This is a genomic window from Lysinibacillus sp. FSL L8-0126 (assembly GCF_038630385.1).
Classification (GTDB): domain Bacteria; phylum Bacillota; class Bacilli; order Bacillales_A; family Planococcaceae; genus Lysinibacillus; species Lysinibacillus fusiformis_D.
In genome coordinates this window covers 806,113-921,455 of record NZ_CP152028.1, presented here as the reverse complement: position 1 = coordinate 921,455, position 115,343 = coordinate 806,113, and the positions used below count along the sequence as shown (strand labels likewise).

Below are 115,343 nucleotides of genomic sequence, written 5' to 3'. Positions count from 1 at the left end.
TTGATGGACAAAATATCCTTTCTTATAATGCCCGTGCTTTGGCGCAAAAGATGGCTGTACTACCACAGCTTCATGCAAATGCTTTCTCAAACAGTGTAAGGGAGGCCATTTCACTAGGGCGCTACCCCCATCAAACAGGTTTTTTCTCAAGTTGGTCTGAACAGGATGAACAGGCTGTTCAGCATGCCATGCTGCAAACAGGTGTGAAACGCTATGAGCACACCCCGTTAGAATTTTTATCGGGTGGTGAACAACAAAGAGTATTTGTTGCCCAGGCATTAGCGCAAACAGCAGAAATTCTACTGCTGGATGAGCCAACCAATCATCTAGACATTGCACATCAACGGCAAATCTTAGATATGGTCAGGAAGGAAGCTGTGGAGTGTGGTTTAACGGTCGTTATGGTACTACATGATATGAATTTAGCCTCTCTCTATTGTGATGAATTATTGCTTATGGAGGGTGGGCAAATGAGAGCACTTGGAGTACCGCATGAAGTATTAATAGCCTCCCAAATTGAAGAAGTTTATCAAGCACGAGTGGCTACATATGCCCATCCTGAAATACCAAAACCTCAAATTACAATGATGCCCGCAACAACTGATTACCAGCAGCGAGCTGTCATCAAAAAAGACCATTTCATGATAACGGAACACTATATTCAACTTCAATCAGAGATTCCGTTAAAAACAGTGTCCTCTGCTGTTCATAACCCAGGTATTGGCTGGCATAATTGCTTATTAAATCGCTCTGTACCTGGCGATTATGTGATAAGTGATGTAAAAAGAGAAGTTAGTGATTTTTTGCAAAGAGAGAATTTTTCCCCAACAAGTACTGTTGTGATGCTGACAGCAGTGCCAACAGCTCTTGTTGCCATCAATGAATTTTCAGCGCCTTTTGGCAGTATGATAGTAGCTGTAACAGCTGGTGTGGGCAATGCGGTTGATGTATCACGTGTACACGAAAGACAGGATGATCCATATATTGGTACTATCAATACATGGATCATAATCAATGGCTGTTTATCGGAGGAGGCATTTTTCCAGGCACTGATGACAGCTACAGAGGCGAAAACAAAAGCTTTGCAATCAGAAGATATTCGTGACGAGCGTAGTGGAACTATTGCTACAGGAACTGCTACAGATAGTCTGTTAATTGCAGCAACTCAAAAAGGGGAAGAAATGCTGTATGGTGGCCCGATTACGGAAGTTGGTAAAATGATTGCCAAGGGTGTTTATGAAACAACAGTTCAGGCCATCAGAAATTATAAAAATCAGTTTTAGGAGATGAGAGAAATGAAGCTTTACACGAAAACAGGCGATACGGGGAAAACAAGTCTAATTGGCGGACGCGTTGATAAAGATAGCTTACGTGTTGAAACATACGGGGCGATTGATGAATTAAACTCTTTTATCGGGAAGGCAGTAAGTGAATTAGATCAAGCACTTTTTAAGGATATTTTAACAGATCTTGAAACAATTCAGCATGAACTATTCGATGCTGGTGGTGACCTTGCCAATGTGATGAAAGAACGCCACTATAAATTAACAGAGCAACCGATTGAAGTGCTGGAAGCTCGTATAGATGCTTTATCAGATGAGGCACCACCATTACAACGTTTTATTTTACCAGGTGGCGCACCAGCAGCTGCAACTTTACACATTGCTCGTACAGTTGCACGACGAGCAGAGCGTGAAATGGTGACACTTATGAAAGAAGTGGAGGACGTGCCGAAAGTTGTACAAAAATATTTAAATCGATTATCAGATTATTTATTTGCAGCCGCACGTGTTGTAAATGCTCGATTAAACGTAGCAGATATTGAATACATTCGCAGTGGCAATGTCTTCAAAAAATAAACTTGTTATGTGAATGTCGCAGCTTTTATTAATTAAATTTTAAAAAGGAAAAGTAAAAAAATGCTACTTTGAATAAATTTCAGGGTGGCTTTTTTTCTTGTAAAGTGTAAGAATATAAAATTATCAGAAATATTTCCGTTTTATGTTGACTGAATGCTCACTCATTTATTAGAATAGGAATATATTGATATAGTGACGCACATTTCCGTATGAACTAGCAAATTTGCCGCAAAGAGAGAAAATTACGACAAACTAAAGGGGGGACCAACCATGAGTCCATTATTAATTGCTAACATAGTCTTAACAGTCGTGGTTGTGCTTTATGCAGTAGGATTGTTCTTCTATCTGTTGAAAACACGCTATAAGTATGTGCAATTGGGGAAAAAGGTTGAGTTTGATGAAAGTGTTAAAGAGCGACTACGCTATATTATGGTCAATGTATTTGGTCAAAACAAGCTATTAAAGGATCCAAAGAGTGGATTAATTCACGTGATGTTTTTCTATGGATTTTTGATGGTTCAGTTAGGGGCCATTGATTTAATTTGGAAAGGACTAGCACCAGGATCACATCTGCCATTAGGTATTTTCTATGGTGTCTTTACGTTCTTCCAAGAGCTTGTAGTTTTAATGATTTTAGTTGCGGTAGTGTGGGCATTTTACCGCCGCTATGTAGAAAAGCTAGTGCGTCTAAAAAGAGGATGGAAAAACGGTCTTGTATTAATTTTCATTGGTGGCTTAATGGTCTCAACATTAATCGCTAATGGTATGGGATTAATCTGGCATGGTGAGGGGTTAACTTATACGGAGCCTGTTGCTTCAAGCATTGCTGCTATATTTGGCTTCCTACCTGCATCAGTAGCTGCTGGAGTGTTTTATGTTATGTGGTGGGCACATCTTTTAATTCTATTAACATTCCTTGTGTATGTACCACAATCTAAGCATTTCCATTTAATTGTTAGCCCACTGAATGTTTACATGAATCGTTTAGATCGTGTGGGTACATTAACGCCTATCGATTTTGAGGCATTAGAAGAAGCAGGAGAAAATGCTGAAAGTGAAGAGGATATGCCTTCAATTGGAGTTGGACGCATACAAGACTTCACACAAAAGCAAATGCTCGATCTGTATTCTTGTGTGGAATGTGGACGTTGTACCAATATGTGTCCTGCAACTGGAACAGGAAAAATGCTGTCTCCAATGGATTTAATCGTAAAATTGCGTGATCATTTAACATTTACTGGCGCTGTTGTAACAAAGCAAAAGCCTTGGGTACCTTATCAATTCTTTGCCAATACCAAGGGTAATCAGCTTGCGATGGCTGCTGGTGCTGAAGGCGCAGTAATTGAAGATATTTACAGCCCATCTTTAATTGGCGATGTGATTACAGAAGAAGAAATTTGGGCTTGTACGACTTGTCGAAACTGTGAGGATCAATGTCCAGTAATGAATGAGCATGTTGATAAAATCATCGACCTACGTCGCTATCTAACAATGACGGAAGGAAAAGTTAATCCTGATGCACAACGTGCCATGACAAATATCGAACGACAAGGGAATCCTTGGGGCTTAAACCGTAAAGAAAAAGAGAATTGGCGTGATCTTGATCCAACAATCCATATTCCAACAGTAAAAGAGTTAAAAAAATCTGGCGAAGAAATGGAATATCTATTCTGGGTTGGTTCGATGGGGGCATTCGATAATCGCTCTCAAAAAATTGCTTTAGCTTTCTGTCGTCTATTAAACGAAGCTGGTGTGAAGTTTGCGATCTTAGGAAATAAAGAGAAAAACTCTGGGGACACACCTCGTCGTTTAGGAAATGAATTTTTATTCCAAGAATTAGCTACAGCAAATATTGATGAGTTTGAGAAAAATGATGTGAAGAAAATAGTGACAATCGACCCTCATGCTTACAATATCTTTAAAAATGAATACCAAGACTTTGGCTGGAATGGCGAAGTGTATCATCATACTGAAATACTAAATCAGTTGATTGAGGAAAATCGTCTGGCACTCAATTATGAAGTTCATGAAACAATTGTTTTCCACGATTCCTGTTACTTAGGCCGTTACAATGATGTTTATGATGCGCCGAGAGAAATTCTACGCGGTATCCCGGGTGTGAAGCTTGTGGAAATGGAACGAAATCGCGAAACTGCTATGTGCTGTGGTGCAGGTGGTGGCTTAATGTGGATGGAAGAGCATGTTGGTAATCGCATTAATGTAGCTCGTACAGAGCAAGCTCTTGCTACTAATGCATCCGTTATTTCATCTGGCTGTCCTTATTGCTTAACAATGCTGGAGGATGGTACAAAGGCAAAAGAAGTGGAAGACTCTATTGGCACATTCGATGTAGCAGAATTACTAGAGCGTTCAGTGTTCGGTGAAAAAGTGAAGGCTGTTGATCCTTCATCTGAGGAAGCTGAAGAAGAAACATTAGAGGAAGTGGTAGCATCCGTAGAAAATGTTCAACAGGACGAGAATACGGAAGCGAACGCAGAAAAATGATCGCTATTGTAGAAATATTTTAGTTATCTGAAAAATATAAATTGCACAATAAAAAATTGTTTTGTAGAATAAGATTAAATGGAAATGGGAGTTGCAACTAACAAGCTCCCATTTTTCATCGATAGAAGTCGAGCGAGCGTTCAGTCAATGAAATGCTATACTACTTCATCGAGTACGTAAAACAAAAGGGGTGTTTTACTTGAATAGAGCTGTCATTTTAGCAGGAGCAAGAACTGCATTTGGTAAATTTGGAGGTTCATTATCAACATTACATGCAAGTGATCTAGGGGCAATTGCAATAAAAGGTGCGCTAGAGAAAGCAAATATTGCATCTGACGAAGTAGATGAGGTTATTTTGGGCTCTGTTTTACAAGGGGGACAGGGGCAAATACCTTCGAGGCAAGCTGCGATAAAAGCCAATTTACCAACAGCGGTAAAAACAGAAACAATCAATAAAGTTTGTGCATCAGGGATGCGTGCAGTGACATTAGCAGATCAATTGATTCGATTAGGGGACGAAGAAGTGATTATTGCTGGTGGAATGGAGTCTATGTCCAATGCTCCGTACTATCTGTTAAATGGTCGAAATGGCTTGCGTATGGGAGATTCCACAATGGTGGATGGCATGCTTTATGACGGTTTAACATGTGCTTTCGATAAAGCGAGACCGCATATGGGGAGCTATGGTAATGCAACAGCTAAGGAATTCTCGCTCAGTCGTGAGGAACAGGACGCTTGGTCTGTTCGCAGTCATGAGCGCGCACTAGCGGCGATTGAACAAGGTTACTTTGCTGAAGAAATCGTACAAGTGGAGATTCCACAACGTAAAGGACAACCACTGATCGTCGATACAGATGAAGCACCAAGAGCAGGTACAACGTTGGAGGTACTAGCAAAACTGAAACCAGCCTTTGACAAGGATGGCACGATCACAGCAGGTAATGCACCTGGCGTTAACGATGGTGCATGTGCCCTCGTGGTTATGAGTGAGGAACGTGCCACACGTGAAGGAAGAGAGCCATTAGCAATAATTTTAGGTCATGAAGAGCTTGCCATCGAGCCAGAAAACTTCCCACAAACACCAGGTCTTGTTATTAATAAATTGCTGAAAAAAACCAATAAATCATTGGCAGATATTGATTTGATCGAAATCAATGAGGCCTTTGCAGCAGTCGCTTTGGTCAGCAAGCAGTTAGCTGATTTAGATGCTGAAAAGGTGAATGTTAATGGCGGTGCGGTTGCTTTAGGTCATCCTATTGGAGCATCTGGTGCACGTATTATTTTAACGCTTGCACAAGAATTGAAGCGTCGTGGTGGAGGCATCGGTATTGCTGCAATTTGTTCAGGTGGGGGTCAAGGTGATGCGATTATGATTGAAGTACCAAAAACAGGGGGACTGAACTAATGGGAATTCAAAAGGTAATGGTCATTGGTGCAGGGCAAATGGGCTCTGGTATTGCACAAGTTTGTGCACAAGCAGGCTATGATGTGAAATTGAATGATATCAAACAAGAGTTCTTCGAGCGTGGAATAGGAGTTATTACAAAAAATTTATCACGTGATGTAGAAAAGGGCCGTAAAACGGAGGATGACAAAGCGGCTGTTTTAGGTCGAATTAGTATGTCACTAGATTTACAGGATGCTAGTGATGTAGATATTATCATCGAGGCAGCTGTAGAGAATATGGACATTAAGCAATCCATCTTTAAGCAACTTGATGGCATTGCACCAGCACATGCCATTTTAGCTACGAATACATCTTCGTTGCCTATTACTGAAATTGCAGCGGTAACAAATCGACCAGAGCAAGTAATTGGTATGCATTTTATGAATCCAGTGCCAGTAATGAAGCTTGTTGAAATCATTAGAGGCTTAGCAACTACGGATGAAGTATACAAAGCTGTTGAAGCGATGACAGTCAAGTTAGCGAAAACACCAGTAGAAGTGAATGACTTCCCAGGATTTATTTCAAACCGTATTTTGCTACCAATGATTAATGAAGCAATTTATGCACTTTATGAAGGTGTAGCTACGAAGGAAGCAATTGACGATGTGATGAAGCTAGGTATGAACCATCCGATGGGACCATTAACATTAGCAGACTTCATTGGCTTAGATACTTGCCTTTACATCATGGAAATTTTACATGAGGGTCTAGGAGATAGTAAATATCGCCCTTGTCCACTGCTTCGTAAATACGTTGCAGCTGGCTGGCTAGGAAAGAAATCAGGAAGAGGCTTTTACGTTTACGAATAATCCTATGGGGATGGGGTTATGTAGATGTTGCGGACAACTTAGAGGGGTGACATTATAGATGCAATTGCAATTTACAGATGAGCAAATGATGATGCGCGATATGGTTCGTCAATTTGCTCAGGAAAAAATTCAACCATGGGTAGGGCGGATGGAAGCAGGAGAATTTCCACGTGAGCTTCTACAACAAATGGGTGAACTTGGCTTAATGGGGATTACGACACCAGAAGACTTAGGTGGCTCTGGTATGGATTTTACATCGTATATTATTGCGATTAATGAATTGTCAAAAGTAAGCGCTGTAATGGGGGTTATTTTATCAGTGCATACTTCGGTTGGAACAAATCCGATCATTTACTTTGGAAATGAGGAACAAAAGAAGCGTTATGTACCAAAGCTTGCAGCCGGGGAATATTTAGGCGCATTTTGTTTAACAGAGCCAGGTGCAGGCTCTGACGCAGGTTCTCTACAGTCAAAGGCAGTACGAGATGGCGATGAATATGTGATTAACGGCTCTAAAGTTTTTATTACAAATGGCGGAGAGGCTGATGTATATATCGTATTCGCCTCAACCAACCCTGCTGAAAAAACACGAGGTATTTCAGCTTTTATTGTTGAAAAAGGAACACCAGGTTTAATCATTGGTAAAGATGAACAAAAGATGGGTTTACATGGCTCACGCACTGTTCAACTGACATTCGATAATTGCCGCATCCCAACCGACAACCTTTTAGGGGAAGAGGGAGAAGGCTTCAAAATTGCGATGGCGAATTTAGATGTAGGGCGAATCGGTATTGCAGCACAGGCATTGGGGATTGCTGAAGCAGCACTAGAGGCGGCTACTACTTATGCAAAAGAGCGTGAGCAATTCGGAAAACCGATTGCTGCTCAACAAGGAGTTGGCTTTACACTCGCTGATATGGCAACAGCTGTTGAATCGGCAAAACTATTAGTGTATCGTGCAGCAGATTTACGTGCAAAAGGTTTACCGTGTGGAGCAGAAGCTTCAATGGCCAAACTTTTCGCATCACGAACAGCTGTACAAACGTCAATAGAAGCGGTTCAAGTTTTTGGCGGCTACGGCTACACAGAGGACTATCCAGTAGAGCGATATTTCCGTGATGCAAAGGTCACGGAAATCTATGAAGGTACAAGTGAAATTCAAAAACTAGTTATTAGTAAACATTTACTGAAATAAAGCCTGATGATAGGCTATTCTCTTAGGGATGACTTATTAAAGTGGAGTAAAGACCTCATCAAGAATGGAAACTCGCTCCAATGCTCCAATATGATTGACAATCGCTGAACCCAGAACAACACACAGGTAACATAGAACAGAGTCTAATTAAAAAGGGGAAATGGACAATGAACTTTCAGTTAACAGAAGAGCATGAACAATTACGTGAAATGATTCGTGATTTTGCTATAAATGAAGTGGCACCAACAGCTGCTGAACGTGACGAGAATGAAGAATTTGACCGTGCAATTTTCGATAAAATGGCGGAGCTTGGGTTAACTGGTATTCCGTGGCCAGAGGAATATGGTGGAGCTGGGTTTGACTACCTTGCATATGTCATTGCTGTTGAAGAATTATCACGTGTCTGTGCCTCCACTGGGGTAACATTATCAGCACATACTTCACTGGCAGGATGGCCACTGTACAAGTTCGGTACAGAAGAACAAAAACAAAAATACCTTCGTCCAATGGCAGAAGGAAAACATATTGGTGCGTATGGTTTAACAGAACCAGGTTCAGGATCTGATGCGGGTGGCATGAAAACATATGCTAAACGTGATGGCGATGATTATATTTTAAATGGCTCAAAAATCTTTATTACAAACGGCGGAGTGGCAGATACATATATTGTGTTTGCAGTAACAGATCCAGAAGCTAAACACGGTACATCAGCATTTATCGTGGAAGCTGGATTTAAAGGTTTCTCTGTAGGGAAGAAAGAAAAGAAATTAGGAATTCGTTCATCTCCTACAACCGAAATCATTTTCGACAACTGCCGTGTTCCAAAAGAAAACCTACTAGGAGCTGAAGGGGAAGGTTTTAAAATTGCTATGACGACACTAGATGGTGGACGTAATGGTATTGCTGCTCAAGCTGTAGGAATTGCACAAGGAGCGCTGGATGCAGCAGTTGACTATGCCAAAGAACGTGTGCAATTTGGTAAACCAATCTCTGCTAACCAAGGTGTATCTTTTAAATTAGCAGACATGGCAACTCAAATTGAAGCTTCTCGACTTCTTACATACCAAGCGGCTTGGTTAGAGTCTAATAACCTACCATATGGTAAGGCTTCTGCAATGGCGAAATTAATGGCTGGCGATACAGCAATGAGTGTAACGACAGAGGCGGTTCAAGTATTTGGTGGCTATGGTTATACAAAGGATTATCCAGTAGAGCGCTTTATGCGTGATGCGAAAATTACTCAAATTTACGAAGGTACGCAGGAGATTCAACGTCTTGTAATCTCGCGTATGCTAACGAAATAATTGATGACAGAAAAAGATAAAAGGCCCCAAGTACAGTCAACTGTAAAAGATGAAAATTTAATCGCCATTCGTCGTGAACAAATGATTCAAGGAGCTATTAAGCTATTTAAAGAAAAAGGCTTTCATCGTGCCACGACGAGAGAAATCGCAAAAGCTGCAGGCTTTAGTATTGGTACTTTATACGAGTACATCCGTACTAAAGAAGACGTTCTTTATCTTGTTTGTGATAGTATCTATCATCATGCAATGGAGCGGCTTTCAAGTTACGAGATTAAAGCTGGAACAATTGATGAGTTAAAAGAAATGATTCGAGAATATTTCGTGCAAATTGATAGCATGGTTGATGAGCTAACAATCATGTATCAAGAAACAAAATCATTGTCAAAAGAAGCACAACGCTATGTTTTTAGTAAAGAGTTTGAAATGGTTGCCACTTTTGAACGCTTGCTACAGCGCTGTGTGCAGTCTGGGGAACTAACAATGACAGACAAGCAAATCCATTTAGCAGCCAATAACTTAGTTGTCTCAGGACAAAGTTGGGCGTTCCGCAAATGGGCATTACATCGTCAACATTCAATTGATGAGTTCATCGACATGCAAATCACCTTGTTCATTTCAGGCATAAAGGGGTTCTAATATTTCGTAAGGGGTTTGTCGGCAATTGCATACATCGACATTGCAATTGTCGGCTTTTTTCAATTCATTAAGGGGAGAGAGTGGGGAATTCATATGACAAAGGTAGAAGTATATCGTCCAAAAAATCACGTACGTTTTGTGACAGCATCAAGTCTTTTTGATGGACATGATGCTTCGGTCAATATAATGCGACGCATATTACAATCGAGCGGTGTAGAAGTAATCCATTTAGGGCATAACCGTTCTGTCGAAGAAGTCGTGAATGCCGCGATTCAAGAAGATGCACAAGGTATTGCAGTTTCTTCTTATCAAGGCGGGCATATGGAATACTTTAAATATATGTATGATTTGCTGCGTGAAAAAGGGGCACCGCATATTAAAATTTATGGCGGTGGTGGTGGGGTTATTTTACCTCGTGAAATTAAAGAGCTTCATGCGTATGGCATTGCAGGCATTTTCTCACCAGAGGATGGCCGTGTTTTAGGGCTACAAGGGATGATTAATGAGCAAATTAAAGGAACGGACTTTCCAACTGCAACAGGCAACTATTTAGATAAATTAGAGGCTTTAACGACAGAAACGCCTGAAATTTTAGCCAATCTAATTACAGCAGCTGAGTCAAATGAGGATGAAGCTACGAAAGAGATGTTAATTGAGGCACGAAAGCGTTCAAAAGGTACACCTGTCATGGGGATTACAGGAACAGGTGGCGCAGGGAAATCTTCATTAACGGATGAGCTGATTCGCCGTTTCCTGAAAGAATTCCCAGATAAACGTGTAGCCATTCTTTCAGTCGATCCAACAAAGCAAAAAACAGGTGGAGCATTACTTGGCGATAGAATTCGCATGAACGCCATCTTCAATAACCGCGTTTATATGCGTAGTTTAGCAACACGAGGCTCTCGCACTGAATTATCTGCATCTATTGGTGATGTAATAGATGTAGTACGTGTAGCGGGCTATGATTTAATCATCGTCGAAACAAGTGGTATTGGTCAAGGTGATGCCGAAATCACAAGGTATACAGATCTTTCCATGTATGTTATGACAAGTGAATTTGGTGCACCTACACAGCTTGAGAAAATTGATATGATTGATTTTGCAGATGTCATTGCGATCAATAAGTTTGAGCGTAAAGGCTCGGAGGATGCGCTACGTCAAGTACAAAAACAATACCAACGATCTCGTGAGCTATGGGAAGAATCACTTGATAGTATGCCTGTTTATGGAACAATTGCTAGCCAGTTTAATGACAAAGGGACCAATGCATTATTCGCAGCTTTAGTTCATATTATTAACGAAAAAACAGGCTACAATTGGGAAACAAGCTATGAGCAATTTGCTAAGACGCAAAAGCAAGATGTCATTATTCCAAACGATCGTCGTTATTATTTACGTGAAATTACTGACACGGTTCGTGGCTATCATAAAAAATCAGAACAGCAGGTGGGATTTGCTCGCCGTCTGTTCCAATTAGAAGGTGCTATTACGGCAGTTAAGGAAAAAGCACCAGAGGATGCACTTATAGCATCGCTTTCTTCTTTAGCACAAGGTGCCAGAGATGAATTATCAGCAGAATCCAAGCGTATATTGGATAATTGGCAAACTTTAAAAGAAGCTTATGCTGGTGATGAGTTTGTGACGAAGGTTCGAGACAAAGAAATTCGCACTATTTTAAAAACAACAAGTCTTTCTGGTACAAAAATTCCTAAAGTAGCATTGCCGAAATTTGAGGACTACGGTGAAATATTACGCTGGGTGTACAAAGAGAATGTTCCTGGTGAGTTTCCTTATACAGCAGGTGTTTTCCAATTCAAACGTGAGGGAGAAGATCCGAAGCGTCAATTTGCTGGTGAAGGAACACCTGAACGTACAAATAAACGCTTCCACTATTTATCGAAGGATGACGATGCGAAACGTTTATCTACAGCCTTTGATTCTGTAACTCTCTATGGGGAAGATCCAGATTACCGTCCAGATATTTATGGTAAGGTCGGGGAATCGGGTGTATCGATCTGTACATTAGAGGATATGAAAAAGCTTTATGCAGGCTTTGATTTATGTGCACCGTCTACATCTGTATCTATGACCATTAATGGTCCAGCGCCTATTATTTTAGCGATGTTCATGAATACGGCGATCGATCAACAAGTTAAATTGCGCGAACAAGAGCTAGGACGGACTTTGACAGTAGAAGAGTTTACCGAGACACGTGAAAACACATTGCAGGTTGTACGTGGAACAGTACAAGCTGATATTTTAAAAGAAGATCAAGGACAGAACACATGTATTTTCTCGACAGAGTTTGCTTTACGTATGATGGGTGATATTCAGCAATACTTTATTGATCATAAGGTGCGTAACTACTATTCCGTTTCTATTTCGGGTTACCATATTGCAGAAGCTGGGGCAAATCCTATTTCCCAATTAGCTTTCACCTTAGCAAATGGCTTTACGTATGTAGAGTATTATTTAAGTCGTGGCATGAATATTAACGACTTTGCACCAAATCTATCGTTCTTCTTCTCGAATGGACTTGATCCAGAGTATACAGTAATTGGACGTGTTGCTCGTCGTATTTGGGCCATTGTAATGCGTGATAAATATGGTGCCAATGAACGTGCGCAAAAGCTAAAATATCATATTCAAACATCTGGTCGTAGTCTACATGCGCAAGAGATTGATTTTAATGATATTCGTACAACATTACAAGCATTGATGGCATTACAAGATAACTGTAACTCATTGCATACAAATGCCTATGATGAAGCTATTACAACACCTACAGAGGAATCTGTACGTCGTGCCATGGCTATCCAAATGATTATTACGAAAGAGCATGGCTTGGCAAAAAACGAAAATCCTCTGCAAGGTGCATTTGTTATAGAAGAATTGACAGATCTTGTAGAAGAAGCGGTCCTTGAGGAATTTGATCGTATTAATGATCGTGGTGGTGTTTTAGGTGCAATGGAAACGCAATATCAACGAGGTAAAATTCAAGAGGAGTCCATGTACTATGAAATGTTAAAGCATTCAGGGGAGCTACCAATCATTGGTGTCAATACGTACCTGAATCCAAATCCACCTTCAGACGCTGCTATCGATAATATGGAAATTGCTCGTGCATCCACAGAAGAGAAGGAAACGCAAATTCGCAATTTACAAGCATTCTGGAAGACGCATGAAGAAGAAAGTGAAGCTGCAATCGCACGTTTACAAGAAGTTGCTGTTAACAATGGTAATATTTTTGCTGAGCTTATGGAATCAGTAAAAGTAGCAAGCTTAGGACAAATTACAAAAGCTTTATATGAAGTTGGCGGACAATATCGTCGAAATATGTAATTGTAGACATTCAAAACTGCTTTTTTTCTAACATTTTTTTCTAATTTATGTAACAAGCTTCTCTAGTTTCTAGTGTCTAGTCTTAAGATTAGGCACTTCTTTTTATTTTCGTTATAATAGAAATGTAAAAAAAGGGGAGGCGCAGTAGGGATGAAATCATTTATTCACTACATAATTATATTAGCTTTAGTATTGGTAGCCATTTTCCTGTATAATAAGCAAATTGGCGCTATTCCTTTACTACTATTATCTGTTTATTTGTTTTATCTTGGAATAAAAAAAATGCGTAATATAAAAAACAGTAATTGAAGCTAGCAAAGGGGCTAAAACTTTGTATATAATGGGTATTATGCTTATGTATAGAAAGTACCTTTTGCGTGGCCTTTTTTGCTGCGCTTGGAAAATAAAGCACCATGTAATTTTAAAACGTCCATTGTGATGAGGGAAAGGAAGTGCACGAATTGAATTTTCGTGAAATGACAAAGGAACAATTAACGGAAGAATCGTTAATTAACTTAGCTTATGCAATTTTAAATGAAAAACGTGCCTCAGTGTCTTTTAATGATTTACTAAAATTAATTCAAGAGCTTGTGGGCTATAGTGATGCAGAAATGAAATCCCGTCTGTTACAATTTTATACAGATATTAATATTGATGGCCGCTTCTTATATAATCAAGAAGCAGGATGGGGCCTACGTGAATGGTTTAAAGTAGAGCAAATTGAAGAAGAAACAGCACCTTCTGTTAAGACTCAAAAGAAAAAATCTAAAGCTGCCTTTGATGATGAAGATCTTGATGAGGATGTAGATTTAGAAGAAGAAGATATCGACTTTGACGAAGACTTCGAAGAGTTTGTTGATGAAGAAGATATTGAAGAAGAGGACGAAGAAAAAGAAGAAATCGATTTTGACGATGAAGAAATCGAAGATATTGATGAAGAAATTGATGAAGACTTTATTGATGAAGAGGAAGAAGAGTTCGACGAAGAAGAGGAAGAAAACTAATACAGTACTCTTAGAATTTTCTTTCTATTAGGCATGGAGTAAAAAATCTTGACTTCTATCACGGTTCCGTTTAATCTTTTACTTGGGCTCCTTAAAAGAAGGAGAAAGACCGTGTATATAATACGCTCCCCCTGCAAACCTATGCAGGAGGAGCGTTTTTTTGTTTTTAACTATATTCAGTTCTCCCATACGTTCATCCAGAAATGAATATAAAAGTTTGGATTTATTCATGATGTATAGTAAACGGTGACTGGATAAATGTTAGAGTTTTAAGGTTTAAAGGAAAGTGGAAAAGAGATAGAACCGATTACAGCTTCGAATCGACTACATTTTTTGTAGACATTCTCGGCTTTTCTTTTTTTAGGGTATTAGAATATAAAGGATTCTGTTCCCCCCTAAGCGAGCTAGTAATTTTAGAACATCATAAGGAGGAATTTATTCATGACGAAGTATATTTTTGTAACAGGTGGGGTTGTATCATCACTTGGAAAAGGGATTGTTGCAGCATCTCTAGGTCGTTTATTAAAGAACCGTGGTTTAGAAGTTACGATTCAAAAGTTTGACCCATATATCAATATTGACCCAGGTACAATGAGCCCTTATCAACATGGTGAGGTTTTTGTAACAGATGATGGTGCTGAGGCTGATTTAGACTTAGGACATTATGAACGTTTCATTGACATTAACCTAGGGAAACATTCTACAGTAACTTCAGGTCGCGTTTACCAATCTGTATTACAGAAAGAACGTCGTGGTGATTATAATGGTGGAACAGTACAAGTAATTCCTCATATTACAAACGAAATTAAAGACCGTATCCAACGTGCTGGTCGTGAAACTAATGCAGACGTTGTTATTACAGAGGTTGGTGGGACAGTAGGGGATATTGAATCATTGCCATTCCTTGAAGCGATTCGCCAAATGAAAACAAATTTAGGTCATGACAATGTGATGTATATTCACTGTACACTTATACCTTATATTAAAGCAGCTGGTGAATTGAAAACAAAGCCTACTCAGCATTCTGTTAAAGAATTACGCTCTTTAGGTATCCAGCCAAATATTATCGTCGTACGTACAGAACAAGAAGTACCACAAGATATGAAAGAGAAATTAGCATTATTCTGTGATGTGCAACCACATGAAATTATTGAATCTCGTGATGCAGAGCATTTATATGAAGTGCCATTAAACCTGCATGCACAAGATATTGATGATATCGTTCTTGATCATTTTGGCATTGAAGCACCAGAGGCAGATATGGAAGAATGGCGCGAGCTGGTAGACAAAGTGAAGAACTTACCAAATAAAAGAAAAGTAGCATTAGTAGGGAAATATGTGGAACTACAAGATGCTTACATTTCAGTAGTTGAGGCATTAAAGCATGCGGGCTACGCATTTAACTCTGATATTGAAATTGACTGGATTAATGCAGAACATGTCAATGCAGATAACGTTGCTTCACTATTAAAAGGTGCAGATGCCATTTTAGTACCAGGCGGTTTTGGTGATCGTGGTGTTGAAGGGAAAATTTTAGCGACACAATATGCGCGTGAAAATGATGTACCGTTCCTTGGTATTTGCTTAGGTATGCAATTAGCAACAATAGAATTTGCTCGTAATGTCCTTGGTTTAAAAGGTGCACATTCTACAGAGCTTGATGCAAATACAGAGTACCCAATTATCGACTTCTTACCAGATCAAAATGATAGTGTAGATATTGGCGGTACATTACGTTTAGGATTATACCCATGTAAATTGAAAGATGGTTCAAAGGCAAGCAATGCATACGGTAAAGAGCTTGTTTATGAGCGTCACCGTCACCGCTATGAGTTTAACAATGAATATCGTGAGGCAATGGAAGCAGCAGGTCTTGTCTTCTCAGGTACAAGCCCTGATGGCAAATTGGTTGAAATTATTGAGCTACCAGGTAACAACTTCTTTGTAGCATGTCAATTCCACCCAGAGCTAGTTTCACGTCCAAATCGTCCACAACCATTGTTCCGTGATTTTATCGGAGCAACATTTAAATAATCAAAAAGAGTTGTCTCTCTATTAATGAGACAACTCTTTTTAAATGAATGTTTATAGTTCTTCTTCATCAATACCAAGCATTTCATCATAAGCAATTTTCACTGCTTCATATACAAAAAGTCCAGCAATTGCATGTGGTACAACGATTCTTTGCCCTAAATCATTAGGCAATAAACCACCTTTAACGCGTGTAGAAACATACGTATAGGCCAAATCTGCAAGAGGATTTTCCGTATTCGCTACTTCACTCGCAACAGCAGCGAAAGGAATAAACCGTTTATTTAAGTCTTGAGCTAAAGCCAGTGCCTCCTCATCGTGCGCACTGCGTGTAAAAATGCAAACACGATCAGCTTCAGTTAAGCTTGTACTCGAAGTCCAAGGAGCTAATTTGCTAAATGGTTCAACTGCTTGAGATGCATTGGATTCAATAACTTGCATTTCACCAAAGCAAGCGAAATACACATGACCTTCTCCAATGGCTGCTTGTGCAAGGAGTCTTGCTGTTTCCTCAATAGCCTCCTCTTCATTTTGTGTTATTCTTTGTAATAATCCACTTAATTGTGTTGTTAGAATTTTTGACATGTTCCCACCTCTAACCATATTATAGGGGCGGAAAAGGTAGAAAGCAAAAGCAGATAATTTATAATACTAGAAGGTATTAAGCTGAAAAAGGAGAATTATACATAATAAAGAAAGTTTTTGTGTAAGAATAAAACTAAAAAAGGGCGGAATGAAATGTGAAACGATTACTAATTGTCGATGATCAGCAGGGAATTCGTTTACTTTTAAATGAAGTGTTGAAAAAGGAAGGTTATCTTACATATTTAGCGGCTAATGGTTCAGAGGCATTAAAATATGCAGATGAGCAACAGATGGATTGTGTTTTACTGGATATGAAGATTCCAGGGATGGACGGTATTGAAATCTTGAAACGCTTAAAAGAAAAATTTCCGAAGTTACCTGTATTTATGATGACAGCATATGGCGAATTGGATGTAGTGCAAGAAGCTTTAGAATTAGGAGCTATTCGTTACTTTACAAAACCATTTGATATTTTTGAGGTGCGAGATGAAGTAAATAAGGCTTTACAGGTGTAAAAAACAGACAGTGGACACACGGTCTGTTTTTTATGTTTATTTTGAAAGAAGCGACAGGGTATTGCCTTCAATTTCAGTGTGTTGCACTATGCTGTCGTGTAGAAAATAAGAGCCTCTGCATTTCAGGTGCAAGCCTCTGTTGAGTTACACTCCACAACGGCAGACACTGTCGCTACGTTATACTGCGGCTATCGTGTAGAAAATAAGAGCCTCTGCATTTCAGGTGCAAGCCTCTGTTGAGTTACACTCCACAACGGCAGACACTGTCGCTACGTTATACTGCGGCTATCGTGTAGAAAATAAGAGCCCCTGCATTTCAGGTGCAAGCCTTCGTTGAGTTGCACTCCACAACGGCAGACACTGTCGCTACGTTACACTGCGCTATCGTGTAGAAAATAAGAGCCCCTGCATTTCAGGTTCAAGCGCCGCCGTTACGTTGCACTACACTTTGGCGACACTGCCGCTACGTTGCCCTCCGCTTTCGTGTAGAAAATAAGAGCCCCTGCATTTCAGGTGCAAGCCTTCGTTGAGTTGCACTCCACAACGGCAGACACTGTCGCTACGTTACACTGCGCTATCGTGTAGAAAATAAGAGCCCCTGCATTTCAGGTTCAAGCGCCGCCGTTACGTTGCACTACACTTTGGCGACACTGCCGCTACGTTGCCCTCCGCTTTCGTGTAGAAAATAAGAGCCCCTGCTTTTCAGGTTCAAGCGCCGCCGTTACGTTGCACTACACTTTGGCGACACTGCCGCTACGTTGCCCTCCGCTTTCGTGTAGAAAATAATAGCCCCTGCTTTTCAGGGGCTATTATTTTTGCTATGATTGAGGGGCATGTTTATGTAAAGAATAGTCCTATGAGGAGGATTTTTAGTATGGCATTAGTATCTATGAAAGAGATGTTAATTAAAGCAAAAGCAGAAGGTTATGCGGTTGGTCAATTCAACATTAATAACCTTGAATGGACTCAAGCAATTTTACAAGCAGCTGAAGAAGAAAAATCTCCAGTGATTCTTGGTGTTTCTGAAGGTGCAGGTAAATATATGGGCGGATTTATTTCCGTTGTTCATATGGTAAAAGGTTTAATGGAATCTTACGGTATTACAGTTCCTGTAGCGATTCATCTTGACCATGGTTCTAGCTTTGCAAAATGTAAAGAGGCAATTGATGCAGGCTTTACTTCAGTGATGATTGATGCATCACATCACTCATTTGAGGAAAATGTAAAAATTACTTCAGAAGTAGTAGAATACGCACATGCTAAAGGCGTTTCTGTGGAAGCAGAATTAGGAACAGTTGGTGGAGATGAAGATGGCGTAATCGGTGGTATTATTTATGCTAATCCAGAAGAATGCCGCAAAATGGTTGAACTGACAGACATCGATTGCTTAGCACCAGCACTTGGCTCTGTACATGGTCCTTACAAAGGAGAGCCAAACTTAGGCTTTAAAGAAATGGAAGAAATCTCTAAATTAGCGGATCTTCCACTTGTCTTACATGGTGGTACAGGTATCCCAACAAAGGATATTCAACGTTCCATTTCATTAGGTACAGCTAAAATCAACGTCAATACTGAAAATCAAATTGAAGCAACAAAAGTAATCCGTGAAATTCTAGACAACGACAAAGTTGTTTACGATCCACGTAAATTCCTTGGTCCAGCACGTGAAGCCATTAAGGCAACGGTTATTGGTAAAATTCGTGAATTTGGTAGTGCACAAAAAGCATAATTTTTGCATTTAATATGTTACAAAAGCATAGTTAAATACACATACTAAGAGAAGTGTTGATGCTTTCAATCGACCTTCTCTTGTTTTTGAAATAATGAAATTTTGGAAAATATTTAATAATATAAGAAAAATGATCAGGAGGAAATAAAAATGAAATTTTTCATTGATACAGCAAACTTTGAAGAGATTAAAGAGGCACATGCATGGGGTATTTTATCAGGGGTTACAACAAACCCATCATTAGTGGCTAAAGAAGAGAATGTTTCTTTCCATGATCGTCTTCGTGAAATAGCTGAGCTTGTTGATGGCTCTGTAAGCGGAGAAGTTATTGCACTTGATGCGGAAGGTATGATTAAAGAAGGTTTGGAATTAGCTGCGATTGCTCCAAACATAACAGTAAAGTTACCAATGACACCAGCTGGATTAGAGGCATGTCGTTTCTTTGCAAACAAAGGTATTAAAACAAACGTGACATTAATCTTTAGTGCGAACCAAGCATTAATGGCTGCGCGTGCAGGTGCTACATACGTATCACCATTTATCGGCCGTTTAGATGACATTGGTCAAAATGGTGTCGAGCTAATTGAAACAATAGCAGATATTTTTACCATTCATAATATCGATACGCAAATTATTGCTGCTTCTGTTCGTCATCCTCAGCATGTTACAGCAGCAGCTTTAGCTGGCGCACATATTTCAACTACACCGTTTAAAGTATTAAAGCAACTTTTCAACCATCCATTAACGGAAAAAGGAATTGAAGGATTTTTAACGGATTGGAATACGAGAAAAGGCGAATAATAAGATTATAAAGTGAGCCAATTGCAAAAAATACTACTTTCCAATCATGAGGGAGAACGCAAAATGGATGTTTATAAAATTACTGGCGAAAATCGTCTACGAGGTACAATTAAAGTTAGTGGTGCAAAAAATAGTGCAGTCGCCTTAATTCCTGCATCAATTTTGGCGAACTCTCCAGTGACTATTGGGGGGATACCCGAAATTTCAGATGCTTGGACGTTAAAGGCTTTATTAGAGGAAATTGGTGGAGAAGTTTCATTTGAGGATGGCACAATGACAATTGATCCTACAGATATGATTGCATTGCCTTTACCAAATGGAAACGTGAAAAAGTTACGCGCTTCTTATTATTTAATGGGTGCTATGCTTGGACGTTTTAAGAAAGCAGTCATAGGGTTACCTGGAGGCTGCTTTTTAGGACCACGACCAATTGACCAACATATAAAAGGCTTTGAGGCATTGGGAGCTAAAATTACCAATGAACATGGAGCCATCTATTTACGTGCAGATGAATTGATTGGGGCAAAAATTTATTTAGATGTAGCAAGTGTTGGGGCAACGATTAATATTATGTTAGCAGCAGTGCTTGCAAAGGGACGGACTGTCATTGAAAATGCCGCAAAGGAGCCTGAAATCATCGATGTAGCGACACTTCTGACGAATATGGGGGCCAATATTAAAGGTGCAGGTACAAGTGTCATCCGTATTGAAGGTGTAGAAGAGCTACATGGTACCGAGCATACGATTATACCAGATCGCATTGAAGCATCTACATTTTTGATAATGGCTGCAGCAGTTGGTGATGGTATTACCATTGATAACGTTATTCCACTGCATTTAGAAGCGATTATCGCAAAGCTTCGTGAAATGGGTGTGAAAATCGAAATTGGTGAAGAAAGTATTTATGTACCAAAAACAGATCTCTCGACATTACAGGCAGTGGATGTCAAAACGCTGGTATACCCCGGATTCCCAACGGACATTCAGCAGCCACTTGCGGTGTTAATGTCACAGGCATTCGGTTCTTCTAAAGTAACAGATACTATTTATACAGCTCGATTTAAACATATTGATGAGCTTCGTCGTATGAATGCAGATGCTCGTGTAGAAGGAAATACAGCTATTATTAAAGGGCCGAGTAAATTACATGGCTCAACGGTAACAGCTACAGATCTTCGCGCGGGTGCAGCTTTAGTTTTAGCTGGTCTCTTAGCTGAAGGCGAAACAGAGGTTCAGGATATCTATCATATTGAACGTGGCTATAGCTCACTTATTGAGAAATTACGTGATTTAGGCGCTGATATTCGACGTGAAACAATCATGGCACGTGTAGCTGAGACAAAGGAATAATGAGAGCTAAAAGTTTTCAGCCAATTATGTTACAATAGAGGTAATTTGAATGTTTTGGCATAAAAAGATGCCGATAACGGGAGGCAAAGCAACAATGGAACGTAGTTTATCGATGGAAGTAGTACGAGTAACAGAAGCAGCAGCAATCGCATCCGGGAAATGGATGGGACGCGGTTTGAAAATTGAAGCAGATGATGCAGCAACAACAGCGATGCGCAAAATGTTCGATACAATTCCAATGCATGCTACAGTAGTAATTGGTGAAGGTGAAATGGATGAAGCACCAATGCTTTATATTGGTGAAGAACTTGGTTTACGAAATGGTGGTCCAAAAGTAGATATCGCAGTGGATCCTTTAGAAGGTACAAATATTGTGGCAAAAGGTACGAACGGTGCCATGACAGTACTTGCTATTGCAGATAAAGGCAATTTGTTAAATGCGCCAGACATGTACATGGAGAAAATTGCTGTAGGGCCAGAAGCGGCTGGAAAAGTGGATATAAATGCTTCTGTCACTTATAACTTATTACAAGTAGCAAAGGCTAAAAATAAAGATATTTCTGATGTAGTTGCTACTCTTTTAGATCGACCTCGCCATCAAGCAATTGTTGATGAAATTCGTGAAGCTGGCGCACGTATTAAGTTTATCCAAGATGGCGATGTTGGCGCAGCAATCAACACCGCTTTTGATGAAACGGGTATTGATATTATGTTTGGAACAGGTGGCGCTCCAGAGGGTGTTATTTCGGCAGTGGCCTTAAAATGCCTCGGTGGGGACTTCCAAGCAAAACTAGTACCAGAGGATGAAGAGCAATTAGAACGCTGCACAAAAATGGGTGTAGATGTTGAGAAAGTGCTTTATTTAGATGACCTAGTAAAAGGCGATGATGCTATTTTTGCAGCAACTGCTGTAACAGATTGCGAGCTTTTAAAGGGTGTTCAATATAAAGGTGCTTATGCCCTAACACACTCAGTAGTTATGCGAGCTAAATCCGGTACGGTTCGCTTTGTAGAAGGCCGTCACGCTCTTGAGAAAAAACCTAGATATTAATGATATTTTCTTCTAAAATATACCTAGTACATCTATTGTGCTAGGTACCTTCTTCTTAAATTAACCATCCCATATTTTAAGGCAATGTTTAGTTGTATGGTAGAAAGTGTATCAGTAGTTATTATTAAACTCAGGCTACCATATAAGCATTAACAGAGCCTATCGAAAACTTCAATGATAACCCCAATAATTGTATTATATTTTGAAAAAGACTGGAGTTGTGCATATGTCTACATTGACAATCGCTCAATTAGAAAACATGACGTTAAAAGAGCTTTACGCCCTCGCACGCCAATATAAAATTTCATATTATAGCAAGCTAACGAAAAAAGAATTAATATTTGCTATTTTGAAAACGCGTTCAGAGCAAGAGGGCTATTTCTTTATGGAAGGCGTATTAGAAATTGTTTCGCAAGAGGGCTTTGGCTTCCTACGACCAATAAACTACTCACCAAGTAAAGAAGATATTTATATTTCTGCATCTCAAATCCGTCGCTTTGACCTACGTAATGGGGACAAGGTGTCTGGGAAGGTGCGACCACCGAAGGAAAATGAACGCTATTACGGCCTTTTACAAGTAGATGCTGTCAATGGCGAAGATCCTGAAGTAGCAAAGGAACGTGTGCATTTCCCTGCATTAACACCTTTATATCCTGATCGACAAATTAAGCTTGAAACAACACAGCGCAATTTATCAACACGTATAATGGATTTAGTGGCTCCTGTAGGTTTTGGTCAGCGTGGTTTAATCGTTGCACCACCAAAGGCAGGGAAAACATCTTTATTAAAAGAAATTGCAAACGCTATTACAACCAATCATCCAGAAGCTGAATTAATTGTCTTGCTGATTGATGAACGTCCTGAGGAAGTGACAGATATTGAACGTTCTGTAAATGCAGATGTTGTCAGCTCAACATTTGATGAAGTACCAGAGAATCACGTGAAAGTGGCAGAAATTGTATTAGAACGTGCACGCCGTTTAGTTGAACATAAGCGTGATGTTATCATTTTAATGGACTCTATCACGCGTTTAGCACGTGCTTTTAACTTAGTCATTCCGCCAAGTGGACGTACACTTTCAGGTGGTATTGATCCTGCTGCTTTCCATAGACCAAAACGTTTCTTTGGTTCAGCTCGTAATATTGAAGAAGGCGGTAGCTTAACAATTTTAGCAACAGCTTTAGTCGATACAGGCTCTCGTATGGATGAAGTCATCTATGAAGAATTTAAAGGTACAGGTAACTTAGAGCTTCATCTAGACCGTCAGTTGGCGGAGCGCCGTATTTTCCCTGCGCTTGATATTCGCCGCTCAGGTACACGTAAAGAAGAGCTTCTTCTTGAGCCAGAACAGCTTGAAAAACTATGGGCGATCCGTAAAACATTTTCAGATGCGCCTGATTTTGCAGAGCGCTTCCTGAAAAAGCTGCGCACGACAAAATCAAATGAAGAATTTTTTGAGAAATTGAACGAAGATATGAAAAAAGCCACAAAAGGTAAGGGGCTACTTTAACTTAAAATTTAGTTAGCTCTTCATATTGCTGATTATAATCTTCAGAAAAGAATCACCATTAACTAAAATTAGTTGATGGTGATTTTGTTGTTGAAAAAAGGTAATGTCAACGGCATAATAAGCAGTTTTGTAAGGCGAGGGGTTGATTTCCGTTCCGCCAGCGTCCTTTCCAGGGGGCGTCCGATGAGCCGCTTCACTCACTGCGTTCGCTCCAGGGTCTCCTCTGTGACGCTATGAGCTGCACCCAAAATATTGGACTTAAAAATCTACTATAGGGGGTGCAGTTAGTGATTTCTGATGAACAAAAATTAGCCGCAGTTCTAGCTTACTTTGAAGAAAAAGAAAGTACGTATCAGATTGCCAATCGATTACAGAGGGATCGACAGTACATTCGATTATGGATTGAATTATATCGCTATCATGGCATCGAAGGAATTATTCGTCCTCAAGGGTTCACGAATTACGAAGATTCTTTTAAAATAAAAGTAATTCAACACCTGATAGAGACGGGCGATTCGCTCCTTCAGACTGCTGCGAAGTTTAATATTCCTTCCCGTGAAACCATTCGGAGATGGAAAAAACAATCGATGTCAACGGCTGGTGAGGTGCTCTATCAAGTAGAAAAGGAGCGCCAATCAATGCCAAAAAAACAACCACCTTCGTCCGATTTAAATGGAAAAACAACGGATGAGTTAAAAGCGGAAATTGAGTATTTACGGATGGAAAATGCCTATTTAAAAAAGTTGAAAGCCTTAGTTCAAGAAAAGGATGCCTTCAAATCCAAGAAAAAGTAAGAGCTGTCTATGAGCTAAGGTTGGATTTTCCTCTTCAAGCTCTATTAAAAGTCGCGAAACTTAAGAAAAGTACGTATTATTATCATCTCCAAAAATGGGTAAAACCAGATAAATATCAGGCGATCAAAGAACGAATTCAGACGCTTTTTCATTACCATAAGGGGCGTTATGGCTATCGTCGTATTTGTTTAGCCCTCCGAAATGAAGGGTTTTTCATCAACCATAAAACGGTCCAACGATTGATGCAAGAATTGGGCTTAAAAGGGACGGTACGCCCTAAAAAATACCGTTCGTATAAAGGGACAGTCGGCTATGTCGCAGAGAATGTCATCCAACGTGATTTTGAAGCCACTGCACCCAATCAGAAATGGGTAACCGATGTAACGGAGTTTAAAATAAACGGTCAAAAAATCTATATATCCGCTGTATTAGATTTATTCAATCGAGAAATCGTTGGGTATGAGGTATCAAAATCACCTAATTTTGAGTTAGTTCAACAGTCTTTTAAGAAGGCATTTACGTATACAAAGTTATCGAAAAAGAGTGGCTTAATCGTCCATTCTGATCAAGGATGGTTATATCAAATACCACGTTTTAAAGCGTTATTGGCAACACATGAAATCAAGCAAAGTATGTCACGGAAAGGAAATTGTTTAGATAATGCCGTGATAGAAAGCTTTTTTGGCATTATGAAATCAGAATTTCTATACGCAACAACGTTTAAGAACTACGAAGCATTCAAAAAAGCGTTAGTAGGCTATATCCACTACTACAATCATGAACGGATAAAAATAAAACTCAACGGAAAAAGTCCAGTTGAGTTTCGAAGAGTTTCTTAAAAGTTCAAATTTTTGGGGTCAGTTCACTAAATCCCCTAGGAGTGACGCTGGCTCCACTCCAATCAACCATTCTGCAAAAGTGTCTTTTCCTGAACAAAATAGCCCATTATTTATAGTATAAGAGAGGATAGCCTCTTACTTTCAATTTGGAGAAGTGATGTGTGACAACACCCCACCATAAAAGAGTAGTGAATACCTTCACTTTTTTGCTAAAAAGTGAACATTTTTATTTTATGGATTGGAGTGGAAGGCTACTTGACTCCCGTGGGAATAGCGAGATAGGCGAGCCCCTGCACGGAGGAAGCGGCTCGGCGCTCGCCCACAGGAAAGCAAGTAGCCTGCAACGGAAATCCTTTTTCACCTTTCACATAAATTCTATGGATGGTTTTGTTTTTCAACACTATGATCACCATTAACTAAAATTAGTTGATGGTGATTTTTTGTAATACAAAAAGGGAAATATTGTATGATTGTATAATCATTTTCCTAATACTATTTTACTGATAAAGGGAGCTAGAAACTAAATGTATCAAAATAGAAACTATGAAATTTGAATTAAAAAACTACAATTTACCATAAATGTATTGTATAATTATGTTATTATACATAAGGAATGGTGATTTTTAATGAGATTTTGCATAAGTTGTGGTGAAAAAAATAGTGAAGAAGTATTGTATTGTACAAATTGTGGTAATAGTCTTAGCGATGTACAAGATAAAACATCTATGAAAATTGAACCAAAACTAAGTGCTCAAAAGAAGCATCGTAAAAAAATGACTAAAAAACAGAAATGGATATTTTCTATCTCAAGTGTCCTACTATTAGTTCTTGCTATTACACATTTCGTTTTAAGTAGCATTTATGAGCCAACTAAGCAGATTAGTGCGATGAATGATGCGTATAATAATCAAGATAAAGATGCTTTCTTTCAAGAGTTTGAAGTTAAAGAGGGCACTGTAGCAGATGCTCAAAATTTTTATGCGATTGTTAAAGAGTACGGTTGGACAAATTTGAGAAATCAACTTACATATGAAGTAGAACGTATTATGAATAATGAAAATCCAGATATTATATACAATGGGGGTGAATTTATTTCTGTACATAGTAAACCTATTTTATTTGGGTTGTATGACAGGGTTGAATTCATCATTATTCCGACTGAAGTGTTTATTTATGCACCTTTTAAAAATATGACTTTACAGTTTGGGGATAAGGAAATTGTCAGTAAGAGTGATGAGGAAAATGTAGGATTTGGTCACTATATTCCAGGAGAGTATGCTTGGTCTTATAGTTATGAAGGTGGTTATATACCTTTAGCAGACGAAGGAAAACTAATGCTTGAAGCACAAGCAGACAATATTGCACAAATTGATGTAGACTGGGGTTTCCAAACAGTATCTGTAGACTCCGATTTAGAGGATGCGATTTTATATGTAAATGGAAAATCGACTGAAAAAAAAGTAAGTGAATTAAGAGAGCTTTATCCTGCGAAACTAAATAGTAAAATAGAAGTTTATGCACAAAGTCAAGATAAAGATGGTAAAACGGTAAAGTCAGATGTATTGCCACTAGATAGTGATACTATTTATTTACCATTTGAACATATTCGAACGGAACAAAAATTAGCAGAACATGAAGATATCATAAGGGATATTTATAAAAATTTCCGCTCAGACTATTCCTCTGCTATTCGATACACAAATTTTGATTACATAGGTGATTATTTCAGAGAGGGAAGTAAAATAAAAAAAGATTATGCGAAATTTGTAACGGATCATGATAATATTCCTGGCTATAACTATGAATTTTTGTTAAATGAAATAATATCATTTAATACATTATCAGATAAACAATTTGAGTTACAGTCATATGAAACTTTTAATTATTCTTCAGATAAAGAAGGTTCTATTAACTATGAACGTAAAAAGAAATATATTTTCTCATTTGAAAATGGAAAATACTTTATTGATGAAATTGTGGATTTAGATACGAAAAAGACAAAATTATAGTGAGGTATGTGTAGATGAAAAATTGTTTAACATGTGGACATTCGCAGGAGGATGGAAAATTCTGTGGGAAATGCGGGACTCCACTAGAAAGCGCTGCTCTTGAACAAGCAGCAACAATAAATAATATGACGGATTATCAAAATCAGCCGCAGCCACAAGCCGGACAGGCTGCTCAGGAAACTTCGCACAGTAGTGATCAAATTGAATTATTAAAAAAACAATCTAAATTATACTTTAATCATTTTCTAGAACAATTAAAAAAACCATCTGCAGGTTTTAATGTAGAAATAGCTTGGAAAAATAATCTTACTAGTATGATTATCTATGTTTTAATTACGGCTTTATCTGTATTTTTATTAATAAAAAGTTTCACTTCACGGACGTTTGGGCTTTTCGAAAGTTATGGACCTTCTATAATTCAAGTGATTCTATATGTGTCATTATTTCTAATTTTACTAATGGCGATAAACGTATTAGCCATATTCTTAACTTCAAAATTATTTTCTGAAAACCTCAGTTTTACAAATGTGATTAGTAAAATAGGAAGTTACTACGCTCTTCCTATTGCAGTTACGATTTTAAGTATTTTATTTGGCTTGTTGAAATCTTATACATATTCCATGATTATGTTATATATTGGATTTGTGTTAGCTATCGGGATCATACCTATTTTTGTTATGGTTAAATTATTGAGTAATACATCTAAAATTATTGATAATTTCTATAGTTTTATTTTTTATCTAGTTGTAACAGCTATCTTAACTTCAATTATCTTCTCTTTTATTATTGACTCAACAATAGGGGACTATTTAAGTTTTTTAATATAAGAAATTAATAGCTTCAAAGAAAATTATTGAAGAGAAGACAGTTCACAAATACGTATCCATATGGCACTAACACATGGACAAGTTATTTTATCAAAAAGAAGCAACCTTCTAGTATTGTTGTCTTGTTCTGCAACGAAGGACCCTCATTCATATTAGACGTTAAAATTTGGCGTCTGGATGATCCTTTGAATAAAAAGAGGCTTTAAAAACAATTGTTTGTTTAATACCTGCCAAGTTCGCGCTTGGCAGGTATTTTTGTATATGTTTTATTTTATAAATGTATATTGAAATTGATAATCATTATCAATATAATGAGGCTATAAAGTATGTTTATTGAAGGAGACGAAGATGAATTATGACGCTTATATGCTTCTTTGGCAAAATGCATTTATCCAGTTGAAGCAAATCGATTACATAAATAAATCAGATGTTCATGTGTCAAAGGTTTTAACATATAGCTCGTTTCTTATTGTCACAGGAGGTGGTGCACAGGTTGTCATTGATGATCAACCCTATCACGTGCAGCGCTTCAGTATTTTTCATATAGGAAAATCTCAATGCCTTCAGATTACAGCACAACAGAGTGTTAGCTACTTTCTCATTAGCTATAAGGGGGATGTCATGTACAAAGATGCTTTTATGCAACATTTGCACATGCATTATCAACCATTTCAAACACATTTTTCATGTGTACCCGCTAATCCGATCGTCATTCACAGTATCCTTCAAGATATGTACAGTAAATGGCAATCTGGTTCCATTCAGGAGCATTTATCTGTAAGGGCCTCCTTCTATGAGCTTGTCTATCATGTCTTTCGAGAATTATCGGAAGGGCAAGGTAAACCACATGAGATGGATAAGGCAGAAGCTGCACGATTGTTTATTAAGCAACACATTCATCAACCACTATCTATACAGACATTAGCAGATATGCTTCAGATTAGTACACGGCATTTATTACGCATCTTTAAAGCGCGTTATGAAATAGGTCCACAAATTTATTTACAGCAATTGAGAATAGAGCAAGCTAAGCAGTATTTATTAACCAATCAATATGGCATTAAAGAAATTGCCATTTCTCTTGGTTTTGAAGATGAATATTATTTTAGTCGTGCTTTTAAAAAAGCAACAAATATGGCTCCAAGTAGCTTTAGGCTGAAATATACAGCTAGTATGTCCGAAATTGCCATTACAAATGAGAATCATTTTCAATACAATAATAATCAGCTCGCGCAAGCAAAACGATTTGAGAATGGAGAAAATGAAATCATGATGAGAAAGATGATTCAGCATATAAAGCTACCTTTTTTACTAAGCCTGATTGTTTTACTGGCAGCATGTAATGAAGATACGAGCCAATCTAAGGTTGACGAACAAACTTCGTCTGATACGGCAGAGACTAGAACCGTAACAGATGATAGTGGACGCGAAGTTGAAATTCCAGTGAAGGCAGAGAGAATCGTAACCGATTGGTATCTTGGGCAAATTTTAGCGTTAGATGTTGTACCAGTTGGAGGCGTAACGGCTAACCTTGATTATGCAGCTTTCTTAAAGCAACACTATAAGGATGGGGAAATTACGAATATTGGTACAGATGGTAAGGTATCATTAGAAAAAGTTTTAGAGTTAAAGCCAGACTTGATTATTACTTGGAATGTGGAAGATGTAGCAAAATATGAAAAAATTGCCCCGACAATTGTCTTCGCTGAAGATGCTCATCAATCAGCGATTGAGGAAATTAAGGCAATGGGAAATTACTTAGGAAGACAAGCAGAGGCTGAAAACTTTACAAAAGAATTTGAAGACCGTATAGCAAAAGCTAAGGAAAAAATCATGGATGTGACTCCAGAAGGATCCACATTTACTATTTATGAAATGTTTGAAAAAAATGCAACAATTGTGGGGCAATCAAGTGTATCAGGCGGTAGAGCACTCTATCAAATTTTGGGTATGAAACCTCAAGAAAAGGTGCAGGAGATTTTTGATACAAAGGAAGCAAGTAATGGACGTTATGAGATTTCCTATGAAGTAGTAGGTGATTATGTAGGTGACTATAACTTCATGATTAATTTCTTTAACAAAGATGGCCAGTTGCCAGCAACGTGGACAAATTTAGATGTCGTTAAAAATAATCAAGTATTAGAGCTTCCATCTGAATATTATTTTGCTTCTGATCCGCTCTCTGGCTTACATCAAGCTGAAGAACTAGCTGACAAAATAGTTGATTTTACGAAGGCTCAGCAACAATAACTGTGAAAACATGTGAGCTATCTGTATGTAGAATCAGATAGCTCATTTATTAGATACGAAAATGACATTACCATAGGAGGTTGCAACATGTTATTAAGGCGCTTTTTTTCATATTATAAACCCTATAAAGGTTTATTCATTTTAGATTTTAGCTGTGCGATATTAGTGGCACTAATCGAGCTGGCATTTCCACTTGTTTTAAATAAAGTAATTGATGATATTCTGCCAGATGGGGAATTAAAATGGATTCTTATGGCAAGTTTATTGCTGTTTGGTCTATATATTTTCAATTCTATTCTTCACTTTATCGTATCGTACTGGGGGCATATGCTAGGGATTAATATTGAAACAGATATGAGGAAGGAATCTTTTAGCCATGTGCAAAAACTATCTTTCCGATATTTTGATAACAATAAAACAGGGCATCTTGTTTCTCGATTAACGAACGATTTAATGGATATTGGTGAACTTGCTCACCATGGTCCAGAGGATATTTTTATTGCGGCAATGACGATTATTGGGACGTTTGGGGTTATGTACTATATTGATCCAACCTTTACAATTCTTATTTTCTTACTTGTACCGATCATTTTAATTTTAACGATTATTTTTGGGAAGTTAATGTCCAAAGCATTCCGTCAAATGTTCGGAGATATCGCAGATTTCAATGCGCGAGTTGAAAATAATGTAAGTGGTATTCGTGTGGTACAGGCTTTCACAAATGAAGATCATGAGATTAAACGCTTTAAAGTAAATAATGAACGATTCCGTATGACAAAGCTGTTCTCCTATAAAGTAATGGCTTGGAATGAGGCTATTTCAGGCATACTCACTAAAGTATTATCACTCTTTACTTTATTTGTAGGAGCGTATTTTGTTTTAAATGGACATATAACAAATGGAGATTTTATCGCATTTATTTTACTATCAGGTATTCTTTTAGGCCCAATTAACAAAATTAATATGTTTATAGAAAGCTATCCGAAAGGTATGGCAGGATTTAGACGCTATATCGAATTTTTAGAAACGGAACCTGAAATTGTGGATCGTCCAGAGGCAAAAATGGTTGATGAAATTAATGGCGAAATTACTTTCTCCGATGTATCGTTTGGCTATGCTGCCAATAACCGTGCCCTACATCATATTAATTTAAAAGTAAATCCTGGCGAAACCGTTGCCTTGGTAGGTCCATCTGGTGCAGGGAAATCAACAATCTGTAGTTTATTGCCACGTTTTTATGAAGTCAATGAAGGATCCATTAGTATTGATGGTATGGATATACGCGATTTTAAACTGCATTCCTTACGTTCGCATATTGGGATTGTCCAGCAGGATGTCTTTTTATTCGATGGTACCATTCGTGAAAATATTGCCTATGGTGATTTAAATGCCAGTGAAGAAGATATTTGGTATGCAGCACAACGAGCGCAACTGACGGATGTCATCAATGCTCTACCTGAAGGTATGGATACATTAATTGGTGAGCGTGGTGTGAAATTATCAGGTGGTCAAAAGCAAAGATTATCCATTGCCCGTATTTTCTTGAAAAACCCAAAAATCTTAATACTAGATGAAGCAACATCTGCATTGGATACAGAAACTGAACAAGCTATCCAACAGGCATTAAATGAACTTTCCATTGGACGTACTACATTAGTGATTGCTCACCGATTAGCAACAATTAAGGATGCAGACAGAATTGTCGTTGTGTCGAAAAAGGGCATCATTGAAGAAGGTACACACGAGCAATTAATGGAACGCCAAAATGCTTACTATGGCTTGTATACAGCTCAATTTGGTTTACAAATGTAAGAGTGGAACGCATTCTCAAAAATGAAAGGAAGTTAAAGATGTCAGTACTCGAAATAGATCATGTTGCGATTGGTTATTCTTCAGCGCTCATCGTCAACGATTTAAGTGTGGAGATTCCTAAAGGGCAAATCTCCACAATCATCGGCCCAAATGGTTGTGGCAAGTCTACTTTATTAAAGGCTGTTGCCCGTGTATTACGAACACAAAATGGAGCCGTCTATTTAGATGGCAAGGCGATACATCAATTAAAAACGAAAGATGTGGCCAAAAGAATGGCTATTTTACCTCAAACAGCAACAGCACCCGGAGGATTAACGGTTTTTGAATTGGTATCATATGGTCGCTTTCCTCACCAAGTTGGGTTTGGTTCCTTGCAAAAGGAAGACTACGAATATATCCACTGGGCGATTGATGTAACGGGGCTAAGAGAATTTAGTGATCGACCAATTGAAGCATTATCAGGTGGCCAGCGTCAGAGAGTATGGATTGCTATGGCATTGGCGCAAGGCACGGATATTTTAGTACTGGATGAACCAACAACTTATTTAGATTTAGCGCACCAGCTAGATATATTATTGCTACTGCAAAAACTAAATAAGGAAGAAGGACGAACAATTATCATGGTCTTGCATGATTTAAATCATGCGTCACGATTCTCCCACTTCATAATGGCTATGAGAGACGGCGATTTAATGGTGAACGGTAGTCCAAAAGAAGTGATGACAAAGGAAAATCTACAAAAAGTATTTAATATCGATGCAGAAATGGCTGTTTGTCCATATAGTAAAAATCCAATCTGCCTATCTTATCAGTTGTACGACATGAAGGAATAAAAGTTTAATTGAAAGTTATGAGGAGGAAGTAAAATGACTACGTCGACAGGAGTAGGAGAGCTCAACGATTTAGAGGAGCTACAGAAACGATCTCATCCGATCCGTGGAGTAGTGGCTTTAATCGTAGGAGTAATTGGATTAATATTTGCCATTGGCTTATCGATTTCTTTTGGAGCAGCAGATATTTCATTGGGTACTGTTTGGACAGCAGTTACCCATTTTTCACCGGAATTAACAACACATCAAATTATCCATGATATTCGCTTACCTCGAGTACTTGGAGCAGCATTAGTAGGTGCAAGCTTTGCAGTAGCGGGTGCTATTATGCAGGGGATGACACGTAACCCATTAGCAGACTCGGGGCTACTGGGTCTGAACTCTGGAGCGGCCTTTATGTTAGCATTGTGCTTTGCCTTCTTCCCTGGTCTGCCTTACATGTATTTAATTTTATGGTCCTTTGTAGGCGCAGGTCTTGGCGTAGCCATTGTTTATGGTATTGGCTCACTGTCAAAAGGTGGCTTAACACCGATGCGGCTAGTTCTAGCAGGTGCAGCTGTTAGTGCATTGCTTGGAGCGTTAGGAGAAGGGATTGCACTTTATTATCGTATTGGACAAGACCTAGCATTTTGGTATGCTGGCGGTGTTTCAGGTACAAAATGGAGTCATCTACAAATATTATCCCCATGGATCTTTATTGCGATGATAGGAGCGCTTATCCTATCACGTTCAATCACTGTACTGAGCTTAGGTGAGGAAATTGCAGTTGGACTTGGGCAACGTACAGCAGTTGTAAAAGTATGGGGAATGATCATTGTTTTAGTTTTAGCAGGTGCAGCCGTGTCTGTTGTCGGTGCGGTTGGTTTTGTAGGGTTAATTATCCCTCATTTAACGAGATACATAGTTGGACATGATTATCGCTGGATTATCTCTTGTTCTATAGTATATGGGGCATTGCTTGTTGTGTTAGCTGATTTAGTAGCACGTATTATCAATCCACCTTATGAAACACCGATTGGCGCACTAATTGCCTTTATCGGTGTACCATTCTTCCTTTATTTAGCACGTAAAGGAGGGAAAGAACTATGAGTAACAGCTATTTAACACCGAGTCAGCTTAAGGCGAAAAGAAAAAATTTCTCCATCCTTGTTACACTCATTGTGTTAATCATTATTACCTTTATTATTAGTATGAATACTGGCGTTATTAAACTGACGCCAATGGAAGTTCTGCGCACACTTTTTGGTCAAGGTGATGCACAACAGCAACTTATATTATTTGAGTTCAGACTTCCTAGAATTGTGATTGCTGTGTTAGTAGGTATGGGCTTAGCGGTTTCAGGCGCTATTTTACAGGGCATTTCCAAAAATGCTTTAGCGGATCCAGGAATCTTAGGGATTAATGCTGGGGCAGGACTTGCTGTCATGCTCTATGTATCATTTTTCCCAACTACGAAAGCAGCACCTGTTTATTTACTGCCAGTACTGGCTTTTGTAGGGGCAGGTTTGACAGCTGTTCTGATTTATTCACTTTCTTATAGACGACATGAAGGTATTACACCAATGCGTTTAATTTTAACAGGGGTAGCTGTAGCAGCAGGGATTAGCTCGGCTATGATTGTGCTAACACTACGCCTATCACCAGAAAATTATCAATTTGTAGCGACATGGCTAGCAGGTAGCATTTGGGGCTCGAATTGGCGATTTGTGCTGTCGCTGTTACCATGGTTAATTATCTTATTGCCTTTTGTTTATGCAAAATCACGGGTATTAAACGTACTAAATCTAGGCGAATTAACAGCTGTAGGGCTAGGTGCCTCTATTGAAAAAGAGCGCCGTTGGTTATTGGCTGCTGCTGTTGGTTTAGCTGGAGCTAGTGTTTCTGTAAGTGGAGGCATTGGTTTCGTGGGTCTTGTTGCACCACATTTAGCTCGACAACTTGTTGGCGCTAAACATCAGTTTTTACTGCCAACTGCAGCTCTGTTAGGAGGATTTTTAGTGTTGATGGCAGATACAATCGGTCGTTCTATATTAGAGCCTTCAGAAATTCCAGCGGGGATTGTGGTTGCTGTTTTAGGAGCACCTTATTTCTTATATTTATTGGCGCGATTGAAAGAGTAACTATAGTTTGTGGATGGTGTGTGAATAGTATGATCCTCGTCGGAAAGAATAGACAGGCAGTAGCTTAACACAACCTCAAAACTGTATGATCGAATCGAGACAGAAGGGGATGGAGAACGGAAATGTCAGAAGAACTATATGATGTAACGATTGTTGGTGGTGGTCCAGCTGGGCTTTATACTGCCTTTTATAGTGGGATGCGAGATTTAAAAACGAAAATTATTGAATACAGCTCACAGCTTGGCGGTCGTATGTTAATTTATCCTGAAAAAATGATTTGGGATGTCGGCGGAGTAACACCTATTTTAGGGGGACAGCTGATTAAACAACTTGTTGAGCAAGCTAAAACATTCGATCCTACAATTGTTTTAAATCAAAAGGTGGAAAAATTAGAAAAGCAACAGGATGGAACATTTATGTTGACATCTTCTACAGGTGAGAAGCATTTTTCGAAAACAGTTATTTTAGCAGTGGGGTATGGTGTTCTTTCTATGCAAAAGCTTGAAATAGAAGGAGCAGACCGATTTGAAGTAACAAATTTACATTATACAGTACAGGAACTAGAGATTTTCCGACACAAGCATGTGTTAATTTCAGGTGGTGGTAATTCTGCAGTTGATTGGGCAAATGAGCTAGAGCCAATTGCTGCAAGTGTTACAGTCGTTCATCGCCGAGATGATTTTGGCGGCCATGAAAAAAATGTCTTGCGCATGAAAGAATCCTCAGTTCGTGTAAAAACGCCATATGAGGTTGTTCAATTGCATGGTGACGGTGATTTAATTCAGTATGTGTCCATAGTCAATAAAGAGACAGGTGAAAGTGAACGAGTAGAGGTAGATGCTGTCATTGTCAACCATGGTTTGAAATGTGATTATGGTGCACTTGAAGAATGGGGATTAAACATCCAAGATGAAGTAGCGATTGTCAATGAGAAGCGTGAAACGAACATTGAAGGTGTCTATGGAGCGGGTGATTTTATTGATCATCCTAGTAAAGTAAGATTAATAGCAGGTGCATTTACGGATGGAATACTAGCATTAAATAGTGCCAAGCTATATTTGGAGCCAGATGCACCGAAAGTAGCCTATGTGTCATCACATAATATTCGCTTCAAAGAACGAAACGAGCAAATTGGGTTAGTAGACAATGATTATCGCGAAGTTCGTGGATAAGAAAGATGGAAGGTTCGTTTTTAATATTTTTTACTTGAAAATAATAAAATGACTATGCTATACTTCAAAAGTATGCAACGTGTACATATGTAGCTGACCCTTTCGACGCAAATTTTGTAGTCGACATATTCGGGCTATGTAAGGTACAGTTCGATAATACTCTGTTCCAGATGGTTCAGGGCGAGAGGAGAAAACGAATATGAAACAAGGAATTCATCCAGACTACAAAGAAGCAACAGTAACTTGCTCTTGTGGGAACACTTTCAAAACTGGTTCAGTAAAAGAAAACATCGTTGTCGAGTTCTGCAACGAATGTCACCCATTCTACACTGGCCGTCAAAAATTCGCGTCTGCTGATGGTCGCGTGGATCGTTTCAACAAAAAATACGGTCTTAAAAACTAATGTTAGTTTAATACCTGCCAAGCATGCGCTTGGCAGGTATTTTTTTCAGTAAATAATACACGTTGATGCAATACCTTTCAAAATCCACATTGACATAAAGAAAGGGAGAAGACAGAATGGCACAGCTATATTTTAAACATGGTGCAATGAATAGTGGAAAATCAATAGAAATTCTAAAAGTTGCCCATAATTATGAAGAACAACAAAAGCCTGTGATGATGTTTACTTCAGGTTTAGATACACGTGATGAGGTTGGCTTTGTTTCCAGTCGAGTAGGTTTACGCCAACAAGCCATCCCTGTTTATGAGGATACAAATATTTTTGAACTAGTGGAATCCAATACTGTCAAGCCATACTGTGTGCTTGTGGATGAAGTTCAATTTTTAAAAAAAGCACATGTTTTACAACTTGCTAACATTGTGGATAAATTGGACATCCCCGTGATGGGCTTTGGCTTAAAAAATGATTTTCAAAATGAGCTATTTGAAGGTAGCCAATACATGCTTACATATGCAGATAAAATTGAGGAAATGAAAACAATTTGCTGGTTCTGTCATAAAAAAGCAACAATGAATTTACGAGTAGATGAAAGTGGAAAGCCAGTCTACACAGGTGATCAAATTCAAATTGGTGGTAATGACTCGTATTATCCGGTTTGTCGAAAATGTCACGCACAGCCACCACTTTAAAGCCAATAGACAGGTGGATACGCTAAGAAAAAGTAGCATACATGCGAAATTTTTCTTATACTAAGTAGTGGAAATAAACATTGTAATTACTGAATAAAAGCTTCTTTGTCAAAAAGGAGCATACCTTAAAAAACTAAATAGAGGTGAAATCCATGTTTGATCGATTACAAGCAGTGGAGGATCGTTATGAAAGGCTAACAGAGCTTTTGAGCGATCCGGATATTGTGAATGATAGTAAGAAATTACGTGAATATTCTAAGGAACAATCAGATATCCAAGAAACAGTGGATACTTATCGTGAATATAAAAGTGTTAAAGAGCAGATAGTAGATACTCGTGAAATGTTAGATAGTGAAAAAGATCCTGATATGCATGAGATGGTAAAGGAAGAATTTAACCTATTAAAAGCACAGCAGGAAGAGCTAGAAGAACGTCTACGCATTTTATTAATTCCTAAAGATCCTAATGATAATAAAAACGTTATCATGGAAATTCGTGGAGCAGCTGGTGGTGATGAGGCCAATATTTTTGCGGGTGATTTATTCCGTATGTACTCTCGCTATGCGGAAACACAAGGCTGGAAAATTGATATTATGGAAGCTACACCAAACCCAATGGGCGGCTATAAAGAAGTAATCTTTATGATTAACGGACAAGGAGCCTATTCAAAATTCAAATTCGAAAATGGTGCACACCGCGTACAACGTGTCCCTGCTACCGAATCTCAAGGTCGTATTCATACATCGACGGCAACAGTTGCGTGTTTACCTGAAGTGGAGGAAGTAGATGTTGAAATCCATGAAAAGGATATTCGTGTAGATACATTTGCCTCTTCAGGTGCTGGTGGTCAATCTGTAAATACAACGATGTCTGCTGTTCGTATGACCCATTTACCAACAGGTGTTGTGGTTTCGATGCAGGATGAACGCTCACAAATTAAAAATCGTGAAAAAGCCATGAAAATTCTACGTGCTCGTGTTGCTGATATGTATATGCAAGAAGCACAAAAAGAAATTGATGCTACACGTAAATCTGCTGTAGGCTCAGGCGATCGCTCCGAGCGAATTCGCACATACAATTATCCACAAAACCGTGTAACAGATCACCGTATCGGTTTAACGATTCAAAAGCTAGATCAAATCGTCGAAGGAAGACTAGGCGAGATTATCGATGCCCTTATTTTAGAAGAACAAGCATCGAAGTTAGAGCGATTAAATGATGACTTATAAAAATGTGATGGAGGCCCTAGAGTGGGCTTCTTCTTTTTTAGTGGATAATGGTCGTGAGCAAACAGCAGCACGTATCGTCATGCAACATGTACTTGGTACAAGTTATTCAGAAGTTATGTTGCACTTACAGGATGAATTAACAGCAGCACAGCAAGTGAAATTTAAAGCGCTCATAGAAGAACATGTCAATGGCCGCCCTGTACAATATTGTGTTGGAAGTGAAGAATTTTATGGCCGCTCCTTCCTAGTCGATGAATCTGTCTTAATTCCTCGGCCAGAAACAGAGGAGCTAGTACTTGGTACAATCAATCGCCTGCCTAAACTTTTTTCACAACAAACCCTGAAGTTGGCTGATATCGGTACAGGCAGTGGAGCTATTGCTATTTCGATGAAACTGGAATGTTCAGCGCTAACTGTTATAGCCACTGATTTATCACAGGATGCACTAGCGACGGCGCAAAAAAATGCTCAACGATTAGAGGCTGATATTGATTTTAGGTTGGGCGATTTAACAGCGCCACTTGCAGGAGAAAAATTGGATGTTGTCTTATCAAACCCACCGTATATTGCCTTTAATGAGGCACAGGAAATGTCGAATGTTGTACTAGAGCATGAGCCACATAGTGCACTATTTGCTGAGGAAGATGGTCTGATTTTGTATAGAAAATTAGCTGAGCAACTACCAGCCTATATGAATAAACCAGCATTGATTGGGTTAGAAATCGGTTATACACAAGGTGAGCAAGTAGCCAAATTCTTTCAAGATAGTTTTCCACATGCGACAGTTTCAATAGAAAAAGATATTAACGGTAAGCCTCGAATGATTTTTTGTGAGATTCATGTATAAAGTTTCTTAATCTTGCCAACAATGTTGAGCAAGGAGGGATTTATATGTTAAATGAATACAAGATTATTAGATTACCTAAACAAAATATCTTTCTAGCTTTTGCTAGACTAGTATTAATCGCGATTGCTTTACAATTATGTATTTTATATATTCCATCATTAGTAGGCTTTGCCAAGGAAGCTACCAATGATGAGCAAGAAAACGATTTTCGTATACGTGTTATTGCGAACAGTAATACGACACAAGATCAGCTAGAGAAAGAGCAGCTTGTCCAAGAATTAAAGCCATACTTTATGCAAGTAGCCACTGCTGGCAATGTAGGGAGTGAGCAAATTCTTTCGCTAAAACAACAAATTGAAACAGAATTGAGCGAAAATTATCCACAGATGGATACACAGATTGTCATTGGGGATAACTTATTTCCACCAAAAAGACAAGGTGCTATACTCTATCCACAAAATGTGTATCACTCGATTGTTGTGAAGATTGGTGATGCACGTGGGGATAACTGGTGGTGCAGTATCTTTCCATCTATTTGTGAGCCTGAAAAAGAAGAAGTAAAAGAAGAAGTAAAAGAAGAAAAAGAGCAAGTAACATTCTTTATATGGGAATGGATTAAAGGACTTTTTGAATGAATTGTGCACAAATTCAGACAACTTATACACATTTTTTCGTAAGTTATAAACATTATGTGGATAATTCAGTAAAAACCAATAATTGAAGGTAGGTTTTAATGATGGAAACCGTTTGCAAGGTTGTGGACAGTAATGTGAATAGTCAGATTAATTATACACAAGCTGTGGATATCTTAAATGCGGGAGAGGTAGTAGCATTTCCGACAGAAACGGTTTATGGCTTAGGAGCAGTGGCCACAAATGATTTGGCAGTGAAAAAGATATTTGAAGCAAAAGGCCGACCTTCAGATAATCCTTTAATTGTCCATGTGGGGACAAAAGAGGAAGTAGCCATTTATATCGATCAAATTTCTGAAGTAGCCAAACAGTGCATGGATTTCTTTTGGCCCGGCCCCTTAACGCTTGTAATGCCAGCAAAGCCAAATGTTTTAGCACAAAGTGTCACAGCTGGGTTATCAACAGTGGGCATTCGAATGCCGAATCATCCAGTAGCACTCGCATTGCTACAGCAGCTTCAAAAACCGCTTGCTGCACCAAGTGCCAATCGTAGCGGTAAACCAAGCCCTACAGAGGCAGTCCATGTATTAGATGATTTGGGAGGATACATACCTTATATTTTGGATGGAGGTTCTACAGGCATTGGGCTCGAATCTACTGTGTTAGATGTGACACATGAACCTCCAGTAATTTTACGTCCAGGTGGCATTACAAAGGAAATGCTTGAGGCGAAGATAGGTCCCGTTATTCAACCAACCAATATAGAGCAGAAGCTAGAAACAACGCCTAAAGCACCAGGCATGAAATATACACATTATGCTCCAAATGCTCCTGTGTATTTAATAGATTGTCATTATGAGAAAGTCAGCGAGGCTGTTCAGCGAATGCAGCGAGAAGGACATGTAGTAGCATTGCTTGCACCAGTGAATTTTGAAGATATCAAAGCTGATTTTTACTTCTCAATTGGTGAAGTTGGAAGTAAACAAGAAATGGGTGCGAACTTATACAATGCACTTAGAGCATGTGATAAAACCGCCGCTACCATTATATTAGCAACAACAACCTCAACAGAAGGTGTAGGAGCAGCTATCATGAATAGACTTGAAAAGGCCTCTGGAGGCAAATGGTATTCATTATAAATGAATATAGTTCAGGTACATTAGCGACAAAAGACATTGATATAAAACATGTCTTTTGTCCTTTTTGTTTATCATTACAAAATATAAAAGAAAAACTATTGTGGACAATTATGATAATAATGTATTTTCGAGCATAAAATGATAAAATATTAGGGAGAGAAGGAGTGCGTTCTTGCAGGGAATTCTTGCAGGTATACTAACGTCTGTTGATGTGATTGGTCTATATGTCTTACTGCCAAATGTTAGATATCGCTTATTTTTGTCATTATGGACAGCAGCATTGCATATGCTTTTCCCGTTATTAGGCTTTGAGCTAGGAAGCTATTTAGTTCGATTTCTATTAGAATGGGGACAATGGATTTCAAGTATTTTATTATTTTGTATTGGTATGCATTTACTATTATTCTCTCATCGAGATGAAAAAGTAACAATATCACCTGTAATTTTGGCTGTGACTGCAAGCCTAGATACCTTTTCAGTTAGTGTTTCTTTTGGTATGCTTAACTTAGAAAAAACTATTTTTATCATGAGTGCAGGCTTGAGCGCTCTAATTTGCGCTTATGGTTCATTAGTCATTGCCCGTAGAAGCCAAGTATTTTTTGGCAATAAAATTCAAATAGCTGCTGGCGTTATATTTATTATCATGAGCATTCTAGCTATTCAACAATAAATGAAATTGGAGAGTGATAAGTGTGAAAATATTATTTGTTTGTACAGGCAATACTTGTCGCAGTCCGATGGCAGAAGTTATTTTAAAACATAAACAAATCAACAATGTAGAGGTGCGCTCAGCAGGTATTTATGCCATGCCAAATGCACAAATGTCAGCACATGCACAACTAGTGTTAAATGAAGCGCAAATGTCACATCAGCATTTTGCAACGCAATTATCAATGACAGAAATGGCATGGGCAGACTTAATTTTAACGATGACGACTGCTCACAAAGACGCCGTGATTTCAAATTATCCAGAAGCTGAACATAAAGTATTTACCTTGAAAGAATATACAAATGAGGGCAGTCTGGAAAATGTAGTAGATCCTTATGGTGGCAATAAAGCAATATATGAAGCAACATTTGCAGAATTAAAGGAATTAGTTGATCAATTAATACAAAAACTTGAAAAGAATTGAGGGGCCCTATGAAAAAACAATTTGGTTTACGGCTTAAATTGGTATTATTTGTTAGTGTACTTGCGCTTATCACCTACAGTGTCAGTTTTATATTCATTGAGTTTTTACAACCTACTTTCTTCCCAGACACGAATCGAATGGTTTTTGAGGTAATTACCTACGCATTAGGTATTATATGGTCAGGTATATTAGCGGCGTTGTTAAGCGTGATCTTAATCAAACCTTTACAGCAGCTCGAACATTCAGCAATCCTTGTAGCTGAGGGGAAAATTGGACAGGATGTGCAAATGCCTAAAACAAATGATGAAATTCGATCCGTTGCTGAGGCGTTCCAACAAATGGTGTTAAATCTGCGTCAAATGGTGGAAAGTATCGATCAAAACTTTCAGCAAACAAATCAATCAATTATTCAGCTATCTGATGAGGCGGGAGTGGCAACTAGAAAGGCAGAAGGAATTGCCTCTACTGTGAAGCATATATCTGCAGGAGCAGAAGCATCTGCAACAGCTGTACAAGACACTGCCGAAGCTATTGAAGATGTGCGAGCTCTTGCAACAGAAGTAAATAGTAGAGCAGAAGCATCAGCATCACAATCAAAAGAGATTCTACATAATTTATCGACAACAACAAAGGCCATCGAAATATTAGTGAATAGTATTCAGCAAATTGCTACAGGTAATAATGAGGCACTAAAAAGTATTCATGCACTTGAAGAAAATGCTGGCCAAGTAGAACGGATTATTAGCTTAGTCGGTGACATTGCGGCACAAACAAATTTACTGGCATTAAATGCCTCGATTGAAGCAGCACGAGCAGGAGAGCATGGAAAGGGCTTCGCAGTGGTAGCTGAGGAAGTTCGCGGTTTGGCTGATGAAAGTGCGAAAGCTGTCCAAGGTATTACAGCTTTAATTCAGTCCATGCAGCAAAATGTAGAGGTGGTTGTTAAACAAATGAATGAACAAGTAGCATTTGCGACGAAGGAAGCTGATCGCGTTTCTGAAACAACGACAGCCGTTGAAGGTATGGCTTCCAACGTACATGAAATGGCAACAGCAATTGTTGAAATTTCCTCGTTAATTGAACAGCAAATGCATAATATTGAAACGACAGCTCGCCAATCACAAGAAGTTGCAGCCATTGCTGAAGAAACGTCAGCAGGTGCACAGGAAGTTCGTAGCGCCGCTGAGGAGCAAGCTTATGCTATCGAGCAGGTAGAGCATTTGGCTCAAAGTTTGAAAAAGCAATCGGAAGCATTGCATAAGATGATTCAACAATTTGATAGACAAGCATAGTTCTAAAGGCTATACATAAATGCGACGTAAAATCGGATTTATGTATAGCCTTTTTTATTAGAGAGCTTCCATCTTAAGATCACACTCTGTCAAAGTATTTATGTCCATCGTAAGTGAAAAGCTAAAAAAACTTCAGAAGATGGAATATTACAACAAAGGACCTTTATCCGAACTTATTAACATGATATTCACATTATCCACAGAAAAACGGGTTTAAAAGTGAATATTTTTATGTTAATATACAATAAATGTTCGTCTTTCAGGAGAAATCAGCATAAAAAAACAAGAAAAATCATGTTATTCTTCAGAAAGAAGTGGTACACTAAGGGTGACTATAATTCGAAAAGAGGGAACCCAGTGAGAATAGCAATTTCTTCTGATCACGGAGGCAACAACTTACGTCGTGAGATTATGCAGCTATTAGATGAACTTCATATTAGCTACGAAGATTTTGGTCCACAATCTGCGGATTCAGTAGACTATCCTGATTATGCAAAACCTGTTTCTGAAGGTGTTGCTAATGGAGAATTTGATAAAGGTATTTTAATTTGTGGCACAGGAATTGGTATGTCCATTGCTGCTAATAAGGTGAAGGGCATTCGTTGTGCATTAGTGCATGATGTATTCAGTGCCAAGGCAACACGTTGCCATAATGACTCAAATATTATAGCCATGGGTGAACGTGTCATTGGTCCAGGCCTTGCACGTGAAATCGTCCAAACTTGGCTAGAAACAGAGTTTGAAGGTGGTCGTCATACACGCCGCATAGAAAAAATTGCTGAGCTAGAGCAATAATTGTTTCATGATTCCATATATGGCATTCGTCAAGGATGTCCTATATGGCATGATTTTAATGGATATAGATGAAGGAGCTGAGCTTAATGGTAGTAAAACAAATACGAACGCATTTGACTCAGTTACTCAGTGAGTTTGAAGAGCAGGTAACGTTACGACCTCATACAATTTTTGTTGTAGGGTGCTCTACATCTGAAGTGATTGGTCAGAAAATTGGCACAGCAGGGGCATTGGAAATAGCTGAAGCCATTTATGAGCCGTTACAAGAATTTGCATCGAAACATCAATTACATTTAGCATTCCAAGGCTGTGAGCATATTAACCGCGCTGTTACTATGGAGGCATCGACGGCTGAACGATTTGGCTATGATGAAGTAGCAGTAGTTCCAGTACGTACAGCAGGTGGATCGATGTCTGCTTATGCCTATACACAATTTGCTAATCCAGTGGTTGTTGAAACAATACAGGCACATGCAGGTATTGATATTGGACAAACATTAATTGGTATGCATTTGAAAGCAGTAGCTGTTCCCGTTCGAACATCAGTGAAAATGGTGGGAGAAGCGATTGTTACGGTTGCAACAACACGTCCAAAGCTAATTGGCGGAGAACGTGCAATATATAAATAAGTACCCTTATTATAAGTGGTATAGATAATTAACGATACTTTAGGAGGCTTTTTCAAACATGGCATATGAAAAATTAGCAGTACAAGACAAAGCAGTATTAGACGGAATTCTTGCAGAAAAAAAACGTCAACAAGCAAATATTGAATTGATTGCATCTGAAAACTTTGTTTCCGAAGCGGTTATGGAAGCACAAGGATCAGTACTGACAAATAAATACGCTGAAGGCTATCCAGGTAAACGCTACTACGGTGGTTGTGAACATGTAGACGTAGTAGAAAATATTGCACGTGATCGCGTGAAAGAAATTTTTGGAGCAGAATATGCTAATGTACAACCACACTCTGGTGCACAAGCAAACATGGCTGTTTACCATACAATTTTAGAACCAGGTGACACAGTTCTTGGTATGAACCTTTCTCATGGTGGTCACTTAACACATGGATCTCCAGTAAACTTCTCTGGTATCCTATATAACTTTGTGGAATATGGTGTAACGAAAGAAAATCAAGTAATCGATTATGAAGATGTACGTCAAAAAGCATTAGAACATAAACCAAAACTTATCGTTGCTGGTGCTTCTGCCTACCCACGTGAAATTGACTTCTCTAAATTCCGTGAAATCGCAGACGAAGTGGGTGCATACTTCATGGTGGATATGGCACACATTGCTGGTCTTGTAGCTGCCGGTGAACATCAATCACCAGTGCCGTATGCTGATTTTGTTACATCAACAACGCATAAAACATTACGTGGACCACGTGGTGGTTTAATTCTTGCTTCAAAAGAATGGGAGCAAAAATTAAATAAATCTGTATTTCCAGGAATTCAAGGTGGTCCATTAATGCATGTCATTGCTGCAAAAGCTGTAGCATTTGGCGAAGTATTACAACCAGAATTTAAAGACTATGCAAGGCAAATTAAAGCGAATGCCAAAGCTTTAGCAGAAGTACTAATTGCTGAAGGTGTTGAAATCGTTTCTGGTGGTACAGATAACCACTTATTACTGTTAAATGTAAAATCACTTGGTTTAACAGGTAAAGTAGCAGAGCATGCACTAGATGAAGTAGGTATTACAACGAATAAAAACACAATTCCTTACGATACAGAATCGCCATTTGTTACTTCTGGTATTCGTATCGGTACGCCAGCTGTTACTTCTCGCGGCTTTAAAGAAGAAGATATGAAAGAAGTTGGAGCAATTATTGCTGCGGTTCTTAAAAATCCTGAAGATGAAGCAGTTAAAGCAGAAGCAAAAGATCGTGTAAAAGCATTAACAGATAGACACCCATTATACGCATAATAGAAATGAGAGGGCTGTGTTTAAAGTACATTTGTTACTTTAAATACAGCCTTTTATTTTGTGAATTTAGGACTAAACTATAAAAAACATATTTTTTCTGAAAAAAATAGAATAATCATCTTGTTTTTGAATAAATTTACATAAAATAGATAAGTAGGGTTTTATTATAATAGTTTAAGGACAGATAATGTCCTAGAAAAGAAGTTTTTTTTCATAAAGGTGAAAATTTATTTGAATTTTATGTACAATGGAAATGGGATGAAGTGATAGAGATGGAGGGATTGGATGGTCACTAAATCATTAGACATAGAAAATGATGTTTTATTAAGTAGCATTCGTAAATTAGGGGATAATTCGAAAGAAAGCTACGTTATTTTTGATGCGACAAATCATCATGGCATACTAGCGTGTAATGATTCATTTTGTATGCTTACAAATGCTTCGCGTTCACAAATCCTAAATACTGATTATTTTTCATGGCTCTCTATAGATGAAAAAAAGACAACCATAAAAATGATAAAAGAAAAAATACATAACGGCATAATGGTCCAGGCAAAGCTCTATCATAATGGCATTAATAAATCGCCCTTTTGGGCAGAGATACAAGCATTACCATTTTGCAATGAGGCTAATCGTACGAAATATGTTTTAGTGCTTGTGAAGGATGTAACGTATTACCGTACTGAAGACTTCCTCATGAGATTAGAAAATGATATGTATAAGGCCATCGAGCGAGATAGCACTCTTGAACAAAAGATGAAAATTATTTGCCGTGGACTGGATGATTTTTTTACGCCGAATATTGCAAGTATGGTTCTGGTAAAAACAGAGTCCAATCAATTACAAGTTTTCACAGGTAATGATCCGGAGGAAAGTGTGCCAAGATGCTGTGAAAACAATGCATTTTTTATTGAAGTAATGCAATCAGGAAATGCTAGGCTCGTGGAAAATTTAGATGAAGTAAATATCCCTGAGGAACATAAACAATATGCTACATTATTTGAAAAGCCGTATGGATGGTTTGTACCTATACGCAATCAACAACGGCAAGTGATAGGGCTATTTTCGATCTATTTCCAAAAAACACGAAGTGATCAAATGTCTTTTAAAAATATGCTTCAAAAAATGGGTTCACTTGTTGCGTTGGCTGTTACCTATGCTCGAACTCAAAAAAAAATTTGGGATTTAGCCTACACGGATATTACAACGGGTCTACCTAATCGTCATAGCTTTGTTAATTCGATTGAAAAAGAAGTGGAGCATGGTTTAAGCGGTTTTATCAAAATATTAAAACCAAGTGAATTTCATCAAGTGGTGGAACTTTACGGGCGTGAGGTTGGAGATGAGCTTTTAAGGCAACTCGCTAAAAGATTGGAGCAAGACAAGCCAGAAGATAATGAATATGTTGCTAGATTTACAAGCTCTAGTCTTATTATGTCTACGTTGGCACACAATGAAAATTTACAGGAGTATGATAAGCGGATAAAGGAAACAATTCGTCAGCCCTTTATTATAGGGGGAAAGCAAATCTATATCACGCTAAAAACAGGAATCGCTTCCTATAATAATGACACAAAAATCATTGATGCGATTCGCTTTGCTGATAATGCTCTTTCCTTTGCAATTGATAGACCAGGTACACATACTGAAATTTTTACAACAGAAAAAAATGATGTGCTTATACAGAAAATGACGGTTTTAAATCATTTATCACAAGCAATCAAAAATAAAGAAATTACAGTCCATTTACAGCCTAAGGTAGACTTACGTAATGGTGAAATACACAGTATTGAGGCACTGGCACGGTGGATTTCTCCAAAACTAGGCTTTGTGTCACCAGCCATCTTCATTCCAGTAGCTGAGAGTACCGGGAAGGTTCTGGAACTAGATGTTCTTGTTTTAGAGACTGTGCTTTCATGGCTTTCAGAACGTCAACGGCTAGGAAAGAAATTAGTGAAAATTGCAGTTAATATCTCACCTGATCATTTTTACTATACGCATTTCGTTCAGGATACACTGAAACTTGTTCAAAAATATAATATTGACCCTAGCTATATTATTTTAGAGGTGACTGAAAATATTGGTTTAGTAGACTTTCAATCTGCCTTTAAAATTATTCAAGAATTAAAAAGCTATGGTTTTAAAACATCAGTAGATGATTTTGGAACAGGTTTTTCATCATTAAGCTATCTACAACAGCTACCCTTCACTGAATTAAAGATTGATCGTAGCTTTATTAATGCGATTGAAGATGCGGCAACGCTTGCGATTGTACGCTCCATTATTCAGTTGGCATTAAACTTAGGGATGATTTCAGTTGCAGAGGGCATTGAAACGGAAGAGCAGGTAGAAATTTTACGTGCACTAGGCTGTACAGTAGGACAAGGCTATTTTTATTATAAGCCAATGCCCATTGAACAAGTAGATAAAATTCTTGATCAATAGCTTATTTTTGACAAATATAAAATAACAAAAGGAGTCGTCCTAAATTAATTTTTGAGGCGACTCCTTTTTTCTGTTATACTAGTTGAGATAAAAATGAAATCCGAACGGTGAGGAGAGAATCCCTTTGAGCAAAGTCTATGTATTTGATCATCCACTAATCCAACACAAATTAACTTATATTCGCGACAAGAACACAGGAACAAAAGAATTTCGTGAGCTAGTAGACGAAGTGGCAACACTTATGGCGTTTGAAATCACACGTGATATGCCAGTAGAAGAAATTGAAATTGAAACACCTGTAACAATTGCCAAAACAAAAGTACTTTCTGGTAAAAAGCTTGCGATTGTACCAATTCTACGTGCAGGTATCGGTATGGTAGATGGCGTATTAAAGCTTATCCCAGCGGCTAAAGTTGGTCATATTGGTCTTTATCGTGATCCTGAAACGTTAAAACCAGTTGAATATTATGCAAAACTTCCAGCAGATGTGGAAGAGCGTGATTTCATCATTGTAGATCCAATGCTTGCAACTGGTGGTTCAGCAGTGGAAGCCATCCACTCACTGAAAAAACGTGGAGCTAAAAACATTAAATTCATGTGCTTAATCGCTGCACCAGAGGGTGTAAAAGCTATTCAAGAAGAACATTCTGATGTAGATATTTATATTGCTGCACTCGATGAAAAATTAAACGATCATGGCTATATTGTACCTGGTTTAGGTGATGCCGGAGACCGTCTATTCGGTACAAAATAAAAATCAATACATGTAATTTCCTCATTTAGGAAACTAATAACTTGTGAAAGCGTCCTTCAAATTGAAGGGCGTTTCCTAGTATGTGTAGGCAAGTACGTCTATTGATGACCATTTCATACAATAACAAAAAGGACGGTGCAGATCGTTTTGATAAAAAAATGGAAAGTAATGACGATTTTTGGTACAAGACCAGAAGCAATTAAAATGGCTCCTCTCGTTTTGGAGTTACAAAAGTATCCTGAGCAAATAGAATCTATTGTAACCGTAACAGCACAGCATCGCCAAATGCTCGACCAAGTATTAGAGACATTTAACATAACACCAAACTATGATTTAAATATAATGAAGGATCGTCAAACATTAATTGATGTAACGACAAACGCATTACAGGGCTTAGATAAAGTAATGAAAGAAGCACAACCAGATATCGTTTTGGTACATGGTGATACAGCAACAACCTTCATTGCGAGCTTGGCGGCATTCTATAACCAAATTGCTATAGGGCATGTGGAAGCGGGCTTACGTACATGGAACAAGTATTCACCATATCCAGAGGAAATGAATCGTCAGCTAACAGGTGTGATGGCAGATTTACATTTTGCTCCAACGGAAGTATCTAAAAAGAACCTGCTAGATGAAAATAAAAATCCAGACACGATTTTTGTGACAGGAAATACAGCCATTGACGCATTAGCAACAACGGTCAGTGAGCACTACACACACCCTGTATTAGATAAGATTGGCGAAGATCGCATGATTTTATTAACGGCACATCGTCGTGAAAATCTGGGTGAACCAATGCGCCATATGTTCAAAGCGATTACGAGAATACTAACAGAGCATGAGGATGTTCAAGTTGTATATCCAGTGCATATGAATCCAGCTGTTAGAGAAATTGCGAATGAAATCTTAGGAGACAATGAACGTGTACATTTAATAGAGCCTCTTGAAGTGTTTGATTTCCATAATTTTGCGGCAAATTCATATATGATTTTAACGGACTCAGGTGGCGTACAAGAAGAAGCACCTTCATTAGGGAAACCAGTGCTTGTTCTAAGAGATACGACAGAACGTCCAGAAGGTATTGAAGCTGGCACATTAAAGCTAGCAGGAACGGAAGAAGAAACAATCTATGCCTTAGCAAAGGAATTACTAACAGATAAAAATGCCTACGAAGTAATGGCGAAAGCATCGAATCCATATGGAGATGGGCATGCATCGAAGCGTATTGTTGAGGCACTGCTAGAATTTTTACAAAGAACTAATTAATGTACTATATTTAATTCGGAAAAATAAGTCTAATGTACCTATTGAAATGGGTAAGCTAATTTACGAGCATAATCATGTCGTAAATTAGCTTTTTTTTCGTGTGAGAAGGTTGGGAACTTTTGAAACTATGAAATTTCATACACAAATTTGTCAACAATTTGACAAGAGTATATAGGCTGTGAAGTTTTTCTCCTTTACCAATTGACTTCAAATATCACCTATTGTATGCTTACAAAGGGTAAGAATGATAAGGGTTTCAGTTCATAAATAGGACGTTGAAACACTTGTTATATCAACTTTCTACTAAATTGACAGTTCAAAATAAAACTGTCGATTTGCAACGTTTTGTGCGTTTCGGTTTTTACCGAGTCGGTAAGGGGTGTAAGTTATTTTTGGGCATTTACACCTGTAATTGAAATGACTCTCCCATTACTATTCCGCTGTGAGTAGTGTCTTTCACTGCTCTTTTCTGATTTCACATAGTGGTCAGCAAACGTTTTCATTACTCGAAAAAATGATTCAGGAGATTATAACCAATGCTAGATTTGCATCACATTTTTGCTGTGCAGAAGAGGGCGTTATTTTTTTTGCTTGCACTCTGCGCATTAGGCTGGGGGTTTACTCCCTATCAAACTGTTTTTGCGGGCATCGCAATAGGTGCATTTTTTGGTACGTATAATTTTTGGATTCTAGTTCGCCGTATGGAGAAGTTTGACAGATCCATTAGTGAAGGGAAGAAGATAGGCTCACTTGGTACAGCGCTTCGCTTTGGATCAGGTGTTGCGGCAGTCGCAATAGCCATTTCGTTGCCAAACTATTTTCACTTAATTAGCACGGTTATAGGGCTAATGATTCCGTACGTTTTTCTCTTTGTCGAGAGAATTGTGTCACATGTAAGGAACCGCTAATGTGCTTTAAATTAGAAAGAGAGGTGAAAAATAACAATGAATCATGAAGCTCCGTTACTAGAAGTCGGTTTTTTAACATTTAATAAATCGACAGTTATGATGTTACTAGTTGCAGCAATTATCGTATTTTTAATTGCCTTTATTTCAACTAGAAGCCTAAAGTTAAAACCTACTGGTATGCAAAACTTTATGGAATGGATTATGGATTTCGTTAAGAATATTATTAAAAGCAACATGGACTGGAAAACTGGTGGTCGATTCCACGTTCTAGCCATTACGCTAATTATGTTTATCGCAGTATCTAACTTACTAGGTCTTCCATTCTCTATCGTCTATGATCATCAGCTATGGTGGAAATCACCAACAGCTGACCCTACAGTTACGATGACATTGGCAGCAATGATTTTAGTCTTAACGCAATACTATGGTGTTAAAATGAAGGGTACAGGTCATTATGTTGGTACATTCTTCAAACCAATGTCATTCATGTTTCCGCTGAAAATAGTAGAAGAATTTGCAAACACATTAACATTAGGTTTACGTCTTTACGGTAACATTTACGCGGGTGAGATTTTACTTGGCTTACTTGCAGGTTTAGCATCATCAGGTGCTGTGGGATTCATCGGGGCAATCGTTCCTATGATGGCATGGCAAGGTTTCTCAATTTTCATCGGCTTTATCCAAGCCTTTATCTTCACAATGTTAACAATGGTTTACATGGCTCATAAAGTGAGCGATGACCATTAATATAAAGCATATATCCTATGCTTGAATCACAAAAAAACAAACAATTCCAAGGAGGAAATTTTCAAATGACAGGTTCATTAGGTTTATTAGCAGCAGCAATCGCAATCGGTTTAGGTGCACTTGGTGCAGGTATTGGTAACGGTCTTATCGTATCAAAAACAGTAGAAGGTATCGCTCGTCAACCAGAAGCTCGTGGCGTTCTTCAAACTACAATGTTCATCGGGGTTGCATTAGTTGAAGCCCTACCGATCATCGCAGTAGTAGTAGCATTCATCGTAATGAACAAATAATTCAGTTGAACACTGAATTTTACTAGTGGCGAAGCAGGATTCACCAGATGAAACTTCGCCCTTCATTTTGGAACGGATAAAAGCTATGTGTAAATATAGCTTTTTAAAATAGGTAGTTTTTTTAATCATTAAATTATGTTGAAGTTAAAGCTCTTGAAGGGAGTGAAACAATCGTGTTTTTAGATTATCTTGTACTAGGTGCTGGCACTGGTGGAGGTTTTAACAATGGTGACATCATCTCAACATTGGTTATCTTCATAGTGTTAATGTTATTACTTAAGAAATTCGCTTGGGGTCCACTTATGGGCATCATGCAGCAACGTGAAGAATTAGTAGCGAGTGAAATCGAAGCAGCTGAAAAAGCGCGCAAAGAATCGCACCAATTTTTAGAAGAACAAAAGAGCCTTCTTAAAGAAGCTCGTACGGAAGCACAATCGATTGTTGAAGGCGCTAAGAAACAAGGCGAACTACAAAAAGAAGAAATTCTTACTGTAGCGCGCAATGAAGCAAACCGCTTAAAAGAATCGGCTTTACGTGAAATTGAGTCTGAAAAAGAAAAAGCTATTGCAGCAGTACGTGATGAAGTCGTTTCATTATCTGTACTTGCAGCATCTAAAGTCCTTAGCAAAGAGATTTCTGAGGCAGACAACCGTGCTCTAATTGAAGAGACGATTGCGAAGGCAGGCGAAGCTCGATGAGTAATTCAACTGTAGCAAAACGTTACGCTCAAGCGCTTTTTGAATTAGCGCAACAAAAAAACAATCTTACTGAAGTTGGAGCAGACTTAAACGAACTAACAAAAGTAATGAAAGAATCTCCTGGTTTTTTAACGCTTTTAAGTGCGCCTAAGTTCTCCATCGAACGTAAAAAACAAATGGTAGCTGAAATCTTCACTGGTGCAACACCAGAAGTTTTACACACGGTTCAACTTCTAGTTGAGAAAAAACGTGTAAACGAGATTAAGCTAATTGCCAATGCATATGCTGAGCTTGCTGCACAAGCACAAGGTATGGCAGATGCAACAGTATTTTCAACACGTGCACTTTCTGCAGAAGAAAGCGCTAATATTTCGACAGCATTTGCGAAACTTGTTGGAAAACAATCATTAAACATTACAAACGAAATCGATCCAACTTTACTTGGTGGTATTCGTGTTCAAATCGGTAACCATATTTATGACAGCTCAGTAGTTAACAAACTAGAGCGTCTAAAACGTGAATTAATCGGTTAATAATTTAGAAATGTGAGAGGTGACATACATGGGCATCAAGGCTGAAGAAATCAGCAGTCTGATTAAACAACAGATTGAGAATTATGAATCTGAACTTAAAGTAAGCGAAGTTGGTACAGTTATCCGTATTGGTGACGGTATCGCTCTTGCTCATGGCCTCGACAACGCCATGGCTGGAGAGCTTTTAGAGTTCTCTAACGGTGTTATGGGTATGGCTCAAAACCTAGAAGAAGGTAACGTTGGTATCGTAATCTTAGGTCCATACACTGACATCAAAGAAGGCGATGAAGTTCGTCGTACAGGTCGTATCATGGAAGTACCAGTTGGTGAAGAACTGATTGGTCGTGTTGTAAACCCACTTGGTCAACCAGTGGATGGACAAGGTCCTATCAACGCTACAAAATCTCGTCCAATCGAAAGCCCAGCTTTCGGAGTAATGGCTCGTAAATCAGTACACGAACCACTACAAACGGGTATTAAAGCGATTGACGCATTAGTGCCAATCGGTCGTGGTCAACGTGAGTTAATCATCGGTGACCGTCAAGTAGGTAAAACATCTGTAGCAATCGATACAATCTTAAACCAAAACGGTGAAAACATGATTTGTATCTATGTTGCAATCGGTCAAAAAGAATCTACTGTACGTGGTGTTGTTGAAACTTTACGTAAACATGGTGCATTAGATTATACAATCGTTGTAACTGCAGCAGCATCTCAACCTGCTCCATTATTATACTTAGCACCATTTGCTGGTGTTTCTATGGCAGAAGAATTCATGTTACAAGGTAAACACGTTTTAATCGTGTATGATGATCTTTCTAAACAAGCATCAGCTTACCGTGAACTTTCACTTCTTCTACGCCGTCCTCCAGGTCGTGAAGCATACCCTGGTGATGTATTCTACTTACACAGCCGCTTACTTGAACGTGCTGCGAAGTTAAATGAAACTTACAACTGTGGTTCTATCACAGCTCTTCCATTCGTAGAGACACAAGCTGGGGATATCTCTGCATACATCCCAACTAACGTAATCTCAATTACTGATGGTCAAATCTTCTTACAATCTGACTTATTCAACTCAGGTGTACGTCCAGCGATCAACGCAGGTCTTTCAGTATCACGTGTAGGTGGATCAGCTCAAATTAAAGCAATGAAAAAAGTTGCGGGTACACTACGTCTTGACTTAGCTGCATTCCGTGAGCTTGAATCATTTGCTCAATTCGGTTCAGATTTAGATAAAATTACACTTGCTAAACTTGAACGTGGTAAACGTACGGTTGAAGTGCTTAAACAAGACCTAAACAAACCACTTAAAGTTGAAAAACAAGTTGCTATCCTATATGCATTAACTAAAGGTCATTTAGATGATATCCCAGTACAAGATATCGTTCGTTTCGAAAACGAATTCTTAAGCTGGTTAGATTCAAACCACACTAACGTTCTAGATCATGTTCGTACTACAAAAGAGCTTGCTCCGGATGCGGATTATGAAGCAGCAATCAATGCATTCAAGAAAACATTCGCTAAATCAGAATAAGTTCTAGCTAGTCACTTGATTAAAAAACAAAAGGTGGTGAAATACCAGTGGTAAACTTACGCGAAATAAAAGGTCGTATTAATTCAACAAAGAGTACGAAACAAATTACGAAAGCGATGCAGATGGTTTCTTCTTCAAAGTTACGTCGTGCAGAGCAAAATGCTAAAGCTTACGTTCCTTATATGGAAAAAATCCAAGACGTAGTAGGCGCGATTGCAGCAGGTACAAAAGACAGTGGACACCCAATGTTAACTGCTCGTCCTGTAAAGAAAACAGCTTACTTGGTCATTGGTTCTGACCGTGGTCTAGCAGGTGCTTACAACTCAAGTATCCTACGTCAAGTACAACGTACAATTAACGAGCGTCATAAATCAAAAGACGAATACGTTATTTTAGCAGTAGGTCGTGTTGTTCGTGATTACTTTGTGAAACGTGATCATAATGTCATCAGCAGTGTTGTTGCTCTTCCTGACCAACCAACATTCGCTGATATTAAAGAAATCGCTCGTAATGCTGTTGGTATGTTCATTGACGGTACGTATGATGAGCTTTATATGTACTATAATCACTTTGTCAGCGCAATTGCTAACGAAGTGACAGAGAAAAAACTTCTTCCATTAACAGATATCGCACCTGTAAACAGTAAAGCTTCTTATGAATTCGAACCATCTGGCGAAGCAATTCTTGAAGTATTACTTCCACAATACGCGGAAAGCTTAGTTTATGGCGCATTATTGGATGGAAAAGCAAGTGAACATGCTTCTCGTATGACTGCTATGAAAAATGCAACTGATAATGCATCTGATCTTATTGCAGATCTTTCATTGCAATATAACCGTGCACGTCAAGCAGCGATTACACAAGAAATTACAGAAATCGTTGGTGGAGCTGCAGCCTTAGAATAGGCTCAGCTCACCAATGTCGTATAAGAATACGATAGGAGGGTACACAGTAATGAATAAAGGACATGTTATTCAAGTAATGGGTCCAGTTGTCGACGTAAAATTCGAAAACGGCCAATTACCAGCAATCTATAACTCATTAACAGTTAAGATTGAACGTCCTAATGAAGAACCAACAACTCTTGCATTAGAAGTTGCACTTCATTTAGGCGATGATTCTGTTCGTACAATTGCAATGTCATCTACTGATGGCTTACAACGTGGAGCAGAAGTAACAGACTTAGGAAAAGCTATCTCAGTACCAGTTGGTGAAGTGACACTAGGTCGTGTATTCAACGTACTTGGAGAAGTAATTGACTTAGGTGAAGAGATTCCAGCAGATGCTCGTCGTGATTCAATTCACCGCGAAGCTCCAGCATTCGATGAACTTTCAACTACAGTTGAAATTCTTGAAACAGGTATCAAAGTAGTAGACTTATTAGCACCTTATATTAAAGGTGGTAAGATCGGTCTATTCGGTGGTGCTGGTGTAGGTAAAACAGTATTAATCCAAGAATTAATTAATAACATCGCACAAGAGCACTCAGGTATCTCTGTATTTGCTGGTGTAGGTGAGCGTACTCGTGAAGGGAACGACTTATTCTTCGAGATGAGCGATTCAGGCGTTATCAAGCAAACAGCGATGGTATTCGGTCAAATGAACGAGCCTCCTGGTGCACGTATGCGTGTAGCTTTAACTGGTCTTACAATGGCGGAATACTTCCGTGATGAGCAAGGCGCTGACGTACTTTTATTCATCGACAATATCTTCCGTTTCACACAAGCAGGTTCAGAGGTTTCTGCCCTATTAGGTCGTATGCCTTCTGCGGTAGGTTACCAACCAACACTTGCAACTGAAATGGGTAAACTACAAGAACGTATCACATCTACGAACAAAGGATCTGTAACTTCTATCCAAGCGATTTATGTACCAGCCGATGACTATACTGACCCGGCTCCAGCTACAACTTTCGCCCACTTAGATGCAACTACTAACCTTGAGCGTAAATTATCAGAAATGGGTATCTACCCTGCGGTTGACCCATTAGCTTCGACTTCTCGTGCATTATCACCTGAAATCGTAGGCGCTGAGCACTACGCAATTGCTACTGGTGTACAACGTACAATCCAACGTTACCGTGAATTACAAGATATCATTGCAATCTTAGGTATGGATGAGTTATCTGATGAAGACAAACAAACAGTAGAACGTGCTCGTCGTATTCAATTCTTCTTATCACAAAACTTCCACGTAGCGGAACAATTCACTGGTCAAAAAGGTTCTTATGTACCTGTAAAAGAAACTGTTCGTTCATTCAAGGAAATCCTTGATGGCAAATGGGATCACCTTCCAGAAGATGCTTTCCGTCTAGTTGGTTCTATTGATGAAGTAGTTGAAAAAGCGAAAAGCATGGGCGTAGAGGTTTAATACTAGGGACGAGGAGGAAAAAATATGAAGACAGTTCAAGTCAATATTGTCACTCCCGACGGCCCAGTATACGATTCTGAAGTATCAATGGTAATCGCTAAAACAACTTCAGGAGAAATCGGTGTTCTTGCAGGCCATATTCCAATGGTTGCTCCACTTGCAATTGGTGCAGTGAAGCTGAAAAAAGAAAACGGTTCGACTGATATTGTTGCTGTAAGCGGTGGTTTCATTGAAGTTCGTCCAGAAAAGATCTCAATTTTAGCGCCTTCTGCTGAAATTGCTGAAAATATCGATGTTCAACGTGCTAAAGAAGCCGTTAAACGCGCTGAAGGACGTCTTCAAAGTAAACAAGACGACATTGATTTCAAACGTGCTGACCTAGCATTAAAACGTGCGTTGAATCGTATCAACGTTCATGAGGGTAATATCTAATTCATTTTTAACGGGCAGATATAGTATCTGCCCGTTTTTTAAGGTGAAGTAAATTGAAGGAGGGGTAGCATGGAACTGTATGAAGCGATAGGACAAGAAGCATTACTGGGCATTTTATCTCATCTGTTTTTTATTGCTATTACTTTTTACGCATTACAAGCTTTTATGGTGGAGAAACTATTTAAGAAGAATCGAGTATTTCAAATTCAACTTATTTATATTTTACTCAGTATTACGATAGGCTCAGCAGTATCTAATTTCTTTCTCCAAATATCTAGCTGGTCAGGCAAACTTCCCTATTTATTTTAAAGCAATCGTTGTTAAATACTATAAGATTTATGCACCTACATGCTTCAAAGGACTTTATAATACCATTTGTGTGGCCCTTTGAACTATGTATAAAAATCTTCCGTACCAGTTTTGCCTTGGCATCATTACAGCTTACGATGCGTCTGTTATTGGTAAGACGCACGCTAACAAAATATGTACATGATGCATTCATATAGTAAAGGGAATATTTTACTGAATGAAGATAAAATAGGTTTTTTGTGCATATATCTTTGGGTATGTATTGAAAGTGAACGGGTTATTGGTCATTCACAAAAAAAAAATGACAGCGTACAATAAATAAATAGCAAAATATCTAATAATGCCTTAAAATAGTGATTTGGACGCTTGAACGAGCGTTAGAAAAGTTGTACTATAGAGTTGTTTGTTTACTGATTATGACATTATACTTCTTTTTAAAATAAAAATTCGATAGGTTAATAGATTGAATTCGGAGGGACATAGGGTGGATAAAATAATAGTGACTGGCGGCCAAAAACTACAGGGAAAAGTACGTGTAGAGGGCGCAAAAAATGCAGTGTTACCAATCCTTGCAGCAGCTTTACTTGCTTCAAAAGGAGAAAATGTAATTAAAGAAGTCCCTAATTTAGCAGACGTCTTTACAATAAACGAAGTACTTAAAAGTTTAAACGCAGCAGTTACATATATACCTGAAGATAATGCCGTATATATAGATGCAACTAAAGAACTTTCAAGTGAAGCTCAATTTGAATTTGTTAGTAAAATGCGTGCATCTATTTTAGTGATGGGTTCTCTACTTGCTCGTAATGGATATGCTCGCGTGGCACTACCAGGAGGCTGTGCAATCGGTTCTCGTCCAATTGAGTTACACTTAAAGGGCTTCGAAGCTATGGGTGCAAAAATTTCATTTGGTCACGGATATGTAGAGGCAAAAACGGAAGGTCGTTTAAAAGGGGCTAATGTGTATTTAGATTTCCCTAGTGTTGGTGCTACTGAAAATATTATGACAGCCGCATCTTTAGCAGAAGGGACAACTGTAATTGAAAATGCTGCGAAGGAGCCCGAAATTGTCGATCTTGCAAACTTCATCAATAGCATGGGCGGTCGTGTAATTGGTGCTGGTACAAATACAATACGTATCGAAGGAGTCGATACATTATATGGAGTAGAGCACCATATTATTCCCGATCGTATTGAGGCTGGTACATTTATGGTGGCAGCAGCTATTACGAAGGGTGATGTAGTCATTGAAAATGCTGTTCCTGAGCATATGACAGCTTTAATAGCTAAGATGCGTGAAATGGGTGTAGAGATTACTGAACTGGATGAGGGAATCCGTGTACGTGCTCCTCATACATTAAAAGCTGTTGATATTAAAACAATGCCACATCCAGGCTTCCCAACAGATATGCAATCACAAATGATGGCATTAATGTTAACTGCGGAAGGTACGAGTATTATTACAGAAACGGTATTTGAAAATCGTTTTATGCATGTTGAGGAATTCCGTCGCATGAATGCTGGTGCTAAAATAGAAGGACGTTCTGTGTTTATCGAGGGGCCGGTTAATCTTCAGGGAGCTGAAGTAATGGCAACGGATTTACGAGCTGCGGCTGCCCTAATTTTAGCAGGTCTTGTATCTGAAGGAATAACACGTGTGACGAAGCTACATCATTTAGACCGTGGTTATGTTGATTTCCATGGCAAGCTAGCATCGCTTGGTGCCAACATTGAACGTATTACTGAACTTACTGAAGAAGTAGTGACAGTTGAAGACACAATAATTGAATTACCTACAAACTAAATGGATTTCTCAACCCTTTGCTTTTGGAGCAGAGGGTTTTTTGTTTGCTCATAACTTTAAGAGATCTAGCATATTATTCCTTATGAAAAAATGGATGATTAGTATAGGTGTCATTTGTTTGATTGGAGTATTATACATGCTTCCTGTTATAGGGCTTAGTGAAAGACGGGAGGCTGTCAAACCTCTAACTAGTGATGAGAATGCCTGTGAAATATTTATAGAAGTGGAGGGACAAGAGGAAAAAATCCCTTTGGAAACGTATATTACAGGTGTTGTTGCAGCGGAAATGCCTGTTTCTTTTAAAAAGGAGGCATTGAAAGCCCAAGCGATTGCAGCACGCACATACGCACTGAAAACGACAAATTACGGTAAAACTGCAATTGCTCCAACTGTGGCAAGGCAAGTTTTTTATGATGAGGAGCAAAGAAAGGCGAATTGGGCTAGCAATTTCCTGGGAAATGAAAAGAAAATTGTCGAAGCAATCAATGAAACGAAAGGACAAGTTCTTCTTTATAATAAGGAACTAATTACAGCCATGTTCCACTCGACAAGCAATGGTAAAACAGAAAGTGCCTTTGGCTATAGTGGGAATGATATTCCATATTTGAAAAGTGTTGCAAGTATCTCGGATCAAGCATCACCGAAGTTTGAGGCTCAGCAAGAATGGACATTAGCACAATGGAATAAGTTGTGGCCTGTACAGTGGCAAGCTAGTGATTTTAATCGTATCCAGCTATTTTACAATGAGTCAGGGCGAGTAGAGCGTTTGCAGTTAGGGAGCAATGTCTGGACTGGTAGAGAGGTTAGAACACTTCTTGGCATACCATCAACTGATTTTACAATTGTCTATGACGCGAAGACAAGAAAGGTCCATGTGACAACCCAAGGTTATGGTCATGGCGTGGGCATGAGTCAATATGGCGCTGAGGCAATGGCAAACGAAGGGAAAACGGCTGCCGAAATTTTACACTATTATTATCAAGATATTGAAATAAAAAAAATAGATGCATGTTTAAAATAACTTCTAGTTGTTCACACTGCAACTAGAGGTGATGAAAATGAGAGAGGATAAAAACAATAAAACTTCTCAAAACCAAAATCCAAATCAAAAGGAAAATGGTCAATTACAAAAGAAACCTTGGTTTTGGCCAGCAGTTTACACAGGTGGTGCACTAGTTCTAGCAGGATTGTTATTTGGTTACAATAGTCTCGTATCAAAAGTAGAAGAGGCTCCTTTACCAGATTTAGCGGAAGTTGATCCAGGTCCTGTAGTAGAAACAAATGCACGTACTGAAAACATGAAGTACCCATTCAAAGAAGAGAGTCTTAGTAAAGTACAAGTTTTACAAGAGTTCTACGAGTTAGAGGCAAATGAAGAGTCCCGTGAAAATGCACTAATGGTATTTAATCAAACATTTACAACGTCTTCTGGTATCTCTATCGCTATGAATGGTGAAGAATTTGAAGTACTAGCTGCTATGAGTGGTAAAGTACTAGAGGTAAAACTAGACGCATTTACAGGCAATAAGATTGTAATTGAGCATCCAAACGGTATGCAAACACATTATAGCTCTGTAAAGGATATCGCTGTTAAAGAAGGCGATGAGGTTACACAAGGTCAGGCATTAGGAAAAGCAACTGATAACGAGTGGAATCAAGCGGCTGGCGTCCACATGCATTTCGAAGTTCTTGAAGACGGAAAATATATTAATCCGAAAAAATTACTAGCTTTTTAATTCGAAAAGCTAGTAACGCATAAAAAGTCAGCATTTTATCAGGAAAATGCAAAAAATGTTCTGAATAGCTTTGTCCTTACATAAGGTGAAGAAATGCGCAAATGTGCATCTGATTGCCAAAGCATTTTGTGAAATTGTGTGGAAAGGACGAAGAAAGTGCATGAGCACATTCGGAAGCGCTGCATACGCCTCGGTGAATTACTGATTGAGACGCGTGAGACTGTGCGTGTCCTCGCGAAAATGACTGGTTATTCAAAAAGTACGGTGCACAAGGATTTAACAGAGCGATTACCAACAATTCATGAAGGATTAGCTGACCAAGTGAAAGAAATACTCGCCTACCATAAGGCCGTACGTCATATTCGTGGAGGAGAAGCAACGAAAAACAAGTGGAAAGAGAGAGCGAGTCAAGACTGATTCGTTCTTTTTTATTGTCTTGGAAATGTATTTATGACGAATTCTATGGAATAGTAATTCTATATTATAGCCGTTCATAACCTGAAAAGAAAACAGTCTCATTCACTAAATTTAGGTGAAATTACCAATAGAATATGATAAAATATTCTAGATAAAGAGATAAAATGAACGTTATGTAGTTGGAACTGGCGGGAAGGAGAAATTATAGAATGTTTTCGAAAGATATTGGCATTGACTTAGGAACTGCGAACGTATTAATCCACGTTAAAGGTAAAGGTATCGTCCTAAATGAACCATCTGTGGTGGCGATTGACAAAAAGACAAACAAAGTATTAGCGGTAGGGGAAGAAGCTCGCCAAATGGTAGGGAGAACGCCAGGTAATATTACAGCAATTCGCCCACTAAGAGATGGAGTCATTGCAGATTTTGATGTGACAGAGGCGATGTTAAGACATTTCATCAATAAATTAAATGTAAAAGGATTTTTGGCGAAGCCACGAATTTTAATTTGCTGTCCAACGAACATCACAAGTGTTGAGCAAAAAGCAATCCGTGAAGCCGCAGAAAAATCTGGCGGTAAAAAAGTATATTTAGAGGAAGAACCAAAAGTAGCTGCTATCGGTGCAGGCATGGATATCTTCCAACCAAGTGGTAATATGGTAGTCGATATAGGTGGCGGAACAACAGATATCGCAGTTCTATCAATGGGTGATATTGTAACAAGTGAATCCATTAAAGTAGCAGGAGATGTGTTTGATAACGACATTTTGCAATATATTAAAAAAGAATATAAATTGCTAATTGGTGAACGTACAGCAGAAGCAATCAAGATGACAATTGGTACAGTTTTCAAAGGTAGCCGCAACGATACAATGGATATTCGTGGTCGTGACATGGTAACAGGTTTACCACGTACTATTACAATTCATTCCGAGGAAATTGAACGAGCATTGCACGAGTCTGTAGCGATGATTGTCCAATCAGCAAAAAATGTCTTAGAAAAAACACCACCTGAGCTATCAGCCGATATCATTGACCGTGGCGTTATTATTACGGGTGGCGGTGCACTATTACATGGAATGGATCAGCTATTAATAGAAGAGTTAAAGGTACCTGTCTTCGTTGCAGAGAGACCTATGGATTGTGTAGCAATTGGTACGGGAATAATGCTAGAAAACATTGATCGTGTGCCAGCATCCTTATAAAAATAAAATGAGGTGATTTCTTTGTTTAAAGGGTTTTATACAGTTGCAACAGGTATGATCACGCAACAAAGAAGAACAGAATTACTAACAAATAATTTATCAAATGCGAATACACCAGGATTTAAAGCAGATCAATCAACTATTCGCTCATTTCCAGACATGCTAATGTCTAGTATTGGTAAAACAAATGCTCCCGCCAATCAACAAGCAGGCGCTGAATATATGAGTCAAGTAGGAGCTTTAAATACAGGAACATATTTACAAGAAACATTGCCAAATTACATACAAGGCCAAATCTATAGCACTGATTTTACAACAGATATGGCGCTAATTGATGGAAACTTACCACAAAACGAAGATGGGATTACGGGGTCAATTTTCTTCCGTCTAGAACATCCAGCTGGTGGTGAGGCCTATACACGTAATGGTAATTTCACATTAGATGGTCAAGGCTATTTAGTAAACGGGCAGGGTCTATACGTACTCAATGATGCAGGACAACGTATCCAGCTTCCAAACGATGATTTTCGCCTCGATGAAAATGGAGCCATTTTTGTAAACGATCAGCAAGTAGCACGAGTTGGCGTATCATATGCTGCTAATCCGAACATGCTACGTAAACAGGATAATGGTCTTATTCGTACAGAAAATGGTGAGAACTTACCAACAGCCTATGGTGCGAATGGCGTTTCCTTTACGCTACGTCAAAACTTTTTAGAAGGTTCAAACGTAGATTCTGGTCGCACAATGACAGATTTAATGACAGCCTACCGAGCATTCGAAGCAAATCAAAAAGTATTACAAGCTTATGATCGCAGCATGGAAAAGGCAGTGAATGAAATCGGGAAAATCTAACGGGCGAACAGGAGGCGTTTTATAAATGCTACGTACAATGATGACAGCAACGAACACAATGGGTCAATTACAAAATAAACTAGATACAATTAGTAATAATATTGCTAATAGTAGTACAACCGGTTATAAAACGAAGGAAGCATCCTTCAATGAACTACTTTATCAGCAATTTAACAATGATAAGCAGGACCGAGCTGAACGCCAAACACCAGTTGGTATTCGCTATGGATCTGGTGCCATGCTTGGACAAATTAAATCCAATGAAAAGCAAGGCTCATTACAAACAACGAATCGAGATTTAGACTTTGCTTTCACAAAAGCAAAACAATATTTCAATATTTTAATGCCAAATGGTGAAAATGGAACTGAAACAGTGTATACTCGACAAGGTGACTTTTATTTATCTCCGTTGAATAACGGAACAGTAATGCTCGTAACGGCAGAGGGTTATCCCGTAGCCAATGCAGCAGGACAAGCTATTACATTACCAGATACTGTTCAAAAGTTTGCCGTTCGAGATGGTGGTGTTTTAGAAGCATCTTATCCAAATGGTGATATCATTCGTACGGATTTAGCTGTAACAGAATTCCAAAAGCCACAATTAATGGAACATGTTTCTGGTTCTTATGTTGGTTTACCAGACAATCTAGCTGAACTTGGCTTTACACAAGCGGAAGTTCTGACAGAGCTTGTGGGTGCGAACCGTCAGCAAATTGGCATGCAAAGTGGTACACTAGAAATGTCCAATGTAAACCTCTCAAAGGAAATGACAGAACTAATACAAACTCAACGTTCTTATCAGTTCAATGCAAGAGCGGTTACATTAGCAGATCAAATGCTAGGACTAATTAACGGCATTCGATAAAAAGTCATCCAAAAACACATAGTTAGGAATGAAGAGGAGTACAATCTATGACAAACGATTCACGTCGACGTTCTGTGCCGACACAAGAAACCGATACGCAACCAGAAAAGAAAGAACGCCGCTCAAATGGAGAGCAACGCGAGGTTCGCTGGGTGCAAATCCGACTGATTCCGATTTGGTTACGCATTGTAATTGTTCTCGTCTTAGTCGTTGCTGCCGCAGCATTAGGCGCAATGTTTGGCTTCAGTGTGATTGGAGAAGGCAATGCTATGGATATTTTTAAAAGGGAAACATGGCAGCATATATTTGATATTATGAACGGTAAAGAATAGCAATATTCTTTACCTTACTTTGTGTATACATACTTAATTTCGAGGGGGAAATTACATGTTAACAGCAGAACAAATTCAAGCAATTTTACCACATCGCTATCCTTTTTTATTCGTTGATCGCATTGTTGAATTAGATGAAGGTAAACGCGCAGTAGGTTTAAAAAATGTTTCGATCAATGAAGACTTCTTTAATGGACACTTCCCAGGCTATCCTGTAATGCCAGGTGTATTAATTGTAGAGGCATTAGCACAAGTGGGTGGAGTCGCTTTATTAAATGCAGAAGAATTCAAGGGACGTTTAGCCTTTTTAACAGGTGTGGATAATTGTCGTTTCAAGCGTCAAGTAGTTCCTGGCGACCAACTTAAATTGGAAGTAGAATTTGTTAAACTTCGTGGCGCAATGGGTAAAGGTCATGGTATAGCGACTGTAGATGGAGAACTTGTATGTGAAGCCGATATTCTATTTGCGATTGGACCTGAACAGCCTAAACAAGCCTAATTTGCATTTGTAGACCAAAAGATATAAAATAGATAAAGTCAAGTTAAAAGTTGATTAGTAGGTTCTTAAATTGCAGTGGCGAAAAAGCGTTTGGGAATTGAAATAGATGTAATTTTTAGGTTTTACAAACGTAGGAGGATTATTAAGATGTATAAGGAATTGTCTTCAGGTATTAAAATTAGCATTACTCGTTCGATTTCGACATCTTTTGAAGCATACTTAGCAAGTATTGGTTGGGATGAAGAGCGCTTTTCTATGGAAGACTTCATTGCAAGCTGGCAGACTTATTTTCAGGAGAATGCCGCATGGATCGAAAAAATCCCTGCTGATATATTGTTGAGTGCACAGTTTCATGAAGAGATGGCACAAAAAATCGATGAGGTCATTGCTAAAATTTTAAATGAAGAACCAACAGCGCAGCAGATCGAAACAATCGAGGCATTGCAAAAAGAGCTAGGCACAAACTATAGCTATGACTGTAAAGCAGAAGCAGCATACATTGAACAAGTATTAAAAGAAAAACAAAAATAGTTTGTACAAATATCGGATAGTTCCCTCCTTTCCCGGGCAATCTATGTAGGATCACAAATACACACGATGTATTTGCTGACATAGTACCCAAGAAAGGAGGTTTTTTACTATGTGGAAAATGTCATTTTTAACCATTATTCTTGCAACTGTATTCCTTGGAGGATGTAACTGGGGAAATAATGCAGTCGAAGATCACCCTGTTCGAGACGTCGAAAATGACGTTCGTCGTGGTGTAGACAATGTGGAAGATGCATTAGACCCGAATAATCGTGACGATGCATACGATCGCAACGTAGATGGTACTAACCGAGGTACTGTTAACGAAAATACAACATTGCCTGAAGCGACAACACCTGGATCAAATGCCGATATCAACAGTACAAACGGCTATGACAACGTACCAAATGCTAATGGTGTAAACGGTGTTGAACGTAATGACAACGTAAACAATAATAATGATATTGTCGACGATAAAGTCAAAGACACTGAAAAGTACCGTGATGGTATGAACAACCGATAACATAAAAAAGAGTGTTTCCTAAATGGAAAACACTCTTTTTTGATAAAAAGAAGCAAATACTCGCGGAAGAAAGGTAAATACTCGCGGAAGAAAGGTAAATACACGCGGAAGAAAGGTAAATACACGCGGAAGAAAGGTAAATACACGCGGAAGAAAGGTAAATACACGCGGAAGAAAGGTGAATACTCGCGGAAGAAAGGTGAATACTCGCGGAAGAAAGGTGAATACTCGCGGAAGAAAGGTAAATACTCGCGGAAGAAAGGTAAATACTCGCGGAAGAAGAGGTGAATACTCGCGGAAGAAGTGTGAATACTCGCGGAAGGAAGGTGAATACTCGCGGAAGGGAGGTGAATACTCGCGGAAGAAGAGTGAATACTCGCGGAAGGAAGGTGAATACTCGCGGAAGGAAGGTGAATACACGCGGAAGGAAAGTGAATACTCGCGGAAGGAAAGTGAATACTCGCGGAAGGAAGGCGAATACTCGCGGAAGGAAGGTGAATACTCGCGAAAGTGAAGTGTATGCCCCATGAGCATTGCAAATATTCTCGCCAGTGAAGCGAGCCAATCAACCCTCAAAAAAATCTCTTCATGTAATCCAATAAATTTTCAGGTAAATGGTAAACACGATTTTTATAGGTTCCGGTATAAGGGAACTGAAATTTCTGAAGCAATCGTGTAGCTGTATCGATAGAATCAATTTTGAAAAATTTACGTAACTGTTGATTAGTAATAGAATGGCTAACCAATAGTTGATAATCGAGCATGGCTTCTGCAAAAATTTCTATACTCCGATAATGACAAAATGAACATTTCCAAATGCCCCGATAGAAATACATATTATGTTGATAGGAACATTTAGGACAAAGCACACCATGCCGAAATCGTGATGGGGCAATCGAAGTTTGAATGTGAGGAATCGTTTGTTTGGAGAGAAGCCCTTGAACCAGTTGAGCTAATTGATCATCTGTTAGCATTTTTTGAGGATGCTTTTTAAAAAGTGACTGGAGATGTTGATGAAGACCTGACACATGAAAAATAGGGAGCGCTTTAGAAGGATTAACGATGATCGCTGAAGAGTTTGCTATAACAACGGCACCTTCAATGGGGAGTGAGTAAGAAAGACTTTTAAGAAAACGCATATGACGCTCAGTTTGGGTAAACGCATTTGGAAATCCTTCTACTGTGCCATCTGCCTTTGTGCGTGTACATTGATGTGTGAGTTGATTAAATTCTAGTCGACCATGAATATTTTTAATTTCTAAAACGAAGATAAATTGAGGGCAAATAAAGAGTGTATCAAGCTGATGCATATGTTGAGCAGTGTTCTTGAGACACAAATTATGTAATACGAAAAAAGTATTTGGACATAGTAATTCATGCCATTCGCGGTCCACTTTTTGTTCACCAGCAAAACCTGCATCCAGTCGGCGATATTGTTCCTGATAATAGTGAAACTCAACATCATTCTTTAAAAGCCTCCTCATCACAGCCTCAAGCCATAATAATTTTAAAGGCTTCTCTCTGATAGCAATAACCAAATATAACGCTCCTTTTTAAATTGTATTGTACTGAAAAATGGCAGCTTGTCCAATAAAAAAACGATGCAAAATTCGCATCGCTAATCATTTTTTAATTTTGGTCGCTGCTTCATATCTTTCGTAAAGCGCTCCAGTAAATCCTCTAGGGATACACCCTCAGCAAGTAGCTCGGAAAGCAATTGTTCAGCATATTTAGAGCGTTTAATTTTGAGTGTTCCTTTTAGTAGTACTGAAACATGATCACCAATTTCTTGAACTGTATGTACGATTACCTGAAAAGGAGCGGGTTCATTATCTGGAAATGAAATAACTGCACGGACATTGCAGACTGTAGCATTTACTAAGAGTTCATCAAAGGTTGAGCGATATTGTTTTTCCATAAACAATTCTAGTATCCAAGATTGATGGCTGTTTTCCTGATTAATAATAATGCCATCGACTAAAGGGAATGGTTGTACGCCATCTTTCGTGACAAGGTCAAAGGAAAGCATTTTAAATGTTTTCATTATGTATATTCCTCCTAAGTCTGTCATTCTTTTATTATAACACATGAAGTAGTGGCTGTTTGTTATGTGCACCTGTGACGATATTTCAAAACCTGCGAAAATGCTGATTTCATGAAATAGCATTTGCCATTACAGTCCAAAGCATTCAGCTAGAAAATTAAAAAAAATTAGCAAATTAAAAATGCTAATTTACCCAATTTATGCTGCAAAACAGAAGGAAATTTATAATATCGGATTTTGCCAATGCGGATATCCTTTTGTAAGATGAAAGCAATCCAACAGAAAGGTGGTGAACGAATGAATCAAGTCGGACTGGTCGGAAGGTTTACGAAAGATCCGGTGTTACGTTACTTATCTGGAAATCGTGTACAGACTCATTTTTCATTGGCCATTAACCGCAATTTTAAAAACAATCGTGGAGAAGTAGATGCAGACTTTATTTTCTGTACAGCTTGGGGAAGGCTGGCAGAACATATCGTCAAATATTGCGGTAAAGGCTCTTTAATCGGTGCAAATGGTCGTATTCAAACAAGATCATTTGTAAATGAAGAAAACACTAAGATTTTTATGACAGAGGTGGTTGTAGAAGATATACGATTTTATCATCTCAAACAAAGGAATAGTGACGAAACGGCTATTGTACCGCCACAGCCACCGAATGAACAGGAAGACTTAAAAGATTTTGTTTTACCATAGACAAGCTATTTACATACGGAGCAAGAGAAATATCGTTGTCTGATCCGCCATTCTCCTTATATTTCTTGCACCGTAGCAACAGAAAGGAATGATGTATACACATATTAAAAAGACATTGCTGAAGACCGCACAGCAATGGATGTTTTGACACAACTAAATAAGAATGTTTGAAGTAAGTAGGGATAAGAAGTAACGAGGTTCCACTAAAAGAGCGCCAAGAACAATGTAGCTCTTGGCGCATCTAATTACTATATGTCCAATGTTATTAGATCACGAAGTTCTTGATCTTCTAACTCGGTCAACCACTGGCTTGATTGAATGAGTTCTTCGGATAATGCAGATTTCTGCACCAGCATTTTATCAATTTTTTCTTCAATTGTACCGATGGTTACAAATTTATGGACCTGCACAAATTGTGTCTGCCCAATGCGATAAGCACGATCAGTTGCTTGATTTTCGACAGCGGGGTTCCACCAGCGATCTGCATGTAAAACATGATTAGCAGCTGTTAAATTAAGACCTGTTCCACCTGCTTTTAAGGAAAGAATAAATATAGGGAAGTCTCCTGCCTGAAAAGCCTCTACTAAGCGGTCACGCTGCTGCTTAGGCATAGCACCAGTTAAAAACGGTGCATCCACATTGTATAGTTCACTTAAACAATGCTGTAGCAATTGCCCCATTCCGATATACTGTGTAAAGATAAGGCATTGTTCGCCATTGTCCACAATCTCTGCTGCCATTTGTACAATGCGCTCTAGCTTAGTCGAACGTGCAAGCATTGTTTCGGCATCCTCGAAAGATTCCTTTAAATATAAGGCAGGATGATTACATAGTTGCTTTAACTTACTAAGCATCTTTAAAACACGTCCCTTTTTTTGAAAACCTGTTAACTGCTCTAGCTGATCGAGTGTCTCTAAAATATATCCTTCATAGAGAGAAGCTTGCTCGGCTGTTAATGGACAGTATTCGTTCGATTCTAGCTTATCTGGTAAGTTAAGCTGTAAATGGGGATCACGCTTTGTACGACGCAATAAGAAAGGTTGAATTTTAGCTCGTAACTTCTGCTTATGTGATTCAGATTCGTCTCGTTCAATAGGCAAAATAAATTCTTCATTGAAGCGGCCAAAGCTACCTAAATAACCCTTATGAATGAAATCAAAAATAGCCCATAGCTCAGATAAGCGGTTTTCTACAGGTGTTCCTGTAAGGGCAATATGATGGTCTCCTAACAATTTACGAATGGCTCTTGATTGTAAGGTCTGCATGTTTTTTATATTTTGAGCTTCATCGAGCACAACAGTTGCCCATTCTATATTCTGTAAAAATTCAGTATCCTGCGACACAGTACCATAGGTTGATAAAATAACATGTGGTTTTTCGGCAGTCACTAGCTCTTTAAAATCCTCATCCTTAGCTCGATTTGTCTGATAATGCGTATGCACAATCAGTGAAGGGGCAAATCGAGCGAGTTCTTTTTGCCAGTTACCGAGGACTGAGGTTGGACAAATAATAATGGTTGGCTTCGTATAATCAGCTGCTGTCTCATAAATATGAAGTAAATAGGTGATTAGTTGCACCGTTTTCCCAAGTCCCATATCATCGGCTAGACATGCACCAAAACCTTGTTCGCGCATAAAGATTAACCATTCAAAGCCCTCTTGTTGGTAAGGACGTAATTCGGTTTGTAAGGATAAAGGAATCGGTACTGCTGGCAAGCCCTTCTTCTCCAAAAGCTGCTCCATATATGATTTTAATGATTGTTGTATTTCCAGTGCGAAAATTGGATCATCTCTTAGCGCATCATCGGCATCTTCTTCGAGAGGAGCAGACAAGTCTTCGGGTAATTCTCTAAACAACAATTCTCGAACAGTCCAACTTTCATCTTCTGCCTGCTGCATTAGTTCACGCATTTCGTGCATCCAATTGGCATCGACTCGGAACCATTCCGTACCTATACGAATAAATTCACGTTTCTCATCCACCAGCTTTTTAAATTGCTCAGCTGAAATCGTTTGCCCATTCATAGAAAATTGCCATTTAAACGTTAAAATATCATCTAATCCTGCTACCTTCTTTGTGGAGACATTGTTAGTTGTTACACGTACACGTAATTTGGATTGTTTTAAATCTTTTAGCCATGCAGGGAGTACAACATCAAAACCAAGTGCCTGTAATCTGGCGAGATCCTCACGTAAAAAAGACCGTACTTCTGAGTCCTCCAATGTCACACGAATAAAGGTATCACTTCTGATATCGTCATTGGATAGAAGATTCACAATTTGTTGTTGCTGTTGTTCAATTTCAGTGGCGAACATTCGCCATTTCGTAGGAAGCGCCTCTTCAATTGGTAAGGATTGCTTACGAATAGCAGGAGTCCAGTAGTTTTTTGTCGTAGCAGTGCTGAGCACTGTTTCTAATAACCAGACATCGGCTTCATCTTCTGGCTCACTTAACCGTAAAGAAACTGAAACTGCACCGGCTTGACGAGCTTGATCCAATGGCCAGCCACCACGTAAGAAAAAGGGTAGAAGTTTTGGTAAATCAGCTAGTATTAGACCAACTTGTGAAAGCTTTTGCTGAACAGCTATTTCTAATAATGCTGTATCGATGTGATCAATAGGAAAAGTTAGCGAAGAAAAATCTTCCGCAATGACAGCGTATGACCAAAGTGAGGGCTCCTGCCAGTATTCCTGTAACGCCAGTACTTTTCCGAGCCATTCCTTACTTTCATCATTTGCACCAAGCCAATTAATAAAGGGATGTTGGAAGCTTGATGAAAAAATATCAAGTAATTCAGCAGTAGAAACCTCAATCGTGAAATCAGTCCGATTGGTTAATAAGCCATAGACATTTGCTTCATAGGTAAAGAATAATGAAGAAATTAATGTATCAGCGTCGATTGTCGTACCATTTGCAGTAAAACCCTGCAATGTAAAATATCCTTCCCGTGCTACATCAATACGAAGCTGTTGAGTTTGGGAAAAGGGGGAAGGAGCATTTATTGTCATCATACTAAGTTTCCTTTCTCAATTTCTTCTTGTAACGCACGTAATCGTTTATATTCTGCACGAATGGTTTGCATATATGTTTCAAAATAAGCTGTTTTGCCAGCTCGTTTTGCGGCACTACGCATACTTTTCCAAATACGCACAGCTTGCTTATAATTCATACGTGATTTTTGTGAAATTTCAGCCATTGCATAGACATGGTATAAAGGTAAAACAGTAGCTGGTTCAATCTGTAAGACGTCCTTTAATCCACACATTTCTAAATAGGATAGAGATGAAGGATTTAATTGATGGAGAGCAGCCCATTCACGGTAACGTCCTTTTTTAATTAAAAACGATGAAAATGGCTGAAGCCCATACACACCAAATGCACTGTATAACATTGCTTCCTCTTCCTCAGTAAGCTGTATGTCATCAAATAAAAGCTGAAATTGCCTTACGTACTGGGCTCTTTGAACGACTGGTACGACTTCCTGTAGGAAGGCTTCAGTCAAAGGTAATATAGCTCGTAAAATGACAGCTAATGAATAGGACTCACCAGCACGTTGAGCAAAAGTAGCCAGTTCAAATAAATCCTGCATTTGCGGTAAATCAATCTGTGCCAAATTTTCGAGCAGCAGATCCTCCTTTTGTAATAACACATAAAATAATAGCTTTAATGATTGCAAAGAAATTTCTTCCGAACGGTTTTCTAGATTATTTAAATAAGTTAATTCCTGCTCGCGTCGAGGCTTCTCATAAAAAAGCACTGCCCAAAGCAGCATATATAGACGAAGTCGATGGGCAAACAGCCCTTGTCGTTCTAATAAAAATTCCCTTACTAGCTCTTGAATGGCATCATAAAAAGGATCAGTCGCAAAAAGACGTGACCGATTCGTTAACTCAGTAAGAATGCTTTCAAAGGATTGCATGCTTTGATCGATAAAGTATTTCATATATGGAGAATCTAATGAATGCCCAGCTGTTGCATTTAAATGCCGCCATATAGTATTTAAAATAGCTAATTCCATATAGAGCTTATAAAGGGGCTGCCATTCACGTTCAAAGGGCATATGTCGGCGAAGACGCTCCAATGCATCTGTTCTTACAGCAGAAAGCCCATAGCCCTCTAATACTCGGCCAGATGGTAATAAGCGCTTCATTACTTCATCAACCATCATCGACCAGCTTTGTGGTCTACGTTCTTCTGCTAAGGTTTTTAGCTGGACCGATTTTTGAGCACGCCAAGTACTCGACCAATTTTGCACGGAGTCAAAGTATTGGTAGAGAGCGAGTAAAGCACCTACTTGATGTCGACACCATTTAGGTTGTGGACAGTTACAATGTAGCTCTTCCTTGTAAAAATCAATTTCAACAGAAGCGGGTCTGACATCCTGAACACTTGCATATAATATAGAACTTGTTCCATTAAAACGTTCAAAAACAATGGATTTATTTCTTACAGAAAAGACAGCACGACGCACTAGTTCTTCATCTTCCGTAGAGGAAGGATGTAGCCCTTGTTCAGCTTCTTTTAATTTAGTCAGCACAAATACTTGATGTTCTTTAGCTATTTGCGATATAGACAATGCCATAACCTCACTCCTTTCATCATGTATGGCTATGTTTAACATTGTTAATTGTAAGAATGAAAAAAAGACTGTCCTTCCATTATACGATTAAAATGCAGTAATGATAAGCTGAATGATCAGAAAGAAAAAAATGAATTCAAAGATAGTTAACAAGCCAATTGATTTGTGTTAAAATCTGAATAATCAGATAACTAAGGAGGGATGAAGGATGATGCAAGTTCAATACATGAAGCCGTTTTACACAAAAGTTACTGGAGACAAATTACGTCTCGTATTTGCTTATCAATATTTCTCTATTTTAAAAGAGAATGAGATTTTCCATTTCATTCCTATAGAAGGTAAAGAGATGATTATCAACATGAAGACACAGCAAATTGAAAATTTATCTGAGGTTTTTGTTTTCCAAAAAGGAAATCGTTTTATCAGATTACCACTTTATCAACTACTGCTTATTACGAATGTTCATGAGCATCTAGCACCAATACTTGAAAGCGCAACACCGAAGAAACAAATTCCACTTGTTTCATCTGTGACGGTTGGCGAAATCGATCAGCTTATCGCAGAACTAGAGGAGAAAAATTTTGATTATTTAATTGATCAAACATTATTGGAGAACGATAAAGAACTCTTTTTCGAACTGCTACAGCAAAAGAGCCATCAACTTGGAGGTTTAACAATTGAATAGATGGAATGCCCAGTAAGCACCTACTTTTCAGAAATGATAAGCAGGTGCTTTTACTAAAATTTGGCATGTACCTCCAGAAGGAGAAGAATTGTATTCCAACACAAGCTACTGTCATATTGCCACAAAGCTGAATGAGCGACTTGCAAGTCAGCTAATCATCATCGCTCGTAATGACTATAGGTTCACTAAAAAATCTGGACACTATTAAGCTAAAAGGAGTCATGTGCCTATAAATTGTTAATAATACATAAAAAATTAGCAATGATTCCCATAATGGTGATTAATAGAATAGAGAATAGGCCGATATACATATTAAGAAGGTGGTGAAAGCATGCTTGGTAAGTGGTCAGCTACGGGGATGTCGATCCTGAATAATATGAATCGGCATCAAAGTGCGATGAGTAAAGCTATGCTACGCATTTCGTCGGGGTATCGAATCAATAGTGCAGCGGATGATCCAGCTGGATTGGCGATTTCTGAAAAAATGCGTTCTCAAATTCGGGGATTGAATATGGCGGCTAAAAATATACAGGACGGCATTTCTCTCGTGCAGACAGCAGAGGGGGCACTGAATGAGACACATGCGATGATTCAGCGCATGCGTGAATTAGCAGTGGAGGCAGCCAATGACACATTAACCGATGATGATCGTGAAAAATTAGAGCTGGAGTTCCAAGAATTAAAGAAGGAAATTCAGCGCCTCTCTACGGATACAGAATTTAATACGAAGACATTACTCAATGGAGATCATGAGACAAATAGCATTAAAATTCAAGCAGGGGCCAATGCAGGGCAGCATATAGAATTATTTATCAATGGTATGGGCTCTGAAGCACTTGGTTTGAAGGATGTGTCCATTGCTACTCGAGAGGATGCAGATAAAGCCATCTCTTCAATGGATGAGGCTTTAAAACGTGTATCTAATGAGCGTTCTCGTCTAGGAGCGTACCAAAACCGTTTGGAACATGCTTATAATGCTAATGTTAACACCGCAGAAAATTTACAAGCGGCAGAGTCTCGTATTCGAGATGCAGATATCGCTAAAGAGATGATGAATATGGTGAAGGCTCAAATTTTGATGCAGGCCAGTCAATATGTCTTAGCTATGCATATGCAGCAAGCACAGTCTGTTTTAAAATTATTAGAAATCGGAAAAAAATGATGAATTTCAATATTAATTGAAATTCATCATTTTTTCATGTTTATTGTGAAAAAACCTCAATGGCTAATTTCGCCGTTGCTGTTGCTTCATTTTGTAAGGGTATGATAGCCTGACGCATATTTTCTTGAACCGTCGTAAATGATTCAAGGATTGTGACGGCTTGTTCAAACAATGTCACACCGTTCCAATCATCTGCTTCGACATGACCAATAACTGGTTGACTGACAATGTCAGCAAACGCATCGATTTTTGGATCGTACGAGATGGCGATAAAAGGAGTCGCATAGATTGCAGAAAAAATGAGAGAATGTAGTCGCATCCCAATTAATAATTGAGATTGTCCAATTACTGCGATTTTCTCCTCTATGGATAAATCGGCTGGCGCAATCAAACTTTTCTCCTTCATTAGTGCAGCTACTTCCTGTGATGTTTTTAAATCATGCTCACCATGCATAGGTAAGAAGACAATTTGCTCACCTTGACGTACTAATTCGTCTAGGCTATGCGCAATTTTTTCTTTGTACGCTATGGCGGATGGCCAGTCACGCACACTTACAGAGATATAGCTATCTGCTGATAATGTGACACTTTCGAGCCATTCACTATGAAAGTCACTACCGTTAAGTCCCATAACGGGGTCTGGCACAAGCTTAGCCTCTTTTCGTACACCAATCTCTGTTAGAAGAGCTTGAGAGGCTTTATCTCGGACTGTAATTTGCTCTACCTTATTAAAGACAGAGCGAACAATGAATTTACTTAGAGAGTGATTAATCGGGCCCATGCCTTGGGCGTAAACAAATACTGGTTTTTTCAACCATTTTGCTATTTGGATAACGCCCGCATAGTAAGGAATGGTTTTCATTCCTGTTTGATCCTGCATAAGGCTACCGCCACCGCTGATAAGTCCATCTGCCCTTTTAAGCAATTGGCGTATTTCTTTCATTTTCCAACGATTCACGGCTTTGACACCGTATGTTTGCTCAGTAGCTGCTGGATTATTGGATAATACCGTGATTTCTATATCATGCTGCCACTTTTTTAGAGAGTGGATAATGGACAGCAGGATGGCATCATCGCCAACATTATCAAATCCATAATAGCCAGATAAAACAACGTGCATTATGACCACCTCGCGATTGCCTTAGAAACCCAACGATAACCAATTTTGAAGATGAGGATAAACACTAATCCTACTACAAGGCCAAGAGATACGCTGTATAGTGTACGCAAGACAGAAACAGCTACTGGAATGTGTAGGTGGGTAAATGTATTGACGATGGATAGGAATCCGATAACACCTGGTACAAGTAGGATACTACCCCATTTGCGATTAATCCCCATTACATATAACGCTAAAATAAAGAATGGGAAACCAATTAAAAATTCCTTCGTCCTTGGTCGAACATACAATGTATTTTCGAGCCATTGTCTAAAGGCTAATTCCATATCACTGACAGAACCAGAGTTACCTGTACGGCTAATGTAAAATAAACCGATACCTGCGACAACTACTAGTAATAGCACATGCCAATATTTTAGTTCTTTGTTTAATAATGTGACGGTATTCGATAAAGATTCTTTGATGTTTTGCTCAGCTAGTCGGTTGATCTCAATTACAGTAAATAATAATACACCCATAATTGGAATGAGATAAACAAGCTTAACTCCTTTAAATACAGCAAAGCCTGTCATAAAGGCATTACCATTCAATAAGCCAATGACAATGATAATCCCAATAAGACTAATCGCTACGGCCTTCACATATTGCACCAAGATTTTAGCCATTTTCGTAGAGCCTTGCGCTGATTTGATGACTGCATAGGTTGGTGCAAGGACTGCAATAATTAGTGCAAATGCTTGTAAGAATAGAGTACTTTTTAGAATAAAGTACGCAATAGCTAGTAACGCCATAAAGCCAGCTGCCGCTATACGAAGAGGCATCCATTTTACTAACTCTGAAACGATAAAGATAAATAAAATACCTGCTAATAATACGGTTGCTGTGACCCATGCTGGAACGGCAACTTTATCAAATAGCTTTGGTTCACCTGGTTGGAAATGATCGGGCATTGTCTCATGAACACCATTTAAGTATTCAATCGTGTCTTCTATATTATCTTTGGCATTGCCTGTTGTTTTAATATGATAGAAGATGGAGCGAATATTACGCTCTTTGACAGCTCGTGTTGTACGGTCAATACTTGCATTTAACTTTAATTTTGTTTCTCTGTTGACATTGATACTATGCAAACGAATCATATGATAATCCGTCATTTGAGCGATTTTACTTTCGCCTTTGAGCGGGTTGCTTTCAATTGTGTAGAAGTAATAGCCAGCATCACTTAATTTTTCAACTAATTGATTGCCATCTTCTTGTCCAAATCCAATGGCTTCATCGCCTTGGCCAAGCAAACGACCAGCAGAAGCATCTTTTAACGCTAGTAATTGATTTACTATTTTTTCATTAGCTACTTCATTATCTGCATTTTCCACTTTAAAGATGTGGGCTAGTCCATGCTTACTAATCATATCAATCGCAGGCTGATCGTAACCAATTGGTGTTTTTAAATCAAAATTGTGGTTAGAAGCAGGGAGGAAATAAAAAGCTTCTTCTCCTATTTGTACTTCCTCTGGTTCCATGCTTTCCATGATAAGCTTCTGATAGCTTTCATTTTCAGGCACTCGAATATAATAGCCACCCTTAGTGATATTAATAGCATCTTTATAAGGTGTAAATAATAATTGCGCTGCTAATTCGCTTTCTTTATAAACCGTAATTAAGTTTTGTTTTTCCATTTCCTTTAATGTTAAAGGCTCTAGACTTACCGTATTCAGTCCAGCATCCTTTAAGGAGGAAAGAATTTCATCCATTGTTAAATCGCTATTTTTTTCTGCGGTTTGTATTTCATGATAGGGAATGACAATTTCATAAGCATTATTCGATTGCTCTGCATTCCACCTCATCATCATACCTGTGGAGGAAACGATGAGTAAAAGAACAATGATTCCCCAAAGCCATTTCTGTTTCGACATAAGTGTCCTACCTCTCTTAATTATGAAAATCTTTTTCCGATAACAGGGATTTTCTTTAAATCTTGTTTATGGATTGCTTTCATCACCCATAGAAGAAGGAAATAAAGAGCTCCTCCCACTATAATTGCAACAGTTAGATAACCCATCGCCAACATTCGAGACCAATGTGTAAAATCAAGCCAAAGCGTTGGTAAACCAACGGCTGCCCCCATTACGATGGAAGACACAATCATTTTTACCGTATCTTTTCCAAGAACAGTGAAGCGAATCATACGATAAATAAAGACAGAATTCACAATAAATAACACTAAGTACACCAACAACGTTGCATATGCAGCACCATCTAAACCGAATTCTTGAATAAAGAAGATGTTCGAAAACACCTTAAGGACAACTCCACTCAAAATAATGATGGCTCCTGTTTTGGCAGCATTCATGCCCTGTAAAATACCTGTTCCAAGTAGTGTCAGGGATGTAAAGACGGAGCTAAGGTTAATGATGGCTAACATTAAGCTTCCCTCTAAGTCTTTGAAAAGAGCTAGATTTAAAGGCAAGGTTAAGGCTAGCAGCCCGATAGCAGCTGGCCAAGAAATAAGATGTGTCATACGATGTGTTCGTTCAATAATACTGCGTGTTTCATTCAATTTACGTTCTGCTAGCTTCGTTGTAATCAGCGGCACAAGTGGTAAGATAATTGAAGAAGCGAAAACCGTTGTGATTTGAACTAATGTCAGTCCTCGACCATAAATCCCGTAAAGGAAGCTAATCTCACTTGCATCTGCTCCAGCATTTCTTAAGCCATATGTGACCGTGAAGGAGTCAACGAAATTAAAAAGTGCCATTGTTACAGAACCAATTGCAATGGGTATGGAGATTTTTAAAATGGTTTTACTGTATGTGGAAAAATCCTTACTAGAATATTTCTCCTTGCTCGTCACTTTTACCGAAGAACGGAAATATTTAAAGAGTAAATAGAAAAGTGATCCAAGTGCACCTAATACAGAACCTGCCATAATACCACCAGCTACGATATCATTGGAATAATCCATCGCAACTAAGAAATACGCAACAATTAAAATTAAAGCGACACGTACTAATTGCTCAATCACTTGTGAGATGGCAGTAGGTCGCATATCCCCAAAGCCTTGGAAAAATCCTCGATAGACAGCCATATAGGGAGCAACGAGTAGTGTTAGGGCTACAATGATTAATGCAATCTCCGTTGAAGGGCCACCAAGTGCATTCGCTATCTGCTCTGAAAAGCCGTAAATGATTGTAAAACTAATGACGCCAAAGGATAATGCAAGGATTCTTGCAGTCACATAAATTTTCTTAATTTTGGCAGTATCCATACTCGTCCTAGCTTCCGCAATCAGCTTAGAAATAGCGATAGGGATACCAGCAACGGATAAATACAGTGCCACCATATAGACAGGATAAACAAGACTAAAGATACCGAGTACTTCATCACCAGCAATATTTTGCAGCGGTATACGGAAAATACTACCGATTACTTTAGAAAGTAATGTTGCAATTGTTAAGATAAGTGTACTTTTGACAAAGGTTGACTGACTCATTTTGTTTTGCCCTGACCTTTAAGCTTTAATGCAAAAACCTTTAAAGCAAAGCGAGGGAGAACGAGCATTCTGCCAAAACGACTTGGCTGACGCAGCACTCGGTAGAGCCACTCCAAGTTTAACTTTTGCCAAATGACTGGAGCACGCTTTACAGTGCCAGCGATCACATCGAAGGAACCACCTACACCGATAAATACACCCTTTGAAAACTTATCCAGATTTTTTGTAATCCATTTTTCCTGTCTTGGTACACCTAATGCTACAAACACGAGATCAGGCTGTAATGTCGCGATTTCATTTGCAAAATCATTATTATTCCAGTCGAAGTAACCATCATGATAGCCAACGATATCAACATTTGGGTAGTTTTTATGAATATTCGCAACCGTCTTTTCGATTGTTTCTTTTTGTGCACCTAATAAATAAATTTTAAAACGCTTCTGCTGACCTACTTCCAGCAGTCGTACCATCGTATCATAGCCTGTTACACGCTCTGGCAGTGATTCACCAAGGATTTGTGCAGCTTTAACGACACCAATGCCATCCGCACAAATGTAGGTCGCCTGCTGTAAATAATTCATTACAGTGGCATTTTCGTTTGCCTGCATAACAACTTCTGGATTGGCTGTTACAACGAAAGTCTTTTCTTGCTGTTCAATACGATGAACGAGTAAATCAACAAACCCTTGCTGATTAATATGTAAAAAGGGTACGCCCATAATTGTTACATGCCTCATATAGTGTTCAAACCTTTCTGTAATTCCTTTTTCACTGCAATCTATCATACCATAAAAGCAATATTGACAGGAAATTTTCGTATAGGGGTTTAGTCGTTATGGAAGAGGGTATATCTCAGACAAGGAAATGAAAGTGGAAAGGGATGTCGATAGTCATAGTCGAGTAGCGCCTATTACTTAGCATGATCGATGAACCAGCTAAATAAGCATAAAATTGTACTAAATTTTAGGAGAATTTTTTCATAATCCTAACATATAATTTCGAGTTTCTTCTATTATATAGCGATCAAATAGTAGGACAAAAATGAACAATAAAAAGAGTGCGCAGCAATGTCGCACTCTTTTTTAGATGATCGCAATCGAATCATTTTTTTACAATATAATCACCATGCACCCAGCCAGTTTTGCCGTTGTAGATTACCTGATACCAAGCACCATTTTTTATGAACTCACCTTTGTCATCTACTTCACCAATAATAAAGCCATTCGGTTTCACTGTGCCTAAAATAGCGCTTGTAGTGGAAGGTTCACTTCTGACATTGAGCGTGATATTCATGTTAACAATCTGTAGACCATTTTCAAGAACGACATAATCATCAAATACCCAGCCTTCTTGTCCATTAACACTTACTTTGAACCAGCCACCATTTTCGCCAAGGACTTTAAAGGATGTATCCTTTGGTAAATTCGTAATGATTGAAGCATTATCAGTTGTAGTCGGGTACGTTCTCATATTGAGATTAATCGTAGCCTTGCCTGTGGCTCCAGCTAACCCTAAATCCAACGCATATTGCTTCGTTGGGCTTGGTAATGATGGCGCGGAAGACTGACTTTGATAAGCAGGTACATCAAACACCAAATTAGTTGTTGTATGAGCACCAATTAATTCGTAGATGTCATAAATCTTTTTTGCTTGAATGACTGCCCACATCACATGCGTAGCATATTGGTGAACGGTTGGATTTTCAGGATTCCAACGCATTTTATATAGTGTGTCTTGCCCCTTGCTAATATACTGATCCTTTACAAATTGAGCACCACCAATAATAGCATCCTCAACAGTAAACCAACCATTTGCATAGGCACGCTCAGCCCCATATTTATTAGCATCTGCATCAATAGCACCAATACCATAAGCATTGTAAGTTTTCTTAATCGCTGTTAATTTTTCACGATTTTCTGCGGTCGCCATCATCGGTTTACCATTAGTATCTAAACCAACGTCGATACCTTTAATAAGTGATGAGCCACCATTGGCTGTTTCATGTAAGGCATGGGATACCAAATAAATGGCATTGACATTGTTATCGACACCCGCTTTTATAAAGGCATCAGCTGTATTCGCTAAGCTTCCTTTATTCGCAAGTACCTTATCATTCAGTTCCTTTGCACTAAGGTTATTCACCACAGTAGATAATTTTAAAAATTGATAATAAGATGGGCTATCCTGCATAAAGCTTTTTGGGTGCACATAGTATGACACTAGTGCCTCGCTAGCCGTGAAAATGCCTGCACCATCGACCTTTGGATTATTCTTCGCCTGATTACGTACCACCGTTGAGTAATCGTGTGAGTAGTTCGTCGTAGTGTATTGCTTACCACCTGTTTCAGGTGCTTCCAAATGGATTAAACGATAGAGCACAGTAGCTGCCTCGGCACGAGTTGTTTGGGCAAGAGGTGCAAATTGATTATTAGGCTTCCCGACAAGTAGTCCTGTCGTGACGACAGCTTGTACATCTGCATAGGCCCATTTGGCAATACGAGCATTATCACTAAACGTAATAGGGGAGGAAGTTGTGTTGATGTTTTGATAATGGAGAGCCCTTTTTAACATAGCCGCCATTTCCTGACGGTTAATATGATCATTTGGGTTGAACTTACCTTGCTCATCACCTTTGATCAGTCCGTGATAGCTTGCCTGTTCGATGACCCCGTAATACCAGTCGCCCTTCTTAACATCTGAGAAGGTTGCATTACTAGAAGCAGCTGGCAGATTAAGTGTTCTAACTAGAAATGCAGCAAACTCAGCACGAGTAACAGCATCATTCGGACGATAATTGCCGAATTCATCACCTTTCATTAAATCGTTGGTAATAAGATAGTTCATTTCATGGTAGGCCCAGTGCTTCGAAAGATCTTCTGCTGAAGCGGAAGTAGGTGCCAGATATAACATTCCGGCAAGCACGGCCCCGTAAAGAGGAAATTTACGTTTCATTTTTTTAGCTCCCTTCAATAGCTGATGATGTTCTATCAAACTATCAAAAGTGTAGCATAAAAATAGCCAATCTATCATTACAACATGAGGACAGATAGAGACTGCTTTTCATTAATATAGTAGAAACTCTTGAAAAGTCTGGATTTTACAGAAAAGTACAAACAGTATTACTGTAGCTTTACAATTATTACTAAATTATTACGGGAGTCTTTAATTTTTGACAATTTAGTAACCATTCTAGAAAACACTTGGTTATTAAGGAGAGTCAGGTATAATAGGTAACGGAACTATATGTTACCAATCCAAATAAGGGGATAAATAGATGGGAGATTTTAAGTTTCTATAAAATACCACACTAGGTATGGTAAAAAAATCTTCTATAACTAAATTTATGTCCCAGTGCTTGAATTATGGAAAAAAGAGTGTTATATTATTGTAGAAAGTGAATAAGCTTACTAGAATGGTATTCTACTACTCTTTTTCTAGTAACTTTACTAAGAAAATTTGCTTTAGTTTTGAATTATTCAGGAAAGCTATAATACATAAATTTAGGCAACTAATTATGGTGGTACTATAGTTTTCATTGGAATAATATCAATTTTTAGGAATATTAGGGAGGAATACAAATAATGGCAAAGCAAAACAAAGGCCGTAAGTTTTTCGCGGCATCTGCAACAGCTGCATTAGTTGCATCAGCAATCGTTCCTGTAGCATCTGCAGCACAATTAAATGATTTCGATAAAGTTTCAGGGTACGCTAAAGAGGCAGTTCAAGCTTTAGTTGACAGTGGTGTAATTCAAGGAGATGCTAACGGCAACTTCAACCCAACTAGCACAATCACTCGTGCACAAGCTGCAACAATCTTCGCAAATGCTCTAGAATTAGAAGCTGAAGGTTCTGTAGACTTCAAAGACGTAAAAGCTGACGCTTGGTACTACGATGCAATCGCTGCAACTGTAGAATACGGAATCTTTGAAGGTGTAAGCGCAACTGAATTTGCTCCTAACAAACAATTAACTCGTTCAGAAGCAGCTAAAATTCTTGTTGAAGCTTTCGAATTAGAAGGTGAAGCAGATCTAGGTCAATTCGCTGACTCTTCAACTGTTAAACCATGGGCTAAATCTTACCTTGAAATCGCAGTAGCAAACGGCGTTATCAAAGGTTCTGAAGCAAACGGTAAAACAAACTTAAACCCAAATGCTTCAATTACTCGCCAAGACTTCGCAGTTGTATTCTCACGTACACTTGATACTGTAGATGCAACTCCAAAAGTTGACAAAATCGAAGTAGTTGACGCTAAAACTTTAAACGTTACTTTAACTGACGGTACTAAAGAAACTGTTACTTTAGAAAAAGCTCTAGAGCCTAACAAAGAAACAGAAGTTACTTTCAAAATCAAAGACGTTGAGTACACAGCTAAAGTTACTTATGTTGTAACTACAGCTACTGCAGTTAAATCTGTATCTGCAACTAACCTTAAAGAAATCACTGTAGAGTTCGACGGTAAAGTTGACAAAACATCTGCTGAAGATGTTGATAAATATACTGTTGATAGCTCAATTGAGTTAGATTCAGCTACATTATTAGAAGATGGAAAAACTGTCCGTTTAGCAGTTAAAGAAGTAAATGGTAAAGTTTTAGAAAACCAAAAATCTTACAAACTTTCAGTGAAAAATGTTAAAGCAGGAGAAAAAACTATTGATGCTACTAATGTAGCTTTCACTCCAGTTGATAACACATTACCTGAAGTTTCAGAAGTGAAATCTCTTGGAACAAAAGCTATTAAAGTAACTTTCTCTGAGCCAATTAAAAAAGCTTCTACAACAAACTTCAAACTAGATGGTAAATCATTCTTTGGTACTGTTGATGAAGGTTCTCGTGAGTTAATCTTAAAACCTTATTCTTCTACAGACTTATCAGTTGGAAAACACAAATTAGAAGTATCTGGTGTTGAAGATTTCGCAGGCTTCAAAGCTTTAACTAAAGAAGTTGAATTTGAAGTGGCTGAAGATAAAGTTGCTCCTACTGTTAAGAGTGTAAGTGCTACTCTTGAAAAAGTAACAATTACTTTCAGTGAAGAAGTTGATGCAGACACAATTTCTAAATCTAACATCTATTGGATGTCAGGTTCAGATAAAAAAGCTGCAGGTTCAGTGAAGAAAATTGCTGGAGATGTTTATGAATTTGACTTCTCTGCAAATGCACTACCTGGATATGAAATGACATTGTTCGTAGAAGGTGTTAAAGACTACTCAGGTAACCAAATTACTGAAACTCAAGTTAAAGTAAAAGCTGAAGTAGATCAAACTCGTCCAGAAGTTACTGAAGCTTCTATTAACAAAGTGGATAACAAAAAAATCACTCTTAAATTTAACAAACAAGTTAAAATTGCTGTTGGTGATACTAAGTACTTCACTTTAACAGATAAAGATGGTAAAGTTGTTCCAATTAAAACTGTTACTGACGAAACTGGAACAGGTGTAAACAAAGTATTTACAGTTGAAGCTTACGATGCATTAACAGAAGGCTACAAACTAAAAGTTGTTGGAGTACGTGATACTACAAAACTTCAAAATACAATGAATGATGTAACAGTTACTATTACTGGTAAAGATACAGTTGCTCCAAAATACGTATCTAACTCTGCAAATAGCAAAACTCGTACAATCATCATTAACTTTAACGAAGAAATGGATTTAGCAACACTTGCTGATTCTAAAAATTATCTTGTTACAATTAGCGGAAAACAACAACAACTTCCTTCAGGTACAGAAGTAACTCCTGTACAAGGTGGTAAAGCTGTTCGTATCATCTTCCCAGAATACATTGGTAATGACCTAGTTGGAATCAACGATTCTACTAAAGCTGCTAATGTAACATCATTTAAATTATTAGCACTTAAAGATGTTGCTGGTAATATCGTTGAGCAATTTGGTGGAAATGATATTCTTCCAAACACTGCAGCTGCAACATTAGCTGCTTATGATGAAAACACTGCTGATAATGCAAAATTAACTGAAAAAGGTATTGTAAAAGTTCGCTTTAACCAACCAATTGGTAAAGCTGCAGTTTCTGACTTTACTTTAACTGGTTCAAGTGTATCTATTGCTTCAGTTGAAACTGATGGTTCAGATCTTGTAACAGTAAAATTATCAGGTGAAGTAGGTAGCACAGGCTTTACAAATACTGCATTAGATGCTTTAACATTAACAGTTAAAGCTGATAACAAAATTACAACTACTTCTGGTAACAATGTTACTGGTGCTACTGTAAATGTAAAAGATGCTGTTAAGCCTCAAGTAGAATTAGCTAAAGATCAAACTCGTTTACAAGTAACTAATCATAAAATTGAATTACCATTCAGTGAAACATTAGATAAGACTGATGTTACTACTGTAAGTAATTTCAAATATGATTTAGTAGTTACTAATGTTAGAACTGGTAAAGTAGTATCACCAGCTGAATATACGACAGCTATTAAAGCAGGTGGAAAAGATAACGTTATCGAAATCGAATTTACATCTCCTACAAGCGATGAGTTCAAAGTAAGTGTGAAGAAGGATGCTTCATTTATTGCTGACAAAGGTGGTAACAAAGCGGCAGCATCTTCTGAGTATTTAACTTCTGTAGGTGCTATTGACACAGTTGCACCAAAAGCACCAACTGTATCTTTACCTGCTAATACAGTAGTAACTTCTTCTCCTAACTACACTATTACTGGTGAAGCAGAAGCTGGTTCAACTGTGAAAATTTACAATGATGTTAATAATAATGGAGTTATCGATGCTGGTGATTTAGTAGTAGCATCTGGTACTGCTACAACTGGTGGAACATATTCAATTGCTACTCCATTATCACCAAATGCAGAAAATAACTTTGTTGTTACAGCTACAGATGCATCTGGTAATGTTTCAGCTACTACTGATGTTACTTTTACTATCACTCATGATAGCACGGCACCAACTGTTGTACCTGCTACAACAAAAATGCTTACAGCTACAACTTTCCAAGTAAAGTTTAGTGAACCTGTTACAGCTACAGCTGCTGATTTCACAAACTTTATGTATGATGCAGATGGTGCTGGAGTTGGTGCACCTGTAAGTATTGCAGTAGTTTCTATTGCAGGTTCTGGTACAGATACTATTACAGTAACAACAGCTGCAAATGCTACATTTGCTACAGGAGTTGGTACTGGTACTGTAAACATCGGCGCTGGTATTAAAGATGTAGCAGGAAATGCAATTACTCCAGTTACTAATCAAGTTGTTTTAACTGACTAATTATCTGACTTTATTTTAAATATAATATTTGAATATTGTTAATAGAGGTTGGAAAGTAATTAGCTTTAAATAATGAAAAAAAGTGAAATTGAGTGCGCTCAATTTCACTTTTTCTATTTTCCTTCTTTAAGCCTTAGCTGATTGTTGTGAACTTTCGTAAATTAATTGCCCCCATTGCAAGCTCAATTTCATCTTCGAGACTAAAAAACGAGTAAAACGTAAATTATCCTTCAAAAATAGAAAAATTGGTATCATATCTACTTTTCTCTGACGATAAATAAGTCCTATTTTTTCTGAAAGCTTCGCTCTTACATATTCTTTTTGTTGTTCCAATTGCCTATTCACCATTATTATTCTATTATTACTTTTTTTAACTTTTGTATAAGATTGCTGCTGTTGAGATCAAGATGGAAAAGTGGATTGAATATAATAAACATTTTATCAAATAACTAATAGATTTTTTACCAAATATTAACCAGTAATAATATTACTAGAAGCTCTGTAATGAAAAATTGCACTGACCTAAAAATATGAGACAAATAAAAACACCTTTCGTTGAAAAACGGGTATTGAATACCAAACAATCAACGTGGAGGTGTTTTTTCTATGGGTACAAGAGTAAGTTATCCAATTGAGATAAAAATGAAAGCGATTGAAATGAGGTTAGCTGGTGTGCCAGTGAAGGAAGTGCTTGAGCCATTAAATATTAAAAATCATACGCAACTAAAAGTGTGGATGAAATGGTATCGTGAAGGAGAGCATCAACGATTCCAACAACCAGTTGGGAAACAATATTCATTTGGTAAAGGTCCTGAATACGATACAGAGGAGGCATGTTTACAAGCTGAAATTCGTTTCTTAAAACAACAAATTGAAGTACTAAAAAAGTACAAAGAACTGGAGAGGAAGTGGTTGGACAAGCATTCGTAGACCTCGTAGAAGAATTAAAAGGAACCATGTCTATTCAAACTATTTGTGCCCATATGGGGACCTATTACCGTTGGTGAAAACAACGTGGGATACTGTCCAATAAAGATAGTCGAGATCAAGCGATTGGTGAAGCTTGTGCAGCCCATAAATATCGTTATGGCTATCGTAAAATCGCTACTTTATTTCCATAAATTTCAAAAAAACGGTACAAAGAGTGATGCAAAAATGTAATTGGTCTTGTCGTGTCAAAGTAAAAAAGCGTAAACGTACCGGTCAACCAGCGAACATAGCAGACAATACATTAGCCCGTGATTTTAAGGCAACAGCACCCCTCCAGAAGCTCGTAACCGATATTACTTACTTGCCTTTTGGTCAGTCGATGTTATATCTTTCAAGCATCATGGATTTATACAATGGTGAAATCATTGCCTATACAGTCGGTGATACACAAGATACAACGTTTATCTTAGATACGCTCGCTCAATTGAAGCAGCTGCCTGAGGATATCATTCTGCATAGCGATCAGGGCTCTGTGTATACGTCCTATGTTTATCAAGCAGCAGTAAAAGAAAAAGGAATTACCATGAGCATGTCCCGCAAAGGCACGCCCGCTGATAATTCCCCAATCGAAACATTTCACTCCTCGCTAAAGTCCGAAACGTTCTATCTCGACGGAATACACAGCACGTCTAATGCTTGTGTGATTCGAATCGTCGAAGAATATATACACTATTATAACAATATCCGTATCCAAACGAAACTAAACAACCAGTCGCCGGTAAAATACCGTCAACTGGCAGTTTAAAAGGTGTTTTTTTACTGTCTCAAAAAAGGTAGTCAGTGCCAAAGGATTATAAGCTTGCTATGGCGATAGGATTATCATTTACAGCATTAACACTTTGTTCAGAATACAGTCTTGTATCAGGGTGGGTAAAAGTGGAAGACTGGCCAGCTCTATTGGATGTAGTACCTGGTATGGAAATGGCATTATGATTTTTGACAATTTTTTTTATATTACTAAATATAACTCCTATACTTTTAGAACTAAAAGGTAAGAGATAATTACATATTGTCTCATCATTTATATAATATGCAATTATTATGTCTGTTTGTATAACTAACAAGGGCGCTTTTGGATTATCTATTGGATTTCCATATCTTTCACAAGTGTTAATCTCAGGAATTACGTTTGGGATTGTTCATGGTGCATGGCTATTATTGCGAGGAGAAATAAAAATTGCACTTCCAGCCATTCTTTCAACTACGATCTTAGGTTGTCTTCTTGCTATGCTCTACATATATACAGGAAGGAGCATCCTCGCTCCAATTATAGCGCATGTTTTAATCAATATGGTAATAGAGCCATGGTTTTGTTATCTGCCATTACAGGGAAATGGAAAATAAAAAAAGTTTAAAGTAATAATTGAGGGAATGTTGAGTAATTTCGCCTCTAAATTAAATAACTTTATGGGTAAAAGGCTAGTTAATATATTACCGTTAGTCAGAAGTATAAAATGAAATTTAATATTTGTAAGAAGGTTTAGATAGCTGAGAAAAAGGAATGATAGCTATTAATCGCTCAGCTTATTAGCTATCAACGTCTAAATTATACCTTTTTATAACATCGAAAATATGGAAAATTATATATGTAATGTGATAAATTATTCCTAGAGGTGAATAAAGATTATGGATAAACGTCAAGAATAGCAATAAGAAGTCATGACATTACAATAGGTTTAGGCAATAAAAAGAACCAGAGTTTGAGATGTTAACAGAAATCTGAAATATGGTTAAATTCGCATTAAATATCCGAGGGCTTCCGATGATTGAATACCAAACTTTAAAGTTAGCAGCATATCATTTCTTAGATATTCTTACGTACATGTGTAGTGTATAGTGGAATATCTTGCAGAGATTGAATTTCTTAAAATATCATCGGAAGGAAAGAACGAACAAGCGGTTAAATAATTTCTATTTTACTTGTGAAATGTATTCCCTAAAAGTTTGGCATTCTGTCTTTTTTTATGGTGATTATTTGAAGTTAATTTGTTCATTATGAGTTAGTAAATAAAAGGAGGATTCAATGTTTATTGTATTTTTTATTCTATTAATCTTAATTATCGTTACTACAATTTTTGTAAGCATTTTTTTAAAGAAGAAACCTCTCGTTTCTGTCCTTGTACTGGCGTTGATATGCGTGACTGCTCTGTTCACAAGGCCTTCAGAAACTACGTACTATAATGAATTGGCAAAGAAACATGGTTTGCAATGCTATGACAACGGCACATGCACTGCCGGTCAACACGTTTATACGGTAGAGCAGTTTAGCAGCCACAATTTAGGTCTTTTTACAACGTATCATTTAAAAATGACTTATGGTGGCGGTACACATTTGCGCGAAATTGATAGCATTGGAGCCTTCTACAATATTTTTACGTATACAAATAGATAAGATGCTGGGACATAAAGTAGTAGTCTCACTTTTTTAGCTTCAATTGACACGTTCTTATCGAATTTAAGGGCTAATTTCGTGCTTAAATATGCTAATCTTATAACCTTCATAATGAAATAACGTTCCCAAAAAGGTTAGGGAAACAGCCACCCCCCTATTCAATTGAATAGGGGGGTGGCTGTTTATAATCAGTATGAATGTTATTCGGGATAAGGTTAAATGGTCGAAGCCCGAATGACCTTCTAAGGGCCATGAGGTCAAGGCTGGACAAAAACAGTTTGAACGGCAGGGTAGCGCTGAACCTAACGAAATTGAAGGGTAGTTTTGCAAAGGCAAGCGCAAGTAAGAGTGGGTCCTTATTCAAGCACTCCTTCAAAGAACCAGAGAGATGATTATCGTTCTACAATTTCTCCTCAACAATATAGAAAAGGTCTTCGGGTACTTTTTCGCCAATTTTCAATCGATGTATTTAAAAGATATTGGCTACATTTTTCCATAAGGGAATAGCTGGAGCTCTTTGCAGAAGCTTTTTTAATAACTTCTATTTCAAAATGTTAATTATTACTATATATGTAATTAACAATATATAATACACTTTTTTGTTTAATAGTTTATTTTTTCCTTTTTATGTGATATATTTGCATCAAGAATCGATTCGAATATATTGCAATGTATTAAAGAAATATAAATTTTTTTAGGAGTGGAATTATGAAAAATAAAATTATTAAAATGTCTGCTATTTCTGTTATTTCTATTAGTCTTTTTAATTTTGGGACTAACGCAAGTCTTGCAAAAAGTGAAGGCGATAGTTTTGAACAACTTGTTCAAAAGTTGGAAGAGACAAAAAATTATATTCAGTCTGGTATTGAATTATCAATTAACGAAAGAGACCAATTATCAATAGAGAATTACAATATGTTACATGACTATTTAGAAGAAAATCCAAACATTGATCATGAAAAAAAAATATCAATTGTAGATCAAGTAAATGACCTTGATGTTATAATATATGATTCTCAATTAGAAAATAAATCAATCAGTTATACAAATAATGATGATACTGCTATTTCTCCATTTGCTTTAGAGATTGGTGGTGGAACTTCTAGATATAAAGGAGATATTTTAATTAGTAACGTAGCTAAATCTTATGATGTTATTCGACATGGACATACTGCGTTAATGAGTACAATTCCTAATTACGTTGTTGAAGCTGTTCGTTCAGGGGTTGTACATAATCCCGCTTCAGTTTATTGGGGTCAGTCACATATAAATGATGAAGAATTATATTATGTTAAAGATGCCCCTGATTCTGCATATTTAGCAGCATATCAATTTGCGGTTGATCAAGTAGGTGAACCATATAATGTAAAAACTGGTTTTGACAATAATGATGAATGGTATTGTTCAAAACTTGTATACAAGGCTTGGCAATCTGCTGGCTATAGAGTTGGACCAAAAATGGGTCCTGTATTGCCGATTGACATTGCTGCTAGTGGTAACACAATAAAATATTCTAATGTGCCCAAAAATATGTTCTAAGATTTATTACATATGGGTTGTCTTAAAAGGGGTATTTTAATCAAAAATGCCCAAATAGCGAAAGCAGAAACGTTGATTTAACAACATTTCTGCTTTTCGATTTTCACATAAATTCACTTCAAAAAGTCCTTTTTATACAATTTTATATAATTATAAGAGATATAGGTGTAAATATGAAAATATTAAAATTTTTTGCTGTTTTTATTACTTTATTATTACTTTCAAGTTGTGAAGAACCTATAGTATATAAAGAATCCGAAAAAGAAATAGATATTATTGAAATTAATGATGTTACAAATTTCACAACTGATAGACAGGGAGATTATTTAGTGTTTAATTTAATGGATCCAGTTGCAGAAAAAGGATATATACAAGAATTTAATTCAAATGGTGAAATTATAAAACGCTATGAAATTTCAGATAGACTTTTCGCTCCTTCTAACATTTATTTTTTCCAAAATAAATACTATTTTGCTAGTAGTGGATATTCAGGCGATTCTAAAATCATGTCGTACAACCCAAATAATTCGAAAATCTCGTTTATTAATACAGGTCAAAATGACTTTGTAGAAAGATTCTATATGGATGACGATTCAAAATTTATTATGACAAATATGGATAAAAATTTAGATAATAAATTTTGCAAAATTGGACTCAATAAGTGCATTGAATTTCCTGAAAATTACAGAATACATGATATTACAATACTTGAAGGTGCTCCAATTGTAGTAGGGATTGTAAAAGATGCACAAGAAAATAGTGAGGATATTTTAAAAATAAGGAAATATAATAAGGACTTAGAAATTATAGATGAAGTTAATTTAAACCAGTATCCTAATTATTTTTCTTTTACTGGTAAAAATAATAAACTATATTTATTTATGTATAGTGGAGATATTGTAGAAATAAGTAGTGATTTAAAAGTAAGCACTTTTTCTTCTGACTTTTCAGCTATAATGGATGATATAGTTAATATAGAATTCAAAAAAAATTTAATGCTAGAGAATGGAGATCTTTTGATAAATATTGTTTTAAACGCTATTGATCAAAAATTAAATTTTATAGTAAAAGTATCATTTAGTACTGGTTCTCCTCAAATGGAGATAATAGAAAATACAGCTAATAAAAATCTTTTAAATGTTGATTATGATGCCAACGAATTTTATACAGCTTCTTATAAAGAGGATAAAAATGTAATTTCTATATGGGATTCAAAAACTTTAAAAATAAAAAATAAGTTTAAGCTTGATAGTACATATAGCGTTTATTTAGTAGATAAGATAAACTAGTCTAAAATCAAATTTTGATATGCTAAAATCTGTTGCTAAACGACCATTAATTCAATACTTACGACATAGTAATAACCAACAATTTAAACATATTTTAGATTTATTAAATTTAGCGATTTGCCAACTACCCAGCCTCTCTTCACGATTAGAAGAGGGGTTTTTTAGTACGCTGAGCATGTGCTATAACCTGTTATTCATATATTGCACAAGTGAAATTAATACACTACAAAAAACGAATTCGATATCATCTAACTAAGTATCATTAACGAGAATCAGCTATATTTATAGTGTTTACATCTGTTCAATCAAGCATCGGCCAACTTAGAGATGCTTTGAATGTAGTAATCCTCAAATACTTCATTTTCTATGGTGATTACCCAAAAGTTATGTAACTTTTTTTTATAAAACGAGTCTACTTAAGAAAATATAACTTTACTGGGAGTTCTAATAGTAATGAAGTTACTTATCAAATATTATGCACATATAATTTGATAAAAAGCTGACTTCATTACCTTTAAAATACAGTACGATGGGGGTTATACATAAGGATTTATCAAGTAGCAATGAGTTTGATAGAAAATGTTCATGGAGATTTGGAAATAGCCTTTTCTTTCTATGAAGCTTTTGAAGGAGAGGGGTTAGCACTCTAGTACCGAATTCAACACTTTTCGATAAAAATCCCACATTTTAGGGTTTTTTCGTGTTAAGATGTTAAAGACTATGGAATGTGAAAAAGGAGATTAGCATGTTTAAGAAACTTAGGAATACATGTATTGTATCGGCAGTTGCTTTGGCTACCATTTTGCCTGGACAAGCATCTGCAACAGCTATTAGTAAAGATGGAATTCAGATAAAAAACAATGTTTCGATTACGATAAATGGAGAGACGATTAGTGTCTATGACCCTATCTTAAATAAATCGGATTTCTTATTATTACCGATGCGCGCATTATATGAAGCGATTGGTGCGAATGTGGAGTGGAATAAGGATACATTGACAGCGTCAGCTACTCGAAATGGTAAGCTTGTCGATTTAACGATTGACTCTATGAACGCATTAGTAGATGGGGAAGAGGTGGCGATGGATGTCGCACCGTTTATGTATAAGGACCGAACTTATATGCCATTACGCTTTGTCAGTGAAAACTTTGATGGCACTGTGAATTGGGACCCCGATACTCAAAGTGTAGATATTACGTTATCTGATGAAACACCAGAGCAACCTCAAGAAAACCCATATATTTTACATATTAATAATCATCGCATTGTGATGAAAGATCCAATTGTGATGAAGCAATCAAGATCCTATATCCCAGCGAATTATATATATGAATACCTTGATGATTCAACAGGTATGTGGCTACCAGATAACTCTTTTGAATTACAAATAGCTGGCATGAGCTTTGTTTTTAAGGATAACAGTAATCAAGTTTTAGTGAATAATGAAGTTGTCACTTTAGAAGAGGTTCCTTTTGTTCAAAAAGGGAAGATGTACGTTCCTATTACCTTTGTAGTGAATGCATTAGGCGGAAACTTGCGTTATATAAGTGAAAAAAGAGAAATGTATTTATATGTCTATCATTATATGTATACAAGCTCTTTCCTTGAAAAATCATTTGGCTCAACAGCTTATCCAGAAGCCGTTCCTTCTGCTCGTTTAGAGGGAGATCGTGATTTATTTATTAGTGACAACCCAGAAACTTTAACACGTAAATTAGTTCCTAAATCTAATGCTACGCTTGCACAATACGATGTTAGTGCAACAGCAGCAACGAATAAGCACCGTATCTTTGGTTGGCATTATAACACATTAGGGACAGATGTGAAGCTTGGGATTACGGTTCAAAATAAATCTACTACAGAGAGTATTAAGGTAACAGAATCGAAGGGCATTAACCAAAAAACTGGGAACAGCTGGGTAGGCCACGATATTGGTTTAACGATTGCTGATGCTGTTTTAAATAACAAGCTTCAAAGATCAACAAGTAAAGGTACTGTGATTGAACCAGGAGAAACAAAGGTTATTGAAACATACGATTTAGAATACGACTATATCATTGGTTTTTTACATGATTTAGATATCCAAGCGGCTAACGGTGGAAAGCCAGAGTATACAATTCGTACAGTGCTTACAAAGGATAATAGTGACTTAAGAACGATTCAATCAGAGCAGGTTGCTGTTGATGAATATGCTAAACATCCAAGGGGTGCTTGGCCAAGTGCTACAATTCTAGCAGAGCTACCAGCTTATACAGTAGATTCTCCAGAGGTAGGCTATAACATTTCTAACGGCCGTACAGATCATTTACAAACGGCTGAAAATTCCTTCTCTCAAATCAATGGAGCAGTAGGGAATCCAGGTCATTTTGGCATGAACTATAAGGTGTCGATTCCAGTGGTGAATTCATCTGGCACATCAAAAACGATTAAGATGAAATTAGCTGGTCGTGGTGGTTTATATAGTGGTGCTATTAAGGTCAATGGCAAAGTATATTTAGTGCCTTCTTTACGAGTAGGAACAGAATATGTTGAACTGCCAGAGTACACAATTGATGGTTCATCAGGAACAATTGAATTAGAACTAATGCATGCTGGTGGTGTCAATCTTCCAGTAGCTATCTATGTAGGAACAAAATAAAAAAGTCACTGGCACGGGTCATGTGACATGAGATCGTGCCATACTTTGAATATATTCGGAGTGAAGAAATTGGCAAGAAAACTAGTAACAATTATTGTAGCCCTATTTGTGCTTATACTAACAGTTAGCCCAATCAATGGACAAGCAGCTGGTTTAGGCAATAAAGTCAGTGAAGTTAAAACGGAGGTTTCACCACAGGTAACACATATACAGCAAAGCTATACTTCAGGTTCTATTCGTGAGTTTGTAAATGTTTTAGATGTAAATTTAAATAATACATATACAAAATTAGAAATCGGTATGCCCAATCCTATTAATTCATTAAAAACAACATCAGCGATGGCAAAGCAAAATACGTATGATGGACATCGTGTTGTGGGAGCTGTCAATGCTTCTTACTTTTTAGGTAATGGTATGCCCGCGAACTTGTTAGCGGAAAAAAATGAAATAGTGAACTATGGTATTTTAGGAGATACGTATGATAGCCCAACACAAAAACCAGTTGCGTTTGGTTTATCAAAATCAGGGAAAGCGATAGCAGATTATTATACAACAAATCTAACGTTCCAAGTGAATGGCAAAAGCTATCCTATTGATCTCATTAATAGTGAACGAGGAACGAATAAAACAGTTTTATATACACCTGAAAAAAGAACCACAGGTACGAATACATGGGGTGTAGAATTAGTGGTGACAGGTGCTAGCCAAGATACAAATGTCTTGCATTTTGGCGATCAGTTTTCAGGCACAGTTTCGCATGTAACAGCCTATGGGGCAGAAGGTAACTCATCTGTACCAGCGGATGGCTTTGTTATTTCTGTTCAAAATAAAGAGCTAGCTGCTGAATTAAGTACAATTACTTCAGGCACGAATGTGGATGTAAGCTTATCCATTGATCAAAAATGGATGGATGCTCAATTCATTTTAGCTGCTGGACCAATGCTAGTGCGAAACGGCAAAGTAGATATTTCGATGCCGACGAATTCTGGCTTTGCTTCAACACGTAGTCCACGTACAGCAGTTGCAGTGGATGCCACTGGTACGAAGGTATCTCTTGTAACAATTGATGGTCGCATAAGCGGTCACAGTAATGGTGTTAATTTATCAGATTTAGCTTCTCATTTAATTTCAATGGGCGCTTCTTCGGCTATTAACTTAGATGGAGGCGGCTCTACAGCGATGGTCGTGCGTAATCCAGGTGGCTATTTTGCCAACCTAGTGAACAGACCATCAGAGGGCAGTGAACGTCGTGTATCAGCCATTTTGCAGGTTGTGAATACAGCGCCACCAGGACAAGCAAAATCGATTACATTAAGTAGTGTAAGTCAAGTAATGAAAGGTTCGTCTGTAGATATGCAGGTAGCAAGTGCCTATGATCAATACTTGAATCCGATGACGATCAACCCAGCCAATATGAAATGGACTGTGGAAGGAAATATCGGGAAAATGGATGGGGCAACCTTTACCGCTACACAAAAAGGTGAAGGGAAAATTATCGCAGAATATGAAGGAATCCGTACGTCTACACCTGTAAAAGTAATAGACTTAGCAGAAAAACCTATCGTACTAGATAGCTTCGATAATGCGTCATCTTGGACAACTGAAGTGGCAAAAGCCAATGCTTCATTAGCAAGCTCTAAAGAGTATGCTAGACAGGGAACTGCTAGCTTACAATTAAACTATGATTTTACGACAGCAGGCACAGGCACAAAAGCGGCCTATATGGTTGCTAAGACACCAATTGCTATGACAGGTCAGCCTAAAAACATCGGTCTTTGGGTATTTGGTGATGGCGGTAAGCATTGGCTAAGAGGTGTAGTTGTTGATGGTTCTGGCACTAAGCATACGATTGATTTCACAAGTCAGGGCGGTTTAGACTGGAATGGCTGGAAGTACGTTACGGCGAATATTCCGAGTGATTTAGCGCAGCCATTGAAATTTGAACGTTTATATGTTGCTCAACCAACAGCGTCTCTTCAAAAGAAAGGGCAGCTATACTTCGATCAATTACAGGCTGTCTATAAAGATAATCATGAGGAATTAATTTATACAGATGTTGCAAAAGGACATTGGGCATTTTCTGAAATCCAAAGCCTAAACAATAAATCGCTTATTAAAGGGTATGCCAATGGAACATTTAAGCCAGAAGCATCGATTACTCGTGCAGAGGCAGCAACAATCATTGCTAGAGCTTTAAATCTAACAACGACGAAGGATTCAAGCTTTAAAGATGTGAGTAAAGGTCACTATGCTTACAGTGCCATTGCTGCCGTAGAGCAGGCTGGTATTATTAAAGGGCAAGAAGCAGGGAAGTTTAATCCAAATGGACAGCTTTCACGTGCAGAAATGGCTGCGATTTTAACAAGAGCGTACAAATTAACAGGTACAAGTAAGGTAAGCTTCACAGATGTTAAATCAACACATTGGGCATATAGCAATATCCAAGCACTTGTGGCGAATAATTTAACTGGAGGTTTCCCAGACAATACATTTAGACCAGATGCACAAATTACACGTGCTCAATTTGCAAGCTTCTTAAATAGATGCTTATCATTCAAATAATATTGATGAATCCCCTGTAGCTACTACAGGGAATTCGTTCGTAGCAAAAAAATCCGCTTAGCTCATAAGAGAGCGAAGCGGATTTTTTATTTAGAATACAATGTATTTCACATATTGTTTCCAAGTTAAATCTTTAAAATGGCTCCATTGTATTTTCTCAACAGGCAATGTGCGGAAGGTATAGGCTGCAATATTACGTTTCTCATTAGAGAGCATTGGCGTGCCTTCCTCTACATAGTCCATAAAAATAGCGGATTTCGCTGTGTTAAATTGCACATTGATATCGATCAGCTGGATTTTGCCCTCCTGATTGATAATATAAAGCTTTTTATTTCCTTTTTTAGTCGTCGCTAGCCACGATTTATCGACTTTGTAAGAATCGAATGCTTCATTGACAATAATGGATGCTTTGCCTGTAGTTGAAAATGGGATGTCCTCTAATGGAGCATCTTGCTGTAACGTTACTTCATAATTTGTTGGCTGTGGTAAAGCTGCTGTTTTGGCTAGCTCATTTGCCCAAAATGTATGATCATCTGTAGCGATCATTTGTTTTTCTAAAACCACACCTGATAAGGCATCTTTAACATGTTTGACTTTAAAATCAACGGTTTGGCCTTCCTGTACCTTTTGCCATTCCTTTTCTGATAAATAGGCATACATTGCTTTTTCATTAGAATAGATTTCAAACGTTACTGTACCAGCTTCTTCTTTAATGGCAGATACGATACCATCAATAGGACTGACAATGCCTTGACGAGAGTGAATTTGTGTAATTTGTGCTTCAATTAGCGCAATTTGACGATTTGTTTCGGCAATATGTCGATTTAGCAGTGCAACGGCTGTCGATGCTGAATTTTGTTGAGCAAGCTCTAATTTTAGCGTAACAGATAGTTTATCATTGATTTGGTCCGTATTAATCGAGCTTTTCGGATTAGAGCCATCTCCATATTCATCCTCAATTTGGTCGAGTGCATCCTGTAAATCACTTAATTCTGTTTCATAGGCAGTACGTTCTGATTCAAGCTTTGTTATCTCTTCATCTACCTCATCAGTTTGATAGGTAGCAAGCAAATCATTCATCATCACTTCCTGACCACGCTTTACATTCACAGCCGATAAGCTGGTTACATCAGCCGTAATGGTAAACGTTTCTGCAGGTGCCACAATCGTTTCTTTATTGACACGCTCAGTATTTGTGCCGATATAAGCTTTTTGAAACTCGTCGATAAAGTAGGATCGTGTGATGTTGCTATCATTCTTGAACACTAAATAAGCATTTATACCGATTACTAGCATCGCCAACACAATGGTCATACTTGTCCATGGTCTTGCTTTGATAAATGCCATCATCCTAACCCCCTAGCAATCCATTCTTTTATTGGTAGCACACTAATCATCCCAACAAATAAGGCCATAAATAGTTGTACACCAATCAATTTGACTACTAATATTTTTCTACTAGCTGCTTCCTCCCATTTAGATAGGAATAGATACTGCACAATAATGATTAGAACGGTCGTTACTGTCAATTGGTTGATGCTAAATAAGACGAAATCTGTTTCAATCACCTGTAGGGCAGCTGGAGCTAATGAGAAGAACGAAAACATTGTTGTATAGCCTACTGCGTAGAAAACAGCAAAGAGAATTGCTTTTTCGATTAATAAGAAGGCAACAACATAAAGCTGGACTTTTTTAATCCAAGAGTAAGGAATGTCCGTTAATAGATGTAATAGATAGGTAACCCCATAATAATGGAAGCAAAAATAGACGATTGCCCATAATACAGCACCGAGCATGGAAAGTACGCGTGCTACAAAATAATCATTTTGTTGATCCATTGCGAATAGGGTCGTTAAATTTTCCGTCCCCATTCCCCAATATTCGCGTACAGCATACAACAGGATAAATAAAATAAACACTGATAATACGCGTTTCTTATATCCGATGACCTCACCTTCCTCTACTATGTTTGTAAAGTAGGTAGGATTTTTTAAGCTATGCCAGAACTTATAATGGTAAAACATAAACAGCGTCCTTTCTTCCAAAATAGGATTTCAAAGTTGTAGTATACACCTTATAAAAAGATTATGACATATGAAATTAGCTGTTTTTTTTCATTAATTTCGTAGAAAAAATCATATGCCGTCACTACATGTCGGTTGATGTAAACATCACATAAATCTATTGTATAGTATAATTGAAATAACTTCCTGTTTTTCTAGCTAGTAAATTTGAAAAATTATTTTTGATACTCATAATTTTGTAAATATACTAGAATGTCTTGAAAACATGATATTTATACCGATACTAAAGTAATGATTATCAATTACACTTTGCTGTAATTACGTCCGGATTTTTTCGAGCTTGCTCGAAACGTTTTTTTTCAAAATCTGTGACATCCGCCAGAGGTATTGGGGCTACTTGATGCTGGTCACACACCTTCATTACTACAAGACGTGGCACATTTAGACGGTGTTCCCTTATTTCGGTGGGCATTTAATTAATCGATGAAAAAAGTAAAACAAGAATTTAACTCTGTATAGTGGAAGGGGATAAATTCTGAATCAAGATAATTGAAAATGAACATAATCATTTTCCCATACATAAAAGATGAAAGGGTGGTTCGATTGAATCGAAAATTGACAGCAGGGGTCATAACAAGTCTTTTACTTGCACCTACGACTATAGCGAATGCACAGGAAAATGATGCGCAAACTCGTGTGACACCACAGACAGAGCAAGTTGGCTATGCCAACGTGGTAGCAGCTGCTACGACAAGAGAGCAGCTCATTGCAGAATTTGGTAAGTTATCTGAAAATTCTTCAGGTGATGAGATGGTGATTGCAGAAGGAAATCTCATTGTTGTACAAAATTCTGGAGATTTTAATGCTGATGAAAAAGCAATTATAAAAGCGAAGTATGAATATGTAGTAAAACATCGCGAGCTATTAACAAAACTTAAAGGAATGGGCAATAAAGTTAATGGAATTTTGTATTCAAGTAAAACGTTTTTTGAAGAAGTTGAAGCTGTAAATGACGAATATGTTAAATTTTTAGGAGAAAAAGAACCAACAGATACAACATCCTATCTATATGTACAAGCTCAATTTAAACAGGCCGTTGATACAGCGCTTATAAATAACGCAAGTAGTATTGCTCCTACTATGCGTAACTCGGTGTTGCAATATGGTTATGATAAGGCAGCACGTGATGCGTATTTTGGCAAAAAAGGACTGGACGTTGGAAAACTATCAAAATTAGGTAAGGATGTAGAAGCTACTGAATTGATTGCTAGCGAGCTAGTGGATTTAGTTAATTTATTGGAGAGTTCTGCAAATTTTGAAGATATTTCGACTGCACTAAACAGTTTTACAACTGGATATAATACCTTAACTGCAGATCAAAAGAAGGTGGTTGAAGCTTATAATCCAAACGATGCTTCCGTAACGCCCTTCAAAAAATATAAGGACGCTCTAACGAGTCAGTCGGCTGTAGAAAAAGTTATATTAAGTATTAATCAGCTGAAAGCAAAACAACCATCTGAATTCACATCAGCAACAAATTTCATTAGTGCGGTATCGTCTGTTGAAAAAGCATATAACAGCCTTGATACGGCATCAAAAAATTTGGTGACAAACGCTTCTATACTTGAAGAGTATAAAAAAGCGGCTGAAATTTCCAAGCGAATTTCAGCACTACGTGTATCAAGTGATGCTGCTTATCGTACAGAAGTAGCTTCAATTAAAGATATTTATGATAATCAATTAACCCTAGAAAAGGGATATATAAAGAATGCGGCTGATTTTGAAATAGCGGTCGCGAATATTGCTTCTGCACAACAGATTGAAGGACTCATCTTGGCAATTGCAGGTGCTTCAGATAAAGTACAAGCAATTAAAGATGCTCGAACTGCTTATGATGCTCCTCCAGCACCATCTGGAACAACAATCAATGCGGCAAATGTCAAAAAAATTGTTAATAATCTAGCAGAGTTAACGAAGTGGGAAAAGGTTTATAACGCGTCTTTAACTGTGGATAAATTAATCGATAGTATTGATCCAACAGCTTCTACTTTTGAAAGCAAGACATTAGCTGCACAGGCTGCTTTCGATAAGCTTGGAGAAAGTGAAAAGACGTTAGTTCAAGGCACAAATAAACTAACTCTGTTTTTCAAATATGCGGATGTATCGAAAAAAGTGAATGCACTAAATTCTTCTGTGTCTGACTACAACGCACAGCTTGAAACATTGAAAAATGCAGTTGCTGCTTTAGATGCATCGGGCAGTGAATATGCAGCAGCGCTTGATAATATCAAAGATAAACTCAATGAAAAATTAACAGTTCTTACAAACGAAGCATCAGCAGTAACAGATGTTATGAGCAAGATCGACAGTTTAAATACATCATCTAATCTCGTACAGGATATGCTAGATGCCCGTTCAGCTTATAATGCACTACCATCAGCAGCAAAAAGTCGTGTAACGAACATTAAAGTTTTAACAGATTTTGAAAAATCACATAAAGCTGTTGTGAATGTCATCTCACTCTTTGAAAAACTTGATCCATCTTCTAAAAACTATATTTCCAAAGCGAAGTCAGCTTTTACTGCTTATGCAAAGCTAGATGACAATAATAAAGTATATGTAAAAAATTACAAGGATTTAAAAGATATAGTACCAGTTGTAGATGTCATTGTTCAAATTAATGCTTTAAATCCTTCTAAAAAAACGTATAAAGTGGATGTAACAAAAGCAACAGAGGCATACGCGGCATTAGCAGATGCAACACTTCAAGGAAAGGTTGTCAATTATGCTGACCTAATAAAAGCACAGGGGTATATCGATACAGCCAAAAACTTTGATGCCCGTGTCGCAGCATTGGCGAATGAGAATCCTGATACATTTGTCAAAAAGGTAGCCGACCTAGCTGCAGAATATAAGACGATGGATAAGAATGTTAAAAAGCTGGTAGAAGAGTACAAAACGTTAAGTGCGTATGAAAAAAACAATAAGGCTGTAGTAAAGGTTATTCAAATGATTGATGCCTTAAACCCAACAAGTAAGGATTATACGAAAAAGGTACTTGCTGCACGCAAAGCCTATAATGCGCTTGATACAGTATCACAAAAACGAGTGACGAACTATGATAATCTGACAGCAGTTGAGGATGTAGCTTCTTTGATTGGTCTTATTGCTTCATTAAAGCCAACGAGTAAAACATTCTATCAGGATATGAAAACAGCTCGTGAGCTTTACGATTCACTACCTGAAGCGAAACAACAAGCTATCATCAACTATGATGCTCTGGTGGCAGCAGAAAATGAACAGGGCTTAGCGCAGAGCGTGATTGAGCTTATTAATTTAACAGAAGAACAAGATGCAGACTATTTAACGAAGCTGATGAATGCACGAGTAGCCTATGATAAGCTGTCATCGAATCAAAAGAAATTAGTGACAAATATTAAAGATTTAACAACACGTGAAAAAGCAGTTAAACCGATTTTAAGTGTGATGGTTCAAATTAATGAACTAGATCCAGAAGCACAAAACTTTGTTAGTAAGTTTAACGCCGCACGTAAGGCCTATGACAAACTATCAAAGGATCAGAAGAAATATATTGATAATATTGATGTACTCTTAAAGTTTGAGCCTGTTTCTAATGTGATGGAATTGATTAGCAAACTAAAATCTTCTAATAGTACATTCCTTCAGGATACATCACGAGCACGTTCATTGTACGATGCACTGCCTGCTGATTTGCAGCAATATGTGACAAACTATTATTTATTGCAAGCAGCTGAGTCTAGTATTTTAGGTGCTGGGAATGTAATGCAGATGATCAATGACTTACCATCTGTTGATCCAAAGCAATATGTGAAACGTATTCAAGAGATTCGTGCGGCTTATAATGCTTTACCAAAGGATCAGCAGCGAGCTGTACAAAATTACAGAGTGCTACAAGATCAAGAGAAGCTAATTAAGCCTGTTATTAGTGTGGTAGAGGATATTGACCGATTATTAACAGCCAAAGATATGAACAGCCAGTATCAAAAGATTTTAAAAGCCTATGATAAGCTCAATGCCGATCAAAGACGCTATGTCTATAACGACCAGCTATTGCTATCATTAGACAACGTGATAAAAGTTTATAATAGCATTGCTAACTTGAATCCGAAGGATAAGTTCTACTTTGGTATGATCGAAGCGGTGCGTAGAGAGTATGATAGCTTGAATACAATAGATAAACAGCGTATTTCCAACTACTCAATTTTATTAGAGGCAGAGAAAAGCATGGCTGACGTCAAGAAAGTGGTTGAGTTAATAGCGGGACTTTCACCAAGCTCGCCAACCTATATTGAAGATGTGGCTAATGCAGTTGCTGCTTATAAAGCGCTGGATTCAAAAGTACGAGGACAAGTCATCAATGAGGATGTATTAAAGCAGGCTGAAAAAGATGTGGCAGCTGTTTTGAAAGTTGTCCAAGCCATTGGCGGCATTGATCCAGAAAGCTCATCCTTCGAGAAAAAAGTATTAGCTGCTCAAAAAGATTATAGTAATTTATCGATTGAGCAACAGGGGTTAGTTTATAATTTCCGCATTTTAGAAGAATATCTAAAAATGATACAATAGTCTGACGAAAAAGGAGTTTCCCCAATGAAGATTGCGGGAAAACTCCTTTTATAACGAGAAAATAATGGATTTACTTATAAATTTCCAAAAAAGTGAAACTATATCAGATGAAATTCGTATCTTATAATGTGCTTACTTATTTTTATTACATTATGGATACATATTCATTTGACAGAGTGAGGAGGTAGCCCTGTTGAAAAAAATACTTTGTATAGTGGTCCTTTCAATAGCTGCAACCATAGGAAGTTTAACTAATTCAAGTCAGGTAGAAGCTGCATCTGCAAAAGCTGTAGATGTGACTAGTTCATATTGGGCAAATGCTTCCATTCAACATATGCTCACTAAACAATATATGACTACATATAACGATCATACATTTAAGCCTGAGCAAGCTATTACGAGGGCTGAGGCTGCCGCTACCATTGCTCGTTCTCTCCAGGTAAATGTAGACATTGCGAATTCCGCAAAATTTAAGGATGTTCCTGCAACACATCCATATTACAAGGAAATTTGTCAGCTCGTTCAGCTAGGTGTTATTCAAAAAGGTGATGAATTTCATCCAGAAGAGCCTTTGAAGCGAATGCAGGTAGCGAAAATGCTAACACTTGCCTATCAGTTTAAAGTAGATAGCAAAAACAACAGCCAGTTTGCAGATATTGCTAGCACACATTGGGCAAAGGACTATATCGAATCCTTAGCAGATATAGGCATTGTTAGTGGAGTGGATACAAAACATTTTGCACCGGACCAATTGGTGACGCGTGCACAGTTTGCTGTTTTTGTTGAGCGCAGCATAAATTTTCAGCAAAAGATAAAGAAGCTGGAAGTAGCCTATGATTATTTAGCGAAGCAATATATCCCAACAAAAAACCTTTCTACAGAATGGTCTAAAAAGGTCATTGAATTAATCAATGTGGAAAGAAAAAAGAATAAGCTAGAAACGGTTGTCTATGATCCAGAGCTGACACAAATCGCGATTATCAAAGCACAGGACATGGTGAATCGCCATTATTTTGAACATGTTTCTCCATTTTATGGTGCACCTTGGGATTTAGCGACATTATTTGATTACGATTACACAAGCTTTGGCGAGAATATTGCCAGAAATATAAAAACACCTGAAATTGCTGTAAAGGCGTGGATGGCTTCCCCTAGTCATCGAGAGAATATTTTAAAAGAACATTATACAAATACAGGTGTTGCGATAGCACAGGACATCAAAGGAAATTACTATTGGGTTCAAATGTTCTCTAGTCAATAAGTTGTTGTGTAACAAAGAGTCTCTAATATTACAGGAATGTTACGAAAGATCCAAAATACGATAAAAAAATTTCCTTTTGAACGCTGGAAATACCACCAAACGTTGGTATTACAGCGTTTTTTTGCTGTCTAAAACCGTTACACAATTGAAAAATAACAATCGCTTTTTTTGTGATAGTCTATGTATAGGCAAAAAAGTTTTGAGAGGGGTATAACAAAAGTATGAATAAGAAATGGTTATTACCGATTTTTGCATCTTTTATGTTATTTTCAACAGCTCATATAAACACTGCTGAGGCAGCGACTAAAGCAGATGTAACTGATACAGCTTCTAAATACGTAGGTATTCCATATAAATACGGCGGTACAACAACAAGTGGTTTTGATTGCTCTGGCTTTACTTCTAAAGTATTTTCAGATTTAGGCATTCAATTAAATCGCACATCTGGCTCACAGTATCAACAAGGTACTGCAGTAGCGAAAAGCGATTTGCAAGTTGGCGATTTACTATTTTTCAATACAAGTGGTAGTGGTATTTCACATGTGGCTATATACATAGGTGACGGTAAAATGATCCACTCTCAAACTGGTCAAGGCGTAAGTTATTCAAGTGTGAATGATCCATACTATTGGAGCTCTCGTTATGTAGGTGCTAAACGCGTTGCGACATTTGATACACAACAGCAAGCAGAAGTTAAACAAGCAGCAATTGACTTTTCAGTATATGCTTCTCGCGCAGAGGTAGCTGTCCAAATTGCGAAAGCTTTGAACTTAGATACATCTGATACAAATGCTGGTTTTGTAGACGTAAAACCATCCAATGCCCATGCAGGTGCAATCGCAGCTGTGGCAAAACTAGGCATCTTTGAAGGCGATGCGAATGGTAAATTCAACCCGTCTTCACCAATTACACGCGCACAAATTGCTAAAGTATTAGTGGTAGCATTTGGCCTTGAAAACAATGGTGGAAGTGTAGCATTTAGCGATGTACCTCAAAATAGCTGGGCTAATGGATATATTTCGACTTTAGCATCAAATGGTATTACAAATGGCGATGGAGAAGGTAGCTTCGGTTCAGATGAGTTACTTAAAATCGACCAACTAAAAGTATTTATCAAACGAATTCAACAATAAGTTCATAAAGTTAACACTTTAATTGTGTTATAGATTGCAAGAATTGATCTTTTGAATAGCGTATAATGGAAGAAGGGTTTGCAATCGCAGACTCTTCTATTTTTATGATAATTTTGTAGGAAAGGGTGTGACTTGGAAAATTAAATTTTAACAGTTCTATTGTCTGATGCATTATTTAGCTAATTTTGTTAAAATGGACACGTTAAGAGAACAAGAAGGGAGGAAATAAGACATTGAACATCAAAAAAATTAGTCTTATCTTGTGCGTCTTATTGATTTCGGCTTCTATGTTTACGATACATAGTGCAAGTGTCAGTGCAGCTACCAATTCAAATATAACATTTGAAGATGTCACTAAAACACACCCAGCCTATGAAGAAATCAATTATTTAGTAAGTTTAGGTGTTATTCAAGGATACTTTGTCAATGGTAAAAGAGTATTTGGCCCAAATAACAATGTAACAAGAGGACAAGCTGCTAAGATGGTTGTAGTTGCTTCAGGTAACAAACCATTAGTTGTTAATAAATCAAGCTTTTCAGATGTTACAGTAGGCACTGAAATGTCAGGTTACATAGAACGTGCTGTCCAATTAGGATTTTTCGACAAAAATATAAAAGGTGAATTCCTACCAAATAAGCCTCTAACTCGTGGAGAAATGAGTTATGTATTAACAAAGGCATTCAATTTAGATACTAGTGAGTATGAGGGAATTGACTCACCATTTACGGACGTAGCGATTACACATGAATATGTGAAATACATTAATACCATCTATTATAATGGTATTACGAACGGAACGGGTGATAAGTATTTACCAAATAGTACTGTAACACGTTCACAATTTTCTTTATTCGTTGCACGTGCAAAAAGTGAAAAATATCGCTTAGAATTACCTGTAAAAGGTGTACAAGTGCCAGATACATCACAAGTGATTGGCTTAGTAAAAGTTACTACAGAGGGGTTAAACATCCGTAAATCAAAGGATTCCTCTTCTAGTACTAACATCGTAGGTAAAGTCAATACAGGCGGTAAATTATCAGTATATGCAGTTGAAGGCAATTGGTTAAAGGTAACTTATAAAGGTGCATTTGCCTATGTTTTTAAGCAATACACTGAATTTTTAGATGCAGATGGCAATGAGCTAGGAGCAGTCGAAAAAGAAGTTACGACAAATGGTGCTGTAAACTTATATGTGAAGCCAACATCTTCCGCAAAAGTAATTTCATCAGTTAAAGCCAACGAAAAACTACCAGTTTACAAAACAATAGGTGGCTATTATTTAACACAAGTAAATGGTTTGCCAGGTTATATTGTAGCAAACAGTACTACGGATGCTACTGGAGAAGTAAAACCTAATCCGGATCCAACACCACCACCAGCTTCTGGAGATGTATTAGGTAAGGTAACGGTTGCTAACCTAAATGTGCGTAGTCAAGGTAACTCAACTTCGCCAGTGCTATTTAAGCTGAACAAGGGAGAGTATGTCCAAGTTAATAGCATTAATGGTTATTGGGCAGAAATCACCTATAATGGTCAAACAGGATATGTTCATAAATCCTATTTAAAACTATTAAATCAAACAGCTAAGCCTTTACAAAATCGTATTATCATCCTAGACCCAGGTCACGGTGGTAAAGATCCAGGTACTGTAAAAGGTTCTGTTTCTGAAAAAAGCATTACATTAAAAGTCAGCACACAAGTTAAGCAATTACTAGAGAATGCTGGTGCAAAAGTTTATATGACACGTACTGGTGATACGTATCCATCATTACAAGATCGTGTAGATTTTACACAAGCAAACTATGGTGAGATTTTCGTTAGCGTCCATGTTAACTCTGCTGCCAATGCGTCAGCACAGGGTACTGAAACATATTATGCAATATCTACAGGAGATATGTATCAAGAGGACATCGATTTAGCTACATTTGTGAATAACCAAATTGTTAACAATTTAAATATGAAAAACCGTGGTGTGAAGCAAGAGCAATACTACGTCATTCGTAACATGGTGATTCCATCTATTTTAGTGGAGCTAGGATTCTTAACGAATACAGAGGATCACAATAAAATGACGAATGATCAATACGTTAAATTATTTGCAGAATCTATTTACAATGGTATTTTGCAATATTACAAGAAACAATAATAGTTGAAGAACGATTCCAAAGGGGTGCTATCTTTTGGGATCGTTTTTCTTACTTTATACATACCCGCATTCGAAAAATACAAACAAATCTATAAAAAATGGCTGCCTCGTTTCTTAGGAGGCAGCCATTTACTATTATTTCACGGTATTGATGAATTTAATATAATCCTTACTAATATAGGCAGGTTCAGTGGGTAATTTATCTGAAACAACTTGATACCAACCATTTGCTCCTGTATCTGTGACAATGACGGGCATATTACTTTTGCTAAATGTGAACAATGGACTTTGACTTGTTGATGCGTCTGCACGAACATTTAGACCAGCTGTTGTAGTTAGTGCAATTTTATAAGGGTTATTTGCATCTTTAAAGCCTAAAGCCTTTTCTGCACGATAGTAGTGTCCAGCAATTTTAGCGCCCCAGAATGGATCTGAAGCGTATTTTACATTGAAACCGATAGCCTTAGAACCGACCACTGCACCATTCGTATAACGTCCTCCTGGTGTAATATAATTTGGCTGTAAGAACCTTTCAACAAGCTCATTAATGTTTGCACCAACACTATCAAACTTTTTGTTTAATGGGTTTGTGTCATAGACATATAAACCAAATAGATTGTTCAAGTTTTGTGCGTGATCACTCATCCCATAAGCACTCTCATGCTGTGCTAGAGATAAAATAAGCATAGCATTAATATGGGCATTTGCTTCTACTTCCTTTAACACAGAGCCTAAGCCAATTAATTTACTTTTTGTTGTTGCATCCTTATAAATGGTAGCACCTGAGCTTTCAACTTCCGCTAATTTTTGCAAAATATATTGATCTAGCTCTTCTGCTGTATATTGAGTTGTCGCACGAGCGGGTAGGAATTGATAGTAATTATAGCCTTCTCCTTTTGAAGAACCATTGGCATTTGTAAAATTAATGCCATCCCAGCTAAAGTATTTTTCGCCTTGCTTCATAAAGCTAGGAGCCTTACCGTACACGTAACTAGAGGAATACTTATTCGTTTTATAATCATATAGGGTATGCTTGATTTCACCATTTTCATTTGAATAGAAAGAACGCCCCTTCACTAATGCAGAAGGAATTAAGCTAACGTCAGCCTGTTTTAAATAGCCTACATGACCAGCTAAGCGTACTTTTACTTGTGTGGCATCACTGCCTAGATACTCCATTTCTGTATTACCAGCAACAGCGATTTGATCCTTAATTGTTTCAGAGTTCAGTGCAACGTAATTATTCGTTACAACATAACCCGAAGTCATTTTTATAATTTTATTATTTTGAGTAATCACTAACGAATTACTTGTCATCGCTTTTTCAGCTGCTTCAAAGGTAGGAAGGCTTTGCTTGTCTACTAGATTGCCATTTGAAATTTCTTTGATGATATATGCTGTAGTATTACCGTTATTCCCAGTATTTTCGTTGTTACCAGCGTTTCCATTATTATTGCCATTATTCTCTGAGTTTCCGTTGTTTTCGTTATTCTCAGTATCCATTTGATCGGCAAGAAGAATTAAACGTAGAATGAATGTTGAAGCTTCACCGATAGTGGCATTGTCTCTAGGTAAAAACATGCCATTAGAGCTTCCTTTAATCAGTCCTAATTGTGCACCAATGGCAATATCCTGACGGAAATCTTTAAAAATAGTGGCATTGTCTTTAAATGTAATAGAAGAAGTACCTTTTGGTATTTTTAAATAATCCACCGCTCTAATTAGCATAACTGCCATATGCTCTCTTGAAATGCGTGCGTCAGGCTTAAAAGAGCCATCCGTATACCCTGTGATAATTCCAGCAGTAGCGGCAAGCTTAATTTCATTTGCATATAAATAGGTGTCTGAGACATCTGTAAACGTCATGTCGCTTTTTGTACCTAAATCTAAAGCTTTTGCTATGTATGTGGCAAATTCACCGCGTGTAACCGTGTCATTTGGACGATAGCTACCGTTTGCATCTTTAATCAATGCATCTTTAGAGATTAAATAACGCAAGCCACTTTCGTGCATATGGCCTGATAGCTCATTAGCATTGGCCGATTGTGGTTGCCAAATGACTACACTAATAAGCATCATAAGCAACATAAAAATTGATCGTTTTTTCATAGTTTTACCCTCCTAAACTGATATCATTTTAACAAAGTTATACAATCAAGTTAAGGGTCAAATGTTAGAAATATCATAAAATATGCCAACGAATTCTAGGAAATAAGTAGTCTTTTCGTTTTTGTAGAAAGATTTTGTATGGAATAAGGGAGGGGGAGTGAATCAAAATTCATATGAGTTTCTTCTATTATATAGTGGTTTTCTGTTTAGCCCAAAAAATAATGCCGCCCATTGTTTGGAATGGACGGCATTTTTGAAAAATATTAAAGCATTTCTGAAGTTGTTTTTGCTTGCATATGCAGTTGTAGGTAGTCTGGTCCACCTGCTTTTGAGTCTGTACCTGACATGTTGAAGCCACCAAATGGTTGGTAGCCAACGATGGCACCTGTACAGCCACGGTTGAAGTAAAGGTTTCCTACATGGAATTCTTCACGTGCTTTTTCTAAGTTCACACGGTTTTTCGTGATGACTGCACCTGTTAAACCGTATTCTGTATCGTTCGCAATTTCAATTGCGTGATCGAAATCTTTTGCTTTTGCGATCGCTACCACTGGCCCAAAGATTTCTTCTTTCATAATACGTGCAGAAGGTTCTACGTCTGCGAATACAGTTGGCTGTACGAAGTAACCAACTGAATCATCTGCTGTACCACCAGCCACTAGACGACCTTCGCCTTTACCGATTTCGATGTATTCCGTAATTTTGTTGAATGCCGCTTGGTCAATAACTGTTGCCATGAAGTTGCTGAAATCTGTTGGATCTCCAACTGTTAAAGCATTTGTTAATTCTTCTACACGATTAACAACTTGCTCATATACATCTTCTACGATGACTGCACGAGAACATGCTGAACATTTTTGACCTGAGAAGCCAAATGCTGATTTGACGATTGATTGTGCAGCTAATTCTAAGTCTGCTTCTTTATCAACCACGATTGTATCTTTTCCGCCCATTTCAGCGATGACACGTTTAATCCAAATTTGACCATCATTTAATACAGAAGCACGTTGGTTGATACGTAAACCAACATCACGTGAACCTGTGAAGCTGATGAAGCGTGTTTTTGGATGATCAACTAAGTAGTCGCCTACTTCAGCACCAGAACCTGGTACGAAGTTCACGGCACCTGCTGGAAGACCTGCTTCTTCTAATACTTCGATAAATTTATACGCCACTACTGGTGTTGTAGAAGCTGGTTTTAATAAGACTGTGTTCCCTGTTACTAAAGCGGCCACTGTTGTACCAGCCATGATAGCAAATGGGAAGTTCCAAGGAGAAATAACGATACCGATTCCTAATGGAATATAGTCATAACGGTTGTATTCGCCTGGACGGCTTTCTACTGGTTGACCGCCTTTAATGCGTAGCATTTGGCGACCATAGTATTCCAAGAAGTCGATTGCTTCCGCTGTATCTGCATCTGCCTCTGCCCATGGTTTCCCTGCTTCTTTTGTTAATAATGCAGAGAATTCATGTTTACGACGACGAATAATAGCTGCTGCTTTGAACAAAACGTCAGCACGAATCGCAGGGTCAACTTTTTTCCATGTTTTGAATGTTTCATCCGCTGCTTGCATCGCTTTTTCAGCTAACTCTTTGCTTGCTTTTGACACACGGCCGATCACTTCTGTTTTCTTTGCAGGATTGTACGAAACGATTTTATCTTCTGTTGTAATGCGCTCGCCACCAATGATAAGTGGGTAGTCTTGACCTAAGTAACCTTCAACTTTATTTAAAGCCTCCACATAAGCATTGTAGTTTGCCTCTTGTGAAAAATCTGTGAATGGTTCGTGTTTGTATGGAATCATGTCAGTTTCCTCCCCATGGATAAGTGATGCCAAATGATTATGCACCTTTTAAGATTGTGATAATTATATAATGCAATATAATTTGGCATTAATCAACTCAAATCTTAAAACTTTTTCAATTTTTGCATCTGTTTTTCGTATTGGTGTTAGAATAAGCTTAATGGAATACAGGAGGACAAGATGGATAATAATGTACTACAAAGTATTTATAAATATGTCATTGAAAAAGGTGATATGGGAATTTGCGTCGTAGATACGGATGGCAAGTTGCTCATATATAATAAAAAAATGAGGGAATTAGAGGGTGTTAACGAAGATGAGTTTGAGGAAAGGCGAGCCTTAGAGATTATTGATTTTGAGATTGAAAA

General features: G+C 37.9%; 96 protein-coding genes and 2 pseudogenes (2 of these 98 only partly in view). 82 read left to right on the top strand and 16 right to left on the bottom strand.

What is annotated here, in order from left to right; all coding sequences use genetic code 11:
- From MHI34_RS04385 to MHI34_RS04335, 11 genes are all read left to right on the top strand, one after another.
- Nucleotides 1-1,283 carry the 3' portion of an adenosylcobinamide amidohydrolase gene (locus MHI34_RS04385; RefSeq protein WP_342504143.1) on the top strand. Its footprint begins 178 nt before the window's first position, so 1,283 of the gene's 1,461 nt are visible here — the last part of the coding sequence; its start codon lies beyond the left edge, outside the window; it ends in the stop codon at nucleotides 1,281-1,283.
- 12 nt (nucleotides 1,284-1,295) lie between these two features.
- A complete protein-coding gene (locus MHI34_RS04380) occupies nucleotides 1,296-1,859 on the top strand; it encodes a cob(I)yrinic acid a,c-diamide adenosyltransferase (protein WP_036121468.1) in 564 nt (187 codons plus the stop codon).
- A gap of 270 nt (nucleotides 1,860-2,129) precedes the next feature.
- A complete protein-coding gene (locus MHI34_RS04375) occupies nucleotides 2,130-4,364 on the top strand; it encodes a heterodisulfide reductase-related iron-sulfur binding cluster (protein ID WP_271912337.1) in 2,235 nt (744 codons plus the stop codon).
- Between the two features lie 199 nt (nucleotides 4,365-4,563).
- Nucleotides 4,564-5,769 (top strand): acetyl-CoA C-acetyltransferase, encoded by a 1,206-nt coding sequence (locus tag MHI34_RS04370; protein WP_342504142.1) that lies wholly within the window; start codon nucleotides 4,564-4,566, stop codon nucleotides 5,767-5,769.
- Nucleotides 5,769-6,620 carry a 3-hydroxybutyryl-CoA dehydrogenase gene (locus MHI34_RS04365; RefSeq protein ID WP_036121460.1) on the top strand — a complete coding sequence of 284 codons (852 nt, stop codon included), beginning with the start codon at nucleotides 5,769-5,771 and terminating at the stop codon, nucleotides 6,618-6,620. Before MHI34_RS04370 ends, MHI34_RS04365 begins: the two co-directional genes overlap by 1 nt.
- 58 nt (nucleotides 6,621-6,678) lie before the next feature.
- Nucleotides 6,679-7,815, top strand: coding sequence for an acyl-CoA dehydrogenase (locus tag MHI34_RS04360; protein ID WP_058844291.1), 1,137 nt, complete (start codon nucleotides 6,679-6,681; stop codon nucleotides 7,813-7,815).
- A gap of 167 nt (nucleotides 7,816-7,982) precedes the next feature.
- Entirely contained in the window at nucleotides 7,983-9,119 is a 1,137-nt protein-coding gene (locus tag MHI34_RS04355) for an acyl-CoA dehydrogenase (RefSeq protein WP_036121450.1), read from the top strand.
- A 3-nt stretch (nucleotides 9,120-9,122) separates the two neighbouring features.
- Nucleotides 9,123-9,755: a TetR/AcrR family transcriptional regulator gene (locus tag MHI34_RS04350; RefSeq protein ID WP_036121448.1), complete on the top strand. Its 633-nt coding sequence runs from the start codon at nucleotides 9,123-9,125 to the stop codon at nucleotides 9,753-9,755.
- Between the two features lie 93 nt (nucleotides 9,756-9,848).
- Complete coding sequence (gene icmF, locus MHI34_RS04345; RefSeq protein ID WP_058844323.1) at nucleotides 9,849-13,097, top strand: fused isobutyryl-CoA mutase/GTPase IcmF; 3,249 nt, start codon at nucleotides 9,849-9,851, stop codon at nucleotides 13,095-13,097.
- 461 nt (nucleotides 13,098-13,558) lie between these two features.
- Entirely contained in the window at nucleotides 13,559-14,101 is a 543-nt protein-coding gene (rpoE, locus tag MHI34_RS04340) for a DNA-directed RNA polymerase subunit delta (protein ID WP_058844289.1), read from the top strand.
- 441 nt (nucleotides 14,102-14,542) lie between these two features.
- Nucleotides 14,543-16,135, top strand: a complete 1,593-nt coding sequence (locus MHI34_RS04335) for a CTP synthase (RefSeq protein WP_036121444.1) — start codon at nucleotides 14,543-14,545, stop codon at nucleotides 16,133-16,135.
- A 51-nt stretch (nucleotides 16,136-16,186) separates the two neighbouring features.
- Here MHI34_RS04335 and MHI34_RS04330 read toward each other — a convergent pair whose 3' ends face one another.
- A complete protein-coding gene (locus tag MHI34_RS04330; protein WP_036121442.1) occupies nucleotides 16,187-16,717 on the bottom strand; it encodes a DUF2529 family protein in 531 nt (176 codons plus the stop codon).
- Between the two features lie 155 nt (nucleotides 16,718-16,872).
- Here MHI34_RS04330 and MHI34_RS04325 point away from each other — a divergent pair, with 155 nt between their 5' ends.
- The 6 genes from MHI34_RS04325 to rho all read left to right on the top strand — a co-directional run bounded on the left by MHI34_RS04325 (nucleotide 16,873) and on the right by rho (nucleotide 23,673).
- Nucleotides 16,873-17,232, top strand: a complete 360-nt coding sequence (locus MHI34_RS04325; protein WP_036121440.1) for a response regulator — start codon at nucleotides 16,873-16,875, stop codon at nucleotides 17,230-17,232.
- Nucleotides 17,233-18,106: 874 nt separating this feature from the next.
- Entirely contained in the window at nucleotides 18,107-18,961 is an 855-nt protein-coding gene (locus MHI34_RS04320; RefSeq protein WP_036121426.1) for a class II fructose-bisphosphate aldolase, read from the top strand.
- Between the two features lie 150 nt (nucleotides 18,962-19,111).
- Complete coding sequence (gene fsa / locus MHI34_RS04315; RefSeq protein WP_036121423.1) at nucleotides 19,112-19,762, top strand: fructose-6-phosphate aldolase; 651 nt, start codon at nucleotides 19,112-19,114, stop codon at nucleotides 19,760-19,762.
- 63 nt (nucleotides 19,763-19,825) lie between these two features.
- Nucleotides 19,826-21,112: a UDP-N-acetylglucosamine 1-carboxyvinyltransferase gene (locus MHI34_RS04310; protein WP_036121421.1), complete on the top strand. Its 1,287-nt coding sequence runs from the start codon at nucleotides 19,826-19,828 to the stop codon at nucleotides 21,110-21,112.
- Nucleotides 21,113-21,206: 94 nt separating this feature from the next.
- Nucleotides 21,207-22,163 carry a class II fructose-bisphosphatase gene (glpX, locus tag MHI34_RS04305; RefSeq protein ID WP_036121428.1) on the top strand — a complete coding sequence of 319 codons (957 nt, stop codon included), beginning with the start codon at nucleotides 21,207-21,209 and terminating at the stop codon, nucleotides 22,161-22,163.
- A gap of 226 nt (nucleotides 22,164-22,389) precedes the next feature.
- Nucleotides 22,390-23,673, top strand: coding sequence for a transcription termination factor Rho (gene rho, locus MHI34_RS04300; protein ID WP_036121419.1), 1,284 nt, complete (start codon nucleotides 22,390-22,392; stop codon nucleotides 23,671-23,673).
- A 12-nt stretch (nucleotides 23,674-23,685) separates the two neighbouring features.
- Here rho and MHI34_RS04295 read toward each other — a convergent pair whose 3' ends face one another.
- Entirely contained in the window at nucleotides 23,686-23,874 is a 189-nt protein-coding gene (locus MHI34_RS04295) for a hypothetical protein (protein ID WP_342504141.1), read from the bottom strand.
- Between the two features lie 86 nt (nucleotides 23,875-23,960).
- Between MHI34_RS04295 and MHI34_RS04290 the strand changes: the two genes are divergently transcribed.
- From MHI34_RS04290 to MHI34_RS04055, 48 genes are all read left to right on the top strand, one after another.
- Nucleotides 23,961-24,467: a helix-turn-helix domain-containing protein gene (locus tag MHI34_RS04290; protein ID WP_342503599.1), complete on the top strand. Its 507-nt coding sequence runs from the start codon at nucleotides 23,961-23,963 to the stop codon at nucleotides 24,465-24,467.
- Nucleotides 24,452-25,306, top strand: coding sequence for an IS3 family transposase (locus tag MHI34_RS04285; RefSeq protein WP_342504450.1), 855 nt, complete (start codon nucleotides 24,452-24,454; stop codon nucleotides 25,304-25,306). Before MHI34_RS04290 ends, MHI34_RS04285 begins: the two co-directional genes overlap by 16 nt.
- Nucleotides 25,307-25,932: 626 nt before the next feature.
- Complete coding sequence (locus MHI34_RS04280) at nucleotides 25,933-27,315, top strand: zinc ribbon domain-containing protein (RefSeq protein ID WP_036121417.1); 1,383 nt, start codon at nucleotides 25,933-25,935, stop codon at nucleotides 27,313-27,315.
- 14 nt (nucleotides 27,316-27,329) lie between these two features.
- Nucleotides 27,330-28,142, top strand: a complete 813-nt coding sequence (locus MHI34_RS04275; protein ID WP_271912341.1) for a hypothetical protein — start codon at nucleotides 27,330-27,332, stop codon at nucleotides 28,140-28,142.
- A 348-nt stretch (nucleotides 28,143-28,490) separates the two neighbouring features.
- On the top strand, nucleotides 28,491-30,392 hold the full coding sequence (locus MHI34_RS04270) for a helix-turn-helix domain-containing protein (protein WP_271912342.1): 1,902 nt from the start codon (nucleotides 28,491-28,493) through the stop codon (nucleotides 30,390-30,392).
- A gap of 87 nt (nucleotides 30,393-30,479) precedes the next feature.
- Nucleotides 30,480-32,204, top strand: a complete 1,725-nt coding sequence (locus MHI34_RS04265; RefSeq protein WP_342504140.1) for an ABC transporter ATP-binding protein — start codon at nucleotides 30,480-30,482, stop codon at nucleotides 32,202-32,204.
- A gap of 38 nt (nucleotides 32,205-32,242) precedes the next feature.
- Complete coding sequence (locus MHI34_RS04260; protein ID WP_036123689.1) at nucleotides 32,243-33,037, top strand: ABC transporter ATP-binding protein; 795 nt, start codon at nucleotides 32,243-32,245, stop codon at nucleotides 33,035-33,037.
- Between the two features lie 33 nt (nucleotides 33,038-33,070).
- Entirely contained in the window at nucleotides 33,071-34,123 is a 1,053-nt protein-coding gene (locus tag MHI34_RS04255) for an iron ABC transporter permease (protein WP_036123687.1), read from the top strand.
- Nucleotides 34,120-35,154, top strand: a complete 1,035-nt coding sequence (locus tag MHI34_RS04250; protein WP_036123683.1) for an iron ABC transporter permease — start codon at nucleotides 34,120-34,122, stop codon at nucleotides 35,152-35,154. Before MHI34_RS04255 ends, MHI34_RS04250 begins: the two co-directional genes overlap by 4 nt.
- Nucleotides 35,155-35,276: 122 nt before the next feature.
- The gene (locus tag MHI34_RS04245; protein WP_036123680.1) at nucleotides 35,277-36,326 is read left to right on the top strand and encodes an NAD(P)/FAD-dependent oxidoreductase; all 1,050 of its coding nucleotides are present in this window, start codon (nucleotides 35,277-35,279) and stop codon (nucleotides 36,324-36,326) included.
- 199 nt (nucleotides 36,327-36,525) lie between these two features.
- Complete coding sequence (gene rpmE / locus MHI34_RS04240; protein WP_004269457.1) at nucleotides 36,526-36,729, top strand: 50S ribosomal protein L31; 204 nt, start codon at nucleotides 36,526-36,528, stop codon at nucleotides 36,727-36,729.
- Between the two features lie 116 nt (nucleotides 36,730-36,845).
- Nucleotides 36,846-37,418, top strand: a complete 573-nt coding sequence (locus MHI34_RS04235) for a thymidine kinase (RefSeq protein ID WP_036123677.1) — start codon at nucleotides 36,846-36,848, stop codon at nucleotides 37,416-37,418.
- A 152-nt stretch (nucleotides 37,419-37,570) separates the two neighbouring features.
- The gene (gene prfA, locus MHI34_RS04230) at nucleotides 37,571-38,647 is read left to right on the top strand and encodes a peptide chain release factor 1 (RefSeq protein ID WP_036123674.1); all 1,077 of its coding nucleotides are present in this window, start codon (nucleotides 37,571-37,573) and stop codon (nucleotides 38,645-38,647) included.
- Nucleotides 38,634-39,494: a peptide chain release factor N(5)-glutamine methyltransferase gene (gene prmC / locus MHI34_RS04225; RefSeq protein ID WP_342504139.1), complete on the top strand. Its 861-nt coding sequence runs from the start codon at nucleotides 38,634-38,636 to the stop codon at nucleotides 39,492-39,494. Before prfA ends, prmC begins: the two co-directional genes overlap by 14 nt.
- Nucleotides 39,495-39,538: 44 nt before the next feature.
- Complete coding sequence (locus tag MHI34_RS04220; RefSeq protein WP_271912349.1) at nucleotides 39,539-40,129, top strand: stage II sporulation protein R; 591 nt, start codon at nucleotides 39,539-39,541, stop codon at nucleotides 40,127-40,129.
- A gap of 101 nt (nucleotides 40,130-40,230) precedes the next feature.
- Nucleotides 40,231-41,265, top strand: coding sequence for an L-threonylcarbamoyladenylate synthase (locus MHI34_RS04215; RefSeq protein ID WP_089933130.1), 1,035 nt, complete (start codon nucleotides 40,231-40,233; stop codon nucleotides 41,263-41,265).
- A gap of 172 nt (nucleotides 41,266-41,437) precedes the next feature.
- Nucleotides 41,438-41,935, top strand: a complete 498-nt coding sequence (locus MHI34_RS04210; RefSeq protein WP_036123667.1) for a manganese efflux pump — start codon at nucleotides 41,438-41,440, stop codon at nucleotides 41,933-41,935.
- A 22-nt stretch (nucleotides 41,936-41,957) separates the two neighbouring features.
- Nucleotides 41,958-42,398, top strand: a complete 441-nt coding sequence (locus tag MHI34_RS04205; RefSeq protein WP_089933002.1) for a low molecular weight protein arginine phosphatase — start codon at nucleotides 41,958-41,960, stop codon at nucleotides 42,396-42,398.
- 8 nt (nucleotides 42,399-42,406) lie between these two features.
- Entirely contained in the window at nucleotides 42,407-43,690 is a 1,284-nt protein-coding gene (locus MHI34_RS04200) for a HAMP domain-containing methyl-accepting chemotaxis protein (RefSeq protein ID WP_058843798.1), read from the top strand.
- A gap of 357 nt (nucleotides 43,691-44,047) precedes the next feature.
- The gene (gene rpiB / locus MHI34_RS04195) at nucleotides 44,048-44,485 is read left to right on the top strand and encodes a ribose 5-phosphate isomerase B (RefSeq protein ID WP_036123645.1); all 438 of its coding nucleotides are present in this window, start codon (nucleotides 44,048-44,050) and stop codon (nucleotides 44,483-44,485) included.
- A gap of 86 nt (nucleotides 44,486-44,571) precedes the next feature.
- Complete coding sequence (locus MHI34_RS04190) at nucleotides 44,572-45,114, top strand: TIGR01440 family protein (RefSeq protein ID WP_089933000.1); 543 nt, start codon at nucleotides 44,572-44,574, stop codon at nucleotides 45,112-45,114.
- A 58-nt stretch (nucleotides 45,115-45,172) separates the two neighbouring features.
- Nucleotides 45,173-46,414, top strand: coding sequence for a serine hydroxymethyltransferase (gene glyA, locus MHI34_RS04185; protein ID WP_342504138.1), 1,242 nt, complete (start codon nucleotides 45,173-45,175; stop codon nucleotides 46,412-46,414).
- Between the two features lie 285 nt (nucleotides 46,415-46,699).
- Nucleotides 46,700-48,859 carry an EAL domain-containing protein gene (locus MHI34_RS04180; RefSeq protein WP_342504137.1) on the top strand — a complete coding sequence of 720 codons (2,160 nt, stop codon included), beginning with the start codon at nucleotides 46,700-46,702 and terminating at the stop codon, nucleotides 48,857-48,859.
- 124 nt (nucleotides 48,860-48,983) lie between these two features.
- Nucleotides 48,984-49,613: a uracil phosphoribosyltransferase gene (gene upp, locus MHI34_RS04175; RefSeq protein ID WP_004269470.1), complete on the top strand. Its 630-nt coding sequence runs from the start codon at nucleotides 48,984-48,986 to the stop codon at nucleotides 49,611-49,613.
- Between the two features lie 147 nt (nucleotides 49,614-49,760).
- The gene (gene wecB / locus MHI34_RS04170; RefSeq protein ID WP_036123633.1) at nucleotides 49,761-50,882 is read left to right on the top strand and encodes a UDP-N-acetylglucosamine 2-epimerase (non-hydrolyzing); all 1,122 of its coding nucleotides are present in this window, start codon (nucleotides 49,761-49,763) and stop codon (nucleotides 50,880-50,882) included.
- 536 nt (nucleotides 50,883-51,418) lie between these two features.
- Nucleotides 51,419-51,790: an ATP synthase subunit I gene (locus tag MHI34_RS04165; protein WP_036123631.1), complete on the top strand. Its 372-nt coding sequence runs from the start codon at nucleotides 51,419-51,421 to the stop codon at nucleotides 51,788-51,790.
- 36 nt (nucleotides 51,791-51,826) lie between these two features.
- On the top strand, nucleotides 51,827-52,537 hold the full coding sequence (gene atpB, locus MHI34_RS04160; protein ID WP_058843803.1) for a F0F1 ATP synthase subunit A: 711 nt from the start codon (nucleotides 51,827-51,829) through the stop codon (nucleotides 52,535-52,537).
- A gap of 65 nt (nucleotides 52,538-52,602) precedes the next feature.
- Complete coding sequence (gene atpE, locus MHI34_RS04155; RefSeq protein WP_004269474.1) at nucleotides 52,603-52,827, top strand: F0F1 ATP synthase subunit C; 225 nt, start codon at nucleotides 52,603-52,605, stop codon at nucleotides 52,825-52,827.
- A gap of 173 nt (nucleotides 52,828-53,000) precedes the next feature.
- Entirely contained in the window at nucleotides 53,001-53,525 is a 525-nt protein-coding gene (atpF, locus tag MHI34_RS04150) for a F0F1 ATP synthase subunit B (protein ID WP_089932992.1), read from the top strand.
- Entirely contained in the window at nucleotides 53,522-54,058 is a 537-nt protein-coding gene (locus MHI34_RS04145) for a F0F1 ATP synthase subunit delta (RefSeq protein ID WP_342504136.1), read from the top strand. The genes atpF and MHI34_RS04145 overlap by 4 nt, the downstream gene beginning before the upstream one ends.
- A 28-nt stretch (nucleotides 54,059-54,086) precedes the next feature.
- Nucleotides 54,087-55,595 carry a F0F1 ATP synthase subunit alpha gene (gene atpA / locus MHI34_RS04140; protein ID WP_036123620.1) on the top strand — a complete coding sequence of 503 codons (1,509 nt, stop codon included), beginning with the start codon at nucleotides 54,087-54,089 and terminating at the stop codon, nucleotides 55,593-55,595.
- Nucleotides 55,596-55,642: 47 nt separating this feature from the next.
- Entirely contained in the window at nucleotides 55,643-56,500 is an 858-nt protein-coding gene (atpG, locus tag MHI34_RS04135) for an ATP synthase F1 subunit gamma (RefSeq protein WP_036123615.1), read from the top strand.
- Between the two features lie 49 nt (nucleotides 56,501-56,549).
- Nucleotides 56,550-57,965 carry a F0F1 ATP synthase subunit beta gene (gene atpD / locus MHI34_RS04130; RefSeq protein ID WP_036123612.1) on the top strand — a complete coding sequence of 472 codons (1,416 nt, stop codon included), beginning with the start codon at nucleotides 56,550-56,552 and terminating at the stop codon, nucleotides 57,963-57,965.
- Nucleotides 57,966-57,989: 24 nt separating this feature from the next.
- A complete protein-coding gene (locus tag MHI34_RS04125; RefSeq protein ID WP_036123609.1) occupies nucleotides 57,990-58,397 on the top strand; it encodes a F0F1 ATP synthase subunit epsilon in 408 nt (135 codons plus the stop codon).
- A gap of 69 nt (nucleotides 58,398-58,466) precedes the next feature.
- The gene (locus tag MHI34_RS04120) at nucleotides 58,467-58,706 is read left to right on the top strand and encodes a DUF1146 family protein (protein WP_036123606.1); all 240 of its coding nucleotides are present in this window, start codon (nucleotides 58,467-58,469) and stop codon (nucleotides 58,704-58,706) included.
- A gap of 484 nt (nucleotides 58,707-59,190) precedes the next feature.
- A complete protein-coding gene (gene murA / locus MHI34_RS04115; RefSeq protein ID WP_036123602.1) occupies nucleotides 59,191-60,510 on the top strand; it encodes a UDP-N-acetylglucosamine 1-carboxyvinyltransferase in 1,320 nt (439 codons plus the stop codon).
- 118 nt (nucleotides 60,511-60,628) lie between these two features.
- Nucleotides 60,629-61,531, top strand: coding sequence for a stage II sporulation protein D (gene spoIID, locus MHI34_RS04110; protein WP_230593853.1), 903 nt, complete (start codon nucleotides 60,629-60,631; stop codon nucleotides 61,529-61,531).
- 37 nt (nucleotides 61,532-61,568) lie between these two features.
- Nucleotides 61,569-62,246: a M23 family metallopeptidase gene (locus MHI34_RS04105; protein ID WP_036123599.1), complete on the top strand. Its 678-nt coding sequence runs from the start codon at nucleotides 61,569-61,571 to the stop codon at nucleotides 62,244-62,246.
- Nucleotides 62,247-62,402: 156 nt separating this feature from the next.
- A complete protein-coding gene (locus MHI34_RS04100; protein ID WP_025114760.1) occupies nucleotides 62,403-62,663 on the top strand; it encodes a sporulation transcriptional regulator SpoIIID in 261 nt (86 codons plus the stop codon).
- A gap of 209 nt (nucleotides 62,664-62,872) precedes the next feature.
- Complete coding sequence (locus tag MHI34_RS04095) at nucleotides 62,873-63,868, top strand: rod shape-determining protein (protein WP_036123595.1); 996 nt, start codon at nucleotides 62,873-62,875, stop codon at nucleotides 63,866-63,868.
- A gap of 21 nt (nucleotides 63,869-63,889) precedes the next feature.
- On the top strand, nucleotides 63,890-64,723 hold the full coding sequence (locus MHI34_RS04090; protein ID WP_058843804.1) for a flagellar hook-basal body protein: 834 nt from the start codon (nucleotides 63,890-63,892) through the stop codon (nucleotides 64,721-64,723).
- A gap of 25 nt (nucleotides 64,724-64,748) precedes the next feature.
- Nucleotides 64,749-65,588, top strand: a complete 840-nt coding sequence (locus tag MHI34_RS04085; RefSeq protein ID WP_058843805.1) for a flagellar hook-basal body protein — start codon at nucleotides 64,749-64,751, stop codon at nucleotides 65,586-65,588.
- Between the two features lie 47 nt (nucleotides 65,589-65,635).
- A complete protein-coding gene (locus MHI34_RS04080; RefSeq protein ID WP_089932984.1) occupies nucleotides 65,636-65,920 on the top strand; it encodes a DNA-directed RNA polymerase subunit beta in 285 nt (94 codons plus the stop codon).
- 55 nt (nucleotides 65,921-65,975) lie between these two features.
- The gene (gene fabZ, locus MHI34_RS04075; protein ID WP_036124465.1) at nucleotides 65,976-66,419 is read left to right on the top strand and encodes a 3-hydroxyacyl-ACP dehydratase FabZ; all 444 of its coding nucleotides are present in this window, start codon (nucleotides 65,976-65,978) and stop codon (nucleotides 66,417-66,419) included.
- 147 nt (nucleotides 66,420-66,566) lie between these two features.
- Nucleotides 66,567-66,950, top strand: coding sequence for a hypothetical protein (locus MHI34_RS04070; RefSeq protein WP_036124467.1), 384 nt, complete (start codon nucleotides 66,567-66,569; stop codon nucleotides 66,948-66,950).
- Nucleotides 66,951-67,059: 109 nt separating this feature from the next.
- Nucleotides 67,060-67,470, top strand: a complete 411-nt coding sequence (locus MHI34_RS04065) for a hypothetical protein (protein ID WP_036124468.1) — start codon at nucleotides 67,060-67,062, stop codon at nucleotides 67,468-67,470.
- Nucleotides 67,471-67,509: 39 nt separating this feature from the next.
- On the top strand, nucleotides 67,510-67,758 hold the full coding sequence (locus MHI34_RS04060) for a hypothetical protein (RefSeq protein ID WP_342504135.1): 249 nt from the start codon (nucleotides 67,510-67,512) through the stop codon (nucleotides 67,756-67,758).
- Nucleotides 67,691-67,984 carry a hypothetical protein gene (locus tag MHI34_RS04055; RefSeq protein WP_342504134.1) on the top strand — a complete coding sequence of 98 codons (294 nt, stop codon included), beginning with the start codon at nucleotides 67,691-67,693 and terminating at the stop codon, nucleotides 67,982-67,984. Before MHI34_RS04060 ends, MHI34_RS04055 begins: the two co-directional genes overlap by 68 nt.
- Before the next feature lie 58 nt (nucleotides 67,985-68,042).
- Here MHI34_RS04055 and MHI34_RS04050 read toward each other — a convergent pair whose 3' ends face one another.
- Both MHI34_RS04050 and MHI34_RS04045 read right to left on the bottom strand, forming a co-directional pair.
- Nucleotides 68,043-69,008 carry a nuclease-related domain-containing protein gene (locus MHI34_RS04050; protein WP_342504133.1) on the bottom strand — a complete coding sequence of 322 codons (966 nt, stop codon included), beginning with the start codon at nucleotides 69,006-69,008 and terminating at the stop codon, nucleotides 68,043-68,045.
- 80 nt (nucleotides 69,009-69,088) lie between these two features.
- Complete coding sequence (locus tag MHI34_RS04045; protein ID WP_036124472.1) at nucleotides 69,089-69,514, bottom strand: YwpF family protein; 426 nt, start codon at nucleotides 69,512-69,514, stop codon at nucleotides 69,089-69,091.
- 297 nt (nucleotides 69,515-69,811) lie between these two features.
- On the opposite strand from MHI34_RS04045, the gene ssb reads away from it, so the two are divergent.
- Complete coding sequence (gene ssb, locus MHI34_RS04040; protein WP_036124475.1) at nucleotides 69,812-70,210, top strand: single-stranded DNA-binding protein; 399 nt, start codon at nucleotides 69,812-69,814, stop codon at nucleotides 70,208-70,210.
- 248 nt (nucleotides 70,211-70,458) lie between these two features.
- Here the strand turns inward: ssb and MHI34_RS04035 are convergent, their stop codons facing one another.
- Nucleotides 70,459-73,221: a DEAD/DEAH box helicase gene (locus MHI34_RS04035; RefSeq protein WP_271912368.1), complete on the bottom strand. Its 2,763-nt coding sequence runs from the start codon at nucleotides 73,219-73,221 to the stop codon at nucleotides 70,459-70,461.
- A complete protein-coding gene (locus MHI34_RS04030; protein WP_036124323.1) occupies nucleotides 73,218-74,792 on the bottom strand; it encodes a hypothetical protein in 1,575 nt (524 codons plus the stop codon). Before MHI34_RS04030 ends, MHI34_RS04035 begins: the two co-directional genes overlap by 4 nt.
- 205 nt (nucleotides 74,793-74,997) lie before the next feature.
- Here MHI34_RS04030 and MHI34_RS04025 point away from each other — a divergent pair, with 205 nt between their 5' ends.
- Both MHI34_RS04025 and MHI34_RS04020 read left to right on the top strand, forming a co-directional pair.
- On the top strand, nucleotides 74,998-75,474 hold the full coding sequence (locus MHI34_RS04025; RefSeq protein WP_036124322.1) for a transcriptional regulator: 477 nt from the start codon (nucleotides 74,998-75,000) through the stop codon (nucleotides 75,472-75,474).
- A 331-nt stretch (nucleotides 75,475-75,805) separates the two neighbouring features.
- A complete protein-coding gene (locus tag MHI34_RS04020; RefSeq protein WP_036124319.1) occupies nucleotides 75,806-76,636 on the top strand; it encodes a flagellin in 831 nt (276 codons plus the stop codon).
- 40 nt (nucleotides 76,637-76,676) lie between these two features.
- Here MHI34_RS04020 and csaB read toward each other — a convergent pair whose 3' ends face one another.
- From csaB to MHI34_RS03995, 5 genes are all read right to left on the bottom strand, one after another.
- Complete coding sequence (gene csaB / locus MHI34_RS04015) at nucleotides 76,677-77,756, bottom strand: polysaccharide pyruvyl transferase CsaB (RefSeq protein ID WP_036124317.1); 1,080 nt, start codon at nucleotides 77,754-77,756, stop codon at nucleotides 76,677-76,679.
- Nucleotides 77,756-79,669, bottom strand: a complete 1,914-nt coding sequence (locus tag MHI34_RS04010; RefSeq protein ID WP_342504132.1) for a DUF5693 family protein — start codon at nucleotides 79,667-79,669, stop codon at nucleotides 77,756-77,758. The genes csaB and MHI34_RS04010 overlap by 1 nt, the downstream gene beginning before the upstream one ends.
- A 20-nt stretch (nucleotides 79,670-79,689) precedes the next feature.
- A complete protein-coding gene (locus MHI34_RS04005) occupies nucleotides 79,690-81,246 on the bottom strand; it encodes a polysaccharide biosynthesis protein (protein WP_342504131.1) in 1,557 nt (518 codons plus the stop codon).
- Complete coding sequence (locus MHI34_RS04000; RefSeq protein ID WP_342504130.1) at nucleotides 81,243-81,983, bottom strand: WecB/TagA/CpsF family glycosyltransferase; 741 nt, start codon at nucleotides 81,981-81,983, stop codon at nucleotides 81,243-81,245. The genes MHI34_RS04005 and MHI34_RS04000 overlap by 4 nt, the downstream gene beginning before the upstream one ends.
- A 364-nt stretch (nucleotides 81,984-82,347) precedes the next feature.
- Nucleotides 82,348-84,198, bottom strand: a complete 1,851-nt coding sequence (locus MHI34_RS03995; RefSeq protein ID WP_342504129.1) for an S-layer homology domain-containing protein — start codon at nucleotides 84,196-84,198, stop codon at nucleotides 82,348-82,350.
- Between the two features lie 629 nt (nucleotides 84,199-84,827).
- Here MHI34_RS03995 and MHI34_RS03990 point away from each other — a divergent pair.
- Complete coding sequence (locus tag MHI34_RS03990) at nucleotides 84,828-88,478, top strand: S-layer homology domain-containing protein (protein WP_342504128.1); 3,651 nt, start codon at nucleotides 84,828-84,830, stop codon at nucleotides 88,476-88,478.
- A 126-nt stretch (nucleotides 88,479-88,604) separates the two neighbouring features.
- On the opposite strand, the gene MHI34_RS03985 is transcribed toward MHI34_RS03990, so the two are convergent.
- Nucleotides 88,605-88,811 carry a hypothetical protein gene (locus tag MHI34_RS03985; protein WP_342504127.1) on the bottom strand — a complete coding sequence of 69 codons (207 nt, stop codon included), beginning with the start codon at nucleotides 88,809-88,811 and terminating at the stop codon, nucleotides 88,605-88,607.
- A gap of 273 nt (nucleotides 88,812-89,084) precedes the next feature.
- On the opposite strand from MHI34_RS03985, the pseudogene MHI34_RS03980 reads away from it, so the two are divergent.
- The 8 genes and pseudogenes from MHI34_RS03980 to MHI34_RS03945 all read left to right on the top strand — a co-directional run bounded on the left by MHI34_RS03980 (nucleotide 89,085) and on the right by MHI34_RS03945 (nucleotide 99,888).
- Nucleotides 89,085-90,213, top strand: a pseudogene (locus tag MHI34_RS03980) (IS3 family transposase).
- A gap of 59 nt (nucleotides 90,214-90,272) precedes the next feature.
- Nucleotides 90,273-90,470: pseudogene (locus MHI34_RS03975) on the top strand (hypothetical protein).
- A gap of 39 nt (nucleotides 90,471-90,509) precedes the next feature.
- Entirely contained in the window at nucleotides 90,510-90,812 is a 303-nt protein-coding gene (locus tag MHI34_RS03970; protein ID WP_342504126.1) for a CPBP family intramembrane glutamic endopeptidase, read from the top strand.
- Between the two features lie 679 nt (nucleotides 90,813-91,491).
- Nucleotides 91,492-91,860 (top strand): hypothetical protein, encoded by a 369-nt coding sequence (locus MHI34_RS03965; protein ID WP_342504125.1) that lies wholly within the window; start codon nucleotides 91,492-91,494, stop codon nucleotides 91,858-91,860.
- Nucleotides 91,861-92,568: 708 nt separating this feature from the next.
- Nucleotides 92,569-93,399 carry a YiiX/YebB-like N1pC/P60 family cysteine hydrolase gene (locus MHI34_RS03960; protein WP_342504124.1) on the top strand — a complete coding sequence of 277 codons (831 nt, stop codon included), beginning with the start codon at nucleotides 92,569-92,571 and terminating at the stop codon, nucleotides 93,397-93,399.
- A gap of 173 nt (nucleotides 93,400-93,572) precedes the next feature.
- Nucleotides 93,573-94,688 carry a hypothetical protein gene (locus MHI34_RS03955; RefSeq protein WP_342504123.1) on the top strand — a complete coding sequence of 372 codons (1,116 nt, stop codon included), beginning with the start codon at nucleotides 93,573-93,575 and terminating at the stop codon, nucleotides 94,686-94,688.
- A gap of 745 nt (nucleotides 94,689-95,433) precedes the next feature.
- The gene (locus MHI34_RS03950) at nucleotides 95,434-97,326 is read left to right on the top strand and encodes a stalk domain-containing protein (RefSeq protein ID WP_342504122.1); all 1,893 of its coding nucleotides are present in this window, start codon (nucleotides 95,434-95,436) and stop codon (nucleotides 97,324-97,326) included.
- Between the two features lie 69 nt (nucleotides 97,327-97,395).
- The gene (locus tag MHI34_RS03945) at nucleotides 97,396-99,888 is read left to right on the top strand and encodes an S-layer homology domain-containing protein (RefSeq protein WP_342504121.1); all 2,493 of its coding nucleotides are present in this window, start codon (nucleotides 97,396-97,398) and stop codon (nucleotides 99,886-99,888) included.
- 90 nt (nucleotides 99,889-99,978) lie between these two features.
- Here MHI34_RS03945 and MHI34_RS03940 read toward each other — a convergent pair whose 3' ends face one another.
- Both MHI34_RS03940 and MHI34_RS03935 read right to left on the bottom strand, forming a co-directional pair.
- Nucleotides 99,979-101,238: an HlyD family secretion protein gene (locus MHI34_RS03940; protein ID WP_342504120.1), complete on the bottom strand. Its 1,260-nt coding sequence runs from the start codon at nucleotides 101,236-101,238 to the stop codon at nucleotides 99,979-99,981.
- Entirely contained in the window at nucleotides 101,235-101,912 is a 678-nt protein-coding gene (locus MHI34_RS03935) for a hypothetical protein (protein WP_058845006.1), read from the bottom strand. The genes MHI34_RS03940 and MHI34_RS03935 overlap by 4 nt, the downstream gene beginning before the upstream one ends.
- Nucleotides 101,913-102,506: 594 nt before the next feature.
- Here MHI34_RS03935 and MHI34_RS03930 point away from each other — a divergent pair.
- From MHI34_RS03930 to MHI34_RS03915, 4 genes are all read left to right on the top strand, one after another.
- The gene (locus MHI34_RS03930; RefSeq protein WP_342504449.1) at nucleotides 102,507-106,517 is read left to right on the top strand and encodes a cell wall-binding protein; all 4,011 of its coding nucleotides are present in this window, start codon (nucleotides 102,507-102,509) and stop codon (nucleotides 106,515-106,517) included.
- Between the two features lie 193 nt (nucleotides 106,518-106,710).
- On the top strand, nucleotides 106,711-107,778 hold the full coding sequence (locus MHI34_RS03925) for an S-layer homology domain-containing protein (RefSeq protein WP_340809934.1): 1,068 nt from the start codon (nucleotides 106,711-106,713) through the stop codon (nucleotides 107,776-107,778).
- A gap of 221 nt (nucleotides 107,779-107,999) precedes the next feature.
- On the top strand, nucleotides 108,000-108,911 hold the full coding sequence (locus MHI34_RS03920) for a C40 family peptidase (RefSeq protein ID WP_036124282.1): 912 nt from the start codon (nucleotides 108,000-108,002) through the stop codon (nucleotides 108,909-108,911).
- A gap of 233 nt (nucleotides 108,912-109,144) precedes the next feature.
- A complete protein-coding gene (locus MHI34_RS03915; protein WP_089932944.1) occupies nucleotides 109,145-111,058 on the top strand; it encodes an N-acetylmuramoyl-L-alanine amidase in 1,914 nt (637 codons plus the stop codon).
- A 135-nt stretch (nucleotides 111,059-111,193) separates the two neighbouring features.
- On the opposite strand, the gene MHI34_RS03910 is transcribed toward MHI34_RS03915, so the two are convergent.
- Both MHI34_RS03910 and pruA read right to left on the bottom strand, forming a co-directional pair.
- The gene (locus MHI34_RS03910) at nucleotides 111,194-113,167 is read right to left on the bottom strand and encodes an S-layer homology domain-containing protein (protein ID WP_342504119.1); all 1,974 of its coding nucleotides are present in this window, start codon (nucleotides 113,165-113,167) and stop codon (nucleotides 111,194-111,196) included.
- Nucleotides 113,168-113,430: 263 nt separating this feature from the next.
- A complete protein-coding gene (gene pruA, locus MHI34_RS03905; protein WP_036119871.1) occupies nucleotides 113,431-114,975 on the bottom strand; it encodes an L-glutamate gamma-semialdehyde dehydrogenase in 1,545 nt (514 codons plus the stop codon).
- 180 nt (nucleotides 114,976-115,155) lie between these two features.
- On the opposite strand from pruA, the gene MHI34_RS03900 reads away from it, so the two are divergent.
- Nucleotides 115,156-115,343, top strand: partial view of a helix-turn-helix domain-containing protein gene (locus tag MHI34_RS03900; protein WP_036121141.1) — the 5' end (the start) only. It continues 1,150 nt past the right edge of the window; only the first 188 of its 1,338 coding nucleotides appear in the window; it begins with the start codon at nucleotides 115,156-115,158; the stop codon falls past the right edge of the window.

What these genes read in the sequence shown, in the direction of transcription:
- icmF (WP_058844323.1), top strand. Translation starts at nt 9,849, where the DNA reads ATGACAAAGGTAGAAGTATATCGTCCAAAAAATCACGTACGTTTTGTG.
- MHI34_RS04265 (WP_342504140.1), top strand. Translation starts at nt 30,480, where the DNA reads ATGTTATTAAGGCGCTTTTTTTCATATTATAAACCCTATAAAGGTTTA.
- MHI34_RS04215 (WP_089933130.1), top strand. Translation starts at nt 40,231, where the DNA reads ATGGAAACCGTTTGCAAGGTTGTGGACAGTAATGTGAATAGTCAGATT.
- MHI34_RS04365 (WP_036121460.1), top strand. Translation starts at nt 5,769, where the DNA reads ATGGGAATTCAAAAGGTAATGGTCATTGGTGCAGGGCAAATGGGCTCT.
- MHI34_RS04000 (WP_342504130.1), bottom strand. Translation starts at nt 81,983, where the DNA reads ATGAGGCATGTAACAATTATGGGCGTACCCTTTTTACATATTAATCAG.
- MHI34_RS04095 (WP_036123595.1), top strand. Translation starts at nt 62,873, where the DNA reads ATGTTTTCGAAAGATATTGGCATTGACTTAGGAACTGCGAACGTATTA.
- MHI34_RS04330 (WP_036121442.1), bottom strand. Translation starts at nt 16,717, where the DNA reads ATGTCAAAAATTCTAACAACACAATTAAGTGGATTATTACAAAGAATA.
- MHI34_RS03935 (WP_058845006.1), bottom strand. Translation starts at nt 101,912, where the DNA reads ATGTTTTACCATTATAAGTTCTGGCATAGCTTAAAAAATCCTACCTAC.
- glpX (WP_036121428.1), top strand. Translation starts at nt 21,207, where the DNA reads ATGGAACGTAGTTTATCGATGGAAGTAGTACGAGTAACAGAAGCAGCA.
- MHI34_RS04220 (WP_271912349.1), top strand. Translation starts at nt 39,539, where the DNA reads ATGTTAAATGAATACAAGATTATTAGATTACCTAAACAAAATATCTTT.
- MHI34_RS04350 (WP_036121448.1), top strand. Translation starts at nt 9,123, where the DNA reads ATGACAGAAAAAGATAAAAGGCCCCAAGTACAGTCAACTGTAAAAGAT.
- MHI34_RS03995 (WP_342504129.1), bottom strand. Translation starts at nt 84,198, where the DNA reads ATGAAACGTAAATTTCCTCTTTACGGGGCCGTGCTTGCCGGAATGTTA.
- rho (WP_036121419.1), top strand. Translation starts at nt 22,390, where the DNA reads ATGTCTACATTGACAATCGCTCAATTAGAAAACATGACGTTAAAAGAG.
- MHI34_RS03955 (WP_342504123.1), top strand. Translation starts at nt 93,573, where the DNA reads ATGAAAATATTAAAATTTTTTGCTGTTTTTATTACTTTATTATTACTT.
- MHI34_RS04380 (WP_036121468.1), top strand. Translation starts at nt 1,296, where the DNA reads ATGAAGCTTTACACGAAAACAGGCGATACGGGGAAAACAAGTCTAATT.
- atpA (WP_036123620.1), top strand. Translation starts at nt 54,087, where the DNA reads ATGGGCATCAAGGCTGAAGAAATCAGCAGTCTGATTAAACAACAGATT.
- MHI34_RS03970 (WP_342504126.1), top strand. Translation starts at nt 90,510, where the DNA reads ATGTCTGTTTGTATAACTAACAAGGGCGCTTTTGGATTATCTATTGGA.
- MHI34_RS04145 (WP_342504136.1), top strand. Translation starts at nt 53,522, where the DNA reads ATGAGTAATTCAACTGTAGCAAAACGTTACGCTCAAGCGCTTTTTGAA.
- MHI34_RS04355 (WP_036121450.1), top strand. Translation starts at nt 7,983, where the DNA reads ATGAACTTTCAGTTAACAGAAGAGCATGAACAATTACGTGAAATGATT.
- MHI34_RS03965 (WP_342504125.1), top strand. Translation starts at nt 91,492, where the DNA reads ATGTTTATTGTATTTTTTATTCTATTAATCTTAATTATCGTTACTACA.
- MHI34_RS03950 (WP_342504122.1), top strand. Translation starts at nt 95,434, where the DNA reads ATGTTTAAGAAACTTAGGAATACATGTATTGTATCGGCAGTTGCTTTG.
- MHI34_RS03940 (WP_342504120.1), bottom strand. Translation starts at nt 101,238, where the DNA reads ATGATGGCATTTATCAAAGCAAGACCATGGACAAGTATGACCATTGTG.
- MHI34_RS04280 (WP_036121417.1), top strand. Translation starts at nt 25,933, where the DNA reads ATGAGATTTTGCATAAGTTGTGGTGAAAAAAATAGTGAAGAAGTATTG.
- MHI34_RS04065 (WP_036124468.1), top strand. Translation starts at nt 67,060, where the DNA reads ATGTGGAAAATGTCATTTTTAACCATTATTCTTGCAACTGTATTCCTT.
- MHI34_RS04010 (WP_342504132.1), bottom strand. Translation starts at nt 79,669, where the DNA reads ATGTCGAAACAGAAATGGCTTTGGGGAATCATTGTTCTTTTACTCATC.
- MHI34_RS03910 (WP_342504119.1), bottom strand. Translation starts at nt 113,167, where the DNA reads ATGAAAAAACGATCAATTTTTATGTTGCTTATGATGCTTATTAGTGTA.
- pruA (WP_036119871.1), bottom strand. Translation starts at nt 114,975, where the DNA reads ATGATTCCATACAAACACGAACCATTCACAGATTTTTCACAAGAGGCA.
- MHI34_RS04120 (WP_036123606.1), top strand. Translation starts at nt 58,467, where the DNA reads ATGGAACTGTATGAAGCGATAGGACAAGAAGCATTACTGGGCATTTTA.
- MHI34_RS04335 (WP_036121444.1), top strand. Translation starts at nt 14,543, where the DNA reads ATGACGAAGTATATTTTTGTAACAGGTGGGGTTGTATCATCACTTGGA.
- MHI34_RS04045 (WP_036124472.1), bottom strand. Translation starts at nt 69,514, where the DNA reads ATGAAAACATTTAAAATGCTTTCCTTTGACCTTGTCACGAAAGATGGC.
- MHI34_RS04245 (WP_036123680.1), top strand. Translation starts at nt 35,277, where the DNA reads ATGTCAGAAGAACTATATGATGTAACGATTGTTGGTGGTGGTCCAGCT.
- csaB (WP_036124317.1), bottom strand. Translation starts at nt 77,756, where the DNA reads ATGCACGTTGTTTTATCTGGCTATTATGGATTTGATAATGTTGGCGAT.
- MHI34_RS04025 (WP_036124322.1), top strand. Translation starts at nt 74,998, where the DNA reads ATGATGCAAGTTCAATACATGAAGCCGTTTTACACAAAAGTTACTGGA.
- rpmE (WP_004269457.1), top strand. Translation starts at nt 36,526, where the DNA reads ATGAAACAAGGAATTCATCCAGACTACAAAGAAGCAACAGTAACTTGC.
- MHI34_RS04260 (WP_036123689.1), top strand. Translation starts at nt 32,243, where the DNA reads ATGTCAGTACTCGAAATAGATCATGTTGCGATTGGTTATTCTTCAGCG.
- MHI34_RS04360 (WP_058844291.1), top strand. Translation starts at nt 6,679, where the DNA reads ATGCAATTGCAATTTACAGATGAGCAAATGATGATGCGCGATATGGTT.
- MHI34_RS04125 (WP_036123609.1), top strand. Translation starts at nt 57,990, where the DNA reads ATGAAGACAGTTCAAGTCAATATTGTCACTCCCGACGGCCCAGTATAC.
- MHI34_RS04250 (WP_036123683.1), top strand. Translation starts at nt 34,120, where the DNA reads ATGAGTAACAGCTATTTAACACCGAGTCAGCTTAAGGCGAAAAGAAAA.
- MHI34_RS04200 (WP_058843798.1), top strand. Translation starts at nt 42,407, where the DNA reads ATGAAAAAACAATTTGGTTTACGGCTTAAATTGGTATTATTTGTTAGT.
- fsa (WP_036121423.1), top strand. Translation starts at nt 19,112, where the DNA reads ATGAAATTTTTCATTGATACAGCAAACTTTGAAGAGATTAAAGAGGCA.
- prmC (WP_342504139.1), top strand. Translation starts at nt 38,634, where the DNA reads ATGATGACTTATAAAAATGTGATGGAGGCCCTAGAGTGGGCTTCTTCT.
- MHI34_RS04005 (WP_342504131.1), bottom strand. Translation starts at nt 81,246, where the DNA reads ATGAGTCAGTCAACCTTTGTCAAAAGTACACTTATCTTAACAATTGCA.
- atpD (WP_036123612.1), top strand. Translation starts at nt 56,550, where the DNA reads ATGAATAAAGGACATGTTATTCAAGTAATGGGTCCAGTTGTCGACGTA.
- MHI34_RS04235 (WP_036123677.1), top strand. Translation starts at nt 36,846, where the DNA reads ATGGCACAGCTATATTTTAAACATGGTGCAATGAATAGTGGAAAATCA.
- MHI34_RS04320 (WP_036121426.1), top strand. Translation starts at nt 18,107, where the DNA reads ATGGCATTAGTATCTATGAAAGAGATGTTAATTAAAGCAAAAGCAGAA.
- ssb (WP_036124475.1), top strand. Translation starts at nt 69,812, where the DNA reads ATGAATCAAGTCGGACTGGTCGGAAGGTTTACGAAAGATCCGGTGTTA.
- MHI34_RS04030 (WP_036124323.1), bottom strand. Translation starts at nt 74,792, where the DNA reads ATGGCATTGTCTATATCGCAAATAGCTAAAGAACATCAAGTATTTGTG.
- MHI34_RS04375 (WP_271912337.1), top strand. Translation starts at nt 2,130, where the DNA reads ATGAGTCCATTATTAATTGCTAACATAGTCTTAACAGTCGTGGTTGTG.
- MHI34_RS04255 (WP_036123687.1), top strand. Translation starts at nt 33,071, where the DNA reads ATGACTACGTCGACAGGAGTAGGAGAGCTCAACGATTTAGAGGAGCTA.
- MHI34_RS04070 (WP_036124467.1), top strand. Translation starts at nt 66,567, where the DNA reads ATGTATAAGGAATTGTCTTCAGGTATTAAAATTAGCATTACTCGTTCG.
- MHI34_RS04270 (WP_271912342.1), top strand. Translation starts at nt 28,491, where the DNA reads ATGAATTATGACGCTTATATGCTTCTTTGGCAAAATGCATTTATCCAG.
- prfA (WP_036123674.1), top strand. Translation starts at nt 37,571, where the DNA reads ATGTTTGATCGATTACAAGCAGTGGAGGATCGTTATGAAAGGCTAACA.
- MHI34_RS04190 (WP_089933000.1), top strand. Translation starts at nt 44,572, where the DNA reads ATGGTAGTAAAACAAATACGAACGCATTTGACTCAGTTACTCAGTGAG.
- MHI34_RS03960 (WP_342504124.1), top strand. Translation starts at nt 92,569, where the DNA reads ATGAAAAATAAAATTATTAAAATGTCTGCTATTTCTGTTATTTCTATT.
- MHI34_RS04085 (WP_058843805.1), top strand. Translation starts at nt 64,749, where the DNA reads ATGCTACGTACAATGATGACAGCAACGAACACAATGGGTCAATTACAA.
- MHI34_RS04080 (WP_089932984.1), top strand. Translation starts at nt 65,636, where the DNA reads ATGACAAACGATTCACGTCGACGTTCTGTGCCGACACAAGAAACCGAT.
- fabZ (WP_036124465.1), top strand. Translation starts at nt 65,976, where the DNA reads ATGTTAACAGCAGAACAAATTCAAGCAATTTTACCACATCGCTATCCT.
- MHI34_RS04020 (WP_036124319.1), top strand. Translation starts at nt 75,806, where the DNA reads ATGCTTGGTAAGTGGTCAGCTACGGGGATGTCGATCCTGAATAATATG.
- MHI34_RS04275 (WP_271912341.1), top strand. Translation starts at nt 27,330, where the DNA reads ATGAAAAATTGTTTAACATGTGGACATTCGCAGGAGGATGGAAAATTC.
- MHI34_RS03990 (WP_342504128.1), top strand. Translation starts at nt 84,828, where the DNA reads ATGGCAAAGCAAAACAAAGGCCGTAAGTTTTTCGCGGCATCTGCAACA.
- glyA (WP_342504138.1), top strand. Translation starts at nt 45,173, where the DNA reads ATGGCATATGAAAAATTAGCAGTACAAGACAAAGCAGTATTAGACGGA.
- MHI34_RS04165 (WP_036123631.1), top strand. Translation starts at nt 51,419, where the DNA reads ATGCTAGATTTGCATCACATTTTTGCTGTGCAGAAGAGGGCGTTATTT.
- MHI34_RS04180 (WP_342504137.1), top strand. Translation starts at nt 46,700, where the DNA reads ATGGTCACTAAATCATTAGACATAGAAAATGATGTTTTATTAAGTAGC.
- MHI34_RS04105 (WP_036123599.1), top strand. Translation starts at nt 61,569, where the DNA reads ATGAGAGAGGATAAAAACAATAAAACTTCTCAAAACCAAAATCCAAAT.
- atpE (WP_004269474.1), top strand. Translation starts at nt 52,603, where the DNA reads ATGACAGGTTCATTAGGTTTATTAGCAGCAGCAATCGCAATCGGTTTA.
- MHI34_RS04035 (WP_271912368.1), bottom strand. Translation starts at nt 73,221, where the DNA reads ATGATGACAATAAATGCTCCTTCCCCCTTTTCCCAAACTCAACAGCTT.
- MHI34_RS03920 (WP_036124282.1), top strand. Translation starts at nt 108,000, where the DNA reads ATGAATAAGAAATGGTTATTACCGATTTTTGCATCTTTTATGTTATTT.
- atpB (WP_058843803.1), top strand. Translation starts at nt 51,827, where the DNA reads ATGAATCATGAAGCTCCGTTACTAGAAGTCGGTTTTTTAACATTTAAT.
- MHI34_RS04310 (WP_036121421.1), top strand. Translation starts at nt 19,826, where the DNA reads ATGGATGTTTATAAAATTACTGGCGAAAATCGTCTACGAGGTACAATT.